We start from the raw sequence: 113,628 nt of genomic DNA on the forward strand, positions 1-113,628 counted from the left end.
GTGCTGTCACCCGAAGACGAAGCGGTGGTGGTCGCCTTTCGGCGTCACACGCTCCTGCCGCTGGACGACTGCCTCTACGCGCTGCAGGCCACGATCCCGCACCTGACCCGCTCGTCGCTGCATCGCTACCTGCAGCGCCATGGGATCAGCCGATTGCCGGAGGTCGACGGCGACAAACCCAAGCGGTCGCGCTTCAAGGCCTATCCGCTCGGCTACTTCCATTAGGCCGGGCGCAGATGCGGTGCCACCGCTTCAGGGTAGGGCTCGACGACGGCGCCGAAGGTGACCGCAGCCCTAGCCTTGGCCTTCACTTTCGCCGCATGCGGCACCAATTTCCTGCTTGCCGCTTTGTATGTGCGCTCGATCAACGGCGGATCGGGCCTTTTCGTCGTTCTTGGACGAGCGCTTCCTCATTCTGCGGCGCCGGACCGGCTGCTCTGCAGCGAGACGCAGGTTCGCACCATGTCACTCAGCGTGAGATCCTTGGTGTCGCCGATGTTGGCCACCTCCTCCAGACAGCGCATGAAATAGCCGCTGTCGAGATCCGGCGAGAGCGTGCTCATCGATTTGCCGACACGGTTGGTGAAGTCGATCTTCTCACTCGCTCCGGCGCGCGGCCACAGCGATGCTTTGTCGTCCATCTTCAGCCGGGCTGCCGCCAGCGACGGGCTGAAAAGTGTCAGCGCCGCCACAACGCCCATTGCTGCCGCCCGGCCCATCGTCGCGCTCCATCTCATGGCGTCGGACACGGTGCCGACCGACCGGGGTCCCAACGCGACGGCGCTCGCCGACGTTGCATCGGGCCTCACGTGCGCGACGAAATTAAGCGATTTCTCAGAGACTTATCTGCGGTGATAGCTGGCCCGGCGCGTCCGGGGGCATCGTCGGCGCCGAGCAGGTCCTTAGCGCGAGCTACCGCCCCCGCTTCCGCCACCCGCGCTGCCCTGCGGGATGGCACGCTCCGGCTGGCCGGCATTGCCGCCGGCCGCCGAATTGGTGGTGATGGTGTCGGCCCCCGTGGCGCCCGGCGCGATGACGTAATCAACGGTGTTGCCCGTCGTGTTGGTCTGGCGCTGGATGATCGTGCCCGGCGGGAACGGGCCGCCAGGGATGCCCGGGGGGCGCGCTTGAGCGATGGCCGCCCCAGAAGAGCCGAGGCAGCTCAGAACGGTGACGGTGAGAGCGATGCGGTGCATCGAGGAACTCCTGAACGAAACGAACCCTTCGCATCCCAATGGCGTGCGAAGAATCAACCATCCGCAAGGCAAGTCCTCCATCGGCTGTCTGGTTTCCCGGTGGAGCCTGCGGCGTGGTGACGACACGCGCAGGCGTCCTTGCTCGAGCGTCCCGGCGCGTCGTTCACCACGCGATCGTGTAGGCGACCTCCAGCGAGCGCGGGCGCCCCAGCACCCAGGCGGTGCCGACACCGTTCACGGCGCTGCCATCGACCGCGTAGATCGTGTCGAGCAGGTTGAAGACCCGCAGAGACAGGCGGGAGCCGGCGGTGACCTGATGGTCGAGGCCGAGATTGACCAGCGTGTAGGCCGGCCGCCGCGCGGTGTTGCCGAAATCGGAGAAGACTTCGCCGACATGCTGGAGGCCGACGCGCCCCTCCCAATCGCGGGCGAAGGCCCAATTGACCCAGAGATTGGCCACCTGCTCCGGCACGTTGACCGGCTGATTGCCGGCATAGGAGACGGCAACCCCGCCGACATTCTGGGTGAAGTCGTCGTACTGAGCGTGGAGCAAAGCGAGGTTGGCATCGATGCGCCAGCCGGGGGCGGGGAGCCAGGAGAGCGCGGCCTCCGCGCCGAGGGAGGATTGCTGGCCGACCTGCGTCGAGACCGTCGGCTGGCCCGGAACCGCCGAGATCAGGTTGTCCTTGACGATGCGGTAGCCGGCCAGCGTCCACTCGACGGCGCCGCCGAAAAGCAGGCCCTTGGCGCCGACCTCGACCTGACGGCCAGTCGAGAGTTCGAAGCCGGCCAGCGATTGCGAGAGAGTGATCAGGCTGTTCACCGGATCCGTCGCGGTGGCGTATTGCGCATAGAGCGATGTGTCCGGCGTCGGCTCGTAGAGCAGCGCGAAGCGGTAGCCGAGGGCGCGGAACGAGCGCTCGAAGGTCGCGCCGCTGCGCAGATCCTCCCGGTACAGACGCGGCGCGTCGAAGCGCACGCCGGTGAGGAACGACAACCGGTCGGTCAGGAAAAGCCGATCCTCGGCGAAGACCGAAGCTTGGTTCGTGCGCGTGGCGTAGGCCGGGCTCGCCCGCCCCTCCGGCGGGAAGAAGCCGGGATCGTAGTTGTTCAGGGGCACGCTCGACGGCGTTTCGGAGAAGGTGAAGTTGTTGGTGTGCCGGAAGCTTACGTGGTTCACGTCGAAGCCGGCCGAGAAGGTGTTGGCCAACCCGAAAAGGGAACCGCGGAACGTCGCGTCGAACCGATTCCCGACCTGTTCCTGGCTGTGGTAGATTTCAAGATAGTCGGAGCGGTCGACGAGGCCGGTTGTCGGGTTGAAGCGGTACTGCTCGACGTCGCGCCAATGCCGGCGGCTTTGAAGGCGGTAGGCGGTGTTGCGCACCGTCACGTCGGCCGAGGGGGTCCACTCCGTCCGGAACTGCGTCCAGTTGTCGGTCCAGGCGATCTTCGAATCGCGGACGTTGTAGTTGTTGAAGCGGATGGCGTCGGGGACACGCCCGTTCACCAGCGGCGAGCCCCAGTAGCGGGTGGGCTCCTGGTAGCCGAGATCGTGGCTGAGCGTGAAGGCCAGATCCGGATTCGCCTGGAGCGTCAGTGCGCCCGAGACCGCGAGGTTGCGGAAGTCGCCCTCCGGCGTGATCCAGCCGTCGGCACGGTTGCCGCTGACATTGAGGCGGTAGGCGAGCGACTCGCCGATCGGCCCGGTCGAGTCGACCGCCGCGCGGGCGATGCCGTCCTCACCGAGACCGAAGCGCGCGACGTTGAGCGGCGTGAACAGCGGCTTCTTCGAGACGACGTTGACGATGCCGCCGATGGCCCCGTCCCCGTAGAGAACCGAGGCCGGGCCGCGCAGCACCTCGATCCGTTCCACGTTCCACGTGTCGAACGGGAAGGTAACGGTGTTGGCGCCGACATAGAGCCGGGTGCCGTCGAACAGCGTCTGGATCGAATTCTGCCCGGCAAAACCGCGGGCGGTGAAGAAACCGAGTCCATTGCCCGGCGAGCCGAAGGCCGTGATGCCGGTGCCGTTCTGCGACACGGCTTCCAGCACGCTGGTCTGACCGCGCAGACGGATCGTCTCGCCCGAGATGATGTCGAGGCTTGCCGGTGTTTCCAGCGGCGTGAGACCGAGACGGCTCGCCGAGCGCGACGGCGTGCGCAGGTTGAGGCCGACGGGCGAGGACTGCGTCAGACTCGGCGTCCGCAGGGCCGCGGCGGCCTCCGCACCGACGGCGTCGGCCGGCGCGTTGGCAGGCAGGCCGATCCCAGTGCCGCCTTGCACCGCGATCTCATCGAGATGCGTCAGCGGTGCCTGAGCCCGAACCGGGCCGGACAGTGTGAGCGGGAGGGCGGCGACGGCGGACAGAAGAGACCAGCCGCAGGAGCGGCGGTGAAGGGGGGACATGATGGAAACGAGGCCTCGGCAGCAACGGTGGCACGTCACCGCGACCGAGGCCGATCCGCTGCGGGCCACGAGCCTTCAGCGTCTCGACACCTGCTGGGACACCCCGCCCGGCATGGCTCGCGTGTGACCACGGCTGACGGCAGGTCTCCTGGCTCACGGGTCGTTGTCCCCCATCGTCTTCCCAGGCGAGGCATGCCCAGTGACGTGGTGATGGAGGGCTCTCCGCTCACAGTTGCGGGGGCAGCCGCGGGATCTGGCTCGAAAGCCCTCCACCGCGTTCCCTTGTGATCCCTTGCGGGAACCGTCAACGGTCAAGCTATCGCCATGGCTGCGCATCGGTCAATGCGCCCGTCGCCCCGGGTTCCCCGTTGCGAGGGGCGATCCACAATCGCGGATCGGGCCTGTGCGCAGGGACGCATGACTGCCAAAAAGAAAAAAGGCCGCCCCGAAGGACGGCCCGAAGTCTAGGGAGGAAACGCCCAAGAAGGGCTGCAGGACCGCGACGCCATCGCGATCCGGCATGGCCATGATTTCTCAGGTTGCAGTGCACAAAGCAATCGCCGACGCGTCGGATCGGGCATGCATTTGTCGCATATGTTCGGCTCCGATCTCAGCAGCTCAGGCGGAGCCATTCGGCTGCCCAAGGGTTTCGGTGCTCCGAATGCCCGCTTATGGAAACCAGATATGCCCCGTTGGATGCTCGTGTTCCCCGTCGCGCTAATGATCCTTGCAGGGCTTGTTGTCTTCGCCTTCACGCTGACCGGCCCGACCGACAGCCAGAACACCCACGCTCCCGAGACCGGACAGACCCGCTGACATCGCCGATTCCCGGAATGCGCCGTCCCCTGATCGATTTCGGCCTGCAAATTGCGAAGTTTGCGCGGTCACAATCGTGCGGTGGGGTTCTCCATGCGGGTCGGACGCATTTTCATCCTGAGCGGCCTTCTGCTTCCGAGCGGCGCTCACGCACTCGAAGCGCATGCGGACGCAGCGGCCTTCGCAGCCGCGGCCCGTCACCATGTCGGTGAACGCGTCACGCTCGATCATTGCCATCTGGTGCACGCGACCGACGACGAGATCACCTGCATCGGCCTGTTGCCGGAGGATGCAGCAGGCAATATTCGCTTGGCCGGCAAGCTTCTGATCCGGGTCGCGGCCGCGGAGGCGCAAGGCCGTACACGTGCCCTCGCACTGTGCGCCGGTGGCGCTCTCGGCGAAGCCTGCGAGGTGAGCGTGGCGGGCGAGGTGTTCGATGCCTCTCCTTCGTTCGGGCTCCGCGAAGCCCATCTGATGGGACTGCGCGAAGCGACGATCTGCTGGCCTGACTGAATCCGGAGAACCGCTGCCGAGCTTGATCCTGATAGAACGGTGCTCGCGAGAACCGATGGTGAGACGACTTCCGGCGGTGGATCGGCATGAACCCTCAGGGGTCTAGTGCGTTCCAACTCCAAGGGAGTTTGCCGATGATCACACGTCTCTCGTTTGCCGCGGTTCTGGTCGCGGCCCTTGCCACATCCGCTGCCGCCCAAGGCCCGGCGCAGACGGGTACCGGTGGTGGTCCGACCTCGACCATCTACGCACCGAACACCTCGGCCGTCGGTCAGACCATGCCGCCTCCCGGGGCGGGCGGTGCGACTCGTGGCTCGGGAAATCGCGATCGCGAGACCGCCATGGAGAAGAAGAACGACAAAATCGACACCGGGATCTGCATCGGCTGCGATAAGTAGATCCGGCGAACCGGGACGCAGCCTCCCGAGAGCCGCGCCCGGTTCACTCTGACCAGCGTAGCGCGGCGGCGGCGGCTAGGGTGCCGACCACCGCCGCGATCAGGCTCAAGGCGGCCAGCACCGTCAACGGGGTCGTGAACGGCACCGTGCCGCCCAGGGCCGCCTCGGCCGCTGAGACCCCAAAGATTAGAGTCGGCACCATCAGCGGCAATACGATGATGGCCAGGATCAGGCCGCCCCGGCGGATGGTGGCGGTCAACGCCGCGCCGACGGCGCCGATGAAGGCCAGGGCCGGCGTGCCCAGGGCAAGCGTCAGGGCCGTGGCACCCATGGCCTTCGGGGAGAGTGCCACCAGCAGGCCGAACAACGGCGAAGCGAGCGCCAGAGGCAGACCGGTCGTAAGCCAGGAGGCCAGAACCTTGGCCAGCACCACCAGCTCCAGCGGCACCGCGGCGCCGGTCATCAGGTCGAGGGAGCCATCCTCCTCGTCCGACTGAAACAACCGGTCGAGACCGATCAAGGTGGCAAGCACCGCCGACAGCCAGAGAATCGCGGGGCCGATCCGCGACAGCAGGTTCATGTCGGGGCCCAGCGCGAAGGGCACCAGCACCACGATCATCAGGAAGAAAACGAGCGACAGCGCGCCCGAGCCCCCGACCCGGGCGGCCAGTTTCAGATCGCGGGCGAGGAGGGCCGAGAAGGCACGGATCACAGCCAATCCTCTGCCTGGTACGCCGCCTCGGAGACAGCCTCGGATGCGGTTGAGGCGATGCGCAGCTCGCGAGCATCCTCCAGGCCGAGGGCTTGGTGCGTTGCAGCAACCACGAGCCCGCCTTCGGCCCGGTGGCGTCCCATTAGTCCGGCGAGAACCCCCTGCGAGGCGAGGTCCAGGGCGGCAGTCGGCTCGTCGAGCAGCCAGAGCGGGCGGCGGCAGACGAGGAGGCGCGCCAGCGCGACCCGGCGCCGCTGCCCTGCCGAGAGATAGCCGACCGGCAAGCGCGCCACGTGCGGCAGGCCCATCGCTTCCAGAGCCGATTTCGGGGAGGCCGCGGGATTGCCGAGCAGGTCGCGGGCGAATTCCAGATTCTCGGCGGCCGTCAGCGCCGATTTCAAACCGTCCCGGTGCCCGACGACGTGAAGGCATTCCGGCAGGTTCGCCTCGCCGATGCCCTCGGCGCGGATCGTGCCGGTATCGGGCTTGAGGCGGCCGGACAGCATCGTGAGCAGGCTCGATTTGCCTGCGCCGTTGCGCCCGGTGACCATCAAGCCTTCGCCGGGTCCAAGCGCGAAGGAAAGGCCGGAAAAAATGCGGCGTCCGGAGCGGCGACAGGCCAGATTCTCGACGATCAACCGCACGGATCGGCCTTCGATGAGGTTGAGGTCCGCACGCTTCGTCTCGATCCTGCCTGTCTGATCTCCTCGCCTTGCGCGAGGTGACACCGGGACATCTCGCGAGCGGAGAGGTCGGTCTCGTGCGGCCTATAGCGGATCGTTCGACGGCGCGCGAACCGCTCCGGCCGCCGAGGTGTTGATTCGGTGATGCCGGATGGCAGTTTCGCAGGATGGCCGACCATGGGTGCCGAGACATGCTCGGGCTCCACCTGACACGTCCGGAGAGGCTTTTGCCTGCGATCCCCTCGCCGGACGCACACAATCGGACGCCCGACACGCATGCCTGACTCCGGACCAACGCGAGGCGTTCTGGGACGCGGTGCACCGCTGCGACGTCTTGGGCGCGGATGGGCGTAGGGCGTATCGGCAGGGCGGGACCGCGATATCAGTCGCGAGCCTGTGTCATCGGACCAGTAGCGGCCAATTTCGAAACGTTCTATAGACCGGCCCAGGCTGCGCCGCGCGATCATTCCAGGGCGTCCAAATCGCCCCTCGCGCACCATCCTGAGTGTCATTCGCGGGCCTCCCGGCCGCCGGGAGTTTCCCGAGGGCACTCGCTACCCGGGCACCCCCGGGGCGGCGCGCGCTCCTTGGAGCGCCTTTCGGCCGAACACCTCTCGTGGCGCAGGTTATGCCTGCTCCGTGTTCGCTAACGCCAGCTCAGGACCCGACTCGCCGTGGCATCCCTCGACAGCTTCAAGGCTCGCCAAACGCTTCAAGCAGGCGGCAAGACCTACACCTACTACTCGATCCCCGAGGCGGAGAAGAACGGCTTGGCCGATTCGACCGCCCTTCCGTTCTCGATGAAAGTCATCCTCGAGAACCTTCTGCGCTTCGAGGACGACCGCTCGGTCAAGCGGGCGGATATCGAGGCCGCCGTCGCCTGGCTCGGCAACCAGGGCAAGGCCGAGACCGAGATCGCCTTTCGCCCCTCCCGCGTGCTGATGCAGGACTTCACCGGCGTGCCGGCGGTGGTCGATCTCGCCGCGATGCGTGACGCCATGGTGGCGCTCGGCGGCGACCCGCAAAAGATTAACCCGCTGGTGCCGGTCGATCTCGTCATCGACCACTCGGTGATCGTGGACGAGTTCGGCACCCCGAAGGCGCTCGGCGACAACGTCGCCCTCGAATACGCCCGCAACGGCGAGCGCTACACCTTCCTGAAATGGGGCCAGTCGGCGTTCGACAACTTCTCCGTCGTGCCGCCGGGCACGGGCATCTGCCACCAGGTCAACCTCGAATACCTGTCCCAGACGGTCTGGACGAGGAACGAGGACGGCGCCGAGATCGCCTACCCCGATAGCCTCGTTGGCACCGATTCGCACACCACCATGGTCAACGGTCTGGCCGTGCTCGGTTGGGGCGTCGGCGGCATCGAGGCGGAAGCCGCGATGCTCGGCCAGCCGCTGTCGATGCTGATCCCCGAAGTCGTCGGCTTCCGGCTGTCGGGCAAGCTGCCCGAAGGCACCACCGCGACCGACCTCGTGCTCACCGTCACGCAGATGCTGCGCAAGAAGGGCGTGGTCGGCAAGTTCGTGGAATTCTACGGGCCCGGCCTCGATGACATGCCGGTGGCCGATCGTGCCACGATCTCCAACATGGCGCCCGAATATGGCGCGACCTGCGGCTTCTTCCCGATCGACCAGAAGACCATCGACTTCCTGAAGGTCACCGGCCGCCAGGACGATCGCATCGCGCTGGTCGAGGCCTATGCCAAGGCGCAGGGGATGTGGCGCGACGCCAAGACCCCCGATCCCGTGTTCACCGACACGCTCGAACTCGACATGGGCACGGTGCGCCCGTCGCTCGCCGGCCCGAAGCGTCCGCAGGACCGGGTGCTGCTGGATAGCGCCAAGGCCGGCTTCGCCGACTCGATGGAGAAGGAGTTCAGACGAGCCGCCGACATTGCCCGGCGCTACCCGGTCGAGGGCACGAACTTCGACATCGGCCACGGTGACGTGGTGATCGCCGCGATCACGAGCTGCACCAATACCTCGAACCCGAGCGTGATGATCGGCGCCGGCCTGCTCGCCCGCAACGCGGTCGCCAAGGGCCTGACCTCGAAGCCGTGGGTGAAGACCTCGCTCGCCCCCGGCAGCCAGGTCGTCGGCGAGTATCTCGACAAGTCCGGCCTCCAGGCGAGCCTCGACGCGCTCGGCTTTAACCTCGTCGGCTTCGGCTGCACCACCTGCATCGGCAATTCCGGGCCGCTCCCGGCGCCGATCTCGAAGGCGATCAACGACAACGACGTCGTTGCCGCCGCGGTGCTCTCGGGCAACCGCAACTTCGAGGGCCGGGTGAACCCGGACGTGCGGGCGAACTACCTCGCCTCGCCGCCGCTGGTTGTGGCCTACGCGCTCGCCGGCTCGCTCCAGATCGACATCACCACGGAGCCGCTCGGCCAGGGTTCGGACGGTCAGCCGGTCTACCTGAAGGACATTTGGCCGTCCTCGGAGGAGGTGAACCGCTTCATCGAGGAGAACATCACCTCGACCCTGTTCAAGAGCCGCTACGCCGACGTGTTCGGCGGCGACGAGAACTGGAAGGGCGTCGAGGTCACCGAGGCCGAAACCTTCGCCTGGGACGGCGGCTCCACCTACGTGCAGAACCCGCCGTACTTCGAGGGCATGACCAAGACGCCCGACCCGATCACCGACATCGAGGGCGCGCGCATCCTCGGTCTGTTCCTCGACTCGATCACAACCGACCACATCTCGCCCGCCGGCAACATCCGCGCGGCCTCGCCCGCCGGTGAGTACCTGCAGGAGCATCAGGTGCGGGTGCAGGACTTCAACCAGTACGGCACGCGCCGCGGCAACCACGAGGTGATGATGCGGGGCACGTTTGCCAACATCCGCATCAAGAACCAGATGGTGCGGGACGAGGCCGGCAACGTCGTCGAGGGCGGCTGGACGCTGCACCAGCCCGACGGGGAGCGGATGTACATCTACGACGCCGCGCAGAAATACGCGGAGGAGGGTACGCCGCTCGTCGTCTTCGCCGGCAAGGAATACGGCACCGGTTCGTCCCGCGACTGGGCGGCCAAGGGCACCAAGCTGCTCGGCGTGCGCGCCGTGATCGCCGAGAGCTTCGAGCGCATCCACCGCTCGAACCTCGTCGGCATGGGTGTGGTCCCGCTGGTCTTCCAGGGCGAGACCTCCTGGGAATCGCTCGGTCTCAAGGGCGACGAGACCGTGACGATCAAGGGATTGGCCGGCGAGTTGAAGCCGCGCCAGACGCTGACCGCCGAGATCACCTCCGCCGACGGCTCGAAGCGGGAGGTCCCGCTGACCTGCCGGATCGATACGCTCGACGAGCTGGAATACTTCCGTAACGGCGGTATCCTGCCCTACGTGCTGCGGTCCCTGGCAGCGTAAGCGCCATTTCGGCTTGCACGACCTGAAAGCCTCTCCCGCAAGGGAGGGGCTTTTTTGTTGATCGATGGGGGCGGAGCGCCGATGGGACGACGGAGCAAACGCATCCTCCTGGGCGTCGGAATCGCGTCGCTCGTCGCTTTGACGCTGGTCGGCGCCGTCTGGCTCGCGGCATGGTGGGCCTTTAGGCCGTCACCCGCTTGGCGACCGCCGCTCGCCGATGGGCTACCACCGGCATTTCGAGAGGCGGAGCGCGCCTTCTCGAGCCGCGTTCTGAGCGCCTTTCCGGTCGGCTCGCCGGAGGCCGACCTCGCGCGCGTGCTGGAGGCGCAGGGCTTCAAGCGGCGCGATCACGAGAACCGTCGCCACTCCCACTTTGTGCAGCAGAGCTTTCCCTGCAAGTTGACCTGGAGCGTCGATTGGGACGCCGACTCTGACGGCAGGATCGCCCATATCGAAGCGCACTATCACGGCGTGTGCCTCTGACGGGCTGATGGATCGACCGTTGCGGTGTGCTCGGTATGAGAAGCAAGCCGCCTTCCGGAGCATCCCGGTCGAACGGGTCCTGAAGTGTCCGCTTTGGCTCGACGGTTCGTCGTCGCGTCCGCTATTCCCTCTCCTTGGAACGCTCCGCCCAACCGACGCGGCGGAGCGGCTGGGAAGTGACGCTCCATGATTCTCGAAATCGCGCAGATCGATCTGAAACCCGGCTCGGAGGCCGAGTTTGAAGCCGGCATCGCTCGGGCCGCCGAGATCTTCCGTGCCGCCGCCGGGTGCCGGAGCTTCGCGGTGCGCCGCTCGATCGAGAAGCCGCAGCGCTACCGTCTGCTGATCGAGTGGGATACGCTGGAGGCACACACCCAGGACTTCACCGGCTCCCAGGCCTGGAAGGACTATCGGGCGATGGTCTCTCGCTACTTCGAGGCCCCGCCCCAGGTTGAGCACACCGAACTGACGCTTCAGGCGTTCTAAGCGGCCGCAAAAGGCCGGACGACAAGGGGAGAGACGGCCTCGTGAAGATGTACGGCAACTGGCGCTCGGCAGCGGCTTTCCGCGTGCGCATCGCCCTCAACCTCAAGGGCATCACGTACGAGGAGGTCTTCCTCGACCTTGATGCCGGTGACCAGCACAAGCCCGACTTCCTCGCGATCAACCCTCAAGGGGCGGTGCCGGCCCTGTTCGACGGGGACGGCCCGCCGCTGACGCAGTCGCTCGCGATCCTCGACTATCTGGAGGAGACCCGGCCTGGCATGCCGTTGCTTCCCGAAGAGCCGCGGGCGCGGGCCCGTGCCCGCTCCTTGGCCCAGGTCGTCGCCTGCGACACCCATCCCCTCTACGTGCCGCGGGTGCGCACCTTCCTGATGGAGAATTACGGCCTGCCGCGGGAGCGGATGCTGGAGTTCCTGCGCAACGCCTTCACCACCGGCTTGAAGACCCTGGAGACGCGGCTCTCGACCGAGGCGGGCACCGGCCGGTTCTGCCAGGGCGACGCGGTGAGCCATGCCGACCTGTGCCTCATCAGCCTGTGGGTCGGCACCGGCATCTTCGGGATCGATACCGCCGCCTATCCGACGGTCAAACGCATCGCCGACGAACTCCTTGCGCTCGACGCCGTCGCCCGCGCTCATCCGCTTCGCCAGCCCGGCGCCCCCGCAGCTTAAGGCAAATTTTTTTTTTGAAGCTGCCCATGCAGTAATGCTGGATTTGCGTTCCAGACACGCTGCGAACGTGTGGGTGCTTTCACAGTTACCAATGTAAGATCATTCCAAACTGAAAGGCCGCCGAACGAGGCGGCCGGCGACGGGAGTGGGGCGAGGATGGTTCCGAGCGAATCGGTCACGGATCAGCACAAGATCGTCGTGGTGGGGGGAGGGGCCGCCGGGCTGGAACTGGTAACCAAGCTCGGCAACAAGTACGGCAAGCGCGGCAAGGCCCACATCACCCTGGTGGACCGGGCGCGCACCCACATCTGGAAGCCGCTGCTGCACGAAGTTGCCGCCGGCTCGCTCGATGTCGGTCACCACGCGGTCGATTACCTGCACCACGCCCACGCCAACCACTTCCGCTACCGCATCGGCGAGATGACCGGGCTCGACCGCGAGAAGCGGGTGATCCATCTCGCCGCCAGCCGCGACAGCGAGGGGCGTGAGGTCACGCCCGTGCGCGACATCGCCTACGACACGCTGATCATGGCGGTGGGCTCCACCACCAACGATTTCGGCACGCCGGGCGTGGCCGAGCACGCCATCGCCCTCGACACCAAAGAGCAGGCGCTGCGCTTCCACCAGCGCCTCGTCAACGGGATGCTGCGCGCCCACACCCAGGAGGGTCCGGTGCGTCCCGGCCAGTTGCACGTCGCCGTAATCGGCGCGGGCGCGACCGGCACCGAGCTGGCGGCGGAGCTGCACCGCACCACCCGCGAGGTCGCCCGCACCGGTCTCGATCGCATCGATCCGGCCAAGGATCTGAAGATCACCCTGATCGAGGCCGCCGACCGCATCCTGCCGGCGGTGCCGCAGCGGCTGGCAGGGGAGGTGATGGGCCAGCTCGCCAAGATCGGCGTCGAGGTGCGGGTCCAGGCCCGCGTCACCGAGGTGCGGGCCGACGGCGTCCAGCTTGCTGATGGCGGCTTCATCCCCTCCGAACTCGTGGTCTGGGCCGCAGGCGTGAAGGGGCCGGCCTTCCTCCACGATCTCGGCGGGCTGGAGAGCACCCGCAACAACCAGCTCGTCGTCACCGCGACGCTGCAGACCTCCCGCGACCCGGACATCTTCGCCATGGGCGACTGCGCCTACCTCGTCGAGGAAGGCTCGCAGACGCCGATTCCGCCGCGCGCCCAGGCGGCTCACCAGCAGGCCTCGCACCTCTACGGGCAGATGGCCAACCGTCTTGCGGGTCGGCCGCTGAAGCCGTTCAAGTACCGCGACTTCGGCTCGTTGGTCTCGCTCGGCGAGTACACCGCCGTCGGCAACCTGATGGGCTTCATCCAGGGAAAGAACATGTTCATCGCCGGGCTGTTCGCCCGGCTGATGTACCGTTCGCTCTACAAGATGCACGAGACAGCCGTGAACGGCTGGTGGAAGACGAGCCTCGATGCCCTGGCCCGGGCGCTCACCCGGCGCACTGAGCCGCGGGTGAAGCTGCACTGACGAAGGCCGAGGCTTGATCCGGCGGGCGGGCGCGACATGTTCCCGATCCGCCGGCTCGATCAAGAAGCCGGCGGAAGGAGACGCCATGATCCTCGTCAGCGTGATGTACCCGAGCGGGGCCGGCACCCGCTTCGACATGGACTATTATCTCAAGAAGCACATGCCGCTGGTCAGCGAGCGTTGGACCGCGAAGGGTCTGCACGACTACTCAGTCGTGACGGGCACCGGTACGCCCGATGGCGGTGCGGCGCCCTATCAGGTTGTGGCGCTGCTGCGCTTCGAGTCCGCCGACGCGTTCAAGGCCGCCGCGTCGGAGGATGGGCCGGAGATCTTCGGGGACATCCCGAACTTCACCGACACGCAACCGACGGTTCAGCTCAGCGAGTTTGCGGCGTCTGAAGTGAGAGGCTGATGATCGACATCATCAAGCAGATCCAGGCCTCCAATCCGGGGCTTGGCACGACGATCATCGTGCTGCGTGCGGATTCGCGGGCGCTGGCCGATCCGGCAACGCTGACGCCTGAGGCGAAGGCGTGGGTCGATGCGAACGCACCCGACGCGCGCCTTTCGCAGGAGACGGTGCTTCTCGCACCCTATCCCGGTGGCATGCCGACCGAGCGTACGGTCACGGTGCTCGCCTTCTCCGATGCGCGCCACCTCGCCGCCTTCGCCACGGCCTGGACCGGCGATCCGACGCTCGATGACGACGAGGAAGCGGCCTGATCGCGGCCGGGGCCGCGCCCGCCCGAGAAGGGCAGGGGCGGCCCGCTTCGGCCTGAAAGCGCCCCGGCGGCGGGGCTGCGCGGTGCTTAGGCCGCTTCGATGATCCGGGCGGCGGCGGTGATCATCTCCTTCATCGCCGCGTTTGCGGCCTGATAGGCCGGCGTGCCCACATCCCAGTTGCTCTGGGCGAGGGCTTTCACCATCCGCTCGGCCTCGGCGTGGGCTGTTGCCTCGGCCATCAGGAACGCCTCCGCCGCATTCCGGCGAGACGGGTCGGAGGTCAGGTTTTCCACCGCCTGCCGGGCGGCTCGGCCCCGCAGGATCGCTGCCGCCGGATCGGCGGGCGCCGCGCCGAGCAGGATCGTCGCGAGGCCCCGCTTCCATAGGCCGAGATCGGCCGGCAGACGCACCAACTCGTAGAGGTCGATCCCGCTCGAATCCGCCAGAGCCGTCTGCGCCAGCGTCTCGGCCTTCACGAGGCGCTTGGTGATGGCCTCGATCTCGGTACGGGTCTTGGCCGCCTTGGCGGCGATGCTCTGCACGCTGCTCGAAATCTCCGCCGTCGCGCTGCTCTGCTGCGTGATGGCCGCAGCGAGAGCCGCGTTCATCTCGCTCGTGCGGGCGATCCGTTCGGCCGCGCTCTCGACACGGCTGCCGAGGCTGTCGACCACGCCGCTGCCGGTCGAGACGGCGCCGCGGCTCTCCTCGACGGCACGGGCGATCTGGCTCATTTCGCCCTGAAGGGTGTTGAGCCAGGTGCGGATCTGCTCGGTCGAGCGCGCGGTCTGGCCCGAGAGCGACTTCACCTCGGCAGCCACCACCGAGAAGCCGCGGCCTGCCTCGCCCGCGCGGGCGGCCTCGATGGTCGCGTTCAGCGCGAGCAGGTTGGTCTGGCTCGAGATCGTCGCGATGGTGCCCGCCATCGTGCCGATCTGGGCGATGGCGTTCTGGAGAAGCTGCAGGCGCTCGTCGATCTGTTGGGTGCGGTCGCGGATCGCGTCCATGGCCGAGCGGGCGTCGCCGACGTCGGACATGCAGGCCGTCATCGCTTGGCGGGCTTCGGCGGCGCTGGAGCCGGCGGCCTCAGAGGTCTCGGCCACTTCGGCGATGGACGCGCCCATTTCTTCGATCGCGCTCGCGATGGTTTGCGTCGATTGCGCAACCTCGCCGACGTCGTAGGTCGTCCAGCCGATGTTGATCGCCCCTTCCGAGGCTTCTCTTGCAATGGCGGCGACGTTGGCCCGCTCGGTACGCAGATCGCTGCGCTGCGCCCGGTCGAGGTCGCTCAAGGCGGCACCCACGGCGTTACCGGGCATATCGGTTTGGTCGAGGCCGGTACGGTTTGCCAAGCGCTGGATCGCCGCGATCAGGCGTGCGTCGTCGGAAGGACCGGCTGCCGGGAGTTCGGACGAGACAGGTGCGGACGGTCCGGTACTACGACCGAGCTTGAGAGACAGCATGGTGTCAGAGACCCCCGATTCTTATGCCACTTATTATGGAAAGACCTACCCAGGATGGTTTCGCTCGGCTTCAGCCATGCATCTTCCGATTGATTCAAATTGGGCAGAGCACTTTCTGTGACGGCGGGGGTGTTTATCGCTCCTCGCCAGTTAACATTGGCTTTAAATCGGCTCGGAAAGGTACCTAAGGTGTTGCTAAAACCTATCAAATGACGACGCCCGCTCGTTTGTGGCTCAGCGAGCATGATATTTTTTGCATTCCGCGATGAGCATGTTGTGTGCATCTGCAGCAAAATTTTGCATCGCAAAATCGTTATGCTCAGTCTCAGCATATCTGGACAATGCCATAGGCGGCACCTAACTTAGACGGCACAATGCTCAGTTTGAGCATAAAGGAGACCGCGATGTTCGAGGCAGGATCCGCCCCTCGCGAGCCGGCTGAACGGGCCTTCCCGCTGCCCGATCTCTACGCGCGCGTCAGCCGTCACGTGCCCGCGATCGAGTGGCCGGCGCTGGCTCCCGATGTCGAGGCCATCCTGCGCCTGAAACGCGAGCGCAACGCGGTGGTTCTGGCGCACAACTACCAAGCGCCGGAGATCTTCCACACCGTGGCGGATATCGTCGGCGACAGCCTCGCTCTAGCTCGTGAAGCGGCGCGGGTGGATGCGGACGTGATCGTGCTGGCCGGTGTCCACTTCATGGCCGAGACCGCCAAGCTCCTGAACCCCGGCAAGACCGTGCTGATGCCCGACATGGCCGCCGGCTGCTCGCTCGCCGATTCGATCACCGCGGCCGACGTGCGGGCCCTGCGCGCCAAGTATCCCGGCGTGCCGGTCGTGACTTACGTCAACACCTCCGCCGCGGTGAAGGCCGAGTCGGATGTGTGCTGCACCTCCGGCAACGCCGCCGACGTGGTGCGCGCGCTCGGCGTGAAGCGGGTTTTGATGATCCCGGACGAGTTCCTGGCCCAAAACGTCCAGAAGCAGGTGCCCGAAGTCGAGATGCTGACCTGGGCCGGACATTGCGAGGTGCACGAGCGCTTCACCCCGGCCGACATCGCCGACGTTCGCGAGAGCTACCCCGGCATCACCGTGATCGCCCATCCGGAATGCCCGCCGGAGGTGGTCGAAGCCTCGGACTTCTCCGGCTCGACGGCGATGATGATGAACTACGTCACCGAGAAACGGCCGTCCCAGGTCGTGCTCGTGACCGAATGCTCGATGGCCGACAACATCGCGGTGGCCAACCCCGACATCGAGTTCATCAAGCCCTGCAACCTCTGCCCGCACATGAAGCGGATCACCTTGCGCAACATCCGTGAGGCATTGGAGACGATGACGCACGAGATCACGGTCGAGGAAGGATTGGCCGAGCGGGCGCGCCTCGCCGTCGAGCGGATGCTCGCGGTGAAGCCGACCCAGACCGTCTCACCGCGGCAGGCCGCCTGATGAGCGTCTTCGCCCGGAGTCCTGCCGACCGGGTGGTCGTGGTCGGCGCCGGGGTAGCCGGACTCGCCACGGCTCTGCGGCTCGCGCCGCGCCCCGTCACCCTCATCACCGCCGCGCCCCTCGGGGCCGGCACCGCCACGGGTTGGGCCCAGGGCGGCATCGCCGCCGCGATGGGCACGGACGATGCGCCCTCGCTCCACGCGGACGACACGCTCGCCGCGGGCGCCGGCCTGACCGACCCGGCAGTCGCCCTGCGCGTCGCCGAAGCCGGGCCGGGCCTGATCGATTGGCTCGTCGCCCTCGGAACCGGTTTCGACCGGGAGGCGGACGGCGCCCTGGCGCTCGGGCTGGAGGCCGCCCACAGCCGGCGCCGGATCGTGCGGGCGCGGGGTGATTCCACCGGCCGCACCGTACTGGATGCGCTGGTCCGTGCCGTCCAGGCGACACCCTCGATCGAGGTTCTCCTGGCCGGCTTGCACGGCCTGATGCAGGATGCCGACGGCCGTGTCTGCGGTGTCGTGTGTGAACGTGACGGCGCGGCCTTCCGTCTGCCCGCCCGCGCGGTGGTGCTGGCGACTGGCGGCACCGGAGCGCTCTACGCCTCGACCACGAACCCGCGGGGCGCCCTCGGGCGAGGTCTTCTCGTTGCCGCACGGGCAGGGGCAGCGCTGCGCGACCTCGAATTCGTTCAATTCCACCCGACCGCCATCGCCGCCGGCCGCGATCCGATGCCGCTCGCGACCGAGGCGCTCCGCGGCGAAGGGGCGGTGCTGATCGATGAGGACGGCGCGCCCGTGATGGCGGGGATCGAAGGCGGGGACCTTGCCCCCCGCGACGTCGTGGCCCGTGGCATCTTCCAGGCGCTCGGCCGTGGCCGCACGGTCTATCTCGACACCTGTGGCCCACTCGGCGCCCGCATGCCGCAGCGCTTTCCGACGGTTTTCGCGCTCTGCGCCGAGGCCGGCATCGATCCGGCGGTCCAACCGATCCCGGTCCGGCCGGCGGCGCACTACCACATGGGCGGCATCCTCGTGGACGCCGCCGGCCGCAGCACCGTGCCGGGCCTCTGGGCGTGCGGCGAGGTGTCCTCGACCGGTCTGCACGGCGCCAATCGGCTTGCCAGCAACTCGCTTCTCGAAGCGCTGGCCTTCGCGCCGCGCGTCGCCGAGTCGATCGATGCCGCCTCGGCCCCAGCGAGCACGGATCGCCCGGCGCCGCTGCCCGAGATACAGCCGCAGGATGACGCGGCACTCGCCGAGGTTCGCGGCATCATGGACGCTTGCGTCGGCGTGGTGCGCGATGAGGCCGGCCTGTCCCAGGCCATCGCTCGGCTGGCCGATCTGTCCGAGCGCGGCAGCGACGCGGCCGCCACGGGCCTGATGATCGCTCGCTCCGCCCTCGATCGGTGCGAAAGCCGCGGCGCCCATTGGCGCAGCGATCATCCGGGTCAGCTCCCGGCCCGGCACTCCGTGTTCACGCCCGCCGCCGCTAACGCCCCGTGCGCGCTTCAGGAACTCACCGATGCCTGACGATGTCCTGCTGCCGCTGCCGCGCCTTCTCGTGGAACCCGTAGTGCGGGCGGCCCTCCTCGAAGATCTCGGTCGGGCGGGCGACATCACAACGGATGCGATCGTGCCCGCGGGCGAGCGGATGGAGGCGGTCATCGCCTCCCGTCAGGACGGGGTGATCGCCGGCACCGATGCCGCCGCCATCGCGTTCGAGCTGATCGATCCGAGCCTGTCGGTCACGGTCGAGCGCGGCGACGGCTCCCGCGTCGCGCCGGGCGATACGGTGATCCGCCTCTCCGGTCCGGCGCGCGCGGTCCTGACCGCCGAGCGCGTCGCCCTCAACCTGCTCTGCCGGCTCAGCGGCGTCGCCACGGCCACGGCCTCATTGGTCGAGGCGGCACGACCGCACGGCAAGGCCCGGATCGTCTGCACCCGCAAGACCACGCCGGGCCTGCGGGCGCTGGAGAAACACGCGGTGCGCGCGGGTGGTGGCTCGAACCACCGTTTCGGCCTCGACGACGCGGTGCTGATCAAGGACAATCACGTCGCAGTCGCGGGCGGCATCATCCCCGCCATCGAGCGGGCTCGCGCGCGGACCGGTCACCTCGTCAAGATCGAGGTCGAAGTCGACACCTTGGCCCAGCTCGAAGAAGCGCTCTCAATCGGCGCCGACGCGGTGCTCCTCGACAACATGAGCCCCGACACCTTGCGGCAGGCCGTGGCGATGGTCGATGGACGCGCCGTGACCGAGGCCTCAGGCCGGATCAACCGGGAGACGGTCGGCGCGGTGGCGGCGTCGGGTGTCGATCTGATCTCGGTCGGCTGGATCACCCACAGCTCGGCGATCATCGATCTGGGGCTCGACGCGGCCTAGCGCCTGGCGCAGCCCCCAAGGGACTCCGAGACCATCCTCACGCGTCCAGCGCAGCTCCGGAATAGGGGCGGACGGTGAGGCATTCTGCCGAAGGCGATGCTCTGGAAGGTTCCGTCCGGCAACGATAATCCTGGCTCGCACGGCCGCGCTGCCACAGTGTGGCCACACGGTCACGAGGATGGCTGAAGCAGTACCGCACTGCAAATCAAGCTTGGCTTTAATCGGGGAGCGTTTACGCCTTGGCGAGGGTCCGCACGGCATCGTGCGGCGGTTCTTCCACCGCGTCCCCTGATTCTTCGCCTGCCCCGAGAGGCCCTGATGCGCCGTTTCGTCGTTGCCCTGGGCGGGCTTGCCTGCGCGACGTTCGCGCTGGCAAGCCCCGCCGCAGCCTATGAGATTGACCCGCTCACGCGCCAGCCGCTGACCGAGGTTCTGACGGTGCGCGTGCGCCCGCAGAACACGCTGCCGACCGCCAACGCGGCTCTGCCGGCGGATGTCCCGGGTGCGCCCGCCTCGGCCGCCGACCCGCTGGCCTCGACCGTGCCGCAGATGACGGCGATTCCGCGCGATACGGTTCCCTATTCCGGACCCCACGCTCCCGGCACCATCGTCGTCTCGACCGCCGAGCGCCGGCTCTACCTCATTCAGCCCGGCGGCGAGGCCCTGCGCTACGGCGTCGGCGTCGGCCGTCCCGGCTTCACCTGGGGTGGCACGCAGACTGTCACGATGAAGCGCGAATGGCCCGATTGGCGCCCGCCCTCGGAGATGCTGCGCCGCCGTCCCGATCTGCCCCGCTACATGAAGGGCGGTATCGAGAATCCGCTCGGCGCGCGCGCCATGTATCTCGGCAACACGATCTATCGCATCCATGGCTCCAACGAGCCCGAGACGATCGGCACGGCAGTATCGTCCGGCTGCATCCGCATGACCAACGAGGATGTGACGGATCTCTACAGCCGCGTGAAGGTCGGCGCCCGGGTCGTCGTCCAGCGCTGATCGTTCACCCGAAATAGAAATGAGAAAGGGCCGGCAGCGATGCCGGCCCTTTTCGTTTGGGCTTGGTCCGAGAGAGCCGCGGGTCAGCCGATCAGCAGCAGATCCAGCACGACCGCGGCGATGCCGCCCGCCACGGCGAGGCCAAGAATGACGACGCTGCTGAGCTGATCGACGGTGTCGACGTCCTGACCGACGCGATGTTGGAAATCGTTGGCTGACACGCGCTGCCTCCGTTGAAAGGTCGCACGCCAACGGGTGGGGCGGGGGATGGTTCAATGCCGGACCGTCGCAGGCCGCCCCCGAAGCCGCGTGGATCGCCGACGCGGAACCTCCCCCCGCAACACCGGTTGGCCCCCCTCAACAGGGAGGATAGCCATGGTCGATGCCAGCCAGATACGCGAGCACGCCACCGTCGTCGGTTCTGACGGCGGACATGTCGGCACGGTGGATCACGTCGGGAAAGGCGAAATCAAGCTGACCAAGAGCGACGCCGATTCGGGCGGGCTCCATCACTACATCCCCCTCGATTTCGTGATCGCCGTCGAGGGCGATCAGGTTCGCCTCAATCGGAGTGCGGACGAGGTGAAGCAGGAATGGAGCACGTCGGGCGCCGCCTGAGCGAACGACATTCGCCCCGGCCGTCCGTCGAGCGGCCGGAAGGATTCTCTTGCCTCGTAGCCGGACGGACTTCGCCCTCACCACACGGAGAGGGCCGACACCGCATCCATGGAGAAACGCGTGACCACACAGAATGATCGGCCGCAATCCGAGACCGAGCCGAAGCCTATCGGCGATCCGCCCCCCACTCCGCAGCCGCCTGCCGGAGATCCCCCGCCGCGACCGGATGCGATTCCCAACGAGGATCTCGATCAGGTGGAGGAACAGCCGAGCTGACGTGTTGTGCGGGCCACTTCAGGCGTGGCCCGCATCATGTCCGCTGATTTGCCGCAGGTTTAGTGGCAGCCGCAACTGCCGCTTCCGCAGCCTCCGCCGGCTTGGCTCGTTTTCGCCGTTGCGCTGGCCACACGGTCCCTTGTGAGGCCGCGCTCGTCCAACTCACGCAGATAGGTTGACCAGCGGTTCCGATACTCGCGACCGAGGTCGAACAGGTAGTCCCACCCATAGATACCGGTATCGTGCATATCGTCGAAGAACAGCTTCACGGCGTAGTTGCCGATGGGCTCGACCGAGAGGATTGCGACATCGCGCTTGCCGCCCAGCACCTTGCGCTCGGCCGGAGAATGGCCTTGAACCTCCGCTGAGGGACTCGACACGCGCAAGTATTCGGCGGGCAGCTCGAAGCGGCCGCCGCCATCGAACGCGACAGTCAGAATGCGCTTGTCCCCGGACAGGCGGATTTCGGTGGGCCAGCGCTCACTCATGACGGTCGATTCCACGCTCTCATGCCGGCATTGCGCTCGCGCGCTTGCCGGAGGATGCCACCGCCCTCATATGGATGGCGATGTTGGATCTGTCAGCCGACAAAACCACCCATGCCGGCACCGAGTCGAGTTCAGAGGCGCGTATGTGGGGCCCCGCCGACGATACCCTCGCGCCCGTGCGGCCGGCGCCGCTCATCGACCCCTTCCAGCGGGCGATCACCTATCTCAGGATCTCGGTAACGGATCGCTGCGATTTTCGGTGTGCGTACTGCATGTCGGAGGACATGCAGTTCCTGCCCAAGCGCGATCTGCTGACGCTCGAAGAACTCGATCGGCTCTGCGGCGTGTTCATCGATCGCGGTGTGCGCAAGCTGCGGATCACCGGCGGCGAGCCGCTGGTGCGCCGTGACATCATGCATCTGTTCCGCCGGCTTTCCCGGCACCTGAAGAGCGGCACCCTGGACGAGCTGACGTTGACGACCAACGGCTCCCAGCTTGCCCGCTTCGCGCCCGAATTGGCCGATCTCGGCGTGCGCCGGATCAACGTCTCGCTCGATACGCTCGACCCCGACAAGTTCCGGGCGATCACCCGGCGTGGCGACCTGTCGGTGGTGCTGGCGGGGATCGAGGCGGCGCGTGCCGCGGGCATCAAGGTCAAGATCAACGCCGTGGCTCTCAAGGGCGTCAACGAGGACGAGATCGCCGACATGATCGCCTGGGCCCACGGGCTCGGCATGGACATGACGCTGATCGAGGTGATGCCCCTCGGCGAGATCGAGGGCGACCGCACCGACCAGTTCTTGCCGCTCTCGGTTGCCCGCGAACGCCTGGAGCAACGCTTCACCCTGACGCCTCTGCCCGACCGCACCGGCGGCCCGGCCCGCTACGTGCGGATTAAGGAGACCGGCGGACGGCTCGGCTTCATCACGCCTCTGACCCACAATTTCTGCGAGAGCTGCAACCGGGTGCGCCTGACCTGCACCGGCAAGCTCTACATGTGTCTGGGCCAGGAGGACGCGGCCGATCTGCGCGCGGCGTTGCGCGCTTCACCCGACGATGCGCTGGTGACGCAGGCCGTGGTCGAGGCGATCTCCCGCAAGCCGAAGGGCCACGACTTCGTCATCGAGCGCGCTCGTCCGGCGGCCGTGCCGCGGCACATGAGCGTCACCGGGGGCTGATCGGCCTCAACCTGCGATCGGAACCAGATTGTCGCGAAGCTCTCGGCTCGCGAGCCAGTCCTGAACGCGATCGCAATGTGCGGCGACCTTCGGCGTGTGCGCGTAGATCGCCAGCGATCCCTCGACCATCGCCCGCAGCTCGATGCAGCGGCTGGCATCGACGAGGAAGTTCAGGCCGCCGAGCGGCGGCTTGAAGGTCGTGCTGCCGGTGACGCCGAGCCGCGCTGCGATCTCCGGATAAACCGGCCAGATGCTCCCGCTGAGCGGATCGGGCAGGTAATCCTCGCAGGCCGCCGTTCGCGCCGGGATCTCGGCACGGCGAAGCGCGTCGCGAGCGAGATCCGCGAGCACGAACAGTTTTGGATGATTGATCGTGTGCATGAAGCAGCCGCGGCGCATCCACCCGGCGAACAGGCGGTCGAGGTCGCAGCCGTGGGCATGGCTTAGCGCCAGCAGGGCATCGCGATTCGGAAACCAGCCGTCGAGATAGCCGACGCGCGAAAATACCTCGGCTCGAAACAGCGAGACGATTTCATCGGCCGAGAAGCCGCGGGCGAAGCCGTAGACGATCAGCGCCGAGTGGTAGTCGCCCATTGGCGAGCCGAACAGTCCGCCCTTGTGGGTGATGTAGACGATGTCCGGGTGGAAGGCCGGGAAGACGATCGTCGGCACGGGCACGACGAACCGGGCGGTCTCGAAGATCCGCGCGGCTGTCACCTCGCCGAACGGGCCCGCCTCGAACGGGAAGCACACGGTCAGGTCGGCAGCCCGAACCGCTTCGAGCAGCCGCGCGGGACTTGAGTCGAACTGCGAGAACGTCGCCGGCTCTACCGACGCGATCTCAGCATTCGGCGCAAGGAACCCCAGGCACCCCGCAAGGACGGCGACTTGGCAGTTGTTGCCGACGACGACGATTCGCCTAGCCATGGCCGCGTGCCTCCGCCTGCCAGCAGTTCCTCGTCGCAGACCACGGCGGCCTGCCGGGCGAACTCGCGGCGAGCTTCGTGCAGGCTGCGGCTGGAGGCGGGGAGGGCGTCCTGGTCACCGCCCTCGGTGAGATGGCGGAAGAAGACCCGCATGACATGATCGACACCGTCCTTGCTGACGGACCTGAGATCGCTCTCGAGATAGCGGAAGGCGCCCTCGGGCGATGTGATGATCTCGTAGGAGGGGAAGTACAGCGTATCGTCGCGGGTGTCGGCGAGACGCTGGGCGGCAACCCGGAGCACCGCCTTGCTGTGTATGGTCGATTGCAGCACGTGGCGTCCTTCATAGGTCGCGACAAGCGGCACCGGCGACACCGTCAGGATCAGGCGCGCCCGCGGATTAACCGATTTCAGGGCGTCGGCGAAGGCGGAGAGGTCCGCGATCACCTCCTCGACCGGCTGGTTCCTGAAGGCGTAGGCCTCCGGATCGAAGGTGCCGGCGGCCACGCCCGGACAGAGCGGGAAGGCCGCGCCGTCGGCCGTCGCCTGCCAGCCCTCGGTGAGGCCGAGGGTGAAGACGAAGACGTCGAGGCTCTCGAAGAGCCGGCGCACTTGGGCGAAGTGCTCTTGCCGCTCCGCCTCGATCGCTTCGGGGCTGGCAAAGCCGGCGGGCTCGATGCGCGGCCGGAACGGGTCGGCGAAGCGCCCATCGGCTCGTTTCCAGGCTACATCGGCGGGGGTGAAGCGACCGTAGGCCCGTTCGATGAGCTGAAGGAGTTGGCGTGCGGTGTAGACGTTGCCGTAGCGCGCCGAGAACAGGCGGAAGCCGCGCGCACGCGCCTCGTCCGGTGTGACGCTGTCGGGTGCATCTTCCGTGACGAGATAATCGTAGCCGCTCGCCTGGAGTCTATCGGCGATGTGCTGGGCAAAGCAGCTTCCCGCCGTGGCAATCCGGGTCTGTCGCGTCAGGCGGAAGCCGTCCGGTACCGGCGGTCCGGCCATCGGGTCCAGGGCGAACAGCGGCAGCGAGCCGACGGAGCGATCCCAGAAGGCGTGGTCGGCAAGACCGGAATAAGGGTTCTGAGCGCGGTCTTGCATCGGCGGGCGGGACCCTAGCCGACTGGCTCCGCAGCGGCAACGGCCCCGACTCGAGCCGTATCCGACCGGATGCCCTGGGCTGGCGTCCACTTCGCCGAACCGTGCTTTGAAACGGATCCGGTTTGCATTTTGAATGTCTCGCGCACGGGGCTAGAGCACGCTTTGAGACAATCGGATACCGGAGACACGAATCTCATGGCCAAAGTCGCGTTCCTGGGCCTCGGCGTGATGGGCTCGCCGATGGCGGGGCACCTCGCGAAGAAGGGCCACGACGTCACTGTGTTCAACCGCACCGGCGCCAAGGCCGAGGCATGGGTCGCGGCCAACGGAGGTCAGGCCGCCGCAACGCCCCGCGAGGCGGCGGCCGGATGCGCCATAGTCTTCGCCTGCGTCGGCAACGACGACGATTTGCGCTCGGTGGTGCTTGGCGCGGACGGCGCCTTCAGCGGCATGGAGAAGGGTGCGATCTTCGTCGATCACACCACCGCCTCGGCCGAGGTCGCCCGCGAACTGTCCGCAGCGGCGGACGCGGCCGGGCTTCGCTTCATCGATGCCCCGGTCTCCGGCGGTCAGGCGGGCGCGGAGAACGGGGTGCTTACCGTGATGTGCGGTGGCGAGGAGGCGGCCTACGCCGAGGCCGAACCGGTCATCATGGCTTACGCCAAATCCTGCCGCCTCCTCGGGCCGTCCGGCTCGGGCCAGCTGACCAAAATGGTCAACCAGATCGCGATCGCCGGGCTGGTACAGGGGCTCTCGGAGGCGATCCACTTCGGCAAGCGCGCCGGCCTGGATATGGAGGCGGTACTCGACGTGATCTCCAAGGGCGCGGCCGGCTCCTGGCAGATGGAGAATCGCGGGCGCACGATGAACGCGGACAAGTTCGACTTCGGCTTCGCGGTCGAGTGGATGCGCAAGGATCTCGGCATCCTACTCGCCGAGTCCCGCCGCAACGGAGCCCGGCTGCCGGTAACGGCGCTGGTCGATCAGTTCTACGCCGAGATCGAGGCCATGGGCGGCAAGCGCTGGGACACCTCGTCCCTCATCGCCCGGCTGGAGCGCTGAGCCGAGCTTGCACCAGGGACCACGCCGCCTCCGGCGTGGTCCAATGCCAATCCTCGCCCATCTGGTGGCGAAACCACGTGAACTGGCGCTTGGCGTAGCGGCGGGTGTCGCCTTGACCACGCCGGATCGCTTCTTCGCGGGAGATCGTCCCGTCGAGATGGGCGATCAGCGCCGGCACGCCGTGGGCGCGCATCACCGGTAGCAGCGGATCGAGACGCCGTTCGCGGAGCGCGGCGACCTCGTCCATCGCGCCTTGCTCCATCATCGCCACGAAGCGCGCGTCGATGCCCTGGCGCAGCGCCTCACGCTCGGTGGCGAGGAAGAGCTTCAGCAACGGCTTTCCGGCAAGCGGACCCGGCACACGCGATTCTTGAAACGAGCCGATGGAGCGGCCGGTCGCCGTGTGGATTTCAAGAGCCCGCATCACGCGCATCCGGTCCGACGGCCGAAGGCGCTGGGCGCTCTTGGGATCACGCCGTGCCAGCGCGGCATGAAGCGCCTCGGTCGGCTGTCCGTCCGCCTCGGTGCGAATCCGCTGACGGATGGCGTCAGGCACTTCGGGCAGATCCGAAATGCCCTCGTCGAGGCTACGGAAGTAGAGGCCGGTGCCGCCAACGAAGACGGGCAGGGTTCCTGCATCCATCTTCGAGAGGAGCGCCGCCGCCTGCCGCTGGAAGTGTCCGACGGAGAAGTTCACGGCCCCGTCGATACCGCCGTAGAGGCGATGGGGGGCCAGCCTTTCCTCCTCGTCGGAGGGCCGCGCCGAGAGCACGCGCAGATCGGCATAGACCTGCATCGAATCGGTGTTGATCACCGTGCCATCGAAAGCGCGGGCGATCCGCAAGCCCAGGGCCGACTTGCCCGAGGCGGTGGGCCCTGCAATGAGGATGGCGGCCGGGTGCCCCGCGTCCTGCCCGTCCGAACCCTGCACGGCCTCGATCTCCATGACCCTCGTTGCGACGCTGATAGCAAACCCCGACCGGCCCGCCATCACCGATGCAGTGCTCGCCGAGGCGCGCCGCGTGACGCGGACGGAGCATCAACCGCGCATTCTCCACGGCGAGGTGGCGGCCGAGCTTCTGCTGCCGGGCGCACCCGACGACGCGCTGGCCCTCGCGGAAGCCCTGCGCGCGGCATTCGGATCTGAGCCGATCGACGTGGCCGTGGTTCCCCACGATCAGCACCGCCGCAAGCGGCTGTTCCTCGCCGACATGGACTCGACCATGATCGAGCAGGAATGCATCGATGAACTCGCTAACGTCGTCGGCATCAAGGAACAGGTGGCGGCGATCACCGAGCGAGCCATGCGTGGTGAGGTCGCCTTCGAACCGGCGCTGCGGGAGCGGGTGGGCCTGCTGAAGGGCCTGTCTGTCGGCGCTATCGACGGTCTGATCCGCGATGTGATCCGCCTGACGCCGGGCGGCGGCACCCTCGTTGCGACGATGCGGGCGCACGGCGCCTTCACCTGCCTCGTCTCGGGTGGATTCACCCTATTTACCGGCCCCATCGGCGCCCGTCTCGGTTTCCACGAAACCCGCGCCAATCGCCTCGACGTCGCGGACGGGCACCTGACGGGACAGGTTGTCGAGCCCATCGTCGGCGCGGAAGCCAAGCGCGCAAGCCTCATCGAACTGCGCGAGCGGTTGGGCCTGAGCCAAACGGAGACGATTGCCGTGGGTGACGGGGCGAACGACCTGCCGATGCTCGAAGAGGCCGGTCTTGGTGTCGCCTTCCGCGCCAAGCCGAAGGTGGCGCAGGCCGCGCAGGTGCGAATCGAGCACGGCGATCTCACCGCACTACTCTACCTCCAGGGATTCTCGGCGGCTGAGTTCGTAGCTTAGTTTTTCTCAGCGACGTCGCAACGCTCCGAGATACAATCCGGCTGCGTGCCCCTCCCTTCCTCCCGGTGCGGGAAGAGGGGAGGGCAACACCGTCGATCGGATCGCTGCTTACTCCAACCCGATCGCCACGAAGCGCACGTCGCCACTGGTGCTGGCCACCAGCAGCAGCACCGACTTGCGGCCCTCCTTCTTGAGAGCCTCGACGCGCTTCGTCACGTCGGCGGGGTTCGAAACCGCCTCCTGGCCGACCTCGACGATGACCTCGCCCGGCTGGATGCGCTTGTCCGCGGCGGTCGAGTTGGGATCGACCTTGGTGACCACTACGCCGTTCTTGACGCTCTCCTTGATGCCGTAGCGGCGCCGCGCCTCGTCGTTGAGGCCGGAGAGGTTGAGGCCGAGGATCTGGCGATTGACCGATTCCGCTTCCGGCTGCTTGACGTTGGCGACCTGGGTCTTCTCGCCGTCCTCCAGGCGACCGAGCAGGACCGCCTTCGTCTGCTCCTCGCCCTTGCGCACGATCTGAATGTCCACGGTCTTGCCGACCGGGGTCGCGGCGACGATGCGCGGCAGCTCGCTCGACGACTTCACCGGCACGCCGTTGAACTTGACGATGACGTCGCCGACTTCGAGGCCCGCAGTCTTGGCCGGGCCCTTCTCATCGACGCCGGCCACGAGCGCGCCCTTGGCGCCGCCCTTCAGGCCGAGCGCTTCGGCGGTCGCCTCATCGACGTTCTGGATGCGCACGCCGAGCCAGCCGCGACGGACCTCGCCGAACTGCCGGAGCTGATCGACGACCTGACTCGCTGTCCCCGAGGGAACCGCGAAGCCGATGCCGACCGAGCCGCCGGAAGGTGACAGGATCGCGGTGTTGATGCCGATCACCTCGCCGTCCATGTTGAACAGCGGACCGCCGGAATTGCCCTTGTTGATGGCCGCATCGGTCTGGATGTAGTTGTCGTAGGGTCCTGACTCGATGTTGCGGCCCCGCGCCGAAACGATGCCGGCGGAGACCGAGCCGCCGAGGCCGAACGGGTTGCCGATCGCCATCACCCAGTCGCCCGGGCGCATCTTGTCGGAATCGCCGAAGGGTACGGCCCTGAGCGGGCGCTCGGCCGTCGGCTTCACCCGTAGAAGGGCGAGGTCGATCTTCGGATCCTTGCCGATGATCTCCGCCTTCAGCTTGGTGCCGTCGCTCAGGATGACCTGGATGTCGTTGGCGTCGCCGATGACGTGGTTGTTCGTCACCACGATGCCCGAGGCGTCAATGATGAAGCCGGAGCCGAGCGAGTTCGACTTGCGCGTCGGTCCGCGCGGGCTGTCCTCGTCACCCTTCGGCGTCCCTTGGCCGCGCCGCTTGAAGAATTCCTCGAACAGATCCTCGAACGGGGTGCCCTGCGGCAGTTGCGGCATGGTCCGGCCGCCGCGGTTGCTGGCTTCGACCGTCGTCGAGGCCGAGATGTTCACCACCGCATCGGTCACCTTGTCGGCGAGGTCGGCGAGCGATTCCGGGCCGCGGGCGAAGGCGGGGATCGGCAGGGCGGTGACCGTGACGGTGACGCCCAGCACCGCGGCGGCCAGGGCCGATGAGGCGCGCCGGGCAAACGACGGCGTTCGACCCCGGACGGCGTTCGCGGCGAGTCTCATGGACGTTTCCTCAAGCTCTGGGAGTGCCTGTTTCAGGCCGGTTGTGTGCCTCACGAAACGCCCGATCCCCGATCGTTTCCCCTTCGGTCAGAGCGGAGCGGCGGGCGTTCGGTGAGAGACACCTATAAATTCAGCGGCCGGCACCCCGATCAAGGGTGCCGGCCGCGATGGTCGTATCGGTCGCAGATCGTTCAGCGCACCGTGCCTGTGGTGGCACCGGCGCCAGACGCCGTCGGCTCGGCGGCGCCGTTGCGGGCACCCTGCGGACGGCGTCCCTGCGGATCGTTGAAGAAGCGGAAGAAGTCCGAGTTCGGACTCACCACGAGCCGGGTGTCCTGCCCCTTCAGCGCCTGCTCGTAAGCCTGCATCGAGCGGTAGAAGGCGAAGAAGTTGGCATCCTGGCTGAACGCCTCGGCGAGGATGCGGTTTCTCTCAGCGTCGCCCTCACCGCGCAGCTCTTCCTGCTTCTGGTTGGCCTCGGCCAGGATCACGACGACGTCGCGGTCGGCCTTGGCGCGGATCAGCGTCGCCGCCTGATCGCCGTTGGCGCGAATGTCGGTCGCCTCCTTCTTCCGCTCCGACGTCATGCGATCGTAGACCGCTTGGCTGTTCTTGGCAGGAAGGTCGACACGGGTCATGCGCAGATCGACGATCTCGATGCCGAGACTCTTGGCCTGCTTGTTCACGTCCTCCTGGATCGTGTTCATCAGCTCGGCGCGCTCGGTCCGCACGATGGCGTCACGGCTGGTCCGGGCCAGGACGTTGCGGAGCGCAGAGTTGGTGAAGCTCGCCAGACGTTGGTTGGCCAGGGCGATCGTCCCCGCCGCCTGGTAGAACTTGAGCGGATCGATGATCCGGTAGCGGACGAAGGCGTCCACTTCGAGGTTCTGACGGTCGGCGGTGAGCAGGGTCTGAACCGGAAGATCGAGATCCAGCACCCGCTTGTCGAACAGGACGACACTGTCGGTGAACGGCACCTTAAAGTACAGGCCGGGCTTGTTCTGGCCGACGGGGTTCAGCACGTCGCGCACGCGGCCGAGCTGCAGCACGAGCGCCTGCTGCATCTGCCCGACGGTGAAGACGGAGGCGTAGAGGCCGATCGCGGCTGCCGCCGCGAGGATGACCAGGCCGGTCCGAATGGCTGGATTGTTCATCGGCCCGTCGCTCCGTTCGTCTGCGTCCGCCCATTCTCCATCAGAGGCAGCACCGGCAGCACGCCCGCAGCGTTGGCACCAGCCACGCCCCCGTTCTGATCGATGATGACCTTGTTCACGGAGCCGAGCACGCGCTCCATCGTCTCCAGGAAGATCCGCTCGCGGATGACCTCGGGCGCGACCTTGTAGGAGTCGTAGACCTGACGGAAGCGCGACGCCTGACCGGTCGCCTCCGAGGTGGCCTGGGACTTGTAGGCCTCGGCCGCCTGCATAACCTTGCTGGCATTGCCTCGGGCTTCCGGCGTCACGCGGCTGGCATAGGTCTCGGCCTCGTTACGTACCTGCTGCGCGTATTGCTGTGCTGCGTTCACATCGATGAAGGCGGGCCGCACCTCCGGGGGAGGGGTGACGCTGGTGAGCTGCACGACCTCGATCCGCACGCCCGCGCCGTACTCGTCGAGGGCGCTTTGGACGATCTCCTTGACCTCCTGAGCGATGCTGGACTGCTCGTTGGTCAGGATCGCCTGGATGTTGCGGCGGCCGATCACCTCGCGCATCGCGCTTTCGGCGATGGCCTTGATCGTCCCATCCGGGTTGGCGAGGTTGAACACGTAGTCCTCCGCCTTGAGCGGGTTGACGCGCCACTGCACCTCGAAATCGATATCGACGATGTTCTCGTCACCGGTGAGCATCAGGCTCTCTTCCGGCACGTCGCGCTGACGCGTCGTGTTGCCGGCGGCCATATAGCCGATCGGAATCGAGTTCACGATGCCGACGTTGGGCTTCTGCACGGAGCCAATCGGATAGGGGAAGTTGTAGCGCAGGCCCTCGCCGGACTGGCTGGTGTAGCGTCCGAAGACCGTGTTGATGCCGACTTCGTTCGGCTTCACGATGTAGAACCCGGTCAGCAGCCACGCGCTGAGCACCAAGCCTGCCGCGACGAGGATTCCCTTGCCGCCGCCGAAGCCTCCGCCCGGCATGACGCCGCGGAGTCGATCCTGGCCGCGCCGGAGCAGATCCTCGAGATCCGGGGGCGTCTTGCCGCCACCCCCGCCACCCCAGGGGCCGCCGCCGTTTCCGCCGCCGCCGCCGCCGGGACGGCCCCAGGGACCACCTCCGCCGCCGCTCTGATTGCTCCAAGGCATTCTCGACGTGAACTCCTGCTGAAGCCGGTCCCCGCGGATGCGGATGACCCTTGCCCTAAACTCGATCCGTCGCCCCGTTATGGGGCGGGAAAAGCCGGTTTTCCCAAGCGCCAGAACGCGTTTGCGGTGCCGCGCGGACGCTGCGCACCTGAGTGGCGCCGCGCAGTCCTGTCAAGGCTGGCAGGTGGGCCCACACCGCGTCAACCGCAACGGTCGTTCGTGCCACGAAACTCTTTCCGCCCCTGCGGCCAAAGCGCCTGATGGTGGGTCAACGGCTGCCCGACCGTTCCAAGTCCACGAATCGAAACGCGAACTCGTCGCGCTCGCCGGGGCCGTGCGCCTCGCGCAGCGTCTCACGGAAGAGATCCCGGTCGAAGGGCGGAAAGTACGCATCGCCCTCCGGCGCCGCATCGACTTCGGTGAGATGCAGCCGGTCGGCATGGGGCAGGGCGAGCCGGTAGATCTCGGCACCGCCCACCACCATCAGCTCGTCGCCTCCGGCCGCGGCGAGTGCCTCGTCCCAGTCGCGCACGACGGTGGCGTCGGGAAGGGCGAGGCTGCGATCGCGGGTGATGACCAGACTGCGCCGTCCGGGCAATGGGCGGCCGATCGAATCCCAGGTCTTGCGCCCCATCAGGATCGGCTTGCCCATGGTGAGCGCCTTGAAGCGCTTGAGGTCGCTGGAGAGCCGCCAAGCGAGGCTGTTGTCGCGGCCGATCACGCCGTTGCGGGCGACCGCCGCGATCAGGGAGACTCGGGGTCGATCCATCAGACCGCCACCGGCGCCTTGATAGCGGGATGCGGTTCGTAGCCTTCGATCACGATGTCCTCGAAGCGGAAGTCGAACAGAGAGCGCACCTCCGGGTTCAACCGCAGCCGGGGCAGGGCGCGCCGTTCGCGCGAGAGCTGGAGGCGGGTCTGCTCCAGATGGTTGGCGTAGAGATGCGCGTCACCGAAGGTATGGACGAAGTCACCGGCCTCGAGCCCCGTCACCTGCGCCATCATCGCGGTGAGCAGGGCGTAGCTCGCGATGTTGAACGGCACGCCGAGGAAGGCGTCGGCCGAGCGCTGATAGAGCTGGCAGGAGAGGCGCCCATCCGCCACGTAGAACTGGAACAGGCAGTGGCAGGGGGCGAGCGCCATCCGGTCGAGGTCGGCCGGATTCCAGGCCGAAACGATGAGGCGGCGCGAATCCGGGTTTCGGGCGATCTCGTCGAGGATCCAGGCGATCTGATCGACGGTGCCGCCGTCGGGCTTGGCCCAGGAGCGCCACTGCTTGCCGTAGACAGGGCCGAGATCGCCGTTCGCGTCAGCCCACTCGTCCCAGATCGTGACGCCGTTCGCCTTGAGGTAGGCGACGTTGGTGTCGCCCTTCAGGAACCACAGCAATTCGTGAATGATCGAGCGCAGGTGGAGCTGCTTCGTCGTCACCAGGGGAAAGCCGTCCGCCAGATCGAACCGCATCTGGTGGCCAAACACCGAGAGCGTGCCCGTGCCGGTGCGGTCCTCCTTGCGGACGCCCTCGGACAGGATGCGGGTGAGCAGATCGTGATAGGCGCGCATGGCCCCTCAGGTCTGGCAACTGCTCCGGCGGATGTCGAGTCGGGCCTGCCCGCCGTCCCGCCTTTCCCCTTGTCTTGGTTACGCGGGATCGAGGGTTATCGCAGGAGGCTCGGCCCGAGCTGGTAGGCGAGCAGACAGAAATTGCTCCAACCGTGGAGCAGGATGCAGGGCCAGAGCCGGCCGGTGCGCCAGCGAAGCCAGCCGAGAGTGAGCGCGAGCGGAAGCAGGGTGAGCGGCCGGGCGAGCGCGCTTTTCGCGCCCGGATCGAGGGAGACGTGGGCGAGGCAGAACAGGAGCGCGGTCGCCGCGATCGTTCCCGCCGGTCCGAGGAAGGTGCTGGCCCGGGCGAAGGTTTCGCCCCGCAGCAGCAACTCCTCCGCGACAGGGGCCAGCACCACGACGAAGGCGAACCACAGGCCGAGCATCACCGGGCTCAGGAAGGGCGACAGGCGCACCCCGCTGCCGAAGCTCATCTGGAGTGCCGCCGCCGTGGTCGTCACCCAGGCGATGTGGATCAGGGGCCAGAAGGGAAACAGCAACCAGAGCCGCCGCATCGGTCGGCGTGGTTCGAGGGGGCGGGTCAATCCGAGCCGCTGGCGCCACGCGCCGCCACCGGCCCAAGCGGCGAGCCCGATCACGAGCCCGGCCATCAGCACCTGCCGCAGGGCGTCCATCATGACGCCGCGTCCCGTCACCTCCGATAAGGGCAGCCGCGGACGCGCGGCGGCGCTCGTGAGGGGGTCGATGCCGAGCCGCAGGTCGCCGCCGACGCGCACGATGAGGATGGCAAGCCCGCTCGCGAGAAGCAGGATGGCGAGCGGGACCGCGATGAGCAGCAGCACCCGACCGAACCATGAAGCCCCTGCCGCGAGCGGGGCGAGCGGCGGCTTCGACGGGCGCGCGTCGGCGGTGGCGGGCGGCATATCAGCCACGCTCGCAACGCGGAGCGGGTCTGAGCGCAGATCGCTCTTCAAAACCGCCGTCGGCCTCTCTATATTCGCTTTGCCGGTCGCAAGGCCGGCTATGGCGATAAACGTTCTTCGAAATAAACCTATCGGACCCGGGGGCGGTACCCGGCGCCTCCACCCGAACCCAGGACCGATGGCCGCACGGCCTCAGCGTGTTGGGTTCCGGCGGGGGCGAAATAGGATCGACGAGGGCGTAAAGGGAGCACTTTCGCTCGGCATGGTTCCGCCGTTATCGGGCCTTTGCAATAGTTGCCAACGACAACTTTGCTCCGGTGGCTGTCGCCGCGTAAGCGGTGCCAAAAACCGACCTAAAGTCCTAGCGGGTAGCACCGCATAGGCGGGGTTCGGAGGTACCTGGCAACAGAAACCTCCACTCAATTTCCACGACCCGGCGCAGCCCAATCCCGGCCGTGACCGGTGAAGCGAGCGCCGATGGCCGAAGATCTGATCCGTTACGATCTCCTGGTTCAGGACGCCCTGCGCGGTGTCGTGCGCAAGGTGCTGACCGACGCCGCGCGTGAAGGGCTGTCGGGCGAGCATCACTTCTACATTTCGTTCCGCACTGAGGCGCCTGGTGTGCGCATGTCGCAGCGCCTGCGCGAGAAGTACCCGCAGGACATGACGATCGTCCTGCAGCACCAGTTCTGGGATCTCGGCGTGACCGAGCACAGCTTCGAGGTCGGGCTATCGTTCTCGGGCGTGCCGGAGCGCCTGCTGATCCCGTTCGACGCCCTGTCCGGCTTCTTCGATCCGTCGGTGCAGTTCGGCCTCAAGTTCGATCTTAACGAGGGTGCCGAGGGCGATCAGGCGGAGGAGGCGCAGCCGAGTGCTCCTGTGAAAGCCGGTCCGCGCGGGGCGGGCTCAGAGCCCGCCGAGATCAAGCCGAAGAGCACGGGTCTCGCCACGGTGCAGAATGGTCCGAAGATCGTTCCGGCCCTTCCCGCCGCGGGTAAGTTGAAGACGGATCTCAAGCCGGACAACAAGCCCGAGGACGGCAGCGAGGCCAAGCCCGAGGCTGCCGAGAAGACCGAGCGCGACGGCACCGCCGAGGTCGTCAGTCTCGACGCCTTTCGTAAGAAGAACTGATTTTTCCCGCGACCGCCCCTCCATGGGGGGCGGTCCTGCGCGTCAGACCCGGCGCTGCGCCAGCATTCGCAGCCCATCCTTCGGACGCAGTGTCACGCGGTGGAGCGGCGTTACCGGCGGGTGATCCACGGGCAAGGTAAGACGCACCGCGCGCGCCACATGGGCGAGCACCAGCGTCGCCTCCTGCACCGAAAAGCTCTGGCCGATGCAGACCCGCGGGCCCGCCCCGAACGGCAGGTAAGCGAATCGCTCGATGCGGTCGCGCCGCTCCCCAAGGAAGCGCTCGGGGATGAAGGCGTCCGGCTCGTCCCACAGCTTGCGGTGCCGGTGCATCACCCAGGGAGCGATGATGACGGTCGAGTTGCGGGGAATCTTTACCCGCCCGATCCGGTCCTCGCGGAGCGCTTGGCGGCTGAGGAAAGGCACCGGCGGGAACAGCCGCATCGTCTCCTCCATCACCGCCTTGGTGAAGGGCAACCGGTCAAGTTGCAACGCGCCGTCCTCGCCTGCGGCGCCATCGACCTCCACCTCGACGCGCTCACGCGCCGCCTCGTCCTGGGAAAGGCAATAGAGCGCCCAGGTCAGGGCGTTGGCCGTCGTCTCGTGGCCGGCGGCGATGAAGGTGACGATGTTGGCCTTCACCTCGAGGTCGGTGAGGCCGCGACCGGTCTCCGGATCCTGAGCCGCGAGCAGCAGCGTCATCAGATCATGAGGCGCTTCGCCGCGGGCGAGCGCTGCCTTGCGCTCGTCGAGGAGCGTATCGACCACCTCGGCGAAGAACCGCAGCGCGGGCCGCGCACGCAGGCGGCCGAGCCGCGGCACGAAGGCGGGGAAGCCGAACACGTCGAGCGGGTCGATCGGCCCGATCGATTCGAGCAGCCGGGTGATGGCGCGCCCGAGCGCATCGGGATCGCCGGGCAAACCCTGCGTAAAGATCGTCCGCTCCAGCACGTCGAGCGTGGCGCGGGTCATCTCCAGCGCGACATCGACCGTGGCACCGTCGCGCCGGGCCAGCCGCCGGCCGAGCCGCGCCCCGGCGGCATCCATCTGCGCGACGAAACCGGCGACGTGGCGCGCCGAGAAGATCGGCGCCAGCGTGCGCCGCTGCAGCCGCCATTCGTCGCCCTCGGCCGTCAGCAGGCCGTCGCCGAGGCCTGGCGCCAGCACGCGCTTCTGCAGGTCGTCCTTGCGGTAGTAGGCGGCGCGCTCGACCAGCAGGTAGCGCACCAGGGCCGGATCGCTCACGACGGTGATGCGCCCCATCGCCGTCTCGCCCGCAACGACGAATTCCTCGAAATGCGCATCCATCCAAGTGGCGATCGGGTTCTCGCGCACCTTCTTCAGGAAGGCGAAGAGACCGAGCGGCTGCGTGAGCGGTGGCGGCACCTTGGGCCGGAAGAGCGGCGTGGCCGTCGAAGGCGCGAGGGGCAGCGTATCCAGCATCGGCAGGCGAACAACCTCGGCGGTAACGGAGTGCGCGATGCGTCATCCCCCATTCCGGGCCGGCATCGCGCTTGTCATCGTGCTTCGTTAAGTAGGGCCGCATCCGAGCCAACGAAGAGGCCACGATGTCGCCGCACGAGAACCCTTCCGTCGAGACGCGCACCGAGTCCGACACCTTCGGCCCGATCGAGGTGCCCGCCCACCGCTACTGGGGCGCCCAGACGCAGCGCTCGATCCAGAACTTCAAGATCGGCACCGAGCGCCAGCCGGCGCCGCTCGTGCACGCGCTCGGCATCGTCAAGCAGGCCGCCGCGCTGGTGAACAAGGATCTCGGCGGGCTCGACCCGAAGGTCGCCGACGCGATCGCCGAATCCGCTGCCGAAGTCGTCGCCGGACGGCACGACGACGAGTTCCCGCTGGTGGTGTGGCAGACGGGCTCGGGCACGCAGTCCAACATGAACGCCAACGAGGTGATTGCGAGCCTCGCCAACGAGCGGCTCGGGGGCAAGCGCGGCGGCAAGTCGCCGGTCCACCCCAATGACCATTGCAACCGCGGCCAGTCCTCGAACGACACCTTCCCCACCGCCATGCACATCGCGGTCGCCCGGGAGGTTCAGGAGCGGCTGCTGCCGGCGCTCTCCCACCTTCACACCGCGCTCGACGCCAAGGCGAAGGAGTTCGAGAGCATCGTCAAGATCGGCCGCACCCACTTGCAGGATGCGACCCCGGTCTCGCTCGGCCAGGAATTCTCCGGCTACGCCGCGCAGGTCGCCCTCGGCGGCGCGCGCATCGCCGCCACGCTCCCCGGCGTCCTGGCCCTGGCCCAGGGCGGCACGGCCGTCGGCACCGGCCTCAACGCGCATCCGGAATTCGCGGATCGCTTCGCGGCCAAGGTCGCGGAATTGACCGGGCTGCCCTTCACCTCGGCCGAGAACAAGTTCGAGGCGCTCGCCACCCACGATGCGCTCGTTTTCCTCCAGGGCGCACTGACGGCCCTGGCCTCGGGTCTGTTCAAGATCGCCAACGACATCCGCCTGCTCGGCTCGGGCCCGCGCTCGGGCCTCGGCGAATTGTCGCTGCCGGAGAACGAGCCTGGCTCCTCGATCATGCCGGGCAAGGTCAACCCGACCCAGTGCGAGGCGCTGACGATGGTCTGCGCGCAGGTGGTCGGCAACGGCACCACGGTGAGCTTTGCCGGCTCACAGGGACATTTCGAGCTCAACGTCTTCAAGCCGGTGATCGCCAACGCGGTGCTGCAATCGGTGCGAATCCTGGCCGACGCCTCAGTCAGCTTCACTGACAATTGCGTCGTCGGCATCAAGGCCAACACTGACCGAATCAGCGACCTGATGAGCCGCTCGCTCATGCTGGTGACCGCACTCGCCCCGTCGATCGGCTACGACAAGGCTGCCGAGATCGCCAAGACCGCGCACAAGAACGGCACCACCCTCAAGGAGGAGGCGCTGCGGCTCGGCTACGTCACGGACGAGGAGTTCGAGCGGGTCGTGCGCCCCGAAACCATGCTGGCGCCGAGCGCGGAATAAGCGCTAGGTTCGCTTCCCGGCGCGGACCTTCCGCGCCGGGTCGTCCGGAGGGCTGACACGGTGGCCGAGATCATCAACCTGCGCCAGGTGCGCAAGGACCGTGAGAAGGCGGCGAAAGAGGCCAAGGCCGCGGAGAACCGCATCCTGTTCGGCCGGCCGAAAAAGGCGAAGACGCTGGCCGAGACGCGCAAGGCGATCGAGCAGTCCCGCCACGAGGGCCACCGCCTCGCCGATCCCGACAAGGAATGACGCGCGCACCTCTGCGGGAAAACGCGAAGCGCTCCGTCATGATCGCGGGCCACCGCACCAGCGTCTCGCTGGAAGCGGAGTTTTGGGGCGCACTTCAAGAGATCGCGCTGGGGCGCGGACAATCGGTGCAGGCGCTGATCGGCGCCATCGATTCCGAGCGCGGCGCGCGCAACCTGTCTTCGGCCATCCGGGTGTTCGTCCTCCACGCGATGAAGGACCGCTCGGCGACCGTCATCGCCGACGGCGGCGATACATCGGCCGATCTTCGCCTGTCTCCGGAATGAAAAGCCGTTTCTTCGTCGTCACCGGCGGTCCCGGCTCCGGCAAGACCTCGCTCGTCCAAGCCCTGGCGGATGACGGCCTTGCCCATGTTCCTGAGGCGGGCCGGGCGATTATCCAAGAGCAGGTCGCCATCGGCGGCACGGCCTTGCCCTGGGCCGACCGCTCGGCCTTCGCCGAGCACATGTTCCGGCGCGACCTCGACGCCTACCGCACAACCGGGGCGCTTCGGGGGCCTGTCTTGTTCGACCGTGGGCTCCCGGACGTGATTGGTTACCTCACGCTCTGCGGCCTTCCGGTCCCGCCCGTGATGAGAGAGGCCGCTGAGCGGTGCCGCTATCATCGCCGTGTCTTCCTCGCGCCCTTCTGGCCGGACATCTTTTCGCAGGACGACGAGCGTCGGCAATCCGCCGAGGAGGCGGAGGCCACGGGCCACACGATGGCGCGGATCTACACAGAGCTTGGCTACGAACTGGTGCCCCTCCCTCTCGCACCGATCGCCGAGCGCATCGCCTTCGTTCGAAACGCGATCGACCGGCCGGCCTGAGTCCGAGCGCTACAGCGCCCCCTCCCTGATCGCGCCGGGATCGGCCAAGGCGTGCAGGAGGCCGGCGGCGGAGTGGGCGAAGCGTAGGGTGACGGACTTGCGCCGGGCCGGGCTCAGCGGATGGTCCGGCGGCTCGCGCAGGATCGCGGCGCCGAAGGAATCGGCGACGATGAGGCCGCATTCCTCCGGGATCAGCGACTCCGGCACGGTCTCGGGGATCGCGAAGAAGAAGCGGTCGCAATAGTCGCGGTAATCCGGCCATTTCCGGTCGGCGCGAAAGTCGGCGACGCTCGACTTGATTTCGACGATGGTGAGGCGGCCCGCGCCGCAGAGCGCGATCACGTCGGCCCGGCGCCCGTTGGCGAGCGAGAATTCCGGCAGGCTCACGCAGCCCATCTCGGCGAGCAGGCGCCGTACGCCGCGCTGAATGTTGAGCGCGGTCGGCGACTGGCGCCGGTCGGGCGGAAGAACGATGTGGGCGAGGGCTGTGGACATGCCGGGCTGCTGGCTTGCGGATGCGGCCGAATCGAGTCCGCGCATCCTGCCAGCGGGATCACGTCGGTGTCACCGGCCGCTTTGCCGCACGGCCAAAGCCGCCCGGATTGCCGCGAACCCGTCCGTCAGCGCCGCCGGGCCCGGCTGGAGGATCAGCGGCGACTTGATTTCATGGATGCGCCCTGCCGCCACTGCGGGAATGGCGTCCCATCCGGGTCGAGCGCGGATGCGCTCCACGTTGACGCGCTTGCCGCACCAGGAGGCGAGTATCACGTCGGGCGCGGCCGCGATCACCTGATCCGCGGTGACGATCCGGTCCTTAGCTGCCTGGGCGCGGCTCAAGTCCGGAAACACGTCCTGCCCGCCGGCATAACCAATCAGGTCGGAGACCCAGCCGATGCCGGAGATCATCGGCTCGTCCCACTCCTCGAAATAGACCTTCGGCCGTCCGCGCCCCGCGTTCTTGGCGGCGACCTCCGCGAGATGCGCCTCGTAGGACCGCGCCAGCGCCTCGGCCCGCTCCGCCGCGCCAACGAGGGCGCCGACGGTGCGGATCATTGCAAGGCAGCCGGCCACATCGCGCTGGTTGAACAGGTGGACCGCCACGCCGGCGCGGGCGAGGCTGGCGACGATCTCGGCCTGGAGGTCGGAGAAGGCGAGGACGAGGTCCGGTTCGAGGGCGAGAATCTTCGGCAGGTCGGCACTGGTGAAGGCTGAGACACGCGGCTTCTCCCGGCGCACCTGCGGCGGGCGCACGGCGTAGCCCGAGACCCCGACGATGCGGCGATCCTCGCCCAGCAAATAGAGTGTCTCGACGGTCTCCTCGGTGAGGCAGACGATGCGTTCGGGCGGGAAGCGTCGCATGGCGCGTCAGTAATGGAGCCATGTCAGCAGGCCCGCGCCGGGGGCGAGCAGCACGAAGGCCCAGACGAAGGCCGAACTCCAATTCGCGAGCTGGAACGGGATGCGTGCGAGGCCGAAGCTGCCAGCGACCAGCGGGACCACCGCCCGCGCCGGGCCAATGAAGCGGCCGATGACGATCGCTCCCGCCCCCCAGCGCCGCAGGAAGGCCTCGGCCTTGGCCGTCATTTCCGGGTGCCGGCTCATCGGCCAGAGGCGCTTGATTCCGTCCTTGTAGTAGAAGCCGACCTCATAGGAGACCCAATCCCCCAGTCCCGCGCCGATGCCGGCCCCGATGACCAAGGGCCAGAACGGCAGGCCGCTGCTGCCGATCAGGGCGCCGATGCCGAGCAGGATCGCCGTGGCCGGCACCAGCAGCGACAGAACGGCCAGCGATTCGCAGAAGGCGATCACCCCCGTCACGACAGGAGCCCAAGCCTTGTAGGTCTCGAGGAAGGTGAGGATGGACTGGCGGGCGGCGTCGAAATCCATACTCACTCCGGAAGATTGGCCCTGTTCGGCCGAGCCGTAACGCGCTGCCGCACCGATCGGATGCGCGCAGGGTCCCGCTGGGTTATCAGGTTTCAGGAGCGGATACCGGAGCACCATGAAGGTTCTGTCGATCCAGTCGCATGTCGCCTACGGCCATGTGGGCAATTCGTCCGCCGTGTTCCCGATGCAGCGGCTCGGGGTCGAGGTCTGGCCGGTGCACACGGTGCAGTTCTCCAACCATACCGGCTACGGGCAATGGCGCGGGCGCGTCTTCGACGGGCCGGCAGTGGAGGAGGTGGTGCAGGGCGTGGCCGAGCGCGGCGCGTTGAAAGAATGCGATGCGGTGCTCTCCGGCTATATGGGCTCGGCCGATATCGGCACTGCGATTCTGCGGACGGTCGCGGCCGTCCGGGCGGCCAACCGCGCGGCGCTCTATTGCTGCGATCCGGTGATCGGCGACACCTATTCCGGCGTCTATGTCCGCCCCGGCATCGCCGACTTCATGCGGTCGCAGGCCGTTCCCGCGGCCGACATCCTCACCCCGAATCAGTTCGAACTCGATCTCATCTCGGATGCGCCGAGCGACACGCTGGAGGCGGCCAAACGCGCGGCTGCCTCGGTGCAAGCGCTCGGCCCCCGCGTCCTGCTCGTCACCTCGCTCGTCACCGCCGAGACGCCGCCGGACGCAATCGACATGATGGCGGCCGAGGGCGGCTCGTTCTGGCGGGTGCGCACGCCCCAGCTCGACCTGAAAGCGGTCTCGGGCGCGGGCGATGCGGTCGCAGCGCTCTATCTCGTGCATTACCTGCGCACCGGCTCGGCGGCCCTGGCGCTCGGCATGGCGGCGGCCTCGATCCACGGCCTGCTACGCCGAACCGCGGAAGCTGGTTCGGAAGAGCTGCTGACCGTTGAGGCGCAGGAAGAATTCGTCGCGCCGAGCGCGGCCTTCCCCGTCGAGATCGTCTGAATCTTCAAAAAGGAGTCATGATGCCGGACCGCCGCTTCGCCACCCTCGACGTGTTCACCGACACGCCGCTGGCCGGAAATCCGCTCGCGGTGGTGCTCGACAGCGAGGGGCTCAGCGCCGAGGCGATGCAGGTGATCGCCGGCGAGTTCAACCTGTCGGAGACGGTGTTCGTCCTGCCGCAGGCCGAGTCGCGCCACCGGGCCCGTCTGCGTATCTTCACGCCGGCCCGCGAACTGCCCTTCGCCGGCCATCCGACGGTCGGAACGGCGGTGCTGCTCGCTCTCCGCGACCGGGCCGAGCGGCAGGCGGTGGCTTTGGCCGATGCCGCTGCCTTCGGCATCGAGGAAGAGATCGGCATCGTCTCCTGCGTGGTCGAGGCCGCGGAGGATGGCAAAAGTGGCCGTGCCCGCTTCAAGCTGCCGGTTCTGCCGACCTATCTCGGCGAGGCCCCGGCCAACGATGCCCTGGCGGCGGCCCTGGGACTGAAGCCCGGTGATCTCGGCTTCCACCGCCATCAGCCGAGTCGCCACGGGGCCGGCCCCTCCTTCACCTTTGTGCCGCTGGCCTCCGGTGAGGCGCTGGCGCAGGCCCGGCTCGATACCGCTCGGTTCGAGCGCCTGTTCCGACATGCCGAACCCGACGCGCTCTACCTCTACGCCGTCGACGCGGAGGGCCTTGGGCAGAGCTATCAAGCGCGGATGTTCGCGCCCCATCTCGGCGTCGCGGAAGACCCGGCGACGGGCAGCGCCGCGGCCGCCTTCGCCGGCGTGCTGATGCAGTTCGAGCCGCTGGGCGAGGGCACCCACGACGTGACCATCCGCCAAGGCGTCGCCATGGGGCGGCCGAGCACGATCGACCTTCAGGTCGTCATCGCGGAGGGCGCTCTCCGCTCCGTTGAGATCGGCGGGCAGGCCGTGGTGGTCAGCGAGGGCGTGCTGCGTGTCGATTGAGATCGCGGGCGAGGCCGCACCCGGTTTCAGCCTCACGCCGCTGGAGCGGGTCTCGGCGCGGCGCGTCGAGCACGATTGGGCCTGGGCGCGTGACAACGCCGAGGCGATCGACTGCAACTGGGAGCGCCGACGGGTGGACACCCCGGGCCTGTTCGACGGGCCGGTCTACCTCGCCAGCGGCTGCGCGATCGCGGACGGCAGCTGCGAGGCGAGCCTGTTCGAGGTGCGCTACTCGCGCTTCCTCGCCTTCCGCGATGCGGGCGTGCCCGACGCGCTTGTGGCCAACGCCTTCGCGGCGATCGTTCCGCACAGCCGTGACGGGGCGGTCCTGCTCGGCGTGATGGGCGCCCACACCGCCAATGCCGGCCAGATCTACTTCCCCTGCGGTACGCCCGATCCCGGCGACCTGCGCGACGACGGCACGGTCGATCTCGCGGGCAGCGCCGCACGCGAGCTTTTGGAGGAAACCGGCCTGACGCTTCCCGAGGGGGCGGCGGAGGAATGGGTGCTGCTGCGCGGCGACGGCCAACTCGCCTTCCTGCGCCCGGTTCACTTCGACGGCTCGGCCGAGACGCTGAAGACCCGGATCGAATCGCATCGCGGCCCCGAGGACGAGCCGGAACTCGCCCGCAGCGTCATCGCCCGTTCGCGCGCCGACATCGACGCCGCCCGGATGCCGGGCTTCGTTCAGGCCTATCTCGCAAGCATCTTTCCGGTCTGAAAGCCCGGCTGTTACCGGTAGCCGTAGCGCGCCTTGGCCGCCGCGAGCAGGCTCGTCGCCTCGCCCTCGCGGCCGGCGGCACAGGCACCCGCTGCCTTATCGAGGTCGGCGCTGAAGCGCGTGCCGACGGCCGCGGACAAATCGCCGGTCTTCACGTCGCCCGTGACGATGGCCTGCGTCCGGGCGATGGTCGGGCCGCAACCGGCGCCGGTTGGCAGGGCGGTGACAGCCGGTGCTGCGGCTACGGCCGCGACCGGAGGCGGCGCGCTCGACTGGCAGGCAGTCAAGGCGCAGCCGAGGAGGAGGAGGGAGACGGCACGGGGAAGCGGCGCGGGCACGACGGGTCTCTCCGGTTGCGAGAGCAGGTTCGCTGCAGCCAAGCTTGGCTGGCGGTTTGTGCCCTTCGGGCATGGGCCGGTCAATCGTCGGACAGACGCGGTACAGTGCATTTGCCCGAAGCCGCGTGCACGACTTCAAGGCGCGAAGAGCGTCGCGCGAAGCGGGCTTTTCGGGGGGTGAGCACCGAACAGTATCGAGCGGAGCGGAAGCATGAGCCTGCGGAGGCCAGCGCCGGCGACCGAGGCCCGCAGAGAATCAGGGCGATCGGCTTCAAGCGGTCCACTGGCATGTGCTTGTCACGATCCCCGCCAATCGGTACATACCGCCACCCTGGTCTCGTGACGGTCTTACCGCGAGTCAGCCTCTTGAGGAGAATCGAGCGTGGCCCCTGGCCGCCCTGCGCAGACGAACGATGGCGCCGCTCTCGCGGCCGCTTCGTCGTGCGCGCTCATTCTCGTAGGCCTGCTTCTTAGCCGCCCCTGAGGGCCGTCCGGGCGTGATCGCCTGGGCTCTCAGGGGACGCCGCCCATCGACCGGAAGACAGGCTTTTTCCGGCGCCGCTCCCACAGTGTCGAGCGCGCCGGCTGCGAGGAACGAAGACCCATGGCGAACACCACTCAGAGCGCGAAAGACCGCGTCGTCATCTTCGACACGACGTTGCGCGACGGCGAGCAATGCCCCGGCGCCACCATGACGCTCGACGAGAAGCTGGCGGTGGCCGAACTGCTCGACGGAATGGGCGTCGATATCATCGAGGCGGGCTTCCCCATCGCCTCGAACGGCGACTTCGAGGCCGTCTCCGAGATCGCCCGGCGCACCAAGCGGGCCACCGTGGCGGGCCTCGCCCGCGCCATCCCCGCCGACATCGCCCGGGCCGGCGAGGCGGTGCGGCACGCCGAGCGCGGCCGCATCCACACCTTCGTCTCGACCTCGGCGATCCACCTCGCCCACCAGATGCGCAAGACGCAGGATGAGGTGATCGAGATCATCCTCAAGACCGTGGCCCAGGCCCGCGACCTCGTCGAGGACGTGGAATGGTCGGCCATGGACGCGACCCGTACCGACATCGACTACCTCTGCCGCTGTGTAGAGGCGGCGATCCGCTCGGGCGCCACCACCATCAACCTGCCCGATACGGTGGGTTACGCCACGCCGCAGGAATACGGCGCGATGTTCCGTCAAGTCCGCGAGCGCGTACCGAACGCCGACAGGGCGATCTTCTCCGTGCATTGCCACAATGATCTCGGACTGGCGGTGGCGAACTCCCTCGCCGGCCTGGAGGGCGGAGCCCGGCAGATCGAGTGTACGGTCAACGGCATCGGCGAGCGCGCCGGCAATGCGGCGCTCGAAGAGATCGTCATGGCGATCCGCACCCGCGCCGACGTGATGCCCTACGACACCGGCATCGACTCGACGATGCTGACCCGCGCCTCGAAGCTCGTCAGCCACGCGGCGAACTTCCCCGTGCAGTACAACAAGGCCATCGTCGGCCGGAACGCCTTCGCCCACGAAAGTGGCATCCACCAGGACGGCATGCTCAAGCATTCCGAGACCTACGAGATCATGACCCCGGCCTCCGTCGGGCTCGCCAAGACCTCGTTGGTGATGGGCAAGCATTCGGGGCGCGCCGCGTTCAAGTCGAAGCTCGGCGAACTCGGCATCTCGCTGTCCGACAACCAGTTCCAGGACGTGTTCGAGCGCTTCAAGGCGTTGGCCGACCGGAAGAAGCACGTCTACGACGAGGATATCGAGGCGCTGGTGGACGAGAAGCTCGCCACCGCCCACGACCGCATCAAGCTCGTCTCCCTGTCGGTGATCGCCGGCACGCGGGGCCCGCAGCGCGCAACGATGAAGATCGAGATGGACGGCCGCGTCTTTACCGCGGAGGCCGACGGCAATGGCCCGGTCGACGCGGTCTTCAACGCGATCCACGAGATCGTGCCGCACGACGCAGTGCTCGAACTCTATCAGGTCCACGCCGTGACCGAGGGCACCGACGCGCAGGCCGAAGTCTCGGTCCGCCTGAAGGCCGGTGAGCGCTCGGTCACGGCGCGCGGCGCCGATCCGGATACGCTGGTGGCCTCGGCTAAGGCGTATCTCTCGGCGCTCAACAAGCTCTCGGCGGCCTCCGTGCGGCTGCACGCGCAGCACGCCGCGGTGGTGTAACCGGCGCTCGTCCCGCCCAATCCCCTCATCCTGAAGTGCCGCGAAGCGGCCTCGAAGGAGGGCTCCAGAAGGCCCGCGATCCCTGGAAGCCTCCTTCGAGGCTCCGCTTCGCTCCGCACCTCAGGATGAGGGCGTGTTTTGGATGACCGGTCGAATGGCCGGTCGGATTCGAAAAGTCCCGAAAGAATGCCCGCTTACCGCTCCCGCACCACCACACACGGCCGTAACATGGCCGGCGCCCGCGGCCTGTGGCGCGCCACGGGCATGAAGGATTCGGATTTCGGCAAGCCGATCATCGCGGTGGTGAATTCGTTCACGCAGTTCGTGCCCGGCCACGTCCACCTGAAGGATCTTGGCCAGCTCGTGGCCCGCGAGATCGAGCAGGCGGGCGGAGTCGCAAAGGAGTTCAACACCATCGCGGTCGATGATGGCATCGCCATGGGCCATGACGGGATGCTTTACTCGCTGCCGTCGCGCGAGCTGATCGCGGACTCGGTCGAGTACATGGTCAACGCGCATTGTGCCGACGCCATGGTCTGCATCTCGAATTGCGACAAGATTACCCCCGGCATGCTGATGGCGGCTCTGCGCCTCAACATCCCGGCGGTGTTCGTTTCCGGCGGGCCGATGGAGGCGGGCAAGGTCGTGATGAACGGCGTCACCCGCAAGTTCGACCTCGTCGACGCCATGGTGGCGGCGGCCGACGACCGGGTCTCGGACGAGGATGTGGCCGTCATCGAGCGCTCGGCCTGCCCGACCTGCGGCTCGTGCTCGGGCATGTTCACGGCCAATTCCATGAACTGCCTCACCGAGGCGCTCGGTCTCTCGTTGCCCGGCAACGGCTCGACGCTGGCGACGCACGCCGACCGTAAGCGCCTGTTCGTCGAGGCGGGCCACCTCATCGTCGATCTCGCCCGCCGCCACTACGAGCAGGACGACGCCAGCGTCCTGCCGCGCGCGATCGCGACGATGGCCGCCTTCGAGAACGCGATGACGCTCGACATCGCCATGGGCGGCTCGACCAACACGGTGCTGCACCTGCTCGCCGCCGCGCACGAGGGCGAGGTGCCCTTCACCATGGCCGATATCGACCGGCTGTCGCGCCGCGTTCCGGTGCTGTGCAAGGTCGCCCCGGCGGTCGCGAACGTCCACATGGAGGACGTGCACCGGGCCGGCGGCATCATGGGCATCCTCGGCGAACTCGACCGCGCCGGTCTGATCGACCGCTCCGTCGGCAATGTCGGCTCGGGCACGCTTGGCGCGGCGCTCGACCGCTGGGACGTCAAGAAGACCCAGAGCGAGGCGGTCCAGACTTTCTTCCGCGCCGCGCCCGGCGGCGTGCCGACCCAGGTCGCCTTCAGCCAAGCCTCGCGCTGGGATGAACTCGACCTCGACCGCGAGGCCGGCGTCATCCGTGCGGCCGACCACGCCTATTCGAAGGATGGCGGGCTGGCCGTGCTCTACGGCAACCTCGCCGAGGATGGCTGCATCGTGAAGACGGCCGGCGTCGATGCCTCGATCCTCACCTTCACCGGCACCGCCCACGTGTTCGAGAGCCAGGATGCGTCGGTGGATGCCATCCTCAACGGCCGGGTGAAGGCCGGCGAGGTCGTGCTGATCCGCTACGAGGGCCCCCGCGGCGGCCCCGGCATGCAGGAGATGCTCTACCCGACCAGCTACCTAAAATCGAAGGGCCTCGGCAAAGCCTGCGCACTGGTCACCGACGGCCGCTTCTCCGGCGGCTCCTCCGGCCTGTCCATCGGCCACGTCTCGCCGGAAGCCGCCGAGGGCGGTCTGATCGGCCTCGTGGAGCAGGGCGACCGGATCGAGATCGACATCCCGAACCGGCGCATCCACCTTGCCGTCGATGAGGCGGTGCTCGCCGAGCGCCGCGCCGCCCGCGAGGCGGAAGGCTGGCGTCCGGCCGCGCCCCGCAAGCGCAAGGTCAGCACGGCGCTGCGCGCCTACGCCATGCTCGCCACCAGCGCCGCCAAGGGGGCGGTGCGGCGGATCGAGGAATAGGCAAGACCCCGGTCAAGGACCACGTCGGGAACATCGGCATGATGAAGTATGGCTGCAACGCTTTTGCAGTCATGCCTCGCGCATCGGGCACGGATCGCGCATAGACGCGTTCTCAGGCGGAGCTTCGCTCCGGACGGGACCATCGCCCATGCAGATCGCCACGCCCTACCTGATGTTTCTCGGCGACGTGCCGGACCGGCTTGCCGCCAAGACCGCCTACGGCATCAACGACTGGCGGCCGGAATGGTGCGTCGGCCAACTCCGGATGGAGGGCTGCGCCGCCGATCTCGACATCCCCGACCTGAAGCTCGACGAGGCGGTCGCCAAGGGCTGCAAGACCATGGTCGTCGGCGTCGTCAACGCGGGCGGCGTGCTACCCGATCACTGGGTCGAGGAGATCGTTGCCGCGCTCGATGCCGGGCTCGACGTGGCGAGCGGGCTGCACGTGCGGCTCGGCTCGATCCGGCAGATCGCTGAGGCGGCGGAGCGCAGCGGCCGTACCCTGCACGACGTCCGCCACACCACCGAGACCTTCCCCACTGGCAAGGGTACGAAGCGGCCGGGGCGTCGCCTGCTTACGGTCGGCACCGATTGCTCCGTCGGCAAGAAGTATACGGCGCTTGCCCTCGAACGCGGCATGCGCGAGCGCGGCTTCGACGCCGATTTCCGCGCCACCGGCCAGACCGGGGTGTTCATCTCCGGCCGGGGGGTGGCGATCGATGCGGTCGTGGCCGATTTCATATCCGGCGCCGTCGAATGGGTCTCACCGGCGGCCGAGCCGAATCACTGGGATCTGATCGAGGGGCAGGGCTCGCTGTTCCACCCCTCCTTTGCCGGCGTCAGCCTCGGCCTGCTGCACGGCGCGCAGGCCGATGCCTTCGTGATCTGCCACGAGCCGACCCGTACGCGTATGCGGGGCGTCGAGGCGAGCCTGCCGACGATTCAGGACGTCATCGACCTGACCATCCGCTGTGGCTCTCTGACCAATCCGGGCATCCGCCCGGTCGGTATCGCCGTGAACACGCAGGCGCTCGACGCCTCGCAGGCGCGCGCGCTGCTGAGCGAGGCGGAGGCCACGCACGGCCTTCCCGCGACCGATCCCGTGCGCTTCGGTGTCGAGGGGATCGTCGATCGCATCGCCACCGAGTTTCCGGCCTGAGGGAGCGTTGCCGATGCCGCGTCTGACCGTTTCCGTCGAGCGCTTCCCCATCGCCGGATCGTTCACGATCTCCCGCGGCAGCCGGACCGAGGCGGTCGTCGTCGTCGCGACGCTCGAGGCTGGTCCGTTTCGCGGTCGGGGTGAGTGCGTGCCCTATGCCCGTTATGGCGAGACGGTCGAGAATGTCGCTGCCGCGCTCGAAGAGCAGGCCGAATGGATCGCCAGCGGGGGAGGGCGTTTCGATCTTGCCGGGCGGATGAAGCCGGGCGCGGCTCGCAACGCCCTCGACTGCGCCCTGTGGGATTTCGAGGCGAAACGCACCGGCACGCCCGCCTACGAACTCGCGGGCGTCGCCGCGCCGGGGCCCGTCACCACCGCCTACACCCTGAGCCTCGGCGATCCCGAGGCGATGGAGGAAGCGGCCCGCGCGGCGTCGCACCGTCCGCTCTTGAAGGTGAAGCTCGGCGGCGAGGGTGACCCCGAGCGGATCGCCGCCGTGCGCCGCGGCGCGCCGGATTCACGCCTGATCGTCGATGCCAACGAGGCGTGGCGCCCTGAGACGATCCACGACAACCTCGCGGCCTGCGCGGCGGCGGGCGTCGGCCTGATCGAGCAGCCCCTCCCGGCAGGCGAGGACGAATTGCTCGCCGAGATCGACCGCACGATCCCGATTTGCGCCGACGAGAGCCTGCACGACCGCGCGGGGCTCGATGCGCTGGCCAAGCGCTACGACGCGATCAACATCAAGCTCGACAAGGCCGGCGGGCTGACCGAGGCACTGAAGCTCGCGCACGAGGCGCAGGCGCGGGGCTTCGAGATCATGGTCGGCTGCATGGTCGGCTCGTCGCTGGCCATGGCGCCGGCCATGCTGCTTGCCCACCACGCCGCGTATGTCGATCTCGACGGGCCGCTGCTGCTCGCCCAGGACCGGGAGCCGGCCCTGCGCTACGAGGGCAGCACGGTCTATCCGCCGCTGCCTGACTTGTGGGGTTAGAGCATCGTCCCGAAAAGGTGGTCACCGGCTTTCGGAAAATGACGATGCTTCAATCCCGTGGTGCCTACTGCACCGAGTGGAGCGCGAGCGACGGCGCCACGACCTCATTGAGCCGCAGGCGGGCGTCGAGGATCGGCGCGGCCGGCTCGTCGGCCTGCTGCTGCGCGAGATCGGCGATGGCCTGATACTGGCTCAGGCGCCGGTCGATCATGCCGTCGAGCTTCTCGTGGACTTCGGCCACGGTCAGGCTGCGGCGCTTGGCCCCGTCCTTGGCGGTGAAGATCGCGCGGTTGGCCCGCGCGGCGCGGCCGAAGGCGGCCGTCGCGACCTTGTCCGGATCCTCGGCGCTGAGCGAGAGGAACTTGCCGGCGCTCGCGGTGCCGAGGAAATGCGCGAGATAGAGTTCGGTGGTCTTCAACTCGCGGCCGATCCGGGCTTCGATCCGGCTACGATCACGCTTGATCAGCTCGCCGGCCATTAAACCGGACACGAAGGGGTCGTTGCGCAGGTCGAGCACCCGCTTGCGCAGTCCCGCATCGGCGATGGTGATGCCGGTGCCATGCCCCTTCACCGCGGCGGCCTCGTCGGCCATCCCGTGCTTGGCGCCGTACTGGCGGATCATCTCCAACCACGTGCCGGTGACGAACTGGAACAGACCCTGCGCCGAGGAGGCGGAGGACTTCACGCTGGTATCGAAGCTCGATTCCTTGTCGGCCAGCGCCATCATGTAGACGGGATCGACGCCGGTCACCTCGGAGGCCTTCAGGATCGTCTCCACCAGCAGACGCGGCACGCTCATCTCGCCGAAGCGCAGAATCTCGTCGTCGTTGTCCGTGCGGGGATTGGCCAGCGAGGCCTGCATGCGCTCGATCGAGGCGGTCAGCCCCCCGTCCTGGCCGAGCAGCGCGGTGCCGCCCCATTCCGCCGAGGCCCCGGCCGGGCGGAGATCGGCCCGCACCATCGTCGGGATCGTTATCGCGACATGTGCGTTCTCGTAGGCGGACACGTCCTGCGGCCCGGCCAGCAGCAGGGTCAGGCTGGCGCTCAGGGCGGCAAGGCTACGCACGAGCGGCGAACGAACGCGCGACGGCTGCGAAGCAGCACCGTTGCCGGCATTCGACCCGCAAGGCACGAGTCGGCTTACGTCGTCGGCGCAGCGCGCCGGCTCCGGGTAAACCCCCATCGGTCTTCCTTGTTGGTGCCTCGGCGTTCTTTTGTGCCGGGCTTCGTTTGACCGGCGGAGGTTTCGCCGCCGGGTGTGACCACAATGGGACCACCCCGTGATCCAAACGTGATCCCGTTAATGCAGCGTTAAGCCATTGTGTTTACGATATTTTAACCAAACAATGCGGTCCCGGCGAAACTGGGCCTGCGGCAAAGATGGCAGGGCCGGCCCCGGAACGCACCGGGTTGGTCACAGTTGTCATGGGCCGCGCGGCCTCCCGTTAGGGCTCATCCTAAGGCGTCAGCGCCACCACAACAGAAAGATCGAGTTCCCATGGGCATTCAGACCGGTCGCCGCGTCGGAGTGGCGTTCGTTGGCATGGGCGGTGCAGTCGCGACGACAGCCATCGCCGGCATCGAAACCATCAAATCGGGTTCGAACCGTCTGGATGGCCTCCCGCTCGCTGGCGTGTCCGTCGCCGGGATGGCCGACTACAAGGATCTCGTGTTCGGCGGCTGGGACCTGAACGGCGACGACCTCGCCTCCGCCGCCACCGGCCACGGCGTGCTGACCCGCGAGGACATCGAGAACGGTGCCCAGGCCCTGAAGGGAATCACCCCCTGGCCGGCGGTCGGCTCGGCTAAGTTCTGCAAGAACATCGACGGCGGCAACCGCATCGTCGCCAAGGACCATCGCGAGACCGTCTCGGTCATCGCCAACGACCTCAACCGCTTCCGCAAGGAGAGCAACCTCGACGACGTCGTGGTGATCAATCTTGCCTCCACCGAGCGCTGGCCCGATCTGTCCGAGCCTGTGCTGAACTCGGCTGAAGCCTTCGAGAAGGGGCTGGATTCGAGCGACGAGTCGATCTCTCCGGCGATGCTCTATGCTTATGCAGCCATCAAGAGCGGCGTTCCTTACGCGAATTTCACTCCCTCCATCGCAGCCGACGTACCGGCCCTGATGGAACTCTCCCGCGAACTGAACGTCCCGGTCGCCGGCAAGGACGGCAAGACCGGCCAGACCATGATGAAGACGGTGCTGGCGCCGGCTCTGAAGGCCCGCCAGCTTCACGTCGATGGCTGGTTCTCGACCAACATCCTCGGCAACCGTGACGGCCTCGCCCTCAACGATCCGAACTCGCTGCAATCGAAGCTTAACACCAAGGGCACGGTGCTCGATTCGATCCTCGGCTACCCGGTCGAAGATCACCTCGTGCACATCCACTATTACCGTCCGCGCGGCGACGACAAGGAAGCCTGGGACAACATCGACGTCACCGGTTTCATGGGCCAGCGCATGCAGATCAAGGTGAACTTCCTCTGCAAGGACTCGATCCTGGCGGCCCCGCTGGTCATCGAAATCGCCCGTGTGCTGGACCTCGCCAAGAGCCGTGGCGACGGCGGCGTGCAGGAACAGCTCTCGACCTTCTTCAAGGCGCCGATGGTGAAGAATGGCCACGGTCCGGAGCATGATTTCGGCAAGCAGCAGCGCATGCTGTTCGATTGGCTCGGTGCGCAGCAGTAAGGCCGCGCGCCCGTGACGGGTTTTTCGGAAACCGGGCCGGCAGCCCCCGTCGCGGTGCGGGAACTGCTGGTCGAACTCGGCGATCTCAAGCGCGTCCGCTCGGCGGGACGCGCGGGCTCGATCGCCGAGCGCCTGTTCGCTCAAGGGTGGTCAGCTCTTACCGGCGGTGCTGCGCCGGAGACGGTCGCCCTCGACATCACGGCCAAGGCGCTGGCCGCCGCGCGGCTCTGCGATCTCGACGCTGCGTTCCTTTCGGCCGCCGGGCTCGACGAGGCGCAGGCGTCCGCCGTGCTGGTCGCGGGCCTCGATGCCGTGTCCGAATCGGTCGAGGCCGTGTTGCGGGATCAGCTGCGGGCCTGCCTGCGCCAGCCCGCCGTTTTGCCGGCCGGGCCGGTGCCCGGCTTCGTCGGCGCTCTGGCGCAGCAGCCCCGCGCGGGCGTGACCTGCCCCGGCAAGCCGCGCATCCTGCTCGAACCACCCGAGAACCACGCCGAGCATTGCCTCGTCGTGGCGGTCTACGGCGTGCTGCTCAGCCCGTTCTACCGGGCCGATCCGACGACCGTGTTCCTGGCGGCGATGGCGCATCACTTCCACAACGCGGCGATGCCGGATGCCGGCTTCACCGGCGAAATGCTGCTCGGCGACCATCTCTGGCCGATCGTGGGACGCTGCTCCGAATGGGCCCTAGCGGAGCTTGACCAGCCGCTGCGTGAGACGGTCCGCGCTGCTCGCCTCGTCCTGCCGGACGATGCCACGGCGGAGGGCCGCGCCTTCCACGCCGCCGATTCCATCGACCGCGTCCTGCAGATCGCGCAGCACCTCCGGGCCGCCTCGCTCACGATGGAGACGGTGCTCGGTGAGATGGAACTGGTCCATGCCGGGCCGGTCAAGGCTTTCCAGGATCGCGTTCTGACCGATATGCGCATCCCGTGACGTTTCGCGCTGTCCGGCAGAACCGAGGATCATGATCCCCTTCGATCTCCTTTCGCCGGAGACCGGCCACAGGCTCAAGGCCGACGGCGCGCATGCCCTGCGCGACGCCGAAACCGGAGCCCGCTGGCCGGTCATCGATGGCATTCCCTATCTTCGCACCGGCCGCGACAGCCTTGTCGCGGCGGCGCTCGACCATCTCGACGCCGATCGGGTGGAGGACGCGCTCGTCCTTCTTCTGGCCGATCAGGACGATTGGTGGACCGGCCCACCGGCCGACCCGGAGGCGTTGCGCCGGCTGGTGCGGGAGCGCGAGAGCGCCTCCCTGCGGCAGGCCGTGGACTGGCTCGGCTGGGGCCGCGTCGGCGACTATTTCGTCAACCGCTGGACCGACCCGACCTTCCTGGCGGGACTGAGCCTGCTGGAGGCGCACTGGAACAGCCCGGTCTGCGTGTTTGAGCTTGCCTGCGGCATCGGCCATTACCTGCGCGAATTGAAGCGTCGCGGTTTGAAGGTCGCGGGGGCGGACGTGGTGTTCGCGAAGCTCTGGGTCGCGCGGCACTGGGTGGTTGGCGAGAGGGCGCAGCTCGTCTGTTTCGACGCGTCATCCGCGCATTGGCCGATCCCCGAGGCGCCGGTCGATCTCGTGATCTGCAACGACGCCTTCTACTTCCTCGACGACAAGCCCGGCATCCTGTCCTGCCTGCGGCAGACCGCCGGAGAGGAGGGCTGGCTTGCCCTCAGCCACATCCACAACAGCGGACGGCCGGGCTTCTCGGCCGGCAAGGCGATCTCGTCGACTGAGATCGAGGAGCTGTTCCCGGACGGCCTCGTCTACGACGATGCCGAGTTGACCCGTGCGCTGGTCGAAGCCCGCGCACCGCAGCCCCGCGAGCCGCGCGACCTCCGGAGCTGCGAGGCATTCTCGGTGGTGGCCGGGCCCGGGATGCGCCCGGCGCCGCGGGCGATCGTCGACGGGATCACGCTGCCGCCGCCGGATGCGGCCCTGCAGCTCAATCCCCTCTACGTGTCCGATGAGGGCGGCTTCGCCATCCGCTGGCCGTCGGAGCGTTACGAGGCCGAGTATGCCTCGCAGGCGACCTATCCGCTGCATTCGGATGGCCCGAACGCCATTGATTGGAATGGTAAGCCCAGCGCGTCGGAGGCAGCGCGAGTCCGCCGCCGCGAATACGTCGATCTGCCGGAGCGCTGGTGATGGTAGGAAGCGTCGGCTGGGGCATCGTCGGCTACGGCTGGGTCGCCCGCGACTACATGGCGCCAGGCATCCGCGCCGCGGGGCACCGGCTGATCGCCGTCGCCGATCCCGGCGCGACCTCGCGTGCGGCGGCGGAAGCGGAGGGCGCGCGGGCACATGCCGACCTCGCCGGGTTGATCGCCGAGCCTGAGGTCGAGGCGGTCTATGTCGCCACGCCGAACCATCTCCATCGCGGCGCGGTCGAAGCGCTCTGTGCCGCCGGAAAGGCGGTTCTGTGCGAGAAGCCGATGGCCGCCGCCCTCGCCGACGCGGAGGCGATGACGGCGGCTGTGCGCCAGACCGGCACCTTCTACGGCACCGCCTTCGACCAGCGCCACCATCCCGGCCACCGTGCCATGCGCGACCTTATCCGCGCGGGCCGGCTCGGCACGGTGACGGCGGTGCGCATCGTCTATGCCTGCTGGCTCGACCGGGCCTGGGCATCGTTCCAGGGCCAGGACAACTGGCGCATCGATCCCGCCCAGGCGGGCGGCGGCGCCCTGATCGACCTCGCACCCCACGGGATCGACCTCGTCGATTTCCTGCTCGGCGAGCCGATCACCGAGATCGCGGCCATGACTCAGGCCCGCGCGCAGGACTACGCTGTCGATGACGGCGCCCTGCTGATCGGCCGTACCGGTTCGGGCGCGCTCGCCCAGCTCAACGTCGCCTATAACTGCCCCGACGCCCTGCCGCGCCGCCGGCTGGAGGTGGTCGGCACGAGCGGGATGCTGACCGCGACCGACACGATGGGCCAGACCGCGGGCGGTAGCGTCACCTTCACGAACGGTGCGGACGGCCGCGTCGAAGCGATCCCCTTCGACACGACGGCCTCGCCCTTCCTCGAACAGGTGCGCGCCTTCGGCCGCGCCCTGCGGGAGCCGGACGAACGCGCCGCCTGGGACGCCGAACGCGACCTGCACACCATGCGCCTGATCGCCCGCGCCTACGCGGCGGCGGGCAGACCGGCCGGCCGCGACGCGGCCTGACTACGATCAATGGGAGGAGACCGTAGAATCCCACCCTCGCCCTCATCCTGAGGTGCGGCACCTTCGGATGAGGGGCAGGGTTGGAGACAGGACGGTCCGCCGCTGCTGATGGAACGGAAATGACAGCGACCGACGCCCTCGACCGGGACGACCGCGCCCACCACCCGAATCTGGCGGCGCCGCGCCCCTATCGCCGCGGCTCTTCGCGCCGGATCGAGGGGTTGCCCGCGCGGCTGCCCGACGTCGTGAAGGCCTATCTCGACATCCTGCCCGAGGGCCGGGTCGTCGGCTTCAATCTGGCGGGGCTCGACCGCACCGGCATCCCGGTCTGGTTTGTGGCGCTCTTTCTCGATGATCCGTTCTATGTCGGCGCCATGCCCTCAGGCATCGGCTACGGCGCGACCGACGACGAGGCCCTGATCGGCGCCGTGGCCGAGATCGCCGAGAATCTGATGCCGTCCGTCGCCCTGCTGCCGCGCAAGGGCGACAACCAAGCGGCCGTCTCCTACGCCGACCTCGTGCGCGTCTACGGCGCATCCTCCGTCGCCGATCCGCTGACGCTGTGCCTGCCCGCCGGCTCGTCGGTAGGCCGCGAGACGCCGCTCGACTGGACCAAGGCGGTCCGCGCCCGAACCGGCGAGTCGGTGTGGATGCCCCTCGACATCGCCGCGACCGACTACTTTGAGTTGCGCGAGGGCTATCAGCCCTTCACCAACCTCATCACCAACGGCCTCGGCGCCGGGCCGGACGTGGATTTCGCGCTCGGCCACGGCCTGCTCGAACTGCTCCAGCGTGACGGCAACGGTTTGCTGTTCCGGGCCCTCGACCAAGGCGTGATGCTCGATCTCGACGGGATCGGCCCAGAGACCCGCGGTATGCTCGACCGGCTGGAAAGCCTCGGCATCCGGGCGCTGCCGAAATTCGCCACCGACCAATTCGGGCTCACCAACCTCTACGTCGTCGGCTACGACATGGATCCGGCCCGCACACCCGCGCCGATCGCGCTCTCGGCCTGCGGCGAGGCCTGCGATCCGGACCGTGAGCGGGCACTGCGCAAGGCCCTTCTAGAGTTCCAAGCCGCGCGGGTTCGGAAAACCTTCGGCCACGGGCCGCTGGCGCTCGCCGACACCGTTGCGCCGCCCGGCTATGTCGAGTCCTTCATCCAGAAGGCATTGCCAAGCCTCGACCTTGAGGAGAGCCGCGCGCTCCAGGCCATGCTCGCATGGCTCGACTTGTCCTCGGCCGAACTGCGTCAGGTTCTGAGCGGCACGGTCTATTCCGAGCGCAGCACCAAGGCATTTTCCGATCTGCCGATGACTCCGGCTCCGGATGGGCACGCCCGCGGAAAGATCGCCCGTGACCGGCTGGAGGAAGCGGGCTTCGACGTTCTGTACGTCGATTGCACGCCGCCCGGCGGCGGGATCGGCGTGGTCAAGGCGATCGTGCCAGGGCTCGAAGTCGAGACCATGAGCTATTACCGGATCGGCGAGCGCAACGCGCAGAAACTGATCGATCGCGATCATCCGCTGATCCGCTTCGGCACGCCGAGCGACACGCTGCTGCCCGTCCGCCTGACGCCGGAAGCCATCGAGCGCCTCGGCGGCCAGCCGCTCTTCGACGTGGCGCTGGCCGATGAGATCGTCGGCCCGCACTATCCGCTCTACCGAGAGCCGGAATCGCACCACGCGCCGTTCCGCTACGAGCGCCAGGGGCGGCGCGCCGATCGGAGGCCCGCATGAGCCTGCGCTTCGCCTACAACACCAACGGCACCGCCAACCACCGCATCGAGGACGCGATCCGCCTCATCAAGGATGCGGGCTATGACGGCGTGGCGCTCACCCTCGACATCCACCATCTCGACCCCTTCGCCGAGAATTGGGTGATCGAGGCCGATCGCATCGCCAGCCTTCTGAACCGGCTCGAACTCGGTTCGGTGATCGAGACCGGCGCCCGCTTCCTGCTCGACCCTACCGCCAAGCACGAGCCCACGCTCGTCACCGCCGACGCTTCGGGCCGGGCGCGGCGTGTCGGCTTCCTCAAGCGCGCGATCGAGATCGGAAAGATCCTGGATTCCGAGGCCGTCTCGTTCTGGGCCGGCGTGCCGAAGCCGGGCGTGGATCACGGCGAAGCGCGGGGATGGCTGATCGAGGGGCTGCGCGAGGTCTCCGATTTCGCTGCGGAGAAGGGCGTCGTTGCCGCACTCGAACCCGAGCCCGGCATGCTGATCGAGACACTCGACGATTTTGCTGCGATCGATCTGCCGGGCCTGTCGCTCGCCCTCGATACCGGCCACTGCCTCGTCACGAGGGAGCGTGATCCGGCCGCGGCCGTGCACGAATTCGCCCTACGCCTCGGCACCGTGGCAATCGAGGACATGAAGCGGGGCGAGCACATCCACCTGCCCTTCGGCGAGGGTGACATGGATGTCCCCGCCGTTCTGGATGCGCTCGACGCGATCGGATTTCGGAAACTCGTCTGCGTCGAGCTTTCGCGCGAGTCGCACCGCGCCGACGTCATGGTCGGCCAGTCCCTCGACTATCTCCGCACCTGCCGCCGTCCCGGCCCCGGTCTTCCGATGCCGGACACCACACGGCGCGAAGCCACGATGCCCGGGCTGCCCACGTCATGAGAATCTGCTTCGTCAGCCGCCGCTACTTCCCGGCGATCTCCGGCATGAGCGTCTATGCGCAGAACCTCCTGCGCGAGGTGGCAGGGGCCGGCCATGACGTCACGATGATCTCGCAGTATCGAGGCGACGAATTCGGTACGCGGGTCTATGGCGGCGGCCCGCCGCCCGCCGTGCCCGGCGTTCACGTCATCGGCCTCGAACAGAAGGGCGAGCAGGAGGGCGGGGATTTCGAGCGTGACATTGTTGAGATCGTCGCGACGATCTGCGCCGAGCACGCCAGAGAGCCGTTCGACGTGCTGCACGCGCAGTACGGATACCCGACCGGCTGGGCGGTGCTTCTCGCGGGCAAGCGGCTCGGCGTGCCGACGGTCGTCTCGATCCAGGGCGGCGACGGCCACTGGGTCGGCTCCTGCTGCGAGACGCATCGCCGCGCGATGGTCGAGGTGCTGGCCCATGCCAACGCCCTGCTGATCGGCGGGCAATCCTTCCTCCGGGAAGTCTGCGACCGGCTCGGCTCCGATCCGAGCCGTTTCACCATCGTCCCCGGCGCCGTCGATACCGCGCGCTTCACCCCCGGCGAGCGTTTTCGAGCCGAGCGCGAGGACGAGGAGCCGGTGCGGCTGCTGTACCACGGCAGGGTCGACCGCCGGAAAGGTGTGCTCGATTTCCTCGACGCTTTGGAGCGTCTCTGGGAAGCCGGCGTGCCGTTCGACGCGACGATCTCGGGAATCGGACCGGATGTCGAGTCCGCCCGCGAGAAGGCGGAGGCCATCGGTTTCACCTCGGCGCAGGTCCGCTTCACCGGTTACGCCGACTACGACACCGTGCCGGACCTGTACCGCGAGGCCGATGTGTTCGTCTCGCCGACCTATGCGGAGGGATTCTCGAACACGATTCTGGAGGCGATGGCCGCCGGGCTCGCGGTGGTCTCGACCCACTCCGTCGGGGTCTCGGATTGCCTGCGGGACGAAGAGAACGGCCTGCTGGTGAATCCCGGCGACGTGCGGGCTCTCACCGCCGCCCTTCGGCGGGTGGTGGAGGACGACGATCTGCGCCAGCGTCTCGCCGAGGCCGGCTTGGAGGAGTGCCGCCGGGTCTATTCCTGGACCGCCGTCGGCCGCCAGATCATGGATGTCTATGCACAGGTCGCCGGTGAGCGCCCTCACACGGATGTCCCGGACACGCTGCCGATCGACGCCGATTGCCGCTTCCGCAAAGAGCCGCACCTGCTGTGACGCGCACCGCACTCGCCATCTCGCCGCATCTCGACGATGCGGCCTTCTCGGCCGGCGGCACGCTGGCGCGGCTCGCCGCGCAGGGCTGGCAGGTCGTCATGGCGACGATCTTCACGGCCTCTGTGAGGGATCCGCGCGGTTTCGCCCTCGCGTGCCAGCTCGACAAGGGGCTGGCGCCGGAGATCGATTACATGGCCCTGCGCCGCGAGGAGGATCGCGCGGCGGCCCGTGCGCTGGGCATCGACGAGCCGGTCCACCTGCCGTTCCGGGAGGCGCCGCACCGCGGCTATGGGTCGGCGCCGGAATTGTTCTCCGAACTTGCCCCCGATGACCGGATCGGCCCCAACCTCGCCGACGCGTTCGAGCGGCTGGTGGCCGATACCGGGCCCGACCTAATCCTCGCGCCGCAGGCCGTCGGCGGTCATGTCGATCACGTGCAGGTCGTGCGCGCCTTTCGCGGCGCGCAGCCGCCCCTGCCGGTGCTGTGGTGGCGGGACTTCCCCTACACGGTGCGCAGTGCCGAGCCGAAGGAGCCGCTGCGGGCGATCTTCGAGCACCTGCCTGAGCAAGTGGTGCGCCTCGATTCGGAAGCGGAGGACCGCAAGGCGGAAGCCTGTGCCGCCTACGCGTCGCAGATCGGCTTCCAGTTCGGCGGACCGGAGGGCCTGCGCACGCGTCTCTCTGCCGAGAACGGCATCGAACGCTTCCGCTTGCAGGGCCGGGTGCCGCCGGATCTGCGCGATGCCGGCTTCGCCTGACGCGCCGAAGAGCCTGCGCGATCCCGCCTGTCTCGACGCGCGCCGGGCGATGGCCGACGCGCCGCATGTCCGGCCGCTGCGCGCCTTCGCTCGAACCATCGCCGCCGAGCGGGGTGCGGCCGTACCCGATCCCGATCCACTCGATGGCGGCGTGGAGGCGCGTCTGCTCCTGCTGCTCGAAACACCGGGCCCCTCGATCGGCCAGACCGGCTTCGTCTCCCGCGACAATCCGACCGGCACCGCCGCCAACCTGTTCCGCTTCCTCGCTGAAGCCGGGATCGCGCGGCGCGACACGCTGATCTGGAACGCCGTGCCCTGGGTGATCCACGCGCCCGGCGCGCTCAACCGCGCGCCTCGCCGGTCGGAAGCGAGCGCCGCCACGCCTTACTTTGCACTGCTGCTCGCGCTCCTACCGCGGCTCGCGGTGGTCGTCCCGGCTGGGCGCTTCGCGCGGGAGGCGTCGGCGCCGCTCTTCGCCCTGCGGCCGGAGCTGCCCGTGGTGGCAATTCCTCATCCGAGCCCGACCTATGTCTGCACCGCGCCCGCCGTGCGCGAGCGCATCCTGGCGGGTTTAGCAGAGGCAGCCGCGCGTCTCGCTGCGGCGCCGTGACGGTCGGGATGGCGTGATTTCGGCCGCATTCCCGGTGCAGGGCATCCCCGTGCCGGTGGCCCCTCGCTGGCCTTTGGCGGTCGAAGCCCCTAAATGCCGCGGGGGCGGTTCGGGATCGACACTGCCCGGGACGACCCGCGCCGAATACACCCTGCGGTCGACCAGCGGAGGCGGACACCGTTCTCACATGAAACCTGCCGGGAAGCACAGGATGGTCACGGAGGCCGAGCCGGCCGACGCGGACCGCGAGGCTGATGCCGGATCGAAGACGGCATCGAAGCGCGGGCGCTATGCCTGGATCGGCACGATCGCCAGCCTCGTCCTCATCGTCGCCTCGCTCGGCGTTCTGTGGAAGCTCTCGGAAGAGATTAGTTGGGCCGCGCTGCAGGCGGCCTTCACGGCGGTGGCCGCGACGCAGCTTAGCGAAGCCTTCCTGTTCGTGGCGGTGAGCTACCTGTTCCTGACCTGCTACGACGCGCTTGCCCTGCGCCAGCTCCGGATCAAGCTACCCTACCGCATCACGGCGCTCGCCTCCTTCACGAGTTACGCCGTGAGCTTCACCCTCGGCTTCCCGCTCATCACCGCGGCGACGATCCGCTACTGGATCTACTCGAAGCGCGGGTTGTCGGCGGCCAAGATTGCCGCACTGACGGTGATCGCCGGCTTCACCTTCTGGCTCGGCATGGGCGTGGTGCTCGGCTTCAGCCTCATCATCGAGGCGGGCCAGCTCGCGAGCCTCACCTTCAAGAGCATCGGCGTCAACACCACCGCGCGCCTCAATCAGATCCTCGGCTTCGGCACGCTCGGGCTCGTGCTCGGCTATCTCGCCTGGGTCTCGGTGAAGCGGCGCTACATCAAGGTGCGCCACTGGCAGCTCGAATTGCCGGGCGCCACGGTGTCGTTCAGTCAGATGGTGGTCGGCATCGGCGATGTCTGCGCGGCGGCGGCCGTGCTCTACATGCTGATGCCCGAGGGCATGAACCTGCCCTTCACGACCTTCCTGGCGATCTACGTGCTCGCGGCCATGCTCGGCATCGCCTCGAACGCGCCGGGCGGGATCGGCGTGTTCGAGGCAACGATCCTGCTCGCTCTGTCCTACCTGCCGCGCGAGTCGGTGCTCGGCTCGCTGCTGCTGTTCCGGGTCTGCTACTATCTCGTTCCTTTCGCCCTCGCCCTGCTGATGCTCGGCATCTACGAAGGAACACAGCGTCTGCGGCGCCGGGCGGCCGCTAACGACCCGTGATCCGGCCGGTTCCCTAGCCCGGCATGTCGAGCAATCCGGCCCGCCCCCTGTGGCTCGGCGTCACCCTGGCCGTGGCCGTGATAGTGTTCGCGGAAGCGGTCGGCGGTACGGTCGATGCCGCCCTGATCATCTCCGCCAGCCTTGCCCTTCTCGTCGGCGGGATTCTCGGGCGCCGCGGGCAGGGGCCGGTTCTCCAGCAGTCCGAGGCGGGTCCGCCGCGCCGCCACACCATCGCCGAAGCGCTGCTGGCGAACATCCCCGACCCCGTGATCCTGGTCGATCGCCGGGTGGTGGTGATGGAGGCCAACCCGGCCGCCCGGCGGCTCCTGCCGGGGCTGAAGCTGCGCCACCCGCTCTCCTTCTCCCTGCGTGCGCCCGATGTGCTCGATGGCATCGAGGAGGTGCTGCGCACCGGCTCGGCCGTGCGGACCGAGTACGCGACCCGTGTGCCGACCGAGCGCGCCTTCGAGGTGCAGATCGGCGCCCTGCCGATGTCCGATATGCCCGGCGGCAGCGAGGCCAACGTCGTGCTGTTCCTGCGCGACCTCACCGAGGCGCGCCGCCTGGAAGCGATGCGGGTCGATTTCGTCGCCAATGCCAGCCACGAGTTGCGCACGCCGCTCGCGGCCCTTCTCGGCTTCATCGAAACTCTACAGGGGCCCGCCCGAGACGATGCCCGCGCCCGCGAGCAGTTCCTCGGCATCATGCAGACCCAGGCCCAGCGCATGACCGGGCTGATCGACGACCTGCTCTCGCTCTCGCGCATCGAGCTGCACGAGCACGTCGTGCCGACCCAGATGGTCGATTTCGGCCGCATCGCCCGCCAGATGGTCGACATGCAGGCGCCGCTCGCCCTCAAGCGCGGCGTCGCGTTGAGCGTCGAGCGGCCCGACCTTCCGCTTCCGGTGCTCGGGGATCGCAACGAGTTGCTGCGCGTCATCGAGAATCTCGTCGAGAACGCGGTGAAGTATGGCGGCAGCGGCGGCATGGTCGTCGTATCGCTCCACCGCGTCGAGGGATTGGACGGGCGCGGGGCCCGGATCGAGCTGCGGGTGCGCGACCAGGGGCCGGGCATCGCCGCCGAGCATATCCCGCGGCTGACCGAGCGCTTCTACCGCGTCGATACGGCGTCGAGCCGGCAGCAGGGCGGAACCGGTCTCGGGCTTGCCATCGTCAAGCACACGCTCAATCGCCACCGGGGCAAGCTCATCATCGAGAGCGAACCAGGGCATGGCACCACGGTGCGGGTGAGCCTGCCGGAGCATCGGCCCGACGCCGAGGGGGCGATGCCGGACGAACTGCCCGTACGGGATTGACGGCAGGGGAACGGTGCGCGCTCGGCCCCGTTTGCGGGGAGGAGCCCTTCGATGCCGTGCCGGCCACGAGGGCATCGGCCGACGCGCAAGACGTGCCGAAAGATATGGGGAAGCATAGGCGCTTTCAGTGCCCTGAGAGCCTGGGACGCCCCGGCCCTTGACCTTCCCATGATGGGAAGGCCTATCTGAGCTGGCATGGAAACGATTCTCGAACCCCAGACCATGCAGACCGCGCCGGCCGGTGCGCAGAGGCCGTCCCGCCTGACCTTGCCGGTCGAGGGCATGAGTTGCGCCTCCTGCGTCGGACGCGTCGAGCGGTCGCTCCACGCACTGCCCGGCGTGACCGACGTCGCCGTCAATCTCGCTACCGGCCGCGCCGACCTCGCCCTACCCGCTGGCATGCCGCCCTCGCGGGCGGTCGAGGCGATCCGCGACGCCGGCTACGACGTGCCGGAATCCGTCTCCGCCGTCACCGTCGAGGGGATGAGCTGCGCCTCCTGTGTCGGTCGCGTGGAGCGCGCCCTCATGGTGCTTCCCGGCGCTGCCTCGGCGAGCGTGAATCTCGCCACGGGCCGGGCGGAGTTGCGCCACGCCGCCGGCACCGTCTCCATCGGCGATGTCGAAGCGGCAGTGCGGCAGGCTGGCTACGAGGCGCACGCGCTCGGTGCGACTGCGGATGCTTCGCACGCGGATCGGCAGGAGCGGGAGGCGGCCGCACTCCGCCGCGACCTGATCGTTGCCGCCATGCTGTCGGCCCCCGTCGTCGTTCTCGACATGGGGAGTCATCTGATGCCGGGCTTTCACCATGCGGTGACGGGTGTGCTCGGCGCAGGCGGCTTCGCCTGGATGCAGGCGGTGCTCGGGACCTTGGTCCTGGCCGGGCCCGGACGGCGCTTCTTCCGCATCGGTGTGCCGAACCTGCTGCGCGGCCATCCCGACATGAACGCTCTCGTCGCGCTCGGCGCCGGTGCGGCCTATCTCTTCTCGCTGGTCTCGACCGTCGCCCCGTGGTGGCTGCCGGCCGGTTCGGCGCATCTCTACTTCGAGGCGAGCGTCCTCATCGTCACGCTGATCCTGCTCGGGCGCACCCTGGAGGCCCGTGCCAAGGGCCGGGCCGGCGCGGCGATCGCGCGGCTGATCGACCTGTCGCCCACGACGGCGCGGCGGGTAGAGGGGGCGGGCGAGCGCGAGGTGCCGGCTGCCGATCTCAGGATCGGCGACCGGGTGCGCGTGCGCCCCGGCGAGCGCGTACCGGCGGACGGCGTCGTCGCGTCGGGCGCTTCCTTCGTCGATGAGAGCATGATGACCGGCGAGCCGGTGCCGGTCGAGAAGGGCAGGGGCGCCCGCATCGTCGGCGGCACCCTCAACACCACCGGCAGCTTCGACTTCACCGTGGACCGTATCGGCGCCGACACCGCACTGGCGCGGATCGTGCGGATGGTCGAGGAGGCGCAAGGCGGTAAGCTGCCAATCCAGGCGCGGCTGGACCAGGTCACCCTCTGGTTCGTACCCGCCGTCATCGCCATTGCGCTGCTGACCTTTCTGGCCTGGCTCGCGTTCGGGCCTGCTCCGTCGCTCGGTCATGCCCTGGTCGCGGCGATCTCCGTGCTTATCATCGCCTGCCCCTGCGCCATGGGGCTGGCGACGCCGGTCTCGATCATGGTCGGCACCGGGCGGGCGGCGGAGCGGGGCGTGCTGTTCCGCCAGGGCGCCGCACTCCAGGCGCTGCGGGACGCCCGCGTCATCGCCCTCGACAAGACCGGCACGCTGACCGAGGGCCGTCCGCGTCTGACCGATCTCGTCACCACCCCCGGCTTCTCCCAAGAGAGCGTGCTGGCCCTCGCAGGCGCCGTCGAGGCGCGCTCCGAACATCCGGTCGCCCGCGCCATCGCCGCGGCGGCGCGCGAGGCCGGGGCACTGCCCGAGGCTGAAGCATTCGAGGCAGTACCGGGTCATGGCGTCTCGGCCCGGGTCGAGGCACAGGCGGTGGCACTCGGCAACCGCTGCTACATGGAACGGCTCGGCGTCGCAACCGCTGCGTCCGAAAGCGAGGCGGCCTGTTTCGCTCAGGAGGGGAAGAGCCCGATCTTCGTCGCCGTGGACGGACGCCTCGCGGCCCTGGTCGCGGTGGCCGATCCGGTCAAGCCGGAGGCGCGCGCGGCACTCGATGCCCTGCGCGCCCGCGGCCTCACCGTAGCGATGCTGACGGGGGATGCCCGCCCCACCGCCGAGGCGGTCGCCCGGTCGCTCGGCATCACCGGAGTCGAGGCCGAGGTGCTGCCCGAGGGCAAGGTCGCGGCCCTGCGCCGCTTGCGCAAGGCCCACGGATCGGTCGCCTTCGTCGGCGACGGCATCAACGATGCGCCAGCTCTCGCCGAGGCCGATATCGGCATCGCCATCGGTACGGGCACCGACATTGCGGTGGAGAGCGCCGACGTCGTGCTGATGTCCGGCGCGCTTACCGGGCTGGTCGAGGCGGTGGTCCTGTCGCGGGCGACGCTGGCCAATATTCGCCAGAACCTGTTCTGGGCGTTCGCCTATAACGCGGCGCTGATCCCCGTCGCCGCCGGTGGGCTCGCGGCGTTCGGCGGTCCGCAGCTCTCGCCGGTGCTCGCGGCCGGGGCGATGGCGCTCTCCAGCGTGTTCGTCGTCGGCAACGCGCTACGCCTCAGGCGGGCGGGGGGCAGCGTATGAGCGCGCCCACCGTCACCATCGGCGAGGCGGCCCGCGCCAGCGGTGTCTCGGCCAAGATGATCCGCTACTACGAGGAGACGGGCCTGCTCGGCCCCGCGGGGCGGACCGCCGCCGACTATCGCGTCTACAGCGAGTCCGACCTGCACGCGCTGCGCTTCGTGCGCCGCGCCCGCGACCTTGGTTTCTCGATGCGGGAGATCGCCGATCTCCTGGCGCTCTGGCACGACCGCTCCCGCGCCAGCGGGGCGGTCAAGGCGGTGGCGCTCGACCATGTCGCCGACCTGCGCCGCCGCATCGGCACGTTGGAGGCGATGGCCCGCACCCTCGAACATCTGGCCGAGCGCTGCTGCGGCGATGACCGGCCGGACTGCCCCATCCTCGACGATCTGGCGGGAGGAGCCGACGACCGGTGAGGCTTGGCCGTTGACCCGGTGTTGGCCTTCTGCTTGCTGGGATCTTCCGGAAAGGTTGGATCCATGCCCGTCATCGACCGCATCGTCGATCTCTCGGAGGAGATCACCGCCTGGCGGCACGATCTCCACGCCCATCCGGAGCTTCAATACGACGTCCACCGCACCGCCGGTTTCGTGGCGGACAAGCTGCGCGCCTTCGGCTGCGACGAGGTCATCACCGGCATCGGCCGCACCGGCGTGGTCGGGGTGATCCGCGGGCGGGCACACGGCTCGAACCGCGCGATCGGCCTGCGCGCCGACATGGACGCGCTGCCGATCCAGGAGATCCGCGACCTTCCCTACCGCTCGATCGCGCCGGGCAAGATGCACGCCTGCGGCCATGACGGGCACACCGCCATGCTGCTGGGTGCTGCGAAGTACTTGGCCGAGACCCGTGACTTCGACGGCCGCGCGGTGCTGATTTTCCAGCCGGCCGAGGAGGGCGGCGGCGGCGGCGAGGCGATGGTGCAGGACGGGATGATGGAGCGCTTCGGCGTCGAGTCGGTCTACGGCCTGCACAACGTGCCCGATCAGCCGCTCGGCACCTTCGCGATCCGGCCCGGCCCGATCATGGCCTCCACCGACCGCTTTACGATTCTGATCGAGGGCAGGGGCGGGCACGCGGCCCTTCCGCAGGCGGCGGTCGACACGGTGCTGGTCGGGAGCCATATCGTCGTCGCCCTGCAATCCATCGTTGCCCGCAACATCGATCCGCTCGATTCGGGCGTCGTCTCCGTCTGCGCGGTCGACGCGGGCGAGGCGTTCAACGTGCTGCCGCAGACGGCGGAGCTGCGCGGCACCATGCGGGCTCTGACGCCGGCCGTGCGCGACCTGATGCGCGTGCGGCTCGCGGCGATTGCGGAGAATGTCGCCGTCGCCTTCGGCGCGCGGGCGAGCATCGATTTCGCCAGCGGCTACCCGGCGACCGAGAATCACCCGGCCGAGACCGACTTCATGGCCGATGTCGCCGCGCAGGTCGTGGGCGAGGATCAGGTGGTGCGCGATGTCGCTCCGATGATGGCGGCCGAGGATTTCTCCTACATGCTGGCCCACCGGCCCGGCGCCTACATCTTCATGGGCAACGGCCCCTCCGCCGGCCTCCATCACCCGGAATACGACTTCAATGACGCCGCTATCCCCTACGGCGCCTCGCTCTGGGCCCGGATCATCGAGACAGGGCTGCCGGCCCAGGGGCCGCTGGCCTGAGTGATACGGCTTCCGGACGATCGCATCGGGTTTGGCCCGGCTCCGTCATCGCGAGGCGAAGCCGAAGGGATCCAGGGCGCGCCTTCCCCGGATCTTGCGGAGCCCCGGATTGCTTGCGCCGCGCCCCGCAAGGGCGGGCGGATCCGGGAGCGATCAAGAGGCGTGCACCCGCGCCAGGAACGTCCCGATCGCAACTTGCAGCGCGGCGCTGCCGTCACCGACCCGCTCGGCACCGGAGCGGACTTCGTCGGAACGCTCCTCGTTGGACGCGGCCGCGGCGCGGACCTCCCCAATACTCTGCGACACCGTGCGGGCATCGGCTGCGGCCCCGGCGATGGCACAGGCGATCTCGTGGCTGGCCTGCCCCTGCTGCTCGGCCGCCGCCGCGACTTCGGCGGCGATGAGGCTGAGCTGCGCGATCGTTTGCCCGATCTCCTCGATGGCGCCGCCCGTGCCGCCCGCGGCCTGCTGGATCGCCGCGATCTGGGCCGCGATACGGTCGGTCGCCGTCGCGGTCTGGCCGGCCAGGGCCTTCACCTCGCCGGCCACCACCGCGAAGCCGCGACCGGCCTCACCCGCGCGGGCGGCTTCGATCGTGGCGTTCAGGGCAAGGAGGTTGGTTTGTTCAGCCACCGTGCGAATGAGCGTGACCACCGCACCGACCTCGTCCGCCGCCCGCGACAGGGTCGCCACCGTCGTCTCCAGCCCGCGGGCATCGGTGAGCGCCGTTTCGGCGATACGGCTCGCGTGGCGGACGCGCTCGCCGATGCTCCGGGCCGAGCCCGAGAGTTCCTCGGCGGCACCCGCAATGCTGTCTACCACGCCCGCCGACTGATCCGAGGCGCCCGCGACCTCCGCCGCGCGAAGGGTGGTGTCGCCCGCGGTCTCGCGGAGTCGGTCGGCGGCGGCGCGCATCGCCTGCGCCGAGCCGGCGAGGTCGGCCACCGCCCGTCGTGTCTCGTCCTCGAAGTCCTGCGTCGCCGCAGCGAGACGCACGCCACGGGCGCCGTCCTGCGACAGCCGCTCGCGAGCCGCCTCGTCGAGTCGGCGCTTCTCGATCAGCGCCGCCTGAAACCGGGCGATGGTGCCGGCCATCTCGCCGACCTCGTCGCGCCGCGCCGTGAACGGCACCGTCTCGTCGAGCCGATCGTCGGCGAGCGCCTGCATGGTGGCTTTCAGCCGGTGCAGCGGTCGCTGAATCTGCGTTCGGATGATCCAGAATGCCGCGAGCAAGGCCAGGATGAGGGCCGCCGCCGGAGCGGCAATGAGCGTGATGAAGGCCTTCCGCTGCGCTTGCGCCGCCGCGTCCCGCTGCTCATCCAGGCGCGCGAGCACGTCGCGGCCCAGCGCAGAGATCTCCGCCACCATGCGCTCGCGGTTCTTCACCGTCGCCTCGTCGCTCGCCTGGATCAGGGCGGCGCGCGGCGAGACCGCGAGACCGAGTTCGGCGGTTTCCGTCTGATAGGCGACGAACTCCTTCACCGCGAGGTCGAGACGGCGCCGCTTCTCCGGCGGCAGATGCCCTTCCATCGCGGACAGGAACGGCCCGCGTGCCGCCTCCACGTCACCGAGCGCCGTCTGAAGCGCGGAGAGCCGCGCCTTGGCCTCGTCGGTGTCGGTTGCGGTGTAGACGGCGGTGGCCTGAACCACGGCGTGCTCGATGGCTTGGGCCAGACCTCGGGCCTGGAGCCCGGCATTCCAGAAGGATTCGGTAAGCGCGGCGCGGGCCTGCTCTTGTGAGGCCTGCCTCAGGGCGAAGGCCGAAATCCCCGCCCCGACGAGGCCAAGAAGCCCGACCACCATGGCCAGCTTGAAGCCCAGAGATACGCGCATGGAAAAAGCCCGCCGATCCGTAGAGTCGACGGGCTTCTAGGGAGCGGGCGCTTGCCCCCAGGTTAAATGAAGCCGGCTATTCTCGAATATGTTCGATGAATTGGCCGTGATCATTTTCGATCATCGCGATGCATCGGAGCGATGACGCCGAAAGAACGATCCTTCAGTTTCGCGGTGCTGCCGTTCCACCAAGGTGAAACACTCGGTGCGGCACCAGTTCACCGCGCTCGACGTCACCGACGGCGACGAGCACGCCGCCGCAGGTCGCGTAGGCCTTGCCGCCGATCGGCGCATCCTGCCCACGCAGGATCACCGGCTGACCACGCATCAGGCGGAGTCCCATATCGCGGCTGACCGCGACCGAAGGAACCTCGTCCAAGGCCGTCTCGACCGCGTGGAGATGCATCTCCGTGCTCTCTTCGAGGGCGGCGACGCTGCAGGCGGCCGCCTCCTCGAAGGGGCCGACGCGGGTGCGCCGCAGAGCGGAGACGTGACCGTAGCAGCCGAGCACCCGCCCGAGATCGCGTGCCAGAGCGCGAACATAGGTGCCCTTGCCGCATTCCGCGGCGATCACGGTGCGGTCGCCGTGGTGCTCGATCACTGAGAGGTGATCGATGCGCACCGAGCGGGCCACCAGTTCCACCACCTCGCCGTCGCGGGCGAGATCGTAGGCGCGCTCGCCCTGAATCTTGATGGCGGAGTAGCGCGGCGGCACCTGCTCGATCTCGCCGACGAAGGCCGGTAGAGCCGCTTCCAGCGCCTCGCGGGTCGGACGGACGTCGGAGGTTTCGACCGGGCGCCCCTCGGCGTCGTCGGTGTCGGTCTCGACACCCCAGGTCACCTCGAAACGGTAGGCCTTACGGCCGTCCATCACGAACGGCACCGTCTTCGTCGCTTCGCCGAGCGCGATCGGCAGGATGCCCGATGCCAGCGGATCGAGCGTGCCGGCATGGCCCGCCTTCTTGGCGTTGAACAGGCGCTTCACCACCGCAACGGCCTGGGTCGAGGTGATGCCGACACCCTTGTCGAGCACCACCCAGCCGCTCACGTCGTTCTTCTTCGGCCGGTCATGGCGCGGACGGCCGCGCTGAGGGCGGCGTCCGCCCCGCGGCGGCCCGTCCCGACGAAGATCGCCCCGCGGCTCCTGCGGCGCTTCACCGGCGCGTTCGGAAGAAATGTCGTCCTGCATCCTGTCCTCGATCGACGGGTTTTCCAGAGCATCGTCCCGACAGGTGGCCACCGGCTGTCGGACAAAACGATGCAAAAACAAAAGCGGGGAGCATCGCCCTGGACCCAATCTCCAGGACGAGGCTCTTGAGCGGCTCAGCCCATCAGAGGGCCGTCACGCGGCCCGTTCGGCGAAGGGGCGGAGCAACGTCAGCCCCCGGATGGTGATCAATCGCGCGAGGGCGAATCCGGTTCGCCCTCGTCGTCTTCGCGAGGCGCACTTTCCAGATCCCGCTGAACCTTCTCGCTTCGCAGGATTTGGTCGATCCGGGCCGCCTCGTCGAAGGTCTCGTCGCGCCGGAAACGCAAGTCGGGCGCGAATTTCAGGTTCACCCGCCGGGCCACTTCCTGGCGGAGGATCTTCTTATGCCGCTCGAGCGCGGCGATCACCGGGGCCTCGTCCTGCCCGCCGAGCGGCATGACGTAGGCGGTGGCCAGCTTGAGGTCCGGCGACATCCGAACCTCGGGAACGGTGACGACATGCGAGTCGAGCACCGGATCCTGAATATCACGACGCTGCAGCACTTCGGCCAGAGCGTGGCGAATGAGTTCGGCCACGCGCTGCTGGCGCTGCGTGGGGCCGGAGGGAGTCTGTTTTTGGGCCATCGGCTGATCGACGTCGCTGAACCATCAGGCGGGTGCCTGGAAACAAAGGGGGCCGCAGCTTTCGCCGCGGCCCCGTAAGGAAGAGCGGTAGGGGAGGGCCGCTCAGAGCGTGCGCTTGATTTCCTCGACGTTGAAGCACTCGATGAAATCGCCCACGCGCATGTCCTGGTAGTTCTGGAAGGACATACCGCACTCGTAGCCGGCCGTGACTTCTTTGGCGTCGTCCTTGAGGCGCTTGAGCTGGGACAGCTTGCCCTCGTGGATCACCACGTCGTTGCGCAGCAGGCGGACATGGGCGCCGCGCTGGACCACACCCTCCATGACCCGGCAACCGGCGATCTTGCCAACCTTCGACACGTCGAAGATCTGCAGGATCTGCGCCTCGCCGAGCTTCTCCTCGCGGAGCGTCGGCGGCAGCATGCCCGACAGCGTGGCTTTGATGTCGTCCACGAGGTCGTAAATGATGCTGTAGTAGCGGATCTCGGTGCCGTCGCGCTCGGCTGCGTTGCGTGCTTCCTTGTGGGCGCGCACGTTGAAGCCGATCACCACCGCCTTCGAGGCGTTGGAAAGCGTGATGTCCGACTCGGTGATGCCGCCGACACCCGAGAGCAGGATGCGAACGCCGACCTCGTCGTTGCCGAGCGCCGTGAGCGCGCCGTTGATGGCCTCGACCGAACCCTGCACGTCACCCTTGATGATGATCGGCAGCTCCTTGCGGTTGGCGCCTTCCTTGGCCTCGCGCATCATGTCGACGAGCGAGCGGTTGGCACCGCCGGTGCGGGCGTTCAGGCGCTCGCGCTTGATGCGGGCGCGGTACTCGGTGACCTCGCGGGCGCGGGCCTCGTTCGGCACCACGACCACGCGGTCGCCGGCGTCGGGCGTACCGTTGAAGCCGAGCACCTCGACCGGGACCGACGGGCCGGCATAAGGCACGTGCTTACCGGTATCGTCGATGAGGGCGCGGATGCGGCCCCACTCGGCGCCGGCGACGACGATGTCACCGGTGAACAGCGTGCCACGCTGCACAAGCACGGTGGCCACGGGGCCGCGACCACGGTCGAGCTGAGCCTCGATCACGGTGCCTTCGCCGTCGCGCTTTTCGTTGGCGCGCAGGTTCAGGATTTCGGACTGAAGCTGAAGGCCCTCGAGAAGCTCCGGCAGACCGTCGCCGGTCTTGGCGGACACCTCGAACTCGAGGGTCTCACCGCCCATCGACTCCACTTGGATGTCGTGCTGCAGGAGCTCGGTGCGCACCCGCTGCGGGTTCGCATCGGGCTTATCGATCTTGTTGATGGCGATGATCATCGGGACGCCCGCCGCCTTGGCGTGCTGAATCGCCTCAACGGTCTGGGGCATCACGCCATCATCGGCCGCCACCACGATCACGACGATGTCCGTCACCTTGGCGCCACGGGCACGCATGGAGGTGAAGGCCGCGTGGCCGGGGGTGTCGATGAAGGTCACGAGATCGCCCGAGGGCGCTGCCACCTGATAGGCACCGATATGCTGGGTGATGCCGCCGGCCTCACCCTCGACGACGTTGGCCGCACGGATCGCGTCGAGCAGCGACGTCTTGCCGTGATCGACGTGACCCATGATCGTGACGACCGGCGGACGCGGATCGAGATCCTCCTCCAGATCCGGCTCGTCGGAGGTCAGACCTTCCTCGACGTCCGACTCGGCGACGCGGCGGACCGTGTGGCCCATCTCTTCGGCGATGAGCTGAGCCGTATCCGAGTCGATCACGTCGGTGATCTTGTGGATCTGGCCCTGCTTCATCAGCAGACGGATGACGTCCACCGCCCGCTCGGACATGCGGTTGGCGAGTTCTTGGATGGTGATCGTCTCAGGAATTGTCACGTCGCGGACGATTTTCTCCTTGGGCTCCTCGTGCCGGTGCCCGCTCATCCGTTGCTGACGGCGGCGGAAGGAGGCCACGGAACGGGTACGCTCTTCCTCGCCCGCTGTTGCGTTGGCGATGGTGAGGCGGCCACGGTTACGGTCGCCGCCCGGCGATTTCGGCGTCTTGGGCGGCGTGATGATCTTGAGCGGCATACCGGGGCGACGAATCACCCGCTTGGTATCCGACTCCTCCTCGGCCGCAGCAGCGCCGGGACGGCCGGCGGGACGCGCAGCGGCACCTTGACCCGCGGGGCGAGCGGCAGTGGTCGGGCTCGGCGCCTTCTCGGGCTCCGGTGCCGGGGCTGGGCGCGCCATGAAGTTCAGGTCGCGCGGCTTCTTGATGTCCGCCGTGATGGTCCGCCGCGGCTCGGCCGGCGGCTGCGGGGTCGGACGGGCCGCCGAAGGACTCGGACGGACACCGGGACGGGCGCCAGTGGCAGCCGGACGCTGCGCCGCAGCGCTCGGTCGCGCCGCCGACGGAGCGGCAGCCGGACGCGCGGGGGCGGGAGCCGGACGAGAGACCGGGGCTGCGGTCGCGGCCGGGGTCGGCGCAGCGGCGGCAACCGGCTCCGGCGCCGCGGGGGCGGCAGCGGCGGGTGGGGCCTCGGCGGCGGGTTGGGCAGCGACGCGCGCAGCCTCTTCCTCGGCGCGGCGACGGGAGTCCTCCGCCGCCTTGCGCCGGAGCTCATCGTCCTGGCGACGCCGCTCATCCTCTTCGCGGCGGCGGGCCTCGGCCGCCTCACGCTCGCGGCGCTCGGCTTCCTCGCGGTCGCGGCGAGCCTGAATTTCGGCCTCGGCGCGCGCACGGGCCTCGGCCTCGCGGCGCTGCGCATCGGCCAGGGCGGCAGCACGGGCATCCCGCTCCTGCTCGCTCAAGGTGCGCAGCACGACGCCGGAGGCACTTCGGCCAGCCGGACGCGCGGCAGGAGCCGGCGCGGGCGCCACGGATGCCGGACGCGGCGGCGGTGCGGTGGGCTCACGGGGCGCGACCGCTCCGGGCGCGGCACCGATCGTACGCCGCTTCACCGTCTCGACCACGACGGACTTCGACCGCCCGTGGGAGAAGCTCTGACGGACCGTGCCCTGCTCGACCGGACGCTTGACCGTCAACGGCTTTGAGGGGGCTCTAGTCTGCGTCTTGTCACCCGGATTGTTCGTATCGCTCATTCAGTCTGAACCCTGAGGGTTTCCATCGTCCCATCGGCCGGCGGCGGGCATGCCCGGCCGAGTGTCATGTCAATTCGTCGTCGTGCGAATCGAAGGCGGTCGCGCCAGCGGCAAGCGGGGCGTCCTCTTCAGACGCCGACGCCATACCCTCGAAGGTGCGGAACCGACGCCAACGCGCGAGATAGCCGGTAGTGCCGGCTCCCGCGATAAGGGCAGCGTGTATCACATGATCCCGGCCCAATGCCATGTCCAATTCGGTGTTGGACAGGTCATCGACAACGGGAATAACCGATATGGCATCGCCGTAGCGCCGTCGCAAGGCAGCCGCGAGCTTGCGCCGACCATCCGGAGCGGCATCGCTGGCATGAATCACCGCCGCGACGCCGACGGCTCCACCGATCGCTGCCTCGACCTTGCCGAAGCCGGTGACGACGCAACCGGCCTTGTTGGCCAGCGCCAGCGCCTGACGCATGTCGGTGCGGAGCCCCTCGGTAACCTGATCGGGGAGATCGGGCGAGACTTTCGCCTCATTGGTCTTGAAGGCACGGTTGAAGGCACGTCGCTTGACCGCGCCTTCGATCGTCGCTCGCGTCGCAGTCACCCACGCGCCGCGACCCGGCAGGCGTGCGCGCAGATCCGGCACGACGGTGGCGTCGGGCCCCAGCACGAAGCGGATCATCGCCGAGGGCGGCTGCGCCTTACGGGTGACGATGCAGGTGCGCACAGGCTCCCGGCCGCGGCCCGGGCCACGGTCGAGATCGGGGCCGGTCTCGGCCGATTCGCCGTCCGTGCCCTCCTGCGCAATCATGTCCTGCACTGTGTCTCCGTTCCTCCGGCTCAAGCCTGCTGCGGTTCGGCCGGCACTTCCTCGGTCGCGTCGCCGTCGAGCGCGTCACCCTCGGCGGCCTCACCCTCCGGCTCCGGCAGCGCGTCGATCCAGCCGGCCTTCAGGCGGGCTTCCATGATGAGCGCCTCGGCCTCGGCCCGCGACAGCTCGAAGCCGTCGAGGTAGCCGGCATGGCGCACGGCCTCGGGGCCGCGGCCCTCGGTGTAGCCGACGAGATCGTCGGTCGCGCAGCCGGCGAGGTCTTCAACGGACTTCACCTCGTTCTCGCCCAGCGCCACCATCATCGCGGTAGTAATGCCGTCGATGTCGCGCAGTTCGTCCTCGACGCCGAGTTCGCGGCGGCGGTCGTCCTGCTCCTGCTCGATGCGGGCGAGGTAATCCTGGGCACGGGCCTGGATCTCGGCACCGGTCTCCTCGTCGAGGCCCTGGATGTTGGAGAGTTCGGCGACATCGACGAAGGCGATTTCCTCGACGTTGCGGAAGCCTTCCGCCGCCAGCAACTGGCCGACCGTCTCGTCCACGTCGAGTGCTTCCATGAACACCTGGGTGCGCTCGGCGAACTCCTTCTGGCGCCGCTCCGACTCCTCGGCCTCGGTCAGGATGTCGATGTCCCAGCCGGTGAGCTGCGAGGCAAGACGCACGTTCTGGCCGCGGCGTCCGATGGCCAGCGAGAGCTGGTCGTCGGGCACCACCACCTCGATGCGGTCGGCCTCCTCATCGAGCACCACCTTGACGACCTCGGCCGGCTGCAGCGCGTTGACGATGAAGGTCGCCTGATCTTCCGACCACGGGATGATGTCGATCTTCTCGCCCTGAAGCTCGCCGACCACCGCCTGGACGCGGGAGCCGCGCATGCCGACGCAGGCGCCGACCGGGTCGATCGAGGAATCGCGGGAGATGACGGCGATCTTGGCGCGCGAGCCGGGGTCACGGGCGACCGCCTTCACCTCGACAATGCCGTCGTAGATCTCCGGCACTTCCTGGCCGAACAGCTTGGCCATGAATTGTGGATGCGAGCGCGAGAGGAAGATCTGCGGGCCACGCACCTCGGAGCGGACGTCGAACAGGTAGGCGCGGATGCGGTCGCCGGGGCGGAAGGTCTCGCGCGGGATCATCTCGTCGCGGCGGACGATGCCCTCGCCGCGGCCGAGATCGACGATGACGTTGCCGTACTCGACGCGCTTGACCACGCCGTTGAGGATCTCGCCGATGCGGTCCTTGTACTCGTCGTACTGGCGGGCACGCTCGGCGTCGCGCACCTTCTGGACGATGACCTGCTTGGCCGACTGCGCGGCGACGCGGCCGAAATCGAACGGCGGCAGGGTATCGGAGATCACGTCGCCGATAAGGGCGCCGGGGTTGTAGCGGCGGGCCTGATCGAGGGTGATCTCGCGGGCGTCGTTCTCGACCTGCTCGACTACGAGGAGGTGGCGGGACAGGCGCAACGCGCCGCTCTTGGTGTCGATCTCGGCGTGGACGTCGGTCTCGGCGCCGTAGCGGGAGCGGGCCGCCTTCGCGATCGCCTCTTCCATCGCCTCAATGACGATCTGGCGGTCGATCACTTTCTCGCGGGCCACGGCCTCGGCGATCTGCAGGAGTTCGAGCCGATTGGCGCTGACGACAGCCATGGGGTCTGGTCCTTCTTCGGTCGTGTCTTCCGCTGCGGGAGCGGGCTTACTCTCAGGGTCGTTTCGCATCGCGACGGCGCCGGGACCGGCTGCCCGAAGCGATGCCGCGGGATCAGTGAAACGTGTCGCGGTTCTTGAGGCGGGCGGCCTTCGTGACGATGCCGCCGCCGGGCTTGGGCTTCTTCGCCTTCACCGGCTTGTCGCCCTTCTTGTCCGCCTTGGGCTTGGGCCGCTTCGGCTGTGGGATGAAGCGAACCTGCGGCGCCTCGTCCTCGGCCTCCGCGTCCTCTACGTCATCGATCTCCTCGCCGTCCTGAGGCGGGGCGGAGCCACGGCGGAGCGATTCGCGAATCAGGTCGTCGGTAAGGACGAGATGCGCCTCGCCGAGATCGCGCAGCGGCACGTCGATGCGGCTCGGAAGGCCCGGCTTCACGTCGGGCAGGTCGATCGGCACCGTGGCGCCGTCCGCACTCGGAACCCCGATGATGCCGCGAAAGCGCTTGCGCCCGTCCATCGGCACGGCAAGTTCGACCTTGGCCTCGTATCCGGCCCAGCGCTCGAAATCGGAAACGCGCACCAGGGGCCGGTCGATCCCGGGCGAGGAGACTTCGAGATAGTAGGCGCCGCCGACCGGATCTTCGAGATCGAGGATCGGCGAGATCGCGCGGCTCACCGCCTCGCACTCATCGACGCCCATCGTGCCGTCGGGCCGCTCGGCCATGATCTGCAGGGTGCAGCCGTTGGTGTTCGAGATCTTCACCCGGACCAGCCGGAAGCCGAGGCCCTCGATCGGTCCCTCGACGATCCGGGCGACGCGCGCGGCGGCGCCGGTCTCGCTGACAAGACGTTTCTCGGTAGGCTCCGCCATGCTGTCGTTTTCCGAAGGTCTCGATCGGGGTTAAGCTTGGCAAATCCGGCGCTGGAGGTGCTCGCGAAAATAAAAAAGAGCGGACCCCGGGGGGCCCACTCCCGCAAGCAGCCTATCGACTGCACCAGAAATGTTGAGCCGTGACTTAACCCCGCTGCGTGGCGAATTCAAGCGCTTCGAGACGTCATCGCACGTTCCGGATGCCGCGCTCCGGCCATCACCGGCTGCGAACACCGGCTCCATCGCACGCGAGAGGAGAGGCACCTTGCCGGCAACCACGATCGGACCGGATCCGGATGCGCTGCACCCGATGGCCGGGCACAGCCGCGTCACCTTCATCCGCAACCTCGACCTGCCGGAGAATGTCGAGGCCGGCGCCTACACCTATTACGACGATCCGGCCGGCCCCCAGGCCTTTCTCGACGCGATTCTCTACCACTTCGCCTTCATCGGCGATCGGCTGGTGATCGGGAAGTTCTGCGCCATCGCCGCGGAGACGCGCTTCCTGATGAACGGCGGCAACCACCGCCTCGACGGCCTCTCGACCTATCCCTTCCCAATCTTCGGCGGCGACTGGGTCGGGCGCTTTGCGGGGGAGCTCGATTTCCCGAGCCGGGGCGACACCGTGATCGGCAACGATGTCTGGCTCGGCTTTCGCAGCACCGTGATGCCGGGCGTGACGATCGGCGACGGCGCGGTGGTCGCAGCCCATGCCGTCGTCACCGCCGACGTGCCGCCCTACGCCATCGTCGCCGGCAACCCTGCGAAGATTGTCCGCCGCCGTTTCTCGGAAGAGGAAGCCGCACGCCTTCAGGCCGTGGCGTGGTGGGATTGGCCGGTAGAGCGCATCACCGCTCACCTGCCCCTGATCGGCGGCGGCGACATCGCCGCACTCGAAGCGGTCGCGTCGGCGGCCCCGTAGGGCACCAGCGGCGGGGCGAGCTGCGCCGGCCCACGCTCGGTGGCCAGGATTGCTGCGATCCAAGCCAGCAGCAGGATGACGAGTGCGACCTCCCGGCAGGAGGGGCGCGGGGTCAGGCGGTCGTCGATTCGGCGGAGGTCGGGCGCGGGCATGTGCCGCCTTTGAGTGCCGATTGTTTCCGCATTATGTGGGAAATTTACCCACTAAATGGCTGGATTATTATCTCGCGCCAGATGATGGGCCCGAACGCAAAACGCCGCCCCAGGGATGGGACGGCGTTTTGCGCGATCAGGACGGATTAGGCGTTCAGGCGGCCTGCTTGGCCTTGTTCAGGAGCTTGCGGTTCACCAGCACCTCGGCGATCTGCACCGCATTCAGAGCCGCACCCTTGCGTAGGTTGTCCGAGACGCACCAGAAGTTCAGGCCGTTCTCGATCGTGGCGTCCTCCCGGATGCGGGAGATGTAGGTGGCGTCCTCGCCCGCCGCCTCATGCGGGGTCATGTAGCCGCCGTTCTCGCGCTTATCGATCACGAGGACGCCCGGCGCCGCGCGCAGGATCTCGGTCGCCTGCTCCGGCGTGATCGGACGCTCGAACTCGACGTTCACCGCCTCGGCATGGCCGATGAAGACCGGCACGCGCACCGCAGTCGCCGTGAGCTTGATCTTGGGATCGAGCATCTTCTTGGTCTCGGCGACCATCTTCCACTCTTCCTTCGTGTAGCCATCCTCCATGAACACATCGATGTGCGGGATGACGTTGAAGGCGATTCGCTTGGTGAACTTCTTCGTCACCACCTCGCCGGCGGTGAACACGGCGCGAGTCTGGCTGAACAGCTCGTCCATCGCTTCCTTTCCGGCGCCGGAAACGGACTGATAGGTCGAGACCACGACGCGCTTGATGGTTGCCGCCTCGTGAAGCGGCTTGAGCGCGACGACGAGCTGCGCGGTCGAGCAGTTCGGGTTGGCGATGATGTTGCGCTTGGTGAAACCGGCGACCGCGTCGGCATTCACCTCCGGCACGATCAGCGGCACGTCGGCGTCGTAGCGGAACGCGGACGAGTTATCGATCACCACGCAGCCCTGTTGGCCGATGCGCGGGCTCCACTCCTTCGAGGTCTCGCCGCCGGCCGACATCAGGCAGATGTCGGTGTCGGAGAAGTCGTAGGTGTCGAGCGTTTTGACCTTGAGAATCTTGTCGCCGAAGGAGACTTCCTGACCCAGGCTCCGGCTGGAGGCCAGCGCCACGACCTCGTCGGCCGGGAAGGCGCGCTCGGCTAGGATGTCGAGTATCTCGCGGCCCACATTGCCCGTGGCTCCGACGACGGCGACCTTGTAACCCATCTCACCAAACTCCGCTGCGCGGGCCGGATGACACCGGACCGCCTCTTCCCGTCGCCGGCGGACGCACCGCTCGGGCCCTTGGTTCGGGAAGATTCCATAGGCTGAGGAACCCGACCCGGTTCATCGCCGAGGTGGGCTCTCGAAGCACCCCGAGCAAGATGCCCGGCGTGCTCACCTGTCAAGGGGCGCGTGCCGCGAGCAGCCGTGCGGTCGTGACAGGACGATGCGAGCGGCAACCCGGCATTCACCATCGGACGAGGAATCCGAGGACAGGCCGTGCTTCCTCAACCCGCTGGTGGCGAGAGCCGGGGCAAAGATCGGGCAACGGCGAGGGCCCCTGCGGCCCCGCGGACCCGACAAAGGCCTGCGCATGCTCCCCCACCCGGACGACGCCTTCGACAGATCGGACGATTCCCAAGATCTGCTTCGCCAAGACTTGCCTCGCCAAGACCTGCCCCGCCCCCGGCCCCTCCGACGCATGCGGCTGGCGGCCAAGCTTGCGGCCAGCGCGGCCCTGATCGCCGGCCTCTCCCTGGTCGCCCGCGACCGGGCCGTTGCGCCCGAGCCGCCACAGGCTTGGAGCGAGCCGCCGCGGGCGGCCGAGGGCGCACGCCGGGCAATGGCCGCGACGGAGCCGCTGCTGACGTTGCGGAACGACGTGGCCGAGTTGCCGCCACAGCCTGGACCGACGCGTTGGAACTCCGGCAATGGGCAGCGTGAGGACAGCGTGAGCCAGGGCGCGTTCGACATCATCGAGGCACCCTATCTCCTCCTCACGGCCACTGATGCGGGCGGGCGGCCCGAGCCCGGTGCCAGCCTGTTCGTGACCTTGGTGCGCCGGGCAGCCGACGGGCGCGGCCTTTCCGTGATCCGTACCGGAGAGCGCGGCATCGTCGGGACTGCCCTCGGCAGTTTCGAGACCGTCGAGACGACGCTGGCGGCGGCGGGCAAGCGCAGTTGTACGGGCTTCCGCAGCCTCGACCTGAAGGCAGTGGCGATCGACGGCTGGCTATGCGGCATCCTCGGGCAGGCGCCGGAGCCGCGCGCCGTCGCCTGTGCCATCGACCGGATCACCCTGGCCGGCCGTGTGACGGCGGCGCTGGGCGCCGATGCCCTCACCGGTGCGAGCGCCTGCCGGACCGAAGAGGCCACCGCGGCGTTGCCGGGCGACAGCACCGGCTCGATCGCCGTCGCCGAGGCGCCAGCGAGAAACAATGCGGCAAAAACGCGGCGAAAATGATCGAGCGTGGCCATATTCCGGGAACAACGGTCACGCCAGAACGTCTACTCTGCAACAAGCGGGATTCTTAACGAACGGCCCGTACGGTCGCCTCTCACACGACAAGGTACGCCATGCGCTTTTCCAAGCTCGCCCTGATGGGCGCCATGACCCTCACCGCGATCGGCTTCGGAACCAGTGCTGAGGCCCAGGGCCCCTACGGTAACCCCGGCTACGTGCGTGTGAGCCAGCCGCTGCCGATCCGCATCAAGCCGCGCTCCTGGCTCGATGCCGGCAACGTGGTCGAGCCCGGCAACGGCTCGGTGGCGAACCCGGCGACCAACCCGGCCCTCATCGCCGCCTCGAACCAGCTCAACCCGCCCTACGGCCGCAGCGACCGTTACGGCGAGGGCTTCCTGCCCGATCCCATCACCAACGGACCGTTCATCGGTGCGCGCTCGACGGCGATCCGCAATGTCGATTTCTCGGCCATCGACGCGATCGACCCGACCTCCTACGTGGCGCGCTACGGCAACCCGTATCGGTAAGACTCACTTATCTTAATGACGGATGGAGCGGGCCCCTTGGGGCCCGTTTTCGTTTTGCGACCGTGTCAGGTCTTGAGCACCGGCTCGGCTACGTCGCCCGCGCCACGTTCGGCGAGATAGTGGGGCTGGAACAGGCACATGCGCACCGCGTCGCGGTAGCGGCCATTGACGAAGAACTCGTCCCTCAGAATGCCCTCCGGGCGGAAGCCGCAGCTTTCATAGATGCCGGCCGCTCGCTTGTTGTCCTTGTCCACATGCAGGTAAAGCTTGTGGATGTTGAGCACTTTGAAAGCGTAATCGATGGCGATGCGGGTGGCGCGCTTGGCGTAGCCCTTCCCCTGATGGTCGGGGTGGATCGCGATCTGAAACTCGCAGCGCCGGTGCAGGTGATTGATTTCCACCAGCTCAACCATGCCCGCGGGTTCGCTGCGCTCCGTGGCGATGATGAAGCGCCGCTCGGTCTGATTGTGGATGTTGCGCTCGTAGAGCTGCGCAAGTTCGGCGAAGGACTCGTAAGCCTCCTCGAACCAGTAGCGCATAATGCTGTCGTTGTTGTTGAGCTGATGCACGAAGAGGAGGTCTTCGCGCTCCAGCGGTCTTAGCTTGATACTCATGTCCGGACTCGGGCCAGGGCGGGATCGGTGATGGCCCCTGGCCTACTCCCACGCCGACCAAGACGGAATGATGAAAGCCGGCTTTAAAGCGCACGAAGCCCGGCCTCCTCCGCAGCCAGCGCTCGGGCGGCGGCCTCATCCAGGTCATCGAGCGGGCCGCGAAAGCGCAAGGCCCGCGTTGGCTCGCCGGCCCGCATCACCAGCACCACCGTCTCGACGTCCGGGCAGCCGGGGTCGGGGCAGGCGATCTCGTTGACCGACAGGGCGTCCGCCTCGCTCAACCCGAATGCCGGATGAAGCAGAGCCTTCGCGCGCGAGGCTGCCTGCGCCAGCCCGGCCGACCGGGCACGCCAATCCTTTAGGCTAACGAAGCCCATCCCGTGCAATCCTCCGCTCAGGCCGCCGCCCTGCGCCACCTTGGGAAGGGATCGGGCAGGTCGCGATACGCCTCCGCATCGAAGCGTCGGACTTCGGCCGGACCGACGAGGCAGGCATCGAGGGCGACGGTGATCGCGTTCCGGTCCATGCCGCGGCCGATGAAGACGAGTTCCTGGCGGCGGTCGCCCCAGACCTCGCTCCAGACTGTGTGAAGCCGCTCCCGGAAAACCTCTTCCTCCGGCCAGCGCTGGCGCGGCACTGCCGCCCACCAGAAACCCATCGCGCCGATATGCGCCACGGCGCCGGCGAGCGAGAATTCACCGACCCATTCGGGCCGGGTCGCGAGCCAGAAGTGCCCCTTCGCCCGGATCAGCCCCGGCCAGGTCGTGTTGGCGAACGCCTGAAACTTCTGCGGGTCGAGCGGCCGGCGCGCCCGGTAGACGAAGGAGCTGATCCCGTACTCCTCGGTCTCCGGCACGTGCTCGTGCGCGCCGTAAAGCTCCTTGAACCAGAGTGGATGTTCCTGCGCCTTCTCCTCGTCGAACAGCCCGGTATCGAGGATGGCGTCTGGCGGCACCTGTCCGTGGGACACCTCGACGATGCGCGCATCCGCGTTGAGCCCCCGCACCACCGAGCGCACGAGGTCGAGGTGATCCGGCGAGACATCGCGCGCCTTGTTGATCACGACGACGTCGGCAAACTCGATCTGCTCCACCAGCAGATCGACCAGAGTGCGGCTGTCGTCGGCCCCCGCGGTCTCGCCGCGCTGGCGCAGGAAGTCGTTCGAGCCGTAATCCTTGAGGAGGTTCACCGCATCGACCACGGTCACCATCGTGTCGAGCCGCGCCACGTCGCTAAGCGCTTCGCCGGCCTCGTCGCGGAAGGAGAAGGTGCTCGCGACCGGCAATGGCTCGGCGATACCGGTGCCCTCGATCAGCAGGTAGTCGAAGCGCCCCTCGGCGGCGAGGCGGCGAACCTCGGCCAGCAGGTCGTCGCGCAGGGTGCAGCAGATGCAGCCGTTGGTCATCTCCACGAGCCGCTCATCCGTGCGCGACAGATCGGCCCCGCCGTCGCGGACGAGGTCGGCATCGATATTCACCTCGCTCATGTCGTTGACGATCACAGCGACGCGCCGACCCTCGCGATTGTTGAGGACGTGGTTGAGCACCGTCGTCTTGCCGGCGCCGAGAAAGCCCGACAGCACGGTGACGGGCAAGCGGGAAGTGGTCTCAGGCATGGTTCGTCCGCTGGAGTGACGTCAGATTTGTTACTTTATAACATTGCAAGATCGCGGCGACGTCAAGCCGAAGCGGCGGAAAAGATGGTCGACTCGTAGACCGTCTCGGGAGAAAAGGCCGGAGCGGTTCCGACGCCGACGAAGTGCGGTCGCGCGTCGGGACCGGTGAGGCTTTTCATCGGTTGCAACCGCACGCAGATCGGTTTGCGCGAAGGAGGGGGATCGGGTGCGACCGTGGCGCGAGGGACCGGGCGACCGGCGCAGCTACCATCACGGCAACCTCAAAGAGGCGCTGATCGAGGCTGCGCGCCGCTTCATCGCCGAGCGAGGGATCGGCGGCTTTACGCTGGTCGACGCGGCCCGCTTGGTCGGCGTGACGCCCGCAGCGCTCTACCGCCATTTCCGTGGGCGTGAGGCCCTGTTGGAGGAAGTGGCGGGCCGCGGCTTCGCCGACCTCGCCGATCGGCTGGCGCGGGCCCTGACAGGCCGCGGAACGCCGCTGGAGCGGTTCACCCGCATGGGCGAGGCCTATCTTGCCTTCGCCGAAGAGGAGCCGGGCTACTACGCGGCAATCTTCGAAGTGCGCGGCCAGGCAGTCCCTGCGCACGCTCCCGAACGGCCAAACCCATTCGACCTTCTCGTCGACGCCCTTCGCGCGACTTTCCCCGACGGTTTCGACGGTGTCGACCCGCGCTTCCTCGCGCTCGAAGTTTGGGCGCTCTCGCACGGCATCGCCACGCTGTCGGCGGCGGGCCAACTGCCGAAGCCCGGACCGGACAAGTACGAATTGCTGCGCGCGGGCGTTCTCGCCCTCGTCCATGGCGCCGGTGAGCGGACGAAGGATAAGGTTTAGTCGCCGCGCCCTTGAAACGCCCGAGGCGGGTCCGCATGTGAATGTTGTTCACATTCACACCCCGGAGTCCTTAGCCGTGAACACGTCCTCCACCTCTCCCTGGTCCTGCGGCGCGTCTCACCGCAGCGGCCCTTTTCCCAAGCGTTCTCTCGAAATCGGCGCGATCGTCGTCGCGTTCGTCTATTGGTGGCCGGTCGCCGTCGCCTACGTCGCCTGGAAGATTGCGGGCTATCCCGCCTTCAGCCAGATGAAGGAGTTCGCCAACAGCGGCAGCTTCAGCTTCGCGGGCGGCGATGGCCGGTCGCGCTTCGCTCGCGCCTTCGAGGCGGCCAAGGGATATTCCGGCACCAGCGCCACGTCCGGCAACTGGGCCTTCGAGGAGTATCGGCGGGCCGAACTGGAGCGCCTTGAGGCACGCCGCCGTGCTCTCCAGGAAGAGAGCCGCGCCTTCACCGATTTCGTGGAGGAACTGAAGCGGGCGAAAGACCGTGAGCAGTTCGATGCCTTCATGGCCAAGCGCCGCTCGGAAGGCGGTGGCCCGACCATCGGCGCCTGATCCGCGAGAGCCGGCTTGCCGGCACAGGCCGATCACGTCGATCTCAGAAAGGGCTCCCCGTCGGCAACGGCGGGGAGCCCTTCGCTTGTCCGGCTCAATCTGTGTGCAGTGCAGCGATTCCGTCACACCGGGCGGTTGCCGCAGGCTGATGACGCCATAACTGCCAGGTCTGGGAACAAGCCGGCGCCGGGCGCCTTGTGAGACACAGAAGCGGCCGCCCAGCTTGAGCGACGATCGATTCCTATTCCAGCGGAGACCGGTGGCCTGATGCGGCGCGCCCATACGATGCGATTCGGCAGCGAGTTTGCCGAGGACGGTGTGCGGTTCGCCCTCTGGGCACCGACCGCCAAGGATGTGACCCTCGTCGTGGATGGGACGGATCATCCGATCCCCGACGTCGGCGAAGGCTGGCGCCGGACGACGCTGCCGGGGGTGAAGGCCGGCGCGCGCTACGGCTTCCGCATCGACGGCGACCTCGTGGTGCCGGACCCGGCCTCCCGCTTCCAGCCCGAGGACGTCTCCGCGCCGTCGGAGGTGATCGACCCCGGCGCCTACGCATGGTCCGACGGTGAGTGGACGGGGCGTCCCTGGGAAGAGGCGATCGTCTACGAGGTGCATGTAGGCACAGCGACGCCCGAGGGCACCTATGCCGGGCTCGAGAAGCGCCTCGACGATCTGGTCGATCTCGGCGTCACGGCGATCGAGCTGCTGCCGCTCGCCGACTTCAAGGGAACGCGCAACTGGGGCTACGACGGCGTGCTGCCCTATGCCCCGGACGCGGTCTATGGCCGCCCGGACGACCTCAAGCGCCTGATCGACACCGCCCATTCCAAGGGCCTGATGGTGCTGATCGATTGCGTCTACAATCATTTCGGCCCGGCCGGTAACTACCTGCATTCCTACGCCAAGACCTTCTTCACCGAGCGTCATCAGACGCCGTGGGGCGCCGGCATCAATTTCGACGGCAAGGAGTCGGGCCCGGTCGTGCGGGACTTCTTCATCGAGAACGCGCTTTACTGGCTGAAGGAGTACCATTTCGACGGCATCCGCTTCGATGCGGTGCATGCGATCCTCGACGATTCCGAGAAGCACTTCCTGGCGGAACTCGGCGAGACGATCCGCACGGCCTTCCCGGAGCGGCACGTCCACCTGATCCTGGAGAACGAGGCCAACCAGGCCCGCTGGCTGGAGCGCGACGACAACGCGTCCCCCGTGCTTCACAGCGCGCAGTGGGCGGACGACCTGCACCATTGCTGGCACGTGCTGCTGACCGGCGAAGATGCCGGCTACTACGAGAGCTTCGCCGACAAGCCAGTCGAGCATCTGGCCCGTTGCCTTGCGGAGGGCTTCGCTTACCAGGGCGAGCCCTTCCCGACCCTCGGCAACCACCCGCGCGGTGAGCCTTCGGCGCATCTGCCGCCGTCGGCCTTCGTCACCTTCCTCCAGAACCACGATCAGGTCGGCAACCGTGCGCTCGGCGAGCGCCTGAGCCATCTCGCCGATTCCAAGAAGCTGGCGCTCGCCCGCGCCGGGCTGCTTCTCGCGCCGCAGATCCCGATGCTGTGGATGGGCGAGGAATGGTCGGCCTCCGCGCCGTTCCTGTTCTTCGTGGATTTCGCCCCCGATGAGGAGCTGAACAAGGCGGTGCGCGAAGGGCGGCGCCGGGAGTTCAAGAGCTTCGCGGCCTTCGCCGACGGCACGTCGGTGATCCCCGATCCGACGGAGGCTCGGACTTTCGAGGATTCGAAGATCGACTGGGACGAGGCCGAGACCGAGCCGCATCGCGCGATCTGGGCCGACACCCGAAACATCCTCCAGATCCGTCGGCAGAGCGTGGTGCCCCTCACCAAGAGCCGCTACCTCGGGGCCGATGCCAAGATTCCGGCGCCGGGTGTCGTGGATTGCACGTGGCGCTACGCGGATGGCTGGCTGCGCTTCATTGCCAATGTCGGCGACGCTGAATTCTCGGCGGACGCCGACGGAGGCCAGGTGATCTGGTCGAGCGGGGCCGTGCGACAGGCGTTGCAACTGCCGTCCTGGACAGGCGTCTTCCTGATCGGTGGCACCAAGTGAACCTCTCTGACGTGAGTGCCTCGAACGTGAGTGATCTCGAACGCCTCGCCGACCTCGTCGGCATCGCCGACGGCTTCACCGATGCTTTCGGGAAGCGGGTCGATACGCCGCTCGATGTACGCCGCGGCATGCTCGAAGCCCTCGGATTTGCAGCAGCGGACGATGAAGCGATCCGCGGCAGCCTCGCCGCCGTCGAGGCGGTGCGCGCCAACGTGATCCCGCCGCTTCTGGCGGCCGAGGCACGGCGCGGCGTGCGCGTGCCGGTACGGATGGGCGTGACATCCGGCGCCGTCGCGTGGCGGCTGGTGGACGAGCACGACCGGTCCCGCGAGGGCCGTGCCACGTTGACGGCATCGGAGGACGGCGCAGGGTTCGACCTGCCGCCGCTGACACCGGGTTATCACAGGCTCACCGCCACGGTCGGCGACCGCCGGGCCCAGGCCTGGATCGTCTCGGCGCCGCAGCGGTGCTGGCGCCCGCGCGCCTATGCCGAGGATGGCGCCCGCGATTGGGGACTCGCCGCCCAGCTCTACGGCCTGCGCTCGCCGAGCAATCTCGGCATCGGCACATACGCGGATGCCGGCCGTGCCGCCCGCGATGCGGCCTTGCGCGGTGCCTCGTTCCTCGGGCTCAGCCCGGCCCACGCGCTGTTTCCCACGGACCGGGCGAAGATCTCGCCCTATTCGCCGTCCTCGCGCCTCTTCCTCGAAACCCTCTACATCGAGCCGGGTGCGCTGCCGGGCTTTGCCGGAAGCCGCGCCGCCGAGATCCTGGAAAGCCATCGCGCCCGCATCGAGACACTACGCGACACTTCGCTCGTCGATCATGCCGGCGTGTGGGAGGTGCTTTCGCCCATCCTCGAAGCCTATTGGGAGGCGTCCGACGCCCGAGCTGGCAAGGATGCCGGCTTCGCAGCGTTCCGCGAGGAAGGCGGCGAGAACCTCACGTCGCACGCCACCTTCGACGCGCTCTCCGAACATTTCCGGGCCAAGGGCGCGCATTGGCTCGGCGATTGGCCGGAGGAATATCGCCGCGCCGGCACCGACGCCGTGCGGGCCTTCTCCGAGACGCACGCGGAGCGCATCCTCTACCACGTCTTCTTACAGTACCTCGCCGACAGCCAGCTCGAGACCTCCTCCGAGATGGCACTGGCGGCGGGCATGCGGCTCGGCCTCTATCGCGATCTCGCGGTCGGCGCCGACCGAGGTGGCTCGGAGATTTGGTCGCATCCGGAGCGCTTCGCCAACGGCGTCTCCATCGGTGCCCCGCCCGACCTGCTCGCACCCAAGGGCCAGGATTGGGGCCTGCCGGCCTTCGACCCGCTGGAAATGGAGCGCGACGGCCTAAAAGCCTTCCGGGCCCTGGTGAAGGCGAACATGCGCCATGCCGGCGCGATCCGCATCGACCACGCCTTCCAGCTTGCACGGCTGTTCCTGATTCCGCTTGGGCGGTCGGCGCGCGAGGGTGCCTATGTCGCGATGCCCTTCGAGCCGATGCTGGCCGTGCTGCGGCTGGAAAGCCACCGCTCCAAGTGTCTCGTCATCGCCGAGGATCTCGGCACCGCGCCGGAGGGCTTCTCCGATGCACTGATGCAGTCGGGTATCCTCAGCTACCGCATCCTTGCCTTCGAGCGGGAGCCCGGCGGCGCCTTCAAGGCGCCGGAGGCCTACCCGAAGGATGCGCTGACCGCGATCACCACCCACGACCTCCCGACCTTCGTCGGCTGGTGGCGCGGCGTCGATACCGATACCCGGCAATCGCTGGGCCTCTACGATGCCGAGCGGGCCGAGACGGAGCGCACCGAGCGCGTTGCCGAGCGCTGGCGCCTGTCGGAGGCGCTGGCGGCCCAGCAGCTCCTGCCGAGTTCCGAGCCGCCGGAACACGCACCGCTCGAAGCGGCGGCTCGCTATCTCGCCCGCGCGCCGTCGATCCTGACCGCCGTGCAGTACGAAGACGTCGTCGGAGAGCTGTCGCAGGCCAACGTGCCCGGCTCGACCGAGGGTTATCCGAACTGGCGGCGCAAGCTCGACCGAAACCTCGAAGCCATCGCCGCGCCCGGCGGGCCGCTCGCCAAGCTCGCCGCCGCCCTCTCGGCGGAGGAGCGCGGGCCGCGCTCGGGCGCCGCGCGCCTCGCCTCGGCCCCACCGCGGGCGACCTACCGCCTCCAGTTCCACGAGGGCTTCACCTTTGCGGATGCGGAGAAGACCGTCCCCTACCTCGCGAGGCTCGGTATCAGCCACGTCTACGCCTCGCCGCTGCAGCGGGCGCGGCCGGGCTCGACCCACGGCTACGACATCGTCGATCACTCCCAGATCAATCCGGAGATCGGCGGCGAGGAGGGCTTCCGCAGCTTCACCGATGCGCTCCACGCCCATGGCCTGAAGCTGCTCCTCGATATCGTGCCGAACCACATGGGTGTCGGCGGCGCCGACAATCCGTGGTGGCTCTCGGTGCTCGAATGGGGCGGTCTCTCGCCCGCGGCCAACGCCTTCGACATCGATTGGGAGCGGCTCGGCGCCAACGGCAAGCTCGTCATCCCCTTCCTCGGCGAGCGGTACGGCGAGGCTTTGGAGAAGGGCACGCTGGAGCTGAAGTTCGACGAGGCGGCCGGCGCCTTCAGCATCTGGCACTACGAGCACCAGTTTCCGATCTGCCCACTGCAATACCCGACGATCCTCAACCGGGCGCTCGCCGCGCTCGGCGAGATCGGCGACGACATGTCGGCGGAAGTCCTCTCCATCACCGAGCGCCTGCGGGCCATGGGTGAGGAGACCAATCTCGAGCGCCGCCGTGCCATGCCGGAGGCCGCCGAGGAGCTGAAGCGCCAGCTGGCGGGCACGGTGCGTGCCTCCCCGCAGATCGCAGCCTCGATCTACCGGGCGCTGCACCTTCTCAACGGCAACCGGGACTATCCCGACAGCTTCGGGCCGCTGCACCGGCTGCTCGAACAGCAATCCTACCGGCTCGCGCATTGGCGGATCGCGTCCAGCGACATCAACTACCGCCGCTTCTTCGACGTGAACTCGCTGGCCGGCCTGCGCGTCGAGCTGTCGGACGTGTTCGTCCGCTCGCACGACCTTCTGTTCCGTCTCATCGGCGAGGGCCGGATCGACGGCCTGCGCATCGACCATATCGACGGGCTTGCCGACCCGTTGGGCTATGCCCGTGCGCTCCAGGCCGCCGTCGGTCCAGGCTTCTATATCGTTGTCGAGAAGATCCTCGAGCCCGGCGAGAAGTTGCGCGATTGGCCGGTTGCTGGCACCACCGGCTACGATGTCCTGAATCAGCTCGACGGCATCTTGGTCGATCGGGCGCTGAAGCCGCGCATCGAGAAGTTCTATCGGTGGGCCACCAATATGGATGAGCCTTACGGCTTCCAGTTCCGTGCGGCCAAAGCAGAGATTTTGGAGATCAGCTTCGCCTCGGAACTCGAGGTGATGACCGGCGATCTCAAGCAGATCGCCGATTCGGACCGGCGCACCCGCGACTTCTCCACCAATGCGATCCGTCGGGCGCTGATCGAGATCGTGGCGCGCTTCCCCGTCTATCGCTCCTACCTGCCCGGTGATCTCGAAGAGACTGAGATCGAGGCCGAGGATGTCCGGCTGATCGAGGGTGCGGTGCGCAAGGCCAAGCGCTGGAGCGCCCTGCCGGATCGTTCGGTACACGACTTTGCCGCCGATGCTCTGCTCGGCCGGATCGATCTCGGCAGTGCCGGTCATCCGGACCAGCAGGTGGTTCTGCGCTTCCGTCGCCGCTTCCAGCAGCTCACCGGCCCGGTGATGGCGAAAAGCCTGGAAGACACGTTGTTCTATCGCTTCGTCGAACTGCTCGGCCTCAACGAGGTCGGCGGCGATCCCGGCGAGTACGGCCTCGACGCGGAGCATTTCCACGCGCTCCAGGCGGCGCGGGCTCGCGACTGGCCGAACGCGATGATCACCACGGCCACCCACGACACCAAGCGCGGCGAGGATGCCCGCACGCGCCAGCTCGCCCTGTCCGAACTGCCGGAGGAATGGGCCCGCGCCTGGGACACGTGGCGGCGCGCGTCCGAGCCGCTCATCAAGCAGGTCGAAGGCGAGCCGGCACCGGACCCGAACGACCAATGGATGTTCCTGCAAGCAATTCTCGGCGCTTGGCCGCTCGAGCTTCTGGACGGTGACGACCCGGACGCGACCGAGGATTTCCGCAAACGCCTCGACGCCTATGCCGAGAAAGCCCTGCGCGAGGGCAAGCGCCGGTCGAGCTGGGTCAATGTCGATGAGGGCTACGAGAGCGCCGTCCACGCGCTTTTTGCGGCCCTGGTCGTGCCCGGGTCGGATTGCCTCAATCGGCTCCGGCCGCTCGTGCGTCGTCTCGCCTTCCTCGGCATGATCGCGGGCCTCGGCCGCACGGTCCTCAAATGCACCCTTCCCGGCATTCCGGACACGTACCAGGGCACTGAGTTCTGGGACTTCTCCTTCGTCGATCCCGACAACCGTCGGCCTGTCGATTACGTGGAGCGGGCCCAGGCGCTTGAGGCCGGCGGCACGCCGGAGGCGCTGATCGGTTCCTGGCCGGACGGGCGAGTGAAGCAGGCCACGCTGGCTCGGTTGCTCGCCGACCGGGCTGCACGCCCTGCCTTTTACGCCGATGCGGATTATCGTCCGCTCCCGGCCGAAGGCGCGCGTGCGGATCACGTCATCGCGTTTACCCGCTCGGCCGTCACTTCGGGTGAGGACGATCTGCTGGTCGCTGTGCCGAGGCTCGTCGCACGGATGACGTCCGAATCGGGTTGGTCCAGCGAAGCCTTCACCGGAACCGTCCTGCCCGTGCCGGCTGGAAGCCGGTGGGTGGACGTGGTCGGCGGCGGCGAGATCACGGCGGAGGGCGAGGGGCTCGATCTCGGTCGGCACTTCGCGAAACTGCCCTATCTGGTTTTGCGGCGCGCCGCCTGAGGCCGCCGCACGAAACATTGGCTCACTGCCCACGCAGGCGGTGAGCAAGCTTGGTCGGTCGGCGTTTCGTCAATGCCTGACCACGGCCTCGATTCATCAGAACGCGCTTGGCGAAAAGCGACGAGACGGAGGCGATCCATGAACGCACCGAACACCGCGATGACGCCCGCGACCCGGACCGGCGCGGAGACGGTGGCCCTTCCGGCCGCCTTCGCGCCCCGCGCGGAGGGCCCGCGCATCTACAATCTGTTCCCGCTCCTCGTTGGGACGGTCTCGGCCTGGACGGCGGAACTGCCGCGCATCGCCGAGCTCGGCTTCAATTGGGTCTATCTCAACCCGTTCCACCAGACCGGCGGCTCGCGCAGCCTCTATGCGGTGGCCGATCTCGACGCGCTCGACGAGCGGTTTCGCGATCGCGACGGCACGGCGGACGACGAGCAGATCACGCGGTTCTGCCGAGCAGCCGAGTCGCACGGCGTGTCGGTGATGAGCGACCTCGTCATCAATCACACCGCCGACAACGCGCGCCTGTTTCACGACAGGCCCGACCTGTTCGTGCGCGACGCCGAGGGCAAGCCGGTGAGCCCGGCAGCGATCGATCCCGACGATCCGTCAAAGCGCACGGTCTGGGGTGACCTGATCGAGCTCGACTACCATTCCGAGCACGCTCGGGGTGAACTGATCCGTATCTTCGACGGCTACATTGCTCGGCTGCAACGGCTCGGCGTGCGCGGCTTCCGCTGCGACGCGGCCTACAAGGTGCCGCCGGATGTGTGGCGGGCGCTGATCCAGGCCGCCAAGCAGCGCGAGGCCGACACGCTGTTGGCCGCCGAGACATTGGGCTGCACCTTCGAGGAGGCCCAGGCGACCGCGGGTGCCGGCTTCGACTACCTCTTCAACTCCTTCGCGTGGTGGAACCTCAAGGCGCCCTGGGCCCTGGAGCAGTATGAGCGGCTGAGGGTGGTCGCGCCCTCCATCGCCTTCCCCGAGAACCACGACATGAGCCGGCTCGCCGCCGACATCCCCGGCGGGGCGGAGGCGGTCGCTCAACGGCTGAAGACACGCTACGCCCTCTCCGCCTTCTTCTCGGCCGGCGTGCTGATGCCGATCGGCTACGAGTGGGGCTATCGCCGCGCGCTGCATGTGGTCGAGACCACGCCCGGTTCGCGTGAGCACGATACGGGAATCGACATCTCCGCATACGTGACGGCGATCAACGCGCTGAAGGCTTCCATTCCGGCTGCCAATGTCGAGGGTGCGCAGATGCGGCTCTCGGCGCCCGATGCGCCGTTCACCGCCTTGTTCCGAACCGATACCGGCCACGCGGCTTCGGCGCATTCGGCGACGCTGCTGCTGTTTAATCCGGGTGACGCTCCGGCGCCGGTCGATGCCGGCCGCCTCATCGAGCGCACCGGCGGCCAGCTTGGCCCGTTCGACGACCGCACGCCCGACGCCGAGCCGATCGCTTTCCATCCGGGCGCGAGCATCGACCTTCAGCCGGGCGAACTGCGCATCCTCGTGGCCGAACGCGCCAAGGTCGCCGCACCGCCGCCTTCGACCGTGCCGCAGGGCACGGGCCGCGTCGTCATCGAGGCGGTGACGCCGGAGATCGACGGTGGGCGCTCGGCGGTGAAGCGCGTCGTCGGCGAGCAGGTCCGCGTCGAGGCGGACATCTTTTCCGACGGTCACGAGATCATCAACGCAGCGATCCTCTCCCGCGTCGTCGGCGAGGAGACGTGGCGTCGCGACCCGATGGTGTTCGTCGACAACGACCGCTGGGCCGGTAACTTCCCGCTCGAACGCAATGCCCGCTACGAGTTCACGGTCGAGGCGTGGCGTGACGGCTTCTCGTCCTGGGTGCGTGATACCCTGAAGAAGCGCGACGCGGGCGTGGACGTGCGGCTGGAGACGATCGAGGGCGTCGAGCTGATCCAGATCGCCGAGGATCTGGCGACCGGCGCCGACAAGCAGCGGCTCGACGGGCTGATCCGCTCGCTCGCCGCCGAGCCGGAAGGCTCGCCGGTGCTCTTGGAAAAGATCCTGGCGCCGGAGACGATGTCGCTGGTCCGGCGCAACGCCGAGCGGGTGAACCTCTCGCGCTATCCCGTGAACATCCCCGTCATCGCCGACCGGCTCGCGGCTCGATTCTCGGCTTGGTATGAGATCTTTCCGCGCTCGCAATCGGGCGATCCGAATCGCCACGGCACCTTCGCGGACGTGATCCGGCGCCTGCCCGAGATCCGCGAACTCGGCTTCGACGTGCTCTATTTTACGCCGATCCACCCGATCGGAAAGACCAACCGCAAGGGCAAGAACAATACCCTCAAGGCGAAGGAGGGTGACGTCGGCTCGGTCTATGCGGTGGGCTCGGAGGAGGGCGGCCACGAGGCTGTGCATCCGGAACTCGGCACGCTGGAAGATTTCCGCCAGCTCGTCGCCGCAAGCCATGCCCACGGCATGGAGGTCGCAATCGACTTCGCGATCCAGTGCTCGCCCGACCATCCCTGGATCAAGCAGCATCCCGAGTGGTTCGAGTGGCGGCCCGACGGCACGCTGAAATTCGCCGAGAATCCGCCGAAGAAGTACGAGGACATCTCCAACGTCCACTTCTATGGCGGGGCGCTGCCCTCGCTCTGGATCGAGCTGCGCGACATCGTCCTCGGCTGGTGCGCGCACGGGGCCCGCATCTTCCGAGTCGACAACCCGCACACCAAGCCGATCCCGTTCTGGGAGTGGATGCTGGGTGAGGTGAATGCCCAGTACCCCGACGCGATCTTCCTCGCCGAGGCCTTCACCCGGCCGAAGATGATGAAGAAGCTGGCTAAGGCCGGATACCAGCAGAGCTACACCTACTTCACGTGGCGCAACACGAAGCAGGAGCTGACCGATTACGCGCTCGAACTGGCCGGCGAGATGGGCGAATATTACCGCCCGAACTTTTTTGCGAATACGCCGGACATCAATCCCTACTACCTTCAAACAAGCGGGCGGCCGGGCTTTATCGTGCGCGCGACGCTCGCCGCGACGCTCTCCTCCATCTACGGCATCTATAACGGCTTCGAGCTGTGTGAGGCTGCGCCCTATCCGGGCAAGGAAGAGTATCTCGATTCCGAAAAATACGAGCTGAAGGCGTGGGACTACCATCGCCCCGGCAACATCCGCGACCACATCATCAAGCTCAACCAAGCGCGCAGGGATAACCCGGCGCTATGGGACTTCCGGAACATCCACTTCACGGGTGCCTGGAACGACAACATCATCGCCTACGCGAAGGTGACGCCGGAACGCGACAACTGCGTGTTCGTGATGGTCAATCTCGACCCGAAGAACCGCCAGGAATGCACCTACGAGGTGCCGCTGCACCTGCTCGGCCTGCCCGACGATGGGGCGGTCGAGGTCGAGGATCTGCTGCTGGGCTACACGTTCGAGCTCTACGGCAAGAACCACCGCATCGCACTCGATCCCGCCGATCGCTCGGCGATCGTCTGGCGGATTCGGCCCCGGCGCACCTGACGACCGGCCCTGTGCCGAACTGGCCTCCACTTTCGGTGCGGGGCGCTCTAGATCGGGCGGAATACGGCGTCACCGTCGTGTTCTCGCCAAGAAGCGGGCCGAGGAGGCTCGCAGCCCGGTGCCACAAGGCCCGGTTCCGCTCTCGAAAGTGACGTGAGGCAGCGACGGGATGATCGATCGCAGCGATCCGCAGTGGTACCGTGACGCCATCATCTACCAGATCCACGTCAAGTCGTTCTTCGACTCGTCGAACGACGGGATCGGCGATTTCGAGGGGCTCACGCAGAAGCTCGATTATGTCCGTGACCTCGGGGTCACGGCGATCTGGCTGATGCCGTTCTATCCCTCGCCGCTGCGCGACGACGGCTACGACATCGCCGACTACCGGGACGTCAATCCATCCTACGGGACGATGGAGGATTTCCGCCGGTTCGTGGACGCCGCGCACGAGCGGGGGCTGCGCGTCATCACGGAGCTGGTCATCAACCATACCAGCGATCAGCACCCATGGTTCCAGCGCGCCCGCGAGGCGCCGGCCGGGAGCCCTGAGCGCGACTTCTACGTGTGGTCGGATACCGACGAGAAGTATTCCGATACGCGTATCATCTTCCTCGACACGGAAGTGTCGAACTGGACCTGGGATCCGGTCGCCAAGCAGTATTTCTGGCACCGCTTCTACAGCCACCAGCCCGACCTGAACTTCGACAACCCGGCCGTGCTGGAGGCCGTGATCGAGGTCATGCGCTACTGGCTCGACATGGGCGTCGACGGGCTGCGGCTCGACGCGATCCCCTACCTGATCGAGCGCGACGGCACGAATTGCGAAAACCTATCCGAGACCCACGTCGTCATCAAGGCGATCCGTGCGGCCCTCGACGCCGAGTATCCCGACCGGATGCTGCTGGCCGAGGCCAACCAGTGGCCGGAGGAGACGGCGCAGTATTTCGGTGAGGGCGACGAATGCCACATGGCATTCCACTTCCCGCTGATGCCGCGGATGTACATGGCGATCGCCCGGGAGGACCGGCACCCGATCACCGACATCATGCGCCAGACCCCCGAGATCCCCGAGGGCTGCCAGTGGGCCATCTTCCTTCGCAACCATGACGAGCTGACGCTCGAAATGGTGACCGCAGAGGAGCGCGACTACCTTTGGTCGTTCTACGCCGCCGAACGGCGCGCTCGCATCAATCTCGGCATCCGCCGCCGCCTTGCGCCGCTGCTGGAGAATGACCGCCGCAAGATCGAGCTGATGAAGTCCCTCGTCCTGTCGATGCCCGGCACGCCGGTGCTCTACTACGGCGACGAGATCGGCATGGGCGACAACATCTATCTCGGTGACCGCGACGGCGTGCGCACGCCGATGCAATGGTCGCCCGACCGCAACGGCGGCTTCTCGCGGGCCACGCCGCAGAAGCTGTTCCTGCCCTCGATCCAGGATCCGATCTACGGCTACGACGCGATCAACGTCGAGGCGCAGATTCAGGCGCAGACCTCGCTCCTGAACTGGACGCGGCGCATGATCGCGATCCGCAACAACTCGGTGGCGCTCGGGCGCGGCGCGATCCAGTTCCTGTATCCGGCCAACCGCAAGGTGCTGGCCTGGATTCGCGAGCACGAGAACGAGCGCATCCTCTGCGTCGCCAACCTCTCGCGGGCACCGCAGGCGGTGCAGCTCGACCTGTCGGATCTGCGCGGCGCGATCCCGATCGAGCTGACCGGCGGCACGGCCTTCCCGGCGATCGGCGAGTTGCCCTACCTGCTGACCCTGCCGGCCTACGGCTTCTACTGGTTCTCGCTCTCGGTCGCGAATACCGGCGAGATCGGGCCGCAGCCGCAGAGCCCGGAACTGTTCACGCTCGTGCTCACCGGCGGCATCGAAACCCTGATCAAGGGCCGCGAGCGCACCGCCTTCGAGCGCACCGTGGCCCCGCCCTTCATCGGCTCGCGCCGCTGGTTCGGCGCCAAGGGCACGCGCATCAAGTCGGTGCAGGTCGATGACAGCGCCATCGTCAAGGACGGCTCCGGCGAGGGCAAGTTCCTGCTGCCGCGGGTGGCGGTGACCCTCGCCAATGGGGAGCGCCAGGACTACTTCGTGCCGCTCGCCGTCGAGGAGGGCCGTGAGGACGAGGCGCTTCTGGACCACGCCGTTGCCCGCGTCCGCCGCGGGCCCCGCACCGGCCTGCTCTACGAGGCCGCCGCCGCGGCACCCTTCGCCGTGGCCCTGATCGAGGCGATGCGTGATGGCGTGACGATCCCGTCCGAGCGCGGGAGCCTCGTGTTCTCGACGACCTCGGCCTACGATCCGGAGGTGCCGTTCGAGGCCGCCGACGTGCGCCGTCTCTCGGCCGAGCAGAGCAACACCTCGATCGCCATCGGCGCGCGGATGATGCTCAAGCTGCTGCGCCGCCTCCAGCCCGGCACGCATCCCGAGATCGAGATCGGCCGCTTCCTCACCGAGCGGGCCCATTTCGCCAACACGCCGGCGCTGCTCGGCGTGGTGGAACACGTGGCCGAGGACGGCACCCGCACCGCCCTGGCGCTGCTCCAGAAGTTCGTCCTCAACCAGGGTGACGCCTGGACGCTGATGCTGGAAGGTCTGCGCCGCGACTTCGAGACCGTCGTTCTCGCACCTGAAAGCGAGGCGCCGTCGCCGGAGGATGCCTTCAACGCGCATCTGCGCTGGGCGGAGCTGCTCGGCCAGCGCACGGCCGAACTTCACCGGGCCTTCGCCATTGACACCGACGATCCGGCCTTCGCGGTCGAGCCGTTCGGTGAGGACGATCTCGCCGTGCTGGCGGACGACGCCCGCCATCAGGCCGCGCGCGCCTTCAAGGGGCTCGGCGCGATCACCGCGTGGTCGCCAGGCTCGGCGAGCGAGGCGCTTGCGTCCCGCCGCGGCGAGGTCGAGGCCCTCATCACCGAGTTGGCCGCCGGCCCGCTGCGGGGCGCCACCAAGACCCGCATCCACGGCGATTACCATCTCGGTCAGGTGCTGGCCTCCGAGGGCGATCTCATCATCGTCGATTTCGAGGGCGAGCCCTCGCGTCCGGTGGAGCAGCGCCGGGCCAAGTCGACGCCGCTGCGCGACGTGGCTGGCATGCTGCGCTCCTTCGCCTACGGCGCCGAGACGGTGGTGCGTGAGATCACGGCCCGGTTCGGCGACAGTGAGGAGCGGGCACGCAACGCGGCGATCGCGTGGCGCGGCATGATCGATGCAGCGTTTCTCGACGGCTACGGGCAAGCCGTGGCCGGCAGCCGGGCGGCGGTAGAGGATGCGGAGACGCAATCCCGTCTGCTGCGCCTGAGCCTGCTGACCAAGGCGCTCTACGAGGTCGATTACGAAGTGAACAACCGCCCCGACTGGATCGAAATCCCGGCACGGGGTGTTCTCAACATACTGGACGAAGCCAAGCGCGACCGCGCTTCGGTGTGACCTGCGCACGCTCGCGCCGAGCCCGATCCTCGAGCCGGCCCGAGAGCGAATCCCTGGAAGAGGTGACTGGATGACGGCTCTGGACGAGAAGGCCGCGGCTCGCAACGAGGGGCAGGCGGCCGCCAACGTCCCGAACAGGTCAGGCTCGACCGAGGCGCAGCGCGCGCCTCGATCGGCGGATGCGCTGGGCGGCGAGGGGGCTCCCCGTGTGGGCCGCTCCGCCTCGCAAGCGCGCGATGGCCACCTCCATCCCGATGCCATTGCGGCCGTGATGGCGGCCGATCACGGCGACGCGTTCGGCGTTCTCGGGCCGCATCAGGTCGCGCCCGGTTCCTGGGAGGTCCGTGCGGTTCTGCCTGAGGCGAAGGCAGCTCGCCTCGTCACAGGCGGACAGAGCATCCCGTTCGAGCGCATTCATCCCGACGGATTCTACGTCGCGAGTGTGAAGAGCGAGGGCCGGCCCCTCTACGAGATCGAGGTCGAGGCCTGGGATGGCACCAGCACCCGCCGTCACGATCCCTACGGCTTCGGCCCCTCCCTCGATCAGAGCGAGATCGAGGGACTGCGCCTGATCGGCAGCAACCTCGTCTACCGCGTGCTCGGTGCGCATGCGGGCGAACTCGACGGCATCGCCGGGTTCCGCTTCGCGGTCTGGGCACCGAATGCCCGCCGCGTCAGCGTCGTCGGCGACTTCAACGATTGGGATGGCCGGCGCCACCCGATGCGGCTGTGGCTCAACGGCGGCATCTGGGAGCTGTTCGTGCCGGGTCTGCAGGCCGGGCAGAACTATAAGTTCGAGATCCGCGGTCCCGATGGCTCGGTGCTGCCGCTGAAGGCCGATCCGGTCGCCTTCCGTGCCCAGCACCCGCCGCAGACGGCCTCGGTGCTTCAGGGCCTCAACGAGCCGCAATGGCACGATGCGGCCTGGATGGACACGCGCGGCGAGAAGGACCCACGCCACGCCGCCATGTCGGTCTACGAGGTCCATCTCGGCTCGTGGGCGCGGGTACCGGATGAGGGCAACCGCTACCTGACCTACAAGGAGCTGTCCGACCGGCTGATCCCGTACGTGAAGGAACTCGGCTTCACCCATATCGAGCTCCTGCCGATCACCGAGTACCCGTTCGACGGCTCGTGGGGCTACCAGCCGGTTTCGCTGTTCGCCCCGACCAGCCGCTTCGGCACGCCCGACGACTTCGTCGCCTTCGTCAACGCGGCGCATGCGGCCGGCATCGGCGTGATGCTCGATTGGGTGCCGGGGCACTTCCCCCTCGACGCCCACGGTCTTGGCCTGTTCGACGGCACGCATCTCTACGAGCATGCCGACCCACGCCAGGGCTTTCACCAGGATTGGGGCACCTACATCTACAATTTCGGCCGGGTCGAGGTTTCGGCCTTCCTCACGGCCAATGCCCGCTTCTGGCTCGAGCACTACCACCTCGACGGCCTGCGCGTGGATGCGGTCGCCTCGATGCTCTACCTCGACTACTCGCGCCGCGCGGGCGAGTGGATTCCGAACCAGTACGGCGGCAACGAGAATCTCGACGCCATCAACTTCCTGCGCAAGACCAACGAAGCCACCTACAGCCACGCGCCGGGCACCATCACGGTGGCCGAGGAATCGACCTCGTGGCCGGGCGTGTCTCACCCGACCTACACGGGCGGTCTCGGCTTCGGCTTCAAGTGGAACATGGGGTGGATGCACGACACCCTGAAATACATGTCGGAGGATCCGATCCACCGGCGCTACCACCACCACAACCTGACCTTCGGCCTGCTCTACGCCTTCTCGGAAAACTTCGTGCTGCCGCTCTCACACGACGAAGTGGTGCACGGCAAAGGCTCTCTGCTCGGCAAGATGCCGGGGGATCGCTGGCAGAAGTTCGCCAATCTACGCGCCTATTTCGGCTTCATGTGGGGGCACCCCGGCAAGAAGCTGCTTTTCATGGGCGGGGAATTCGGCCAGGAGCGCGAGTGGAACCACAACCAGTCGCTCGACTGGCACCTGCTCGACGATCCTCTGCATGGTGGCGTCAAGGATCTCATCCGCGACCTCAACCACGTCTACACCTCGACCCCGGCGCTCCATTCTCGCGACGTCGAGGCCAGCGGCTTCCAGTGGTTGGTCGCGGACGATTCCGATAATTCGGTCATCGCCTGGGCGCGAAAGGGCAAGGCGGAGGGCGAGATCGCCATCGTGGTGTCGAACTTCACGCCGGTGCCGCGTGAAGGCTACCGCGTCGGCGTGCCGACGGCCGGGTACTACCGCGAGGCGATCAACTCGGACGCCGAGCGCTATGGCGGCTCGAATGTCGGCAATATGGGTGGCGTGCAGAGCCAAGCCGAGCAGAGCCACGGCCAGCCGCACTCGCTGAGCCTGACATTGCCGCCGCTCTCGACCCTGATCCTGATTCGCGAGGGTTGATCGCCTCGATCCCGGAGCGGCTCAGCCGCTCCGGGGACCGAACAGAATCACCGCCATGCCGACGAGGCAGATCGCCCCGCCGATGAGATCCCAGCGGTCGGGACGATGTCCCTCGATGCCCCAAAGCCAAAGGATCGAGGCGGCGATGTAAATGCCGCCATAGGCGGCATAAGTCCGCCCGGCCGCCTCGCTCTCGACCAGGGTGAGCAGCCAAGCGAACAGCGCCAGCGAGACGAGCCCCGGCGCGACCCACCAGACCGACCGATCGAGCCGCAGCCACGCCCAGAACGCGAAGCAGCCGGCGATTTCGGCCAGTGCAGCTCCGGAGTAAGCGAGAAGGGTCTTGGTCATTGGCGACGCTTGGCGCGGGCCGACCCCGTTGCCAAGCCGGTTTTCGTAAAGTCGGTGTGGCCTGTCAGCCAACCACTGTTCCCATGCTTGGCAGCGCGGGATCGCGCGTCAGGCGTCATTCTCCGGGGCGAACACCTCGCCCTTCTCGGCAAGCCGCACGTTGTTGCGGTCGGTGGGCAGATCGCGAAGATCGCGGTACGTCCTGATTAGACGATGCAGGTCGGCCCTGGCTGGATCGGACGGCTCCGGCGCTCCTTGATCGAAGCCGTTCACCACGGTCTCCACCCGCCGGTCGAGATCCGCAACGTTGCGCGGATCGAGGCCTTCGATCCTCGCGAGAAGGTCGGCCATCGCGGCGCGTTTCGTTTCCAGCTCCGACATCGACAGCCCCATAAGGATCCTCGCGCCAAAACAGCGCCCAAGGCCGCCCGGAGTTCCGAAAGGACGCATCCTCGGACCTTCGGCACAGGCCAGGGGTTGGTGCGGCATGACCTTGCTCCTGACCGAGGAACCGCGCAGCCGACCGGTGGAGCACCGACGGCCCCTCCGCCTCTGGCATCCCCGCCGCGTGCTGGTGACGCCAGCGGCCCTTGAGCATGCCCATGGACGCCAGATCGTGGCGCGGGTGGAGGACTTGGGTCTTCCGGTCGAGCGCCTGAAGAGCAATCGTCTCACCGGCCTGCGCGACGACGAAAATCCGCGTCGGGCCTATGCGCAGGCGAAGGCGACCCTCGCCATCGTCACCGCGCCGCCGACGAAGCTGAAGCTCCAGCCGATTCCGCCGAGCGCCGACTGGCGCTTCGATCTCGCCGAGGGCTGCCCGGCGCATTGCCAGTACTGCTATCTCGCCGGCTCCCTCTCGGGGCCGCCGGTGACGCGCGTCTACGCCAACCTCAACGCGATCCTGGGCAATCTCGAGAGTTACTTGGGCCAGGGCGGCGTCACCAGTGCCTCGGAGGCGCGGGCGGCGGAGGGCACCACGTTCGAGGCCTCCTGCTACACCGATCCGCTCGGGATCGAGCATCTCACCGGCTCGCTCTCGGCGGCGATCCGCCATTTCGGAGCCTGGAACGCACCGGTGCAACTGCGTTTCACGACGAAGTTCGCCGCGGTCAACCCACTCCTCAACCTGCCGCATCACGGCCGCACCCGCATCCGCTTCTCGGTCAACGCAGCCGCGGCGGCACATTACGAAGGCGGGACCGCTCCGCTCGGCGAGCGCCTCGCCGCCATGGGTGCCGTGGCCCGAGCCGGCTATCCTGTCGGCCTCACCATCGCACCGATCATGCCCGTCGAGGGATGGCCGGACGCCTACGACGCCCTGCTGCGCGATGCGGCCGCATCCTTGTCCGGTGTGGCCGCCCCCGATCTGACAGTAGAACTCATCACCCACCGCTTCACGCCGAATTCGAAGACGGTTCTCGAAGGATGGTATCCGGGCTCCGATCTGCCGATGCGCGAGGCTGAGCGCACCCGCAAGCTCACCAAGTTCGGCTCGGTGAAGTACGTGTTTCCGACCGATCTCATGAAGGCGATGCGGGCCCACCTCACCGGTCGGATCGCGGTTCATCTGCCGATGGCGCGCATCCTGTACTGGACGTGAGAGTGAAGGCTGACACTCGCAATCGGATGCGATCTCAGCCCACAGACTTCCGCTCCTGTCCCGTCGGACAGATGTCGAGCAGCACACAGCGTCCGCAGGCCGGCGAGCGGTGGAAGCAGACGTGCTGTCCGTGCAGCATCAGCACCTCGTGATTGTCGTAGAGCTTCTGCGCCGACCAATCCTCCGGAAGCTGCGCCCGCAGCACCGCGTGGCTCGGCCCGACATCGACCTTCGCACCGATCAGCCCCGTGCGCTGGGCGACGCGGTGATGGTGGCTGTCCACCGGCAGGGCCGGCATCCGCAGCGTCGAGAACGACAGCACGGCGGCGCTCGTCTTCGGCCCGATGCCGGGAATCGCTTCGAGCCAACCGCGCGCCGCATCGACGCTCATATCCCCCAAGAAGTCGAGGGTGAGGCCGCCCACCCGCTCTCGGACCGCGGCAAGCACCGTCTTGATGCGCGGCGCCTTCAGCTCCGGCCAAGTGACGCCGCGGATCGTGGCCTCGATGTCTTCGACCGAGGCCACCTCGATCTCCGTCCAATTGGGCCAGCGCGCCCGCAGCGCCTTGAAGGCGCGTCCGGAATCGGCGTTGCGGGTCCGATGCGACAGCAGCGAGGAGATCAGCTCCGACAGCGGGTCGAGGCTGTGGAAATACGGGATCGGGCATTCGTAGACGCGGCAGAGCCGGCGATGAACCTCCAGCGCCTTGTCCTTCAGGGCTTCGGACGCAGCGGCCGGCACCTCGCGGCGGCGAGGGCGGGCGGGCGTCGAAGGGGCTGTATCCGGGAAAAGCCTCATGGAAGCCGAATCCCCGAAAGGATTCGGCGGTTCCCGGCCCGCGACAACCCTACTTCGCCGGCTCCTTCGGCAGAGCGTAGATATTGATGTCGAGCTTGTCGTCCGCACCCTCGCCGAGGTCGGTGACGTATTCTTCCAAGAAGCGGTCCTGGACCGCGATTTCCTTGGCGTCGAGATAGGCGATCAGCGTCTCGTAGGTGCCGTCGATCTCCTCGTAACTGCCGCTATGCTTGAACCGCAGGGCCTTGCCGCTCGGGCTCGAGCCGAACTTGACGTCGCCGCCCTCCACGCCCTGCGCGGGTGCGGCCTCGATCGGGACCATCGCTTCGTACTGAAAGCCGTCGTCCTCGGTCTTGGTGAACAGGGCGATCGGCCGGCCCGCCGGCTTGAGATTCAGCCTCGTCAGCGCCTCGCTGATGGTCTTGTAGGCTTTGCGCAGGTTGGCCCGCGCCTCCTCCCACTTGGTCTCGCCCGCCAGGATCGCCACGGGCTTGGCCGGCAGCGTCACCTCATCGACGTCGTTCGGCTCGCCCGGAACCGTCACGAGGGTCGGCAGCGCCGAAGCCGGAGGCGTAACTGCCCGGGCCGCGCCGGCCTGGGCGGGGCGCGGGATAGGCACCTGCTGCGGCGCGGGCGCTGCCGGGTCGGGGCCGGATTTCGCCGTGTCCGGCACGGTCGTGGTCGGCAGGGGGTTCGTCTCGGCAGGGGAGGGCGCGTTGGTGGGGGGCGGCGCGTTCTGGGCGAGCGCCACGGTCGTCAGCGAAGGGACGAGAGCGAGGAGGCCCGCGGCGAGGGTGGCGAGACGGGTCAAGGTGGGGACGCTCCGATTGGCCGGTTCGGACAGGGTAGGGCCGAAACACGCCGCGCGCGAGACCGTTGCGGCGCGACGTTGCGGCTCGTCGTTCACGACTCGCGGCCTGCCGGCTTTTGCCATATACGCCGCGCCATCCCCGCATTCCCCAAACTCACATTCCTCAAGACAAGGTCGTCAGAGGTCCAATGAGCCCTCTTGGAGCCCTCTCGTGAGCCCTCTTGCAAATCGCCGCTTCCTGAAGATGCACGGTGCCGGCAACGCCATCGTCGTACTCGACCTGCGCGGCACCGCGGTCCGGGTGACCCCGGCCGAGGCTCGCGCCATCGCCGCCGACGTGCATTCGCGCTTCGACCAGCTCATGGTCGTGCACGATCCGGTCACGCCCGGCACCGATGCCTTCATGCGCATCTACAACACCGACGGGTCGGAATCCGGCGCCTGCGGCAACGGCACCCGCTGCGTCGGCTACGCGCTGCTCGACGATCCGGCCATGGCGCGCCCCGCCGAGAACGGCGCCCTGACGCTGGAGACCAAGGCCGGATTGGTCGCGGTCAAGCGCATCACCGACCGCTCCTTCACCGTCGATATGGGCCAGCCGCGCCTGCGCTGGGACGAGATCCCGCTCGCCGAACCGTTTCTCGACACGCGCCGCATCGAGCTTCAGGTCGGGCCGATCGACGATCCGATCCTGCATTCGCCCGCGGCCGTAAGCATGGGCAACCCGCACGCGATCTTCTTCGTCGAGCGCGATCCCGACAGCTACGATCTCGGCCGCATCGGCCCGTTGCTCGAAGCCCACCCGATCTTCCCCGAGCGGGCCAACATCTCCATTGCCGAGGTGACGGGCCGCGACACGATCAAGCTGCGGGTGTGGGAGCGCGGCGCGGGGCTGACGCTGGCCTGCGGAACGGCCGCCTGCGCCACGGTGGTGGCCGCCTCGCGCCTGCGCATGATCGGCCGCGCCGCCCGCGTGGCGTTACCCGGCGGGGAGCTCTCGATCGAGTGGCGCGCCGACGACCACGTGCTGATGACCGGCCCGGTCTATCTCGAAGGCGAGGGCACGTTCTCGCCCGACCTGTTCGCCGGGATCGAGGGGTGAGCGTCGAGACGCTCACCTTCGGCTGCCGTCTCAACACCGTCGAGTCCGAGGTGCTGCGCGGCCATGCCGAGCCCGGTGCCGAGGGGCGCGACCTCGTCGTCGTCAACACCTGCGCGGTCACGGCCGAGGCCGGGCGGCAGGCACGCAAGGCGATCCGCCGGCTCTCCCGCGAGCGGCCCGGCGCCGAGATCGTCGTGACCGGCTGTGGCGCCGAGGTCGAGCGCGCGAGCTACGCCGCAATGCCGGAGGTGGCGCGCCTCGTCGGCAACGCAGCCAAGCTCAGGCCGGAGAGCTGGCAAGGCGGTACCGCGCCGGCGCCTGAAGACATCATGGCGGTCCGTACGGCCGAGCCGACGCGCATCGACGCGATGACCGGGCACACCCGTGCCTTCGTGCCGGTGCAGAACGGCTGCGACCACCGCTGCACCTTCTGCGTCATCCCGTTCGGGCGCGGCAACTCACGTTCCGTGCCGGTCGCGGAGGCGGTGGCGCAGGTGCGCCGCATCGTCGAGCATGGCGGGCGCGAGGTGGTGCTGACCGGCGTCGATCTCACCGCCTACGGTCGCGACCTCGATGCCGACTTGAGCCTCGGCCGCCTCGTTCGCAGGATTCTCGCCGAGGTGCCGGATCTGCCGCGTCTGCGCCTTTCCTCGATCGATTCGGTCGAGGCCGATGCCGTCTTGATCGCTGCTTTCGCCGAGGAGCCGCGGCTGATGCCGCATGTCCATCTCTCGCTCCAGGCGGGCGACGACCTGATCCTCAAGCGGATGAAGCGGCGCCACTCGCGCGCCGACGCCATCCGCCTGTGCGAGACGCTGCGCGACCTACGGCCCGGCCTCGTGTTCGGCGCCGATCTGATCGCCGGGTTTCCGACCGAGACCGAGGCGCAATTCTCCCGCTCCCTCGATCTCGTGGCGGCATGCGGGCTGACGCATCTGCACGTCTTCCCCTACTCACCGCGCCCCGGCACGCCCGCCGCGCGGATGCCGGCGGTGCCGGGCGACGTGATCCGCGTACGCGCCGCGCGGCTGCGCGAAGCCGGCGCGGCGGCCCTTGCCCGCCACCTCGCTAGCGAAGTCGGTGCCCGCCGCCGCGTTCTGACAGAGCGCGGCGATACCGGCCGGACGGAGGCGTTTTCGCTGGTGCGTTTCTCGGAGCCGGTGCCGGCCGGAGAGATTCGCGACGTCACCATCACAGGGCATGACGGGCAGGCCCTGCTCGCGGCTTGAGCGAAGATCTACGGGGCGGGGGCGATCATTCCACATTCCTCCAACCCCGCCCGCATATGCGCGGGGGCCGGCGCTTCCACCGCGATCGCCTCGCGCTTCGGATAGAGCGGAAGGCTCAAACCCCGCGCATGGAGTTGCAGGCCCGGCCCGTCCCGTCCGGCGCCGCCGTAGATCGCATCGCCCCGGATCGGCCAGCCCATCGCCGCGCAATGCACGCGCAATTGGTGCGTCCGCCCGGTCACCGGCTTCAGCTCCAGCCACGACAGACCATTCGCCCGCCCGAGCACGCGGTAGAGCGTCAGCGAGGGGGCGCCGGCCGGGTCGGTCTTCATCCACCAACTACGCGGATCGTCCGAACGCTTGGCCAGCGGAAGGTCGATGCGCCCTTCCACGGCCTCGGGGCCGCCTTCGACCAGGGCCCAATAGGTCTTATCGACCTTGCCGTCAGCGAAGAGGCGGTTCAAACGCGCAAGCGCCTTGGCATGGCGGCCGAGCACGAGGCAGCCCGACGTGTCGCGGTCGAGCCGGTGCGCGGCCTCCGGACGGCGCGGCAGGCCGAACCGCAGGGCGTCGAGATGGTCGGTCAGCGTCGGGCCGCCCTTCGGCCCCGGATGCACCGGCAAACCCGCCGGCTTGTCGATGACGAGCATCAGGGCATCGCGGTAGAGGAGCGGAGGCCCTATCTCCGGTCCGACGGTGCGATCCGGCACTGATACACGCGCGTTCATGCCCCACGGGCTAGGATGTCGGATCGTCGCGGGCAAGGTTTGAGCAGGGCAAGATTTTGAACAAGGGACGCGGATGAGCGACGACGAGAAGCCCGGCTGGTTCGGACGCCTGTTCGGGCGAAAGGGCGCGCCCGAATCCAAGTCTCCCGAGCCGGTGCCTGGCGAGGACAGCCCGGTCGAGGAAACCCCGGCCGAGGAATCGGTCACGCCGGATCCGCTATCGCCGGCCTCCGAATCCGAAGGGCAGCCGGTCTTCACCACCGCGGCGGACGACGTGGCCCACGTGCCGCCGCCGGTGAGCGAGCCCGCCTCCGACGATCCCGACAAGAATCGCATCCCCGACGAACTGGAAGGCGCCGACCTCCAGCCCGAGCCGCAGCCGCCGACCGGCGAAGCACCGCAGCCCGACGAGATCCCTGACGAAGACGAGCCATCGGCCGCCTCCACCGAGACGGCGGAGAAGCGGAACTGGTGGTCGCGCCTGACCGGCGGCGAGGGGGAGACGCCCGCGCCCGCGGTTGAATCCGAACCACCCGCCGAGGTCGACATCCAGCCGGTCGATTCCGCAGCGGCGCTCGCGAGCGATGCGGTGTCCGGCGCGGCCGAGGGCAGTGAGAAGCAGGGCTGGTGGTCGCGTTTGACTGCCGGCATGCGCCGCACCTCCTCCGCCCTGTCGGACCGGGTGACGGGCCTGTTCACCAAGCGCAAGCTCGACGCCACCACCCTGGAGGATCTCGAAGACGCGCTGATCCAGGCCGATTTCGGCGTCGAGACGGCGACGCGTATGTCGGAGGCGGTGGGCAAGGGCCGCTACGAGAAGGGCATCTCGCCCGACGAGGTACGCGCCATCCTCGCCACCGAAATCGAGCGGGCGCTGACGCCCGTGGCGCTGCCGATCGAGATCGATTCGGCCAAGAAGCCCTACGTGATCCTGACGGTCGGCGTGAACGGCGCCGGCAAGACCACAACGATCGGCAAGCTCTCGCTGAAATTCAAGGCGGAGGGGCGCAGCGTCATGCTGGCGGCCGGCGACACGTTCCGCGCGGCGGCGATCGAGCAGTTGCGGGTGTGGGGCGATCGCACCGGCACGCCGGTCATCAGCCGCGCTCAGGGGTCGGACGCGGCGGGGCTCGCCTTCGACGCGTTCAAGGAGGCACGGGAGAACGGCACCGATGTGCTCCTGATCGACACCGCAGGCCGCTTGCAGAACAAGGCCGGGCTGATGGCGGAGCTGGAGAAGATCGTCCGTGTCATCCGCAAGCTCGACCCGGAGGCTCCTCACGCCACCTTGCTGGTGCTCGACGCCACCGTCGGGCAGAACGCACTGAGCCAAGTCGAGTTGTTCTCGCAGGCCGCCCCCGTGTCGGGCCTCGTGATGACGAAGCTCGACGGAACCGCACGGGGCGGTATTCTGGTCGCGCTCGCCACGAGGTTCGGCCTGCCCGTGCACTTCATCGGGGTCGGCGAGGGCGTGGAAGACTTGGAGCCGTTCGCCGCGCGGGATTTTGCCCGGGCGATCACCGGCCTTCCCAAGGAGTAGCCGATTGGCCGTCGCCTCTTCGGAACATCGTGAGAGTCCCAGCATGAAGGTTGAGAGCGTTCCGCCGCGCCGGCACCTGCCGCCGCTCCTCAAGCTGGCGCTGGAAGTGGGCCCGCTGACGGTCTTCTTCTTCGGCAACGCCTATGCCGAGCGTTTCGGCGTAGCGGCGGAGAGCAAGCTGTTCGTGGCAACCGGCGTGTTCATCGTCGCCACGATGATTGCGCTTGCCGTGCACTTCGCCCTGTTGCGGCGGCTGCCGATCATGCCGCTCGTGTCGGGCGTCGTCGTGCTGGTGTTCGGCAGCCTGACGCTGGCGCTGCAGGACAAGACCTTCATCATGATGAAGCCGACCATCGTGAACACGCTGTTCGGCCTCGTCCTTCTCGGCGGGCTCGCCTTTAACAAATCGCTGCTGTCGGTCGTGCTCGACAGCATGTTCGCGCTCACCGACGAGGGCTGGCGCAAGCTCACCTTCCGCTGGGGCCTGTTCTTTCTCGCGCTCGCGGTCGTCAACGAGGTCGTCTGGCGGACGCAGACCGAGGATTTCTGGGTGAGCTTCAAGGTGTTCGGCATCATGCCGCTAACGGTCGCCTTCGCCCTGGCCCAGACGCCGCTGCTGTTGCGCTACGAGCACAAGGACGAAGCGAAGGCCGGCTAGAGCATCGTCCTGGATATTGGGTCCAAGACGATGCTCTAGCCTATTGTTTTTGCATCATCTTTTTCCGAAAGTCGGCAGCCACCTTTCGGGATGATGCTCTGGAGCCGTGCCCGACCGCGCTGGGTCGGATCACGCCTCTATCCTTTTGTTTTGACGCGCATTCTCTCGATGAACCGGCATCCAGTTCCTCGGAATACGATTGAATTGAAAGCTCAGCCGATCCGCCGCGGCATCCGGAACGGCAGCATCAGCCGTACGAGCGGGTTGCGGAAGCGCTTGAGCGACAGGCTCTCGTGCACGGGCTGCACCGCCTCGCCGTCGAGGGTCGTGGCGAGCAGCGAGCGGGCATAGAACGGCGTGTCCTCGAACGTGCGGATCACCTCGGCGCGACCGTCGTCGCTGCGGGTCGTGCGCGGCATCCGCCACAGGCCGGTAGGCGGCAGGCCGGCGGCGAGCGGCGGGCGCATCTCGCGGCGGGTGCCGTCGGCGTCAAAGCGCAGCGTCAGGTTTTGTCCGCTGCCATCCGTCCGGCGCACGTCGTAGAGGATGGCCGAGCCGCGCTTGAGCGGAGCGCGGCACCACGTCCAATCCGTGAACGCATCTTCAAGGGCGCCGTCGCCATCGTTGGTGTCGTGGTAGCCGCTGCCGCGCCAGGAGAGGGCGGGGGCGGTGAACTCGGCCTCGACCTCGCAATCCGGCGCCATCGGCCACCAGCGGTGCAGGCCGTGCGTGTCGAGGGTGAAGGGCTGCGCGGTGAGCGCCCTTGGCCGCACCCGCACCGTGCCCCGCACCGCCCGCGGGATCGGCGAGCCCCGCTCGTCGAGGCGTATCGTCAGTACATTGCCGTCCCATTCGAGCGAAGACGGCCCGAGACTGAAGCTCGTCGCATCGCGCGCCAGCGACCGGGCGTTGCGCTCGGTCATGGCGAAGCGATTGCCGCGCTCGCCGTAGAGCACGACGTTGACGGCGCAGTGGGCGAACGGGTCGCGCGCTGCATCCCAGGCATAATAGGGCGAGAACACGCTGCCGATGAAGGCGATGACGGTGAGCCCCTGGCGCCCGTCCTCGCTCACGGCATCGACGTACCACCAGACGTAGCCGCCGCGCGTCACCGCCCCATCGAAGCGAGGTCCGCGCGCAGTGCCGCCGCCGCGAGCCGGCCCGACTGCGCCGCCATCGGCACCCCCGGACCCGGATGCACGCTGCCCCCCGCCAGGTAGAGCCCCGCTACCCGCGTCCGCGCTCCCGGCCGCTTGAACGTCGCCGTCCAACCGTGCGAGGCCCGGCCGTAGAGGGCCCCGCCCGTTCCTGGGAACAGTCCCGCGAAATCCTGCGGGGTCGTGATCGTCGCCGGCCCCGTCGGCTCCAGGGTGAGCCCGCAGGCCGAGAGCTTGCGAAGGATGGTCGTCTCGCATGCGGCGATCTCCGTGGGGCTGAACCGACGCTCCCCGCCATCGGCGGGCGCGTTGACGAGGATGAGCAGGCGTTCGGGCCCGTCGGGGGGCGCACCGCCGTCGCCGTCCCGATCCTGGGCGCAGACGTAGACGGTCGGGTCCGGCGGCAGACGGCGGCCGCGCAGGATCGCGTCGAACTCCGCCCGATAATCGGCGGAGAAGAACACGCTGTGGTGCGCGAGCTCGAAGCGCTTCGCCCGCGCCGTCAGACAGAGGGTGAGTGCCGAGAGCGAGCGCTCGCGGGCGGGCACCCGGTCGCCCGCCGCCGCGGCCTCGCGCCCGAGCAGGCCACCGCCGAGGGCCGCGACGTCGGCGTTGGCGATCACCGCATCGGCGGCGATGCGCTCGCCGCCGACGAGTTCGACGCCCGCGACACGGCCGCGCTCAGTCAGGATCCGTGCCACGTCCGCCCCGGTGCGCAGCTTCGCGCCGCGGCGCTCGGCCAGATCCGCGACCGCGCGCGCGAGCCGGCTCAAGCCGCCCTCGACGGTCCAGACACCCGCCTGCTCGACATGGGCGACCAGCATCAGCGTGGCGGGCGCCTCGAACGGCGAGGCGCCGCAATAGGTGGCGTAGCGCCCGAACAGCTGGTGCAGGCGCGGATCGCGGAAATACTCGCCGAGCGTCGACCACAGGGTCGCGAAGG

100 protein-coding genes, 1 other RNA gene, 1 pseudogene and 1 riboswitch (1 of these 103 only partly in view) are annotated in these 113,628 nt (G+C 68.0%); of the genes and pseudogenes, 61 read left to right on the forward strand and 41 right to left on the reverse strand.

The features are described 5' to 3' along the window. Positions 1-222: pseudogene (locus tag MKK50_RS11445) on the forward strand (IS481 family transposase); the annotation flags it as partial. Between the two features lie 188 nt (positions 223-410). Here the strand turns inward: MKK50_RS11445 and MKK50_RS11450 are convergent. From MKK50_RS11450 to MKK50_RS11460, 3 genes are all read right to left on the reverse strand, one after another. Further along, positions 411-719, reverse strand: coding sequence for a hypothetical protein (locus MKK50_RS11450; protein WP_253455032.1), 309 nt, complete (start codon positions 717-719; stop codon positions 411-413). 183 nt (positions 720-902) lie between these two features. After that, complete coding sequence (locus MKK50_RS11455) at positions 903-1,196, reverse strand: hypothetical protein (protein WP_499022348.1); 294 nt, start codon at positions 1,194-1,196, stop codon at positions 903-905. Between the two features lie 163 nt (positions 1,197-1,359). Then, positions 1,360-3,603: a TonB-dependent receptor gene (locus MKK50_RS11460; protein WP_499022350.1), complete on the reverse strand. Its 2,244-nt coding sequence runs from the start codon at positions 3,601-3,603 to the stop codon at positions 1,360-1,362. A gap of 121 nt (positions 3,604-3,724) precedes the next feature. After that, a riboswitch (cobalamin riboswitch) is annotated at positions 3,725-3,924 on the reverse strand. Between the two features lie 363 nt (positions 3,925-4,287). Here MKK50_RS11460 and MKK50_RS11465 point away from each other — a divergent pair. The 3 genes from MKK50_RS11465 to MKK50_RS11475 all read left to right on the forward strand — a co-directional run bounded on the left by MKK50_RS11465 (position 4,288) and on the right by MKK50_RS11475 (position 5,330). After that, positions 4,288-4,419 (forward strand): hypothetical protein, encoded by a 132-nt coding sequence (locus MKK50_RS11465; protein ID WP_499022352.1) that lies wholly within the window; start codon positions 4,288-4,290, stop codon positions 4,417-4,419. A gap of 93 nt (positions 4,420-4,512) precedes the next feature. Then, positions 4,513-4,932, forward strand: a complete 420-nt coding sequence (locus MKK50_RS11470) for a hypothetical protein (RefSeq protein ID WP_499022354.1) — start codon at positions 4,513-4,515, stop codon at positions 4,930-4,932. A gap of 134 nt (positions 4,933-5,066) precedes the next feature. Then, a complete protein-coding gene (locus tag MKK50_RS11475; RefSeq protein ID WP_499022356.1) occupies positions 5,067-5,330 on the forward strand; it encodes a hypothetical protein in 264 nt (87 codons plus the stop codon). Positions 5,331-5,373: 43 nt separating this feature from the next. On the opposite strand, the gene ccmB is transcribed toward MKK50_RS11475, so the two are convergent. Together ccmB and ccmA are read right to left on the reverse strand one after the other, a co-directional pair. Then, entirely contained in the window at positions 5,374-6,042 is a 669-nt protein-coding gene (gene ccmB / locus MKK50_RS11480; protein ID WP_056193088.1) for a heme exporter protein CcmB, read from the reverse strand. Further along, complete coding sequence (gene ccmA / locus MKK50_RS11485; RefSeq protein WP_499022359.1) at positions 6,039-6,686, reverse strand: heme ABC exporter ATP-binding protein CcmA; 648 nt, start codon at positions 6,684-6,686, stop codon at positions 6,039-6,041. The genes ccmB and ccmA overlap by 4 nt, the downstream gene beginning before the upstream one ends. Before the next feature lie 713 nt (positions 6,687-7,399). On the opposite strand from ccmA, the gene acnA reads away from it, so the two are divergent. From acnA to MKK50_RS11520, 7 genes are all read left to right on the forward strand, one after another. Further along, the gene (acnA, locus tag MKK50_RS11490) at positions 7,400-10,099 is read left to right on the forward strand and encodes an aconitate hydratase AcnA (protein WP_499022361.1); all 2,700 of its coding nucleotides are present in this window, start codon (positions 7,400-7,402) and stop codon (positions 10,097-10,099) included. 57 nt (positions 10,100-10,156) lie between these two features. After that, a complete protein-coding gene (locus tag MKK50_RS11495; protein ID WP_499022363.1) occupies positions 10,157-10,582 on the forward strand; it encodes a hypothetical protein in 426 nt (141 codons plus the stop codon). Positions 10,583-10,768: 186 nt separating this feature from the next. Next, positions 10,769-11,068, forward strand: a complete 300-nt coding sequence (locus MKK50_RS11500; RefSeq protein WP_499022365.1) for an antibiotic biosynthesis monooxygenase family protein — start codon at positions 10,769-10,771, stop codon at positions 11,066-11,068. A 41-nt stretch (positions 11,069-11,109) separates the two neighbouring features. Continuing rightward, a complete protein-coding gene (maiA, locus tag MKK50_RS11505) occupies positions 11,110-11,757 on the forward strand; it encodes a maleylacetoacetate isomerase (protein ID WP_253372016.1) in 648 nt (215 codons plus the stop codon). A 156-nt stretch (positions 11,758-11,913) separates the two neighbouring features. After that, a complete protein-coding gene (locus MKK50_RS11510; protein ID WP_499022367.1) occupies positions 11,914-13,245 on the forward strand; it encodes an NAD(P)/FAD-dependent oxidoreductase in 1,332 nt (443 codons plus the stop codon). Between the two features lie 85 nt (positions 13,246-13,330). Further along, positions 13,331-13,657: an EthD family reductase gene (locus tag MKK50_RS11515; protein ID WP_253372012.1), complete on the forward strand. Its 327-nt coding sequence runs from the start codon at positions 13,331-13,333 to the stop codon at positions 13,655-13,657. Next, positions 13,657-13,968, forward strand: a complete 312-nt coding sequence (locus MKK50_RS11520) for a hypothetical protein (RefSeq protein ID WP_499022369.1) — start codon at positions 13,657-13,659, stop codon at positions 13,966-13,968. Before MKK50_RS11515 ends, MKK50_RS11520 begins: the two co-directional genes overlap by 1 nt. 86 nt (positions 13,969-14,054) lie before the next feature. Here the strand turns inward: MKK50_RS11520 and MKK50_RS11525 are convergent, their stop codons facing one another. Then, positions 14,055-15,428: a methyl-accepting chemotaxis protein gene (locus tag MKK50_RS11525; protein ID WP_499022371.1), complete on the reverse strand. Its 1,374-nt coding sequence runs from the start codon at positions 15,426-15,428 to the stop codon at positions 14,055-14,057. Between the two features lie 404 nt (positions 15,429-15,832). Here MKK50_RS11525 and nadA point away from each other — a divergent pair, with 404 nt between their 5' ends. The 4 genes from nadA (at position 15,833) to MKK50_RS11545 (ending at position 20,254) form a co-directional block, all read left to right on the forward strand. Further along, positions 15,833-16,876, forward strand: coding sequence for a quinolinate synthase NadA (nadA, locus tag MKK50_RS11530; protein WP_253372006.1), 1,044 nt, complete (start codon positions 15,833-15,835; stop codon positions 16,874-16,876). Then, complete coding sequence (locus MKK50_RS11535) at positions 16,876-18,405, forward strand: L-aspartate oxidase (protein ID WP_499022373.1); 1,530 nt, start codon at positions 16,876-16,878, stop codon at positions 18,403-18,405. The genes nadA and MKK50_RS11535 overlap by 1 nt, the downstream gene beginning before the upstream one ends. Beyond that, the gene (gene nadC, locus MKK50_RS11540) at positions 18,398-19,258 is read left to right on the forward strand and encodes a carboxylating nicotinate-nucleotide diphosphorylase (RefSeq protein WP_499022375.1); all 861 of its coding nucleotides are present in this window, start codon (positions 18,398-18,400) and stop codon (positions 19,256-19,258) included. The genes MKK50_RS11535 and nadC overlap by 8 nt, the downstream gene beginning before the upstream one ends. Positions 19,259-19,576: 318 nt before the next feature. Further along, positions 19,577-20,254, forward strand: a complete 678-nt coding sequence (locus MKK50_RS11545) for a L,D-transpeptidase (protein WP_253372000.1) — start codon at positions 19,577-19,579, stop codon at positions 20,252-20,254. 83 nt (positions 20,255-20,337) lie between these two features. Here MKK50_RS11545 and MKK50_RS11550 read toward each other — a convergent pair whose 3' ends face one another. Further along, on the reverse strand, positions 20,338-20,475 hold the full coding sequence (locus MKK50_RS11550; protein ID WP_253371999.1) for a hypothetical protein: 138 nt from the start codon (positions 20,473-20,475) through the stop codon (positions 20,338-20,340). 154 nt (positions 20,476-20,629) lie between these two features. Between MKK50_RS11550 and MKK50_RS11555 the strand changes: the two genes are divergently transcribed. Further along, positions 20,630-20,872 (forward strand): DUF2171 domain-containing protein, encoded by a 243-nt coding sequence (locus MKK50_RS11555; RefSeq protein ID WP_253371997.1) that lies wholly within the window; start codon positions 20,630-20,632, stop codon positions 20,870-20,872. A 335-nt stretch (positions 20,873-21,207) separates the two neighbouring features. Here MKK50_RS11555 and MKK50_RS11560 read toward each other — a convergent pair whose 3' ends face one another. Further along, positions 21,208-21,636, reverse strand: a complete 429-nt coding sequence (locus MKK50_RS11560) for a gamma-butyrobetaine hydroxylase family protein (protein WP_499022377.1) — start codon at positions 21,634-21,636, stop codon at positions 21,208-21,210. Between the two features lie 143 nt (positions 21,637-21,779). Between MKK50_RS11560 and moaA the strand changes: the two genes are divergently transcribed. Next, complete coding sequence (moaA, locus tag MKK50_RS11565) at positions 21,780-22,814, forward strand: GTP 3',8-cyclase MoaA (RefSeq protein ID WP_499022725.1); 1,035 nt, start codon at positions 21,780-21,782, stop codon at positions 22,812-22,814. 6 nt (positions 22,815-22,820) lie between these two features. Here the strand turns inward: moaA and MKK50_RS11570 are convergent, their stop codons facing one another. Then, a complete protein-coding gene (locus MKK50_RS11570) occupies positions 22,821-23,741 on the reverse strand; it encodes a WcbI family polysaccharide biosynthesis putative acetyltransferase (RefSeq protein WP_499022379.1) in 921 nt (306 codons plus the stop codon). After that, on the reverse strand, positions 23,642-24,838 hold the full coding sequence (locus MKK50_RS11575; protein ID WP_499022380.1) for a GSCFA domain-containing protein: 1,197 nt from the start codon (positions 24,836-24,838) through the stop codon (positions 23,642-23,644). The genes MKK50_RS11570 and MKK50_RS11575 overlap by 100 nt, the downstream gene beginning before the upstream one ends. Positions 24,839-25,033: 195 nt before the next feature. Between MKK50_RS11575 and MKK50_RS11580 the strand changes: the two genes are divergently transcribed. Beyond that, the gene (locus tag MKK50_RS11580; protein WP_499022382.1) at positions 25,034-25,900 is read left to right on the forward strand and encodes an NAD(P)-dependent oxidoreductase; all 867 of its coding nucleotides are present in this window, start codon (positions 25,034-25,036) and stop codon (positions 25,898-25,900) included. On the opposite strand, the gene miaA is transcribed toward MKK50_RS11580, so the two are convergent. Then, positions 25,878-26,831 carry a tRNA (adenosine(37)-N6)-dimethylallyltransferase MiaA gene (miaA, locus tag MKK50_RS11585; protein ID WP_499022727.1) on the reverse strand — a complete coding sequence of 318 codons (954 nt, stop codon included), beginning with the start codon at positions 26,829-26,831 and terminating at the stop codon, positions 25,878-25,880. The genes MKK50_RS11580 and miaA overlap by 23 nt on opposite strands. Before the next feature lie 13 nt (positions 26,832-26,844). Here miaA and serB point away from each other — a divergent pair, with 13 nt between their 5' ends. Continuing rightward, positions 26,845-27,741, forward strand: a complete 897-nt coding sequence (gene serB, locus MKK50_RS11590) for a phosphoserine phosphatase SerB (RefSeq protein WP_499022384.1) — start codon at positions 26,845-26,847, stop codon at positions 27,739-27,741. A gap of 108 nt (positions 27,742-27,849) precedes the next feature. Here the strand turns inward: serB and MKK50_RS11595 are convergent, their stop codons facing one another. The 6 genes from MKK50_RS11595 to MKK50_RS11620 form a co-directional block, all read right to left on the reverse strand. Further along, complete coding sequence (locus MKK50_RS11595; protein WP_499022386.1) at positions 27,850-29,385, reverse strand: DegQ family serine endoprotease; 1,536 nt, start codon at positions 29,383-29,385, stop codon at positions 27,850-27,852. 191 nt (positions 29,386-29,576) lie between these two features. Further along, the gene (gene hflC / locus MKK50_RS11600; RefSeq protein ID WP_499022388.1) at positions 29,577-30,539 is read right to left on the reverse strand and encodes a protease modulator HflC; all 963 of its coding nucleotides are present in this window, start codon (positions 30,537-30,539) and stop codon (positions 29,577-29,579) included. Continuing rightward, positions 30,536-31,684 carry an FtsH protease activity modulator HflK gene (gene hflK, locus MKK50_RS11605; RefSeq protein ID WP_253371980.1) on the reverse strand — a complete coding sequence of 383 codons (1,149 nt, stop codon included), beginning with the start codon at positions 31,682-31,684 and terminating at the stop codon, positions 30,536-30,538. Before hflK ends, hflC begins: the two co-directional genes overlap by 4 nt. A gap of 268 nt (positions 31,685-31,952) precedes the next feature. Further along, on the reverse strand, positions 31,953-32,453 hold the full coding sequence (locus tag MKK50_RS11610) for a dihydrofolate reductase (protein ID WP_499022390.1): 501 nt from the start codon (positions 32,451-32,453) through the stop codon (positions 31,953-31,955). Further along, entirely contained in the window at positions 32,453-33,247 is a 795-nt protein-coding gene (locus MKK50_RS11615) for a thymidylate synthase (protein ID WP_499022392.1), read from the reverse strand. The genes MKK50_RS11610 and MKK50_RS11615 overlap by 1 nt, the downstream gene beginning before the upstream one ends. A 95-nt stretch (positions 33,248-33,342) precedes the next feature. Further along, positions 33,343-34,170, reverse strand: a complete 828-nt coding sequence (locus MKK50_RS11620) for a CPBP family intramembrane glutamic endopeptidase (protein WP_499022393.1) — start codon at positions 34,168-34,170, stop codon at positions 33,343-33,345. A gap of 42 nt (positions 34,171-34,212) precedes the next feature. On the opposite strand from MKK50_RS11620, the gene ssrA reads away from it, so the two are divergent. Both ssrA and MKK50_RS11630 read left to right on the forward strand, forming a co-directional pair. Further along, positions 34,213-34,590, forward strand: a transfer-messenger RNA (tmRNA) gene (ssrA, locus tag MKK50_RS11625). Between the two features lie 57 nt (positions 34,591-34,647). Next, positions 34,648-35,301: an SspB family protein gene (locus MKK50_RS11630; RefSeq protein ID WP_499022394.1), complete on the forward strand. Its 654-nt coding sequence runs from the start codon at positions 34,648-34,650 to the stop codon at positions 35,299-35,301. A gap of 42 nt (positions 35,302-35,343) precedes the next feature. Here MKK50_RS11630 and MKK50_RS11635 read toward each other — a convergent pair whose 3' ends face one another. Next, a complete protein-coding gene (locus MKK50_RS11635; protein WP_499022395.1) occupies positions 35,344-36,744 on the reverse strand; it encodes a cytochrome P450 in 1,401 nt (466 codons plus the stop codon). 125 nt (positions 36,745-36,869) lie between these two features. On the opposite strand from MKK50_RS11635, the gene fumC reads away from it, so the two are divergent. From fumC to MKK50_RS11655, 4 genes are read left to right on the forward strand one after another with little or no spacing between them, the layout of a single operon-like run. After that, positions 36,870-38,288 carry a class II fumarate hydratase gene (fumC, locus tag MKK50_RS11640; RefSeq protein WP_499022397.1) on the forward strand — a complete coding sequence of 473 codons (1,419 nt, stop codon included), beginning with the start codon at positions 36,870-36,872 and terminating at the stop codon, positions 38,286-38,288. 60 nt (positions 38,289-38,348) lie between these two features. After that, positions 38,349-38,537 (forward strand): DUF4169 family protein, encoded by a 189-nt coding sequence (locus MKK50_RS11645; protein ID WP_003597777.1) that lies wholly within the window; start codon positions 38,349-38,351, stop codon positions 38,535-38,537. Next, positions 38,534-38,821, forward strand: a complete 288-nt coding sequence (locus MKK50_RS11650; RefSeq protein WP_499022399.1) for a ribbon-helix-helix domain-containing protein — start codon at positions 38,534-38,536, stop codon at positions 38,819-38,821. Before MKK50_RS11645 ends, MKK50_RS11650 begins: the two co-directional genes overlap by 4 nt. After that, positions 38,818-39,363, forward strand: coding sequence for an AAA family ATPase (locus tag MKK50_RS11655; protein WP_499022401.1), 546 nt, complete (start codon positions 38,818-38,820; stop codon positions 39,361-39,363). Before MKK50_RS11650 ends, MKK50_RS11655 begins: the two co-directional genes overlap by 4 nt. A 9-nt stretch (positions 39,364-39,372) precedes the next feature. On the opposite strand, the gene MKK50_RS11660 is transcribed toward MKK50_RS11655, so the two are convergent. The 3 genes from MKK50_RS11660 to MKK50_RS11670 form a co-directional block, all read right to left on the reverse strand. Further along, the gene (locus tag MKK50_RS11660; RefSeq protein WP_060770099.1) at positions 39,373-39,858 is read right to left on the reverse strand and encodes an MmcB family DNA repair protein; all 486 of its coding nucleotides are present in this window, start codon (positions 39,856-39,858) and stop codon (positions 39,373-39,375) included. 69 nt (positions 39,859-39,927) lie between these two features. Beyond that, complete coding sequence (locus tag MKK50_RS11665; RefSeq protein ID WP_499022402.1) at positions 39,928-40,722, reverse strand: cobalamin-binding protein; 795 nt, start codon at positions 40,720-40,722, stop codon at positions 39,928-39,930. 6 nt (positions 40,723-40,728) lie between these two features. Next, positions 40,729-41,250, reverse strand: a complete 522-nt coding sequence (locus tag MKK50_RS11670; RefSeq protein ID WP_253371958.1) for a DedA family protein — start codon at positions 41,248-41,250, stop codon at positions 40,729-40,731. Positions 41,251-41,365: 115 nt separating this feature from the next. Between MKK50_RS11670 and pdxY the strand changes: the two genes are divergently transcribed. The 3 genes from pdxY to MKK50_RS11685 are packed head-to-tail and all read left to right on the forward strand — an operon-like array spanning position 41,366 to position 43,888. Beyond that, positions 41,366-42,217 (forward strand): pyridoxal kinase PdxY, encoded by an 852-nt coding sequence (gene pdxY, locus MKK50_RS11675; RefSeq protein WP_499022404.1) that lies wholly within the window; start codon positions 41,366-41,368, stop codon positions 42,215-42,217. Between the two features lie 20 nt (positions 42,218-42,237). Then, positions 42,238-43,167, forward strand: coding sequence for a PhzF family phenazine biosynthesis protein (locus MKK50_RS11680; protein ID WP_499022406.1), 930 nt, complete (start codon positions 42,238-42,240; stop codon positions 43,165-43,167). Then, on the forward strand, positions 43,157-43,888 hold the full coding sequence (locus MKK50_RS11685; RefSeq protein ID WP_499022407.1) for an NUDIX hydrolase: 732 nt from the start codon (positions 43,157-43,159) through the stop codon (positions 43,886-43,888). Before MKK50_RS11680 ends, MKK50_RS11685 begins: the two co-directional genes overlap by 11 nt. Positions 43,889-43,899: 11 nt before the next feature. Here MKK50_RS11685 and MKK50_RS11690 read toward each other — a convergent pair whose 3' ends face one another. Then, a complete protein-coding gene (locus MKK50_RS11690) occupies positions 43,900-44,226 on the reverse strand; it encodes a hypothetical protein (protein WP_499022410.1) in 327 nt (108 codons plus the stop codon). Between the two features lie 604 nt (positions 44,227-44,830). On the opposite strand from MKK50_RS11690, the gene MKK50_RS11695 reads away from it, so the two are divergent. The 4 genes from MKK50_RS11695 (at position 44,831) to dgcA (ending at position 50,568) form a co-directional block, all read left to right on the forward strand. Beyond that, the gene (locus MKK50_RS11695; RefSeq protein ID WP_499022412.1) at positions 44,831-46,393 is read left to right on the forward strand and encodes a 2-isopropylmalate synthase; all 1,563 of its coding nucleotides are present in this window, start codon (positions 44,831-44,833) and stop codon (positions 46,391-46,393) included. A 186-nt stretch (positions 46,394-46,579) separates the two neighbouring features. Beyond that, positions 46,580-48,415 carry a dihydroxy-acid dehydratase gene (gene ilvD, locus MKK50_RS11700; protein WP_499022414.1) on the forward strand — a complete coding sequence of 612 codons (1,836 nt, stop codon included), beginning with the start codon at positions 46,580-46,582 and terminating at the stop codon, positions 48,413-48,415. 148 nt (positions 48,416-48,563) lie between these two features. After that, on the forward strand, positions 48,564-49,574 hold the full coding sequence (dgcN, locus tag MKK50_RS11705) for an N-acetyltransferase DgcN (RefSeq protein WP_499022416.1): 1,011 nt from the start codon (positions 48,564-48,566) through the stop codon (positions 49,572-49,574). A 13-nt stretch (positions 49,575-49,587) separates the two neighbouring features. Further along, entirely contained in the window at positions 49,588-50,568 is a 981-nt protein-coding gene (dgcA, locus tag MKK50_RS11710; RefSeq protein ID WP_499022418.1) for an N-acetyl-D-Glu racemase DgcA, read from the forward strand. Between the two features lie 64 nt (positions 50,569-50,632). Here dgcA and MKK50_RS11715 read toward each other — a convergent pair whose 3' ends face one another. After that, complete coding sequence (locus MKK50_RS11715) at positions 50,633-51,751, reverse strand: transglycosylase SLT domain-containing protein (RefSeq protein WP_499022420.1); 1,119 nt, start codon at positions 51,749-51,751, stop codon at positions 50,633-50,635. Between the two features lie 315 nt (positions 51,752-52,066). Between MKK50_RS11715 and MKK50_RS11720 the strand changes: the two genes are divergently transcribed. The 14 genes from MKK50_RS11720 (at position 52,067) to MKK50_RS11785 (ending at position 68,577) form a co-directional block, all read left to right on the forward strand. Beyond that, positions 52,067-53,260, forward strand: coding sequence for an inositol-3-phosphate synthase (locus MKK50_RS11720; protein ID WP_499022422.1), 1,194 nt, complete (start codon positions 52,067-52,069; stop codon positions 53,258-53,260). A gap of 12 nt (positions 53,261-53,272) precedes the next feature. Further along, positions 53,273-54,193 (forward strand): hypothetical protein, encoded by a 921-nt coding sequence (locus MKK50_RS11725; RefSeq protein ID WP_499022423.1) that lies wholly within the window; start codon positions 53,273-53,275, stop codon positions 54,191-54,193. Between the two features lie 31 nt (positions 54,194-54,224). Further along, entirely contained in the window at positions 54,225-55,406 is a 1,182-nt protein-coding gene (locus MKK50_RS11730) for a class I SAM-dependent methyltransferase (RefSeq protein ID WP_499022425.1), read from the forward strand. Beyond that, positions 55,406-56,434, forward strand: a complete 1,029-nt coding sequence (locus tag MKK50_RS11735) for a Gfo/Idh/MocA family protein (RefSeq protein WP_499022426.1) — start codon at positions 55,406-55,408, stop codon at positions 56,432-56,434. The genes MKK50_RS11730 and MKK50_RS11735 overlap by 1 nt, the downstream gene beginning before the upstream one ends. A 119-nt stretch (positions 56,435-56,553) precedes the next feature. Continuing rightward, the gene (locus MKK50_RS11740) at positions 56,554-58,173 is read left to right on the forward strand and encodes a YcaO-like family protein (RefSeq protein ID WP_499022429.1); all 1,620 of its coding nucleotides are present in this window, start codon (positions 56,554-56,556) and stop codon (positions 58,171-58,173) included. After that, on the forward strand, positions 58,170-59,063 hold the full coding sequence (locus tag MKK50_RS11745) for a sugar phosphate isomerase/epimerase family protein (RefSeq protein ID WP_499022431.1): 894 nt from the start codon (positions 58,170-58,172) through the stop codon (positions 59,061-59,063). Before MKK50_RS11740 ends, MKK50_RS11745 begins: the two co-directional genes overlap by 4 nt. After that, positions 59,060-60,298 (forward strand): glycosyltransferase family 4 protein, encoded by a 1,239-nt coding sequence (locus MKK50_RS11750; RefSeq protein WP_499022433.1) that lies wholly within the window; start codon positions 59,060-59,062, stop codon positions 60,296-60,298. The genes MKK50_RS11745 and MKK50_RS11750 overlap by 4 nt, the downstream gene beginning before the upstream one ends. Continuing rightward, a complete protein-coding gene (locus MKK50_RS11755; RefSeq protein WP_499022435.1) occupies positions 60,295-61,056 on the forward strand; it encodes a PIG-L deacetylase family protein in 762 nt (253 codons plus the stop codon). Before MKK50_RS11750 ends, MKK50_RS11755 begins: the two co-directional genes overlap by 4 nt. Continuing rightward, positions 61,040-61,666 (forward strand): uracil-DNA glycosylase, encoded by a 627-nt coding sequence (locus tag MKK50_RS11760; RefSeq protein ID WP_499022437.1) that lies wholly within the window; start codon positions 61,040-61,042, stop codon positions 61,664-61,666. The genes MKK50_RS11755 and MKK50_RS11760 overlap by 17 nt, the downstream gene beginning before the upstream one ends. Positions 61,667-61,877: 211 nt before the next feature. Continuing rightward, positions 61,878-62,909 carry a lysylphosphatidylglycerol synthase domain-containing protein gene (locus MKK50_RS11765; RefSeq protein WP_253371923.1) on the forward strand — a complete coding sequence of 344 codons (1,032 nt, stop codon included), beginning with the start codon at positions 61,878-61,880 and terminating at the stop codon, positions 62,907-62,909. 23 nt (positions 62,910-62,932) lie between these two features. Further along, a complete protein-coding gene (locus MKK50_RS11770) occupies positions 62,933-64,225 on the forward strand; it encodes an ATP-binding protein (protein WP_499022439.1) in 1,293 nt (430 codons plus the stop codon). A 195-nt stretch (positions 64,226-64,420) separates the two neighbouring features. Further along, complete coding sequence (locus MKK50_RS11775; RefSeq protein ID WP_499022441.1) at positions 64,421-66,919, forward strand: heavy metal translocating P-type ATPase; 2,499 nt, start codon at positions 64,421-64,423, stop codon at positions 66,917-66,919. Continuing rightward, positions 66,916-67,332, forward strand: a complete 417-nt coding sequence (gene cueR / locus MKK50_RS11780) for a Cu(I)-responsive transcriptional regulator (protein WP_499022443.1) — start codon at positions 66,916-66,918, stop codon at positions 67,330-67,332. The genes MKK50_RS11775 and cueR overlap by 4 nt, the downstream gene beginning before the upstream one ends. Before the next feature lie 63 nt (positions 67,333-67,395). Beyond that, a complete protein-coding gene (locus MKK50_RS11785) occupies positions 67,396-68,577 on the forward strand; it encodes a M20 aminoacylase family protein (RefSeq protein WP_499022445.1) in 1,182 nt (393 codons plus the stop codon). Positions 68,578-68,730: 153 nt separating this feature from the next. On the opposite strand, the gene MKK50_RS11790 is transcribed toward MKK50_RS11785, so the two are convergent. From MKK50_RS11790 to rimP, 7 genes are all read right to left on the reverse strand, one after another. After that, on the reverse strand, positions 68,731-70,410 hold the full coding sequence (locus MKK50_RS11790) for a methyl-accepting chemotaxis protein (RefSeq protein ID WP_499022447.1): 1,680 nt from the start codon (positions 70,408-70,410) through the stop codon (positions 68,731-68,733). Positions 70,411-70,573: 163 nt separating this feature from the next. Further along, on the reverse strand, positions 70,574-71,599 hold the full coding sequence (gene truB, locus MKK50_RS11795) for a tRNA pseudouridine(55) synthase TruB (protein ID WP_499022449.1): 1,026 nt from the start codon (positions 71,597-71,599) through the stop codon (positions 70,574-70,576). Between the two features lie 206 nt (positions 71,600-71,805). Further along, on the reverse strand, positions 71,806-72,243 hold the full coding sequence (rbfA, locus tag MKK50_RS11800) for a 30S ribosome-binding factor RbfA (RefSeq protein ID WP_253371909.1): 438 nt from the start codon (positions 72,241-72,243) through the stop codon (positions 71,806-71,808). A gap of 102 nt (positions 72,244-72,345) precedes the next feature. Further along, entirely contained in the window at positions 72,346-75,312 is a 2,967-nt protein-coding gene (infB, locus tag MKK50_RS11805; RefSeq protein ID WP_499022451.1) for a translation initiation factor IF-2, read from the reverse strand. Between the two features lie 64 nt (positions 75,313-75,376). Then, a complete protein-coding gene (locus tag MKK50_RS11810; RefSeq protein ID WP_499022729.1) occupies positions 75,377-76,120 on the reverse strand; it encodes an RNA-binding protein in 744 nt (247 codons plus the stop codon). Positions 76,121-76,149: 29 nt separating this feature from the next. Further along, positions 76,150-77,787, reverse strand: coding sequence for a transcription termination factor NusA (nusA, locus tag MKK50_RS11815; protein WP_253371905.1), 1,638 nt, complete (start codon positions 77,785-77,787; stop codon positions 76,150-76,152). Between the two features lie 112 nt (positions 77,788-77,899). Next, positions 77,900-78,655 carry a ribosome maturation factor RimP gene (rimP, locus tag MKK50_RS11820; protein ID WP_499022453.1) on the reverse strand — a complete coding sequence of 252 codons (756 nt, stop codon included), beginning with the start codon at positions 78,653-78,655 and terminating at the stop codon, positions 77,900-77,902. A 310-nt stretch (positions 78,656-78,965) separates the two neighbouring features. Here rimP and MKK50_RS11825 point away from each other — a divergent pair, with 310 nt between their 5' ends. Then, positions 78,966-79,577: a CatB-related O-acetyltransferase gene (locus MKK50_RS11825; RefSeq protein WP_499022730.1), complete on the forward strand. Its 612-nt coding sequence runs from the start codon at positions 78,966-78,968 to the stop codon at positions 79,575-79,577. A gap of 306 nt (positions 79,578-79,883) precedes the next feature. On the opposite strand, the gene MKK50_RS11830 is transcribed toward MKK50_RS11825, so the two are convergent. Continuing rightward, positions 79,884-80,918 carry an aspartate-semialdehyde dehydrogenase gene (locus MKK50_RS11830; RefSeq protein WP_253371896.1) on the reverse strand — a complete coding sequence of 345 codons (1,035 nt, stop codon included), beginning with the start codon at positions 80,916-80,918 and terminating at the stop codon, positions 79,884-79,886. A 370-nt stretch (positions 80,919-81,288) separates the two neighbouring features. On the opposite strand from MKK50_RS11830, the gene MKK50_RS11835 reads away from it, so the two are divergent. Together MKK50_RS11835 and MKK50_RS11840 are read left to right on the forward strand one after the other, a co-directional pair. After that, the gene (locus tag MKK50_RS11835; protein ID WP_499022456.1) at positions 81,289-82,158 is read left to right on the forward strand and encodes a hypothetical protein; all 870 of its coding nucleotides are present in this window, start codon (positions 81,289-81,291) and stop codon (positions 82,156-82,158) included. A gap of 113 nt (positions 82,159-82,271) precedes the next feature. Then, positions 82,272-82,685, forward strand: coding sequence for a hypothetical protein (locus MKK50_RS11840; protein WP_253371893.1), 414 nt, complete (start codon positions 82,272-82,274; stop codon positions 82,683-82,685). Between the two features lie 65 nt (positions 82,686-82,750). On the opposite strand, the gene speG is transcribed toward MKK50_RS11840, so the two are convergent. From speG to zigA, 3 genes are all read right to left on the reverse strand, one after another. Then, positions 82,751-83,299, reverse strand: coding sequence for a spermidine N1-acetyltransferase (gene speG / locus MKK50_RS11845; protein ID WP_060770138.1), 549 nt, complete (start codon positions 83,297-83,299; stop codon positions 82,751-82,753). A gap of 83 nt (positions 83,300-83,382) precedes the next feature. Then, positions 83,383-83,676, reverse strand: a complete 294-nt coding sequence (locus MKK50_RS11850; protein ID WP_253374055.1) for a hypothetical protein — start codon at positions 83,674-83,676, stop codon at positions 83,383-83,385. 17 nt (positions 83,677-83,693) lie between these two features. Next, positions 83,694-84,914, reverse strand: coding sequence for a zinc metallochaperone GTPase ZigA (gene zigA / locus MKK50_RS11855; RefSeq protein ID WP_499022458.1), 1,221 nt, complete (start codon positions 84,912-84,914; stop codon positions 83,694-83,696). A gap of 226 nt (positions 84,915-85,140) precedes the next feature. Between zigA and MKK50_RS11860 the strand changes: the two genes are divergently transcribed. From MKK50_RS11860 to glgB, 7 genes are all read left to right on the forward strand, one after another. Beyond that, on the forward strand, positions 85,141-85,767 hold the full coding sequence (locus MKK50_RS11860) for a TetR/AcrR family transcriptional regulator (RefSeq protein ID WP_499022460.1): 627 nt from the start codon (positions 85,141-85,143) through the stop codon (positions 85,765-85,767). Positions 85,768-85,843: 76 nt separating this feature from the next. Then, the gene (locus tag MKK50_RS11865) at positions 85,844-86,323 is read left to right on the forward strand and encodes a DUF2852 domain-containing protein (protein WP_499022461.1); all 480 of its coding nucleotides are present in this window, start codon (positions 85,844-85,846) and stop codon (positions 86,321-86,323) included. Positions 86,324-86,590: 267 nt separating this feature from the next. Continuing rightward, positions 86,591-88,396 (forward strand): malto-oligosyltrehalose trehalohydrolase, encoded by a 1,806-nt coding sequence (treZ, locus tag MKK50_RS11870; protein WP_499022462.1) that lies wholly within the window; start codon positions 86,591-86,593, stop codon positions 88,394-88,396. Next, the gene (locus tag MKK50_RS11875; RefSeq protein ID WP_499022463.1) at positions 88,393-93,333 is read left to right on the forward strand and encodes a malto-oligosyltrehalose synthase; all 4,941 of its coding nucleotides are present in this window, start codon (positions 88,393-88,395) and stop codon (positions 93,331-93,333) included. Before treZ ends, MKK50_RS11875 begins: the two co-directional genes overlap by 4 nt. A 138-nt stretch (positions 93,334-93,471) precedes the next feature. Next, complete coding sequence (locus MKK50_RS11880) at positions 93,472-96,846, forward strand: maltotransferase domain-containing protein (protein ID WP_499022464.1); 3,375 nt, start codon at positions 93,472-93,474, stop codon at positions 96,844-96,846. Between the two features lie 169 nt (positions 96,847-97,015). Further along, positions 97,016-100,282, forward strand: a complete 3,267-nt coding sequence (treS, locus tag MKK50_RS11885) for a maltose alpha-D-glucosyltransferase (RefSeq protein WP_499022465.1) — start codon at positions 97,016-97,018, stop codon at positions 100,280-100,282. A 70-nt stretch (positions 100,283-100,352) separates the two neighbouring features. Beyond that, complete coding sequence (gene glgB, locus MKK50_RS11890) at positions 100,353-102,707, forward strand: 1,4-alpha-glucan branching protein GlgB (protein WP_499022467.1); 2,355 nt, start codon at positions 100,353-100,355, stop codon at positions 102,705-102,707. A gap of 21 nt (positions 102,708-102,728) precedes the next feature. Here the strand turns inward: glgB and MKK50_RS11895 are convergent, their stop codons facing one another. Both MKK50_RS11895 and MKK50_RS11900 read right to left on the reverse strand, forming a co-directional pair. After that, positions 102,729-103,058, reverse strand: coding sequence for a YnfA family protein (locus MKK50_RS11895; RefSeq protein ID WP_253371875.1), 330 nt, complete (start codon positions 103,056-103,058; stop codon positions 102,729-102,731). Positions 103,059-103,166: 108 nt separating this feature from the next. Next, positions 103,167-103,547 (reverse strand): hypothetical protein, encoded by a 381-nt coding sequence (locus MKK50_RS11900; protein ID WP_499022469.1) that lies wholly within the window; start codon positions 103,545-103,547, stop codon positions 103,167-103,169. On the opposite strand from MKK50_RS11900, the gene MKK50_RS11905 reads away from it, so the two are divergent. Then, positions 103,546-104,661: an SPL family radical SAM protein gene (locus MKK50_RS11905; RefSeq protein WP_499022471.1), complete on the forward strand. Its 1,116-nt coding sequence runs from the start codon at positions 103,546-103,548 to the stop codon at positions 104,659-104,661. The two genes, MKK50_RS11900 and MKK50_RS11905, sit on opposite strands and share 2 nt — an antisense overlap. A gap of 34 nt (positions 104,662-104,695) precedes the next feature. On the opposite strand, the gene MKK50_RS11910 is transcribed toward MKK50_RS11905, so the two are convergent. Both MKK50_RS11910 and MKK50_RS11915 read right to left on the reverse strand, forming a co-directional pair. Further along, entirely contained in the window at positions 104,696-105,460 is a 765-nt protein-coding gene (locus MKK50_RS11910) for an endonuclease III domain-containing protein (protein ID WP_499022472.1), read from the reverse strand. A 49-nt stretch (positions 105,461-105,509) separates the two neighbouring features. After that, positions 105,510-106,271: a GyrI-like domain-containing protein gene (locus MKK50_RS11915; RefSeq protein ID WP_499022474.1), complete on the reverse strand. Its 762-nt coding sequence runs from the start codon at positions 106,269-106,271 to the stop codon at positions 105,510-105,512. A gap of 211 nt (positions 106,272-106,482) precedes the next feature. On the opposite strand from MKK50_RS11915, the gene dapF reads away from it, so the two are divergent. Both dapF and mtaB read left to right on the forward strand, forming a co-directional pair. Next, the gene (gene dapF / locus MKK50_RS11920) at positions 106,483-107,373 is read left to right on the forward strand and encodes a diaminopimelate epimerase (RefSeq protein ID WP_499022476.1); all 891 of its coding nucleotides are present in this window, start codon (positions 106,483-106,485) and stop codon (positions 107,371-107,373) included. Continuing rightward, the gene (mtaB, locus tag MKK50_RS11925; RefSeq protein ID WP_499022477.1) at positions 107,370-108,602 is read left to right on the forward strand and encodes a tRNA (N(6)-L-threonylcarbamoyladenosine(37)-C(2))-methylthiotransferase MtaB; all 1,233 of its coding nucleotides are present in this window, start codon (positions 107,370-107,372) and stop codon (positions 108,600-108,602) included. The genes dapF and mtaB overlap by 4 nt, the downstream gene beginning before the upstream one ends. 8 nt (positions 108,603-108,610) lie before the next feature. On the opposite strand, the gene MKK50_RS11930 is transcribed toward mtaB, so the two are convergent. Further along, positions 108,611-109,330 carry an RluA family pseudouridine synthase gene (locus tag MKK50_RS11930; protein WP_499022478.1) on the reverse strand — a complete coding sequence of 240 codons (720 nt, stop codon included), beginning with the start codon at positions 109,328-109,330 and terminating at the stop codon, positions 108,611-108,613. 73 nt (positions 109,331-109,403) lie between these two features. Between MKK50_RS11930 and ftsY the strand changes: the two genes are divergently transcribed. Both ftsY and MKK50_RS11940 read left to right on the forward strand, forming a co-directional pair. Further along, positions 109,404-110,870, forward strand: coding sequence for a signal recognition particle-docking protein FtsY (ftsY, locus tag MKK50_RS11935; protein ID WP_499022480.1), 1,467 nt, complete (start codon positions 109,404-109,406; stop codon positions 110,868-110,870). Positions 110,871-110,913: 43 nt separating this feature from the next. Then, complete coding sequence (locus MKK50_RS11940; protein WP_253371857.1) at positions 110,914-111,528, forward strand: septation protein A; 615 nt, start codon at positions 110,914-110,916, stop codon at positions 111,526-111,528. 212 nt (positions 111,529-111,740) lie between these two features. Here MKK50_RS11940 and MKK50_RS11945 read toward each other — a convergent pair whose 3' ends face one another. Together MKK50_RS11945 and crtD are read right to left on the reverse strand one after the other, a co-directional pair. After that, the gene (locus tag MKK50_RS11945) at positions 111,741-112,640 is read right to left on the reverse strand and encodes a carotenoid 1,2-hydratase family protein (protein ID WP_499022482.1); all 900 of its coding nucleotides are present in this window, start codon (positions 112,638-112,640) and stop codon (positions 111,741-111,743) included. Beyond that, on the reverse strand, positions 112,637-113,628 hold the 3' portion of the coding sequence (crtD, locus tag MKK50_RS11950) for a 1-hydroxycarotenoid 3,4-desaturase CrtD (protein WP_499022484.1). Its footprint extends 508 nt past the window's final position; only the last 992 of its 1,500 coding nucleotides appear in the window; its start codon lies beyond the right edge, outside the window; it ends in the stop codon at positions 112,637-112,639. The genes MKK50_RS11945 and crtD overlap by 4 nt, the downstream gene beginning before the upstream one ends.

The organism is Methylobacterium sp. J-043 (assembly GCF_022829505.1).
Taxonomy (GTDB): domain Bacteria; phylum Pseudomonadota; class Alphaproteobacteria; order Rhizobiales; family Beijerinckiaceae; genus Methylobacterium; species Methylobacterium extorquens_A.

What these genes read in the sequence shown, in the direction of transcription:
- MKK50_RS11515 (WP_253372012.1), top strand. Translation starts at nt 13,331, where the DNA reads ATGATCCTCGTCAGCGTGATGTACCCGAGCGGGGCCGGCACCCGCTTC.
- MKK50_RS11615 (WP_499022392.1), bottom strand. Translation starts at nt 33,247, where the DNA reads ATGCGCGCCTATCACGATCTGCTCACCCGCATCCTGTCCGAGGGCGTC.
- ilvD (WP_499022414.1), top strand. Translation starts at nt 46,580, where the DNA reads ATGCCCGCTTACCGCTCCCGCACCACCACACACGGCCGTAACATGGCC.
- truB (WP_499022449.1), bottom strand. Translation starts at nt 71,599, where the DNA reads ATGCAGGACGACATTTCTTCCGAACGCGCCGGTGAAGCGCCGCAGGAG.
- nadC (WP_499022375.1), top strand. Translation starts at nt 18,398, where the DNA reads ATGCCTGACGATGTCCTGCTGCCGCTGCCGCGCCTTCTCGTGGAACCC.
- MKK50_RS11830 (WP_253371896.1), bottom strand. Translation starts at nt 80,918, where the DNA reads ATGGGTTACAAGGTCGCCGTCGTCGGAGCCACGGGCAATGTGGGCCGC.
- MKK50_RS11900 (WP_499022469.1), bottom strand. Translation starts at nt 103,547, where the DNA reads ATGCCGCACCAACCCCTGGCCTGTGCCGAAGGTCCGAGGATGCGTCCT.
- MKK50_RS11715 (WP_499022420.1), bottom strand. Translation starts at nt 51,751, where the DNA reads ATGGGGGTTTACCCGGAGCCGGCGCGCTGCGCCGACGACGTAAGCCGA.
- MKK50_RS11520 (WP_499022369.1), top strand. Translation starts at nt 13,657, where the DNA reads ATGATCGACATCATCAAGCAGATCCAGGCCTCCAATCCGGGGCTTGGC.
- treZ (WP_499022462.1), top strand. Translation starts at nt 86,591, where the DNA reads ATGCGGCGCGCCCATACGATGCGATTCGGCAGCGAGTTTGCCGAGGAC.
- zigA (WP_499022458.1), bottom strand. Translation starts at nt 84,914, where the DNA reads ATGCCTGAGACCACTTCCCGCTTGCCCGTCACCGTGCTGTCGGGCTTT.
- MKK50_RS11665 (WP_499022402.1), bottom strand. Translation starts at nt 40,722, where the DNA reads ATGCGACGCTTCCCGCCCGAACGCATCGTCTGCCTCACCGAGGAGACC.
- cueR (WP_499022443.1), top strand. Translation starts at nt 66,916, where the DNA reads ATGAGCGCGCCCACCGTCACCATCGGCGAGGCGGCCCGCGCCAGCGGT.
- MKK50_RS11910 (WP_499022472.1), bottom strand. Translation starts at nt 105,460, where the DNA reads ATGAGGCTTTTCCCGGATACAGCCCCTTCGACGCCCGCCCGCCCTCGC.
- MKK50_RS11535 (WP_499022373.1), top strand. Translation starts at nt 16,876, where the DNA reads ATGAGCGTCTTCGCCCGGAGTCCTGCCGACCGGGTGGTCGTGGTCGGC.
- MKK50_RS11470 (WP_499022354.1), top strand. Translation starts at nt 4,513, where the DNA reads ATGCGGGTCGGACGCATTTTCATCCTGAGCGGCCTTCTGCTTCCGAGC.
- hflC (WP_499022388.1), bottom strand. Translation starts at nt 30,539, where the DNA reads ATGAACAATCCAGCCATTCGGACCGGCCTGGTCATCCTCGCGGCGGCA.
- MKK50_RS11775 (WP_499022441.1), top strand. Translation starts at nt 64,421, where the DNA reads ATGGAAACGATTCTCGAACCCCAGACCATGCAGACCGCGCCGGCCGGT.
- MKK50_RS11895 (WP_253371875.1), bottom strand. Translation starts at nt 103,058, where the DNA reads ATGACCAAGACCCTTCTCGCTTACTCCGGAGCTGCACTGGCCGAAATC.
- MKK50_RS11750 (WP_499022433.1), top strand. Translation starts at nt 59,060, where the DNA reads ATGAGAATCTGCTTCGTCAGCCGCCGCTACTTCCCGGCGATCTCCGGC.
- MKK50_RS11930 (WP_499022478.1), bottom strand. Translation starts at nt 109,330, where the DNA reads ATGAACGCGCGTGTATCAGTGCCGGATCGCACCGTCGGACCGGAGATA.
- nadA (WP_253372006.1), top strand. Translation starts at nt 15,833, where the DNA reads ATGTTCGAGGCAGGATCCGCCCCTCGCGAGCCGGCTGAACGGGCCTTC.
- hflK (WP_253371980.1), bottom strand. Translation starts at nt 31,684, where the DNA reads ATGCCTTGGAGCAATCAGAGCGGCGGCGGAGGTGGTCCCTGGGGCCGT.
- MKK50_RS11510 (WP_499022367.1), top strand. Translation starts at nt 11,914, where the DNA reads ATGGTTCCGAGCGAATCGGTCACGGATCAGCACAAGATCGTCGTGGTG.
- MKK50_RS11560 (WP_499022377.1), bottom strand. Translation starts at nt 21,636, where the DNA reads ATGAGTGAGCGCTGGCCCACCGAAATCCGCCTGTCCGGGGACAAGCGC.
- MKK50_RS11760 (WP_499022437.1), top strand. Translation starts at nt 61,040, where the DNA reads ATGCCGGCTTCGCCTGACGCGCCGAAGAGCCTGCGCGATCCCGCCTGT.
- MKK50_RS11735 (WP_499022426.1), top strand. Translation starts at nt 55,406, where the DNA reads ATGGTAGGAAGCGTCGGCTGGGGCATCGTCGGCTACGGCTGGGTCGCC.
- MKK50_RS11695 (WP_499022412.1), top strand. Translation starts at nt 44,831, where the DNA reads ATGGCGAACACCACTCAGAGCGCGAAAGACCGCGTCGTCATCTTCGAC.
- MKK50_RS11595 (WP_499022386.1), bottom strand. Translation starts at nt 29,385, where the DNA reads ATGAGACTCGCCGCGAACGCCGTCCGGGGTCGAACGCCGTCGTTTGCC.
- MKK50_RS11730 (WP_499022425.1), top strand. Translation starts at nt 54,225, where the DNA reads ATGATCCCCTTCGATCTCCTTTCGCCGGAGACCGGCCACAGGCTCAAG.
- MKK50_RS11770 (WP_499022439.1), top strand. Translation starts at nt 62,933, where the DNA reads ATGTCGAGCAATCCGGCCCGCCCCCTGTGGCTCGGCGTCACCCTGGCC.
- rimP (WP_499022453.1), bottom strand. Translation starts at nt 78,655, where the DNA reads ATGGCGGAGCCTACCGAGAAACGTCTTGTCAGCGAGACCGGCGCCGCC.
- treS (WP_499022465.1), top strand. Translation starts at nt 97,016, where the DNA reads ATGATCGATCGCAGCGATCCGCAGTGGTACCGTGACGCCATCATCTAC.
- MKK50_RS11720 (WP_499022422.1), top strand. Translation starts at nt 52,067, where the DNA reads ATGGGCATTCAGACCGGTCGCCGCGTCGGAGTGGCGTTCGTTGGCATG.
- MKK50_RS11905 (WP_499022471.1), top strand. Translation starts at nt 103,546, where the DNA reads ATGACCTTGCTCCTGACCGAGGAACCGCGCAGCCGACCGGTGGAGCAC.
- MKK50_RS11610 (WP_499022390.1), bottom strand. Translation starts at nt 32,453, where the DNA reads ATGGATCGACCCCGAGTCTCCCTGATCGCGGCGGTCGCCCGCAACGGC.
- MKK50_RS11660 (WP_060770099.1), bottom strand. Translation starts at nt 39,858, where the DNA reads ATGTCCACAGCCCTCGCCCACATCGTTCTTCCGCCCGACCGGCGCCAG.
- MKK50_RS11475 (WP_499022356.1), top strand. Translation starts at nt 5,067, where the DNA reads ATGATCACACGTCTCTCGTTTGCCGCGGTTCTGGTCGCGGCCCTTGCC.
- infB (WP_499022451.1), bottom strand. Translation starts at nt 75,312, where the DNA reads ATGAGCGATACGAACAATCCGGGTGACAAGACGCAGACTAGAGCCCCC.
- MKK50_RS11765 (WP_253371923.1), top strand. Translation starts at nt 61,878, where the DNA reads ATGGTCACGGAGGCCGAGCCGGCCGACGCGGACCGCGAGGCTGATGCC.
- ftsY (WP_499022480.1), top strand. Translation starts at nt 109,404, where the DNA reads ATGAGCGACGACGAGAAGCCCGGCTGGTTCGGACGCCTGTTCGGGCGA.
- MKK50_RS11545 (WP_253372000.1), top strand. Translation starts at nt 19,577, where the DNA reads ATGCGCCGTTTCGTCGTTGCCCTGGGCGGGCTTGCCTGCGCGACGTTC.
- MKK50_RS11745 (WP_499022431.1), top strand. Translation starts at nt 58,170, where the DNA reads ATGAGCCTGCGCTTCGCCTACAACACCAACGGCACCGCCAACCACCGC.
- MKK50_RS11740 (WP_499022429.1), top strand. Translation starts at nt 56,554, where the DNA reads ATGACAGCGACCGACGCCCTCGACCGGGACGACCGCGCCCACCACCCG.
- MKK50_RS11635 (WP_499022395.1), bottom strand. Translation starts at nt 36,744, where the DNA reads ATGCTGGATACGCTGCCCCTCGCGCCTTCGACGGCCACGCCGCTCTTC.
- MKK50_RS11525 (WP_499022371.1), bottom strand. Translation starts at nt 15,428, where the DNA reads ATGCTGTCTCTCAAGCTCGGTCGTAGTACCGGACCGTCCGCACCTGTC.
- MKK50_RS11575 (WP_499022380.1), bottom strand. Translation starts at nt 24,838, where the DNA reads ATGCAAGACCGCGCTCAGAACCCTTATTCCGGTCTTGCCGACCACGCC.
- nusA (WP_253371905.1), bottom strand. Translation starts at nt 77,787, where the DNA reads ATGGCTGTCGTCAGCGCCAATCGGCTCGAACTCCTGCAGATCGCCGAG.
- rbfA (WP_253371909.1), bottom strand. Translation starts at nt 72,243, where the DNA reads ATGGCCCAAAAACAGACTCCCTCCGGCCCCACGCAGCGCCAGCAGCGC.
- MKK50_RS11940 (WP_253371857.1), top strand. Translation starts at nt 110,914, where the DNA reads ATGAAGGTTGAGAGCGTTCCGCCGCGCCGGCACCTGCCGCCGCTCCTC.
- MKK50_RS11810 (WP_499022729.1), bottom strand. Translation starts at nt 76,120, where the DNA reads ATGATTGCGCAGGAGGGCACGGACGGCGAATCGGCCGAGACCGGCCCC.
- MKK50_RS11785 (WP_499022445.1), top strand. Translation starts at nt 67,396, where the DNA reads ATGCCCGTCATCGACCGCATCGTCGATCTCTCGGAGGAGATCACCGCC.
- MKK50_RS11840 (WP_253371893.1), top strand. Translation starts at nt 82,272, where the DNA reads ATGCGCTTTTCCAAGCTCGCCCTGATGGGCGCCATGACCCTCACCGCG.
- MKK50_RS11570 (WP_499022379.1), bottom strand. Translation starts at nt 23,741, where the DNA reads ATGGCTAGGCGAATCGTCGTCGTCGGCAACAACTGCCAAGTCGCCGTC.
- dgcA (WP_499022418.1), top strand. Translation starts at nt 49,588, where the DNA reads ATGCCGCGTCTGACCGTTTCCGTCGAGCGCTTCCCCATCGCCGGATCG.
- MKK50_RS11460 (WP_499022350.1), bottom strand. Translation starts at nt 3,603, where the DNA reads ATGTCCCCCCTTCACCGCCGCTCCTGCGGCTGGTCTCTTCTGTCCGCC.
- dgcN (WP_499022416.1), top strand. Translation starts at nt 48,564, where the DNA reads ATGCAGATCGCCACGCCCTACCTGATGTTTCTCGGCGACGTGCCGGAC.
- MKK50_RS11850 (WP_253374055.1), bottom strand. Translation starts at nt 83,676, where the DNA reads ATGGGCTTCGTTAGCCTAAAGGATTGGCGTGCCCGGTCGGCCGGGCTG.
- speG (WP_060770138.1), bottom strand. Translation starts at nt 83,299, where the DNA reads ATGAGTATCAAGCTAAGACCGCTGGAGCGCGAAGACCTCCTCTTCGTG.
- MKK50_RS11670 (WP_253371958.1), bottom strand. Translation starts at nt 41,250, where the DNA reads ATGGATTTCGACGCCGCCCGCCAGTCCATCCTCACCTTCCTCGAGACC.
- MKK50_RS11455 (WP_499022348.1), bottom strand. Translation starts at nt 1,196, where the DNA reads ATGCACCGCATCGCTCTCACCGTCACCGTTCTGAGCTGCCTCGGCTCT.
- MKK50_RS11825 (WP_499022730.1), top strand. Translation starts at nt 78,966, where the DNA reads ATGGCCGGGCACAGCCGCGTCACCTTCATCCGCAACCTCGACCTGCCG.
- MKK50_RS11650 (WP_499022399.1), top strand. Translation starts at nt 38,534, where the DNA reads ATGACGCGCGCACCTCTGCGGGAAAACGCGAAGCGCTCCGTCATGATC.
- MKK50_RS11620 (WP_499022393.1), bottom strand. Translation starts at nt 34,170, where the DNA reads ATGCCGCCCGCCACCGCCGACGCGCGCCCGTCGAAGCCGCCGCTCGCC.
- MKK50_RS11880 (WP_499022464.1), top strand. Translation starts at nt 93,472, where the DNA reads ATGAACGCACCGAACACCGCGATGACGCCCGCGACCCGGACCGGCGCG.
- MKK50_RS11655 (WP_499022401.1), top strand. Translation starts at nt 38,818, where the DNA reads ATGAAAAGCCGTTTCTTCGTCGTCACCGGCGGTCCCGGCTCCGGCAAG.
- MKK50_RS11555 (WP_253371997.1), top strand. Translation starts at nt 20,630, where the DNA reads ATGGTCGATGCCAGCCAGATACGCGAGCACGCCACCGTCGTCGGTTCT.
- serB (WP_499022384.1), top strand. Translation starts at nt 26,845, where the DNA reads ATGACCCTCGTTGCGACGCTGATAGCAAACCCCGACCGGCCCGCCATC.
- MKK50_RS11580 (WP_499022382.1), top strand. Translation starts at nt 25,034, where the DNA reads ATGGCCAAAGTCGCGTTCCTGGGCCTCGGCGTGATGGGCTCGCCGATG.
- moaA (WP_499022725.1), top strand. Translation starts at nt 21,780, where the DNA reads ATGTGGGGCCCCGCCGACGATACCCTCGCGCCCGTGCGGCCGGCGCCG.
- MKK50_RS11680 (WP_499022406.1), top strand. Translation starts at nt 42,238, where the DNA reads ATGCCGGACCGCCGCTTCGCCACCCTCGACGTGTTCACCGACACGCCG.
- MKK50_RS11835 (WP_499022456.1), top strand. Translation starts at nt 81,289, where the DNA reads ATGCTCCCCCACCCGGACGACGCCTTCGACAGATCGGACGATTCCCAA.
- fumC (WP_499022397.1), top strand. Translation starts at nt 36,870, where the DNA reads ATGTCGCCGCACGAGAACCCTTCCGTCGAGACGCGCACCGAGTCCGAC.
- MKK50_RS11630 (WP_499022394.1), top strand. Translation starts at nt 34,648, where the DNA reads ATGGCCGAAGATCTGATCCGTTACGATCTCCTGGTTCAGGACGCCCTG.
- MKK50_RS11465 (WP_499022352.1), top strand. Translation starts at nt 4,288, where the DNA reads ATGCCCCGTTGGATGCTCGTGTTCCCCGTCGCGCTAATGATCCTTGCA.
- MKK50_RS11790 (WP_499022447.1), bottom strand. Translation starts at nt 70,410, where the DNA reads ATGCGCGTATCTCTGGGCTTCAAGCTGGCCATGGTGGTCGGGCTTCTT.
- MKK50_RS11500 (WP_499022365.1), top strand. Translation starts at nt 10,769, where the DNA reads ATGATTCTCGAAATCGCGCAGATCGATCTGAAACCCGGCTCGGAGGCC.
- glgB (WP_499022467.1), top strand. Translation starts at nt 100,353, where the DNA reads ATGACGGCTCTGGACGAGAAGGCCGCGGCTCGCAACGAGGGGCAGGCG.
- MKK50_RS11450 (WP_253455032.1), bottom strand. Translation starts at nt 719, where the DNA reads ATGGGCCGGGCGGCAGCAATGGGCGTTGTGGCGGCGCTGACACTTTTC.
- pdxY (WP_499022404.1), top strand. Translation starts at nt 41,366, where the DNA reads ATGAAGGTTCTGTCGATCCAGTCGCATGTCGCCTACGGCCATGTGGGC.